Genomic DNA, 115343 nt, shown 5'->3' on the forward strand with positions numbered 1-115343 from the left:
GGCAGGAACATCGCGCTCATCTTCGAGAAGACCTCGACGCGCACGCGCTGCGCGTTCGAGGTCGCCGCGGCCGACCAGGGGGCCTCGACGACCTACCTCGACCCGTCGGGCTCGCAGATCGGGCACAAGGAGTCGGTGAAGGACACCGCGCGCGTGCTCGGCCGTATGTTCGACGGCATCGAGTACCGCGGGGACAGCCAGGCGGCCGTGGAAGAGCTGGGTGCGTACGCGGGCGTGCCCGTGTACAACGGTCTCACCGACGACTGGCACCCCACCCAGATGCTCGCCGACGTGCTCACGATGACCGAGCACAGCGCCAAGCCGCTGAAGCGGATCGCCTTCGCCTACCTCGGCGACGCCCGCTTCAACATGGGCAACTCCTACCTGGTCACCGGCGCGCTGCTCGGCATGGACGTACGGATCGTCGCCCCGAAGTCGTACTGGCCCGCCGAGGAGATCGTCACCGCCGCCCGCGCGCTCGCCGAGCGGAGCGGGGCGCGCATCACGCTCACCGAGGGGATCGAGGAGGGGGTGACGGGTGCCGACTTCGTCGTCACCGACGTGTGGGTCTCCATGGGCGAGCCCAAACAGGTCTGGGACGAGCGGATCACGGCTCTCGCGCCGTATGCCGTGACCATGGACGTCCTGCGGGCCACCGGCAACCCGGACGTCAGGTTCCTGCACTGCCTGCCGGCCTTCCACGACCTCGGCACCAAGGTCGGCCGCGAGATATACGAGACCCACGGTCTCGACTCGCTGGAGGTCACGGACGAGGTCTTCGAATCCGCCCACTCGGTCGTCTTCGACCAGGCGGAGAACCGACTGCACACGATCAAGGCTGTGCTCGTGGCAACACTGGCCTGACCGGCGCGTACGCCGCCCGGCGGACTATCCCGCCGGACGCCACTGCTCCGGTACGACGGGCAGCCTGAACCACACCGCCTTGCCGGACTCGGTCGGGCGGTGGCCGCACGACGAGCTGAGGGCGCGGATCAGCAGCAGGCCGCGTCCGTGCTCCTGCCAGGGGTCGGGCTCCTCGGTGGCGGGCTTCGTCAGGCTTCCGGGCGGCTCGGGGTCGGGGTCGTGCACCTCGACCTGGCAGCCGGTGGGCAGCAGCTCGACCACGAGCTCTATGGGGGCGTCACCGGCGGTGTGCTCCACCGCGTTCGCGACCAGCTCCGCCGTCAGCAGCTCCGCGGTGTCGCTGTCGGCCGTGTACTTCACCTCGGACAGAGCCGTACGGACCAGTGCGCGCGCCACCGGCACGGCCGCGGCGGTGTGCGGCAGTGCGATGCGCCAGGAGGCGGAGGCAGAAGGGCGTTCTTGCAAGGCGGGTCCGTTCATGGAGCAGGCTGTCCTGCTTTCAACTATATGAATGGTACGGCGCCCTTTGTCAGGGTCTCTCGACGGGCACCGCCCGGGACTTTTGGCCCCGTGTCGAGCGGCATACCCCGTTCAACGGCCACTTCCGCACAGCTGCTCCCCTTGTTACCGCGCTATTGACGACTCGTGACGGATGCGACGGCAACAGGTCATTTCGACAGGCTATTCAGGCCGGGCACGAGAACGCCCTCGGACCCCGTGCGAAACGGGGTCCGAGGGCATTCCGCGGGCGAGGATCAGGCCAGATCGGCCATCCCCGCGGTGAGCGTCGCGCCGTCCGCCGGGTCGATCACCAGGAACGCGCCCGTACGGCGCGAGACCGCGTAGTCGTCCAGCGCGAGCGGCTCGGCGGTGCGCAGGGTGATCCGGCCCAGGTCGTTCGCCAGTAGTGCGGTGGCGCCGCCGAGGTCCTTGACGATCGCCTTCACCGTCCGCGTCGTGTGCCGCACCAGCACCCGGTCGCCGACCCGCAGCGGCCGGTCGGCCAGATGGCACACGGCGGCCCGCACATCCTGGGTGAGCGCGGGCGCGTCGGCCCCGGCGGTGATCATGTCCCCGCGCGCCACGTCCCGTTGATCGGCGAGCCGCAGGCTGACCGACTGCGGCGCGTACGCCACCTCGGCCCCGGTACCGAGCACGGAGATCCCGGCGATCTCGGAACCCTGACCGGAGGGATGCACCGTCACCCGGTCACCGACCCGCAGCGAACCGGACACCAACTGGCCCGCGTACCAACGCACTTCACCGTCCCGGATCACGTACTGCACCGGGAAACGGGCCGGCGCGTCCGACGGGTCCGCACCGACCGGCACATCCTCCAGGAACTCCAGCAGCGCCGGACCCGCGTACCAGTCCATGTGCGCCGAACGGTCCACCACGTTGTCGCCGACGAGCGCCGACACCGGGATCGGCGTGAAGGACGGCAGCCCCAACTCGGCGGCGTGGCCCGTGAATTCCTCGACGATCCGCTCGAACACCGGCTGCCCGTACCCGACCAGGTCCATCTTGTTCACGGCCAGGACGACATGGGGCACCCGCAGCAGCGCCGTTACGGCGGCGTGCCGCAGGGTCTGTTCCACGACACCGTTGCGCGCGTCGACCAGGATGATCGCCAGCTCGGCGGTGGAGGCGCCGGTGACCATGTTGCGGGTGTACTGCACATGGCCGGGGGTGTCGGCGAGGATGAACCGCCGCCGGGGCGTGGCGAAGTAGCGGTACGCCACGTCGATCGTGATCCCCTGCTCGCGCTCGGCGCGCAGCCCGTCCGTGAGGAGGGCGAGGTCGGGACCGTCCTGGCCGCGATCGGCCGACACCCGCTCCACGGCGGCCAGTTGGTCGGTCAGCACCGACTTGGAGTCGTGCAACAGCCGCCCTACGAGGGTCGACTTGCCGTCGTCGACCGAACCGGCCGTCGCGAACCGCAGCGTGTCGATGGTGGTCGTGCTCATGCTTAGAAGTACCCCTCGCGCTTGCGGTCTTCCATCGCGGCCTCGGACATCTTGTCGTCGGCACGCGTCGCGCCCCGCTCGGTGACCCGGGACGCGGCGATCTCGGCGATGACCTGCTCCAGCGTGGCGGCGTCGGAGTCGACGGCACCGGTGCACGACATGTCACCGACGGTCCGGTACCGCACCTGCCGCTTCTCGACGGTCTCGCCCGCCTTCGGCCCGCCCCACTCACCGGCGGTCAGCCACATGCCGCCGCGGTCGAAGACCTCGCGGTAGTGGGCGAAGTAGATCTGCGGGAGGTCGATGCCCTCGCGGGCGATGTACTGCCAGACGTCCAGCTCGGTCCAGTTGGACAGGGGGAAGACGCGGACGTGCTCGCCGGGCGCGTGCCGCCCGTTGTACAGATTCCACAGCTCGGGGCGCTGGCGGCGCGGGTCCCACTGCGAGAACTCGTCCCGGAGCGAGAACACCCGCTCCTTCGCCCGTGCCTTCTCCTCGTCCCTGCGGCCGCCACCGAAGACCGCGTCAAAGCGCTCGGACTGGATCCTCTCGGTCAACGGCACGGTCTGGAGCGGGTTCCGCGTCCCGTCGGGGCGTTCGCGCAGCACACCGCGGTCGATGTAGTCCTGTACGGAGGCCACATGCAGACGCAGCCCGTGCTTCTCGACCGTGCGGTCGCGGTATTCAAGGACCTCGGGGAAGTTGTGTCCGGTGTCCACATGCAGCAGCGTGAACGGCACCGGCGCGGGCGCGAACGCCTTCAGCGCGAGGTGCAGCATGACGATGGAGTCCTTGCCGCCGGAGAAGAGGATCACCGGCCGCTCGAACTCACCCGCCACCTCGCGGAAGATGTGCACCGCCTCCGACTCAAGGGCGTCCAGGTGCGAGAGCGTGAAGGCTTCCGTGGTCGTCACCGCGCTCACACCAGCCCCCGCTCGGACAGCACCGCGTACACCGCGTCCGCCGACTCCCGCGGGCTCTGTACCTGCGTCGGCAGGGTGAGCGCCGGGTCCGTGGGCGGCTCGTACGGGTCGTCGACACCGGTCAGGCCGGTGAGGTGGCCCGCGGCCTGGCGGGCGTAGAGGCCCTTCACGTCGCGCTCGCTGCACACCTCGACGGGGGTCGCGACATGGACCTCGATGTACGGCGTCCCGCTCGCCTCGTGGCGCTTGCGGACGGCCTCGCGGCTGTCGGCGTACGGGGCGATGACCGGGACGACGGAGAGCACGCCGTTGCGCGCGAGCACCTCGGAGACGAGGCCGATGCGCTGGACGTTGGTGTCGCGGTCCTCGCGGGAGAAGCCGAGGCCGGCCGAGAGGAAGCGGCGTACCTCGTCGCCGTCGAGGACCTCCACGCGACGTCCCTCGGCTCTCAGCCGCTCCCCGAGATGCTGGGCGATCGTCGTCTTACCCGCGCTCGGCAGTCCGGTGAGCCAGACGGTGGCTCCCTGAGCCCTTGCCGTGGTGGTCATGCGCAACAGTCCTCTTCCTTACCCGACGAGCGACGTCGTCGAAGGCTAGGTAAGAACTCTGAGAGGACCTGCTAAGGAAGCTGAGGTTTGGCTGAGGGCCGCCGTCACACGCCCGCGAACGCGGCCCCCGCGTCCCGCAGCCGCTCGTGCAGCGCGCGGAACACCTCGGCCGAGCGGGCGCCCGGCCAGTCCCGGGGGAGCAGGCTCGCGGGGAGTCCGGGGTCGGCGTAGGGGAGGTGGCGCCAGGAGTCCAGGGCGAGGAGGTAGTCGCGGTACGCGTCCTCGGGCGGGGTGTCCGCGCGCTGCTCCCAGGCGTGCAGCACGCGCGCGTGGCGGTCGAGGAACGCCTGGTGCTGTGCGGCGATCGCGGGCAGGTCCCACCAGCGGGCCACGGCCTCGGCGGTCGCCGCGAAGCCGAGATGCTCACCGCGGAAGAAGTCGACGTACGGGTCGAGGCGCAGCCGCTGGAGGATGTGCCGGGTCTCCTCGTACAGGCGGGCGGGGGCGATCCACACGCCCGGGGCGGCGGTGCCGAAGCCGAGGCCGGACAGGCGGGAGCGCAGGACGTGCCGCTTCTGGCGCTCCGACTCGGGTACGGAGAACACCGCGAGCACCCAGCCCTCGTCCTCCGGGGGTGTGGCCGCGTAGACGCGCCGGTCGCCGTCGTCGAGCAACTGCCGTGCCTCGGGCGAGAGTTGGTACCCGGCGGCGCCTTCCGCCGTACGGGCCGGCAGGAGCAGCCCGCGCCGTTTAAGGCGGGACACCGACGAGCGCACGGAGGGCGCGTCGACGCCGGCCGCGGCCAGGAGCCGGATCAGTTCCGCGACCGGAACCGGGCCGGGCACGAAGCGGCCGTACGCGCCGTAGAGCGTGACGATGAGAGACCGTGGAGCAGGCTGGTCGGACACGTTGATCATCTTAGGCCGACGGTATCGCTGCTGGTCACCTCGGGTGCGCCCCTGAACTTCAAGGCGTCGGACGATCACCGTGGGTAGCGGGTTCGGGCAGACGATCACGAGCGAACGGTCAGGCGGCGACGGCGAGTCGGTCCGCCGGGACCCGGTGCGGGGCGACGATCCGGCCGTCGGGAAGAACGGCGCCCAGGTCGTCGAAGACGATCGCGCCGTCGCACAGCAGTGTCCAGCCCTGCTCGGGGTGGGCGGACACGATGTGCGGGGTGGTGGTCTCGGTGTCGGTCACGGGGCACGAGGACTGGTGGGAACACATGGCGTACCTCCACGTCGGATGCGATCCGTTCCGGCGGCTCCGTCACCGCCCGCATCGCATATACAGACCATCCTCCCGCTGCGAACTCATCGGAACCGCCCGCTGTGAAGCGTGACAACACGCGGACAACACTCGGACGGTTCCACGACGCTCGGTGCGGACCCGCCACCTAATGAGTGACGATCGCGACGCTCGGTACGGACTCGCCACCGAAGGAGTGAGGATCACGGGAGTTGAGGCCGTCGCCCGGTACCAGTGGAGGCCCCAACTCCAGGAGGTACTCCCATGTCCCTGCGTTCCGTCCTCGGTACGGCGGCCGGTGCCGCGCTGCTCCTGCTGGCCGCCGCCCCCGCCGCGACCGCGTCCGCCGCCCCGTACGAGACGGTGACGGTCGACCCCACGGGCACGATCGCCCCGGACGGCACCGTCACCCTCTCCGGCACCTACCGCTGTCTCGGCAACTCGGGTGCCGTCTTCGTCAGTTCCTCCGTCATGCAGGGCGACCCCTCGGTCCATCACGGCATCGGCGGCACCCGCGCGGTCTGCGACGGCACGGAGCACAGCTGGGAGAACTCGGGCAAGCCGTCCCACCCGGTCACCCCCGGCGCCGCCCGGGTCGAGGCCACCGTGATGGAACTCTCCGCCGGCTCCGGCCTGCCCCTGCCCCGCTTCCACGCGGCGCAGCAGCAGGACGTCACCCTCACCCAGAGCTGAGCCCGCGGTCGGCGGCAGCGGTGCCGGACGCCTTCAGGACGGGGGCGGCGTCCGGCACCGGCCGCCGGTCGGACGTGTACCTATAGTGCCGGGGTGAATGATCCGAGGCGCTTCGACGAGACGGCCGAACTGGCGGGACTGGGTGGCCGCTTGAAGGTCTACCGATGCCATCGCCCGTGGCGACACGAGGAGTTGGCGCTCCTGCCGACGCTCGCCGTCGACGGCGCGGTGTACGGGGTGACGAAGTCCTGGTGGCTGACCGCGCCGATCGCGGTGCTGGTCCTGGTGGCGTCCTTCAAGGCCCTCCGGCGCATCCCGCCCCGCGAGGGACTGCGCCAAGTCGTCCTCTACGACGGCGGGTTGCTGCTCGCCTACGCCGACGGCCCGCCCGTGCCGGTGCCGTGGGACGCGATCGAGTCGACCGAGGTGGACCACGGGGCCGTCGAGAGCAAGGGCATCGTCAAGGTCGAGACGCGTCGGCGGTTCGCGACGGTCACCGTGCATCTGAGGAAGAAGCGGCAGCCCCTCGTACTGATGCACGTCGTAGGGCAGTACACCCTCGCCAAGGCCGTCGAAGAGGCGCTGCGCCCAGGGCTGTTGGACCGCATGCGCGGCACGCTGGACGCCGAGGGGCGCGTCGAGCTGGGGCGCCTCGCGGTGACCGGGACCGGGCTGGTGCTGCCGGGGCCGGACCGGGGCGGCGCGGAAATTGCCCTGGAATGGGCCGAGTTGGACGAGACCCGGGCCGACGGGCTCACGAAGGTCTGGATACGTCCGCGGCACGCGAAGGAGTGGCGGGTCGAGGTCCGCAACGCGACCGTCGTGCGTGACTTCATCGAGGAGACCCGGTCGCTGTCCGCCTGACCGGCCCCGCGCCCGCACCCTCAAGGGGTGCGGGCCGAAGGGGAGTTGAGATCGGCTCCGTCAGTGCTGGGTGTTGCTCGCCCAGATCGCGGTCGAGCCGCCGGAGTAGATCACCATGTTGCCGTCGCCCTGGAGGCGGAGGATCGAGCCGTCGTGGCTGCCGGTGTTGCTGGCCCAGACGGGCTGGTTGCCGGAGGTGTAGACGACGAGGTTGCCGTCCGCCTGGAACACCGCGTGGTAGTTCGAGCCGAAGGTCATGGTGGCCCAACGGGCCTTGTTGTTCTCGTCGTAGAGGACGAAGTTGCCGTCGGTCTGCATGCGCAGCCGGGCCTTCTTCGCGTTGATGGACTGGCCCGCCTTCAGCACCCGGGTGGCCGTGACGAGGACGTCCGACGGGTACGAGGACTTGGACGTCGTGGTGGTGGTGCTCGATTTCGTCCCGGACTTGGTCGTCGTGGACTTCTTCGTCGCCTTCGCCGTCGGCTTCTTCGTCTTCTTGATCGTCGTCGGCTCGCTCACCGGCCGCGCGACGGTCGTCTTCCCCGGCGAGGCCTTGTGCGGTGTGGCGATCTTCGGTGTGGCGTGCCCGGTGGGGGCGGTCGGGGTGCCCGAGGCGTACGCCCCGGCGCCCTGCGTCGCCGCGCTGTCGCCGAGGATCGTGCCCGCCTGGTCGGCGACCACCCGGTCGTGGCTCTCCGGCGTCCGGTCCCGGCTCATCAGCAGCCCCGGTACGGCGATCAGCAGCGCGCCGAGCACGGCCGCACCGGCCAGCAGCGGGCGGCCCGGGCGGCCGACGGACGCGGCCGCCGTGCTTCCGGGGGTCGGTCCGTCGCCCTCGGGGATGCTCACGGCCAGCGCCCCGGCGGGCGCCTCGGCCTCGGCTTCCTGCCGCGCCGCGCGGGCGGCGGCAGCGGATTCCGGGCCGGCCGGTCCCGCGGGTTCGTCCGGCGTACGGCCGCTGCCTGCGAGCGCTTCGGCCTCCGCCGCCGAGATCGCGGGACGGGCCGGCTCCGCCGCGACGGACTCCGCGGAGACGACCCCGGGGGACCCGAGTGAACCGGCCGCCGCTGAAAGGGACTTGGGCGCCCCGCCCGCGGTACTCGCGGCCGATGTCCCGCTCGCCGTGGTGGAGGCTTCCTCAGCGGACGCCGCCGCTGATATCGATGTCGGTGCCGTCGGGTCCGCCGCCGTCGCTTCCCCGGCCGAGGCGCCCGTCACAGAATTCGCTGCCGCGTTCTCTGCCGCCGTTTTCCGCGCGGCCGGTCCGGTTCGCTCTGTCATCCGCCCTGTCCGCTCTCATTCGCCCAGCAGTTCGTCGTACGTCTGTGTGCGCAATCCTATTCAAGTCCTTTCACGCGCATGCACCAACGCCGGTTCCTTTCACCGGAGTTAACAATCGTCACGCACAAGCCCCGGTGCTGGTACGGCCGTTGCGCAACAGCCCATAATTCGCCGTACGGCACTGTTGTGCCGCACCGCGCGCGCCCGCCGCGAACGTTCCGCTTTCCGGACCGGAGTGGGAACGCGCGTGCGGGGACGGCATGATGGGGTTACCGCAACCGACAGGTGCCGACACGAGGAGGTCAGCTGAGTGCGCCAGGTACTGACGGTCTGTCCGGAGGGCACCGGGGACGCCCGGACGATCGGAGAGGCCCTGGCCAGGGCGCGCGGAGGCGCGGTGCTGAGTGTGCGCCCGGGGACGTACGAGGAGAACCTCGTCGTCACCACCCGGGTCACCATCGTCGCCGAACAGGCGCGCGGCACCGTCCGGTTGGCCCCGCGCAAGGGCACCGTGATCTCGCTGCGCGTCGACGCGGTGATGCTGACCGACCTGGTGGTCCAGGGCCACGACGAGGAACATCCGGCCGTGGACGCCTCGCACGGACAGGTCGCGATGCAGGGCTGCGATCTGTCCGGCGCCTCGTGGACGACCGTACTGGCGCGCAACTCCGGCTCGTTGGCGATGCGCGAGTGCCGGGTGTCGAACCGCACCGGCGCCGGTGTCGTGGTCACCTCGCCGACGGAGAGTTCGCTGGAGTCCTGCACCCTCGAACACTTCGGCACCAGCGGGGTGGTGATCGGCGAGCGCGGCCGGGCCACCCTGCGCGGCTGCACCGTGCGGGACGCGCGCGGCAACGGCGTGCTCGCCAACGGGGATGCGCAGGGCTCCGTGGAGGACTGCGACCTCGCCTCGACCGACAAGCCCTCGCTGGCACTTGAGGAGCGCAGCGCGATACGCGTGCTGCGGACCGTGGTCCGCGACACCTCGATCGGTGTGCACATCACCAGCACCGCCCGCTGCGAGCTGGAGGAGGTGCGGGTCACCGGCTCCAGCGGGCCCGGCATCATCGTCTCGCACGGCTCCGACCCGGTGCTGCGCCGCTGCCGCACCGCCCGCACCACGGGCAACGGCCTGCTGGTGACGGACCGTTCGCGCGGCACGTACGAGGACTGCTGGCTGACCGGCGCCCAGATGGCGGCGCTGCGGGTGGCCGGGGCCTCCTCGCCCACGCTGACCTCGCTGACCGTCCGGGACGGCGAGTCGGACGGCGTGCTGCTCGAAGAGGACGCGGCGGCCGAGCTGGAGCGCGTGGAGATCATCGACGTCAAGGGCGCGGGTGTGGTGATCCGCGGCAACGCCAACCCGCTGGTCCGGCGCGCCCGGATCACGGGGGCCGGTGGCTCCGGTGTGTCCGTGCGCGACGGCGGGCGCGGCCGGGTCGAGGACTGCACGGTGGAGACACCGGGCGGCGCGGGCGCGGAGGTCACGGCGGGCGGCAACGTCTATCTCGCCGGATTCCGGGTCAACAACCCCGGCGGCGCCGGTCTGGAGATCGGCGGCGAGGGCACGGCGGCGCTGCGTGACGGCGAGCTGGTCTCGGCCGGCGGCTGCGGTGTACTCGTGGACACCGGCGGCGAGTTGACGGCGAACCGGGTGCGGACCGCCGCGTCCGCCGAGCACGGCTTCCTGGTCCGCGACGGCGGCCGGGCCTCCCTGAACGGCTGCGAGGCGGCCGGCAACGACCGCGACGGCATCCGCGTCGAGTCCGAGGCGCCGGTCTCGGTCGTGGGCTGCACGGTCCGCGACAACAAGGGCGGCGGCCTCGTCCAGGCCAAGGCCGGCGGCCGGCTCGCGGTGGAGAACCTCACCAGCACCGGCAACGAGTCCCGCGACGCCTGGGGCTTCGGCGAGGCCGAGGGCACCGACCCGGCGGGCACCGTGTCCGCCTCGGACGGACCCGGACGCCCCGACGGACCGATGGCCGCGCTGGAGAGCCTGATCGGCCTCGACAACGTCAAGGAACAGGTCCGCACCCTCGTCAACCTCACCCAGCTCGCCGCGCGCCGTGCCCAACTCGGCATGTCCGCACCGCCGATGAGCCGCCACCTCGTCTTCGCCGGTCCCCCCGGCACGGGTAAGACCACCGTCGCCCGCCTCTACGGCACGATCCTCGCCGAGCTGGGCGCCCTGCGCTCCGGGCACCTCGTCGAGGTCTCCCGCGCCGACCTCGTCGCCCAGGTCATCGGCGGTACGGCCATCAAGACCACCGAGGCCTTCGAACGGGCCCTGGGCGGTGTCCTGTTCGTCGACGAGGCGTACACGCTCACCGCCGACTCCCGTGGTTCCGGGGCCGACTTCGGGCGCGAGGCGGTCGACACCCTGCTGAAGCTGATGGAGGACCACCGCGAGGACGTGGTCGTCGTCGCGGCGGGCTACTCCGACGAGATGCGCAGCTTCCTCGGCTCCAACCCCGGTCTGGCGTCCCGTTTCTCACGCACCGTCGAGTTCGAGAACTACTCGGTGCCGGAGCTGGTCGAGATCATGGAGAGCATGTGCGTACGCCACCAGTACGCACTCGCCGACGAGACCCGGCACGCGCTCGCGGTGCACTTCGAACGGATACCGAAGGACGCCGGGTTCGGCAACGGCCGTGCCGCCCGGCAGGTGTTCGAGGAGATGGTGGACCGGCAGGCCGTACGGCTGTCCGCGCTCACCGACGTCACCGAGCAGGACCTCTCGCTGCTGCTGCCGCAGGACATCAGCGAGGAGGCGGCCCGCACCGCCGCCGACGGACCGAACACCGCCGACCCCGGCGACGACGCGCTGAGCAGGCTGGACGCGCTGGTCGGACTGCACGCGGTGAAGCGGGACGTCACCGACCTCGTCAACCTCGTGTCGACGGCCAAGCAGCGCGAGGCCGCCGGACTCCCGGTGCCCCGGCTCAGCCACCACCTCGTCTTCACCGGCCCGCCCGGCACCGGCAAGACCACCGTGGCCCGTCTCTACGGCGAACTCCTCGCCTCCCTGGGCGTGTTGCCGCGCGGCCAGCTCGTCGAGGTGTCCCGCGCCGACCTTGTCGGCCGATACGTGGGCCACACCGCGCAGTTGACCCGGGAGGTCTTCGAACGGGCCCTGGGCGGTGTGCTGTTCGTCGACGAGGCGTACACCCTCACCCCGCGTGAGGCGTCCGGCTCCGACTTCGGCCGGGAGGCCGTGGACACCCTGCTGAAGCTGATGGAGGACCACCGGGACAAGGTGGTCGTCATCGTCGCCGGGTACACGCAGGAGATGGAGAACTTCCTCGCCTCCAACCCGGGCCTGTCCTCCCGGTTCTCGCGCCGGGTCGAGTTCGCCGACTACTCCTCCGACGAACTGGTCACCATCGTCCGCGAGCACGCCCTACAGCTCGGCTACGAGTGCGCGGCCGGGCTGGGACCGGTGCTCCGGCAGTACTTCGACGGGCTGCCCCGCGACCGGTCGTTCGGCAACGCGCGCACCGCCCGCCAGATCCTGGAGCGGATGATGACCCGGCAGGCGGGCCGGCTCAGCAGACTGGCCGTCCCCAGCCTCGACGACCTGCGGCTGCTCCTCCCGGAGGACCTCACCGACCCGACGGCCGCCTCCCCGACCTCCAGCGGGGCGGCCCGGGCATGACGACGACCCGGCACAAGGCCGTCGCCGCCGGTCTGGCACTGCTGCTGACGGGTGCCGCGAGCGCCGTCGGCGCCGGATCCGCGACGGCGGCCGGCGGTACGGTCCAACTCCCCGTGCTGGCCTCCCGGTTGGACGCCGGCGCGGCCTGTGCGACGGGCTCGGACCGGCGCGCCACCGACGTGCCCTGGGAGCAGGTGTCCCTCCAGCTCAGCCGCACCTGGCCGTTCGCGTCGGGCACCGGGGTGACCGTCGGCGTGGTCGACACCGGGGTCTCGTCCTCCGCACCCGCGCTCAAGGGCCGGGTCACGGCGGTCGGTGACGCCGGGACCGACTGTGTGGGACACGGCACCTTCGTGGCCGGGCTGGTCGGCGCGGCCGTAGAAGACGGTGTGCGGTTCGCCGGGGTGGCGCAGCAGGCGCGGATCCTCGCGGTGCGGGGCAGTGACGCGCGGGGTGCGGTCACGGCGGACCGGGTCGCGGACGGCATCCGGGCCGCGGTGAACGGCGGGGCGAAGGTGGTGACGGTGTCGGCTGCGCTCGCGGCCGACAGCGCCGCGCTGCGCTCGGCCGTCGCGCTGGCCGCGAAGAAGGACGTCCTGGTGATCGCGGCGGCCGTGCCGGACACACCGGCGACGGCGACCTCGACGGACACTCCGCCCGCCCGCGACTACTACCCGGCCGCCGACGACGGTGTGCTCTCCGTCCTCGACGTCGACGTCTCCGGCAAGCGGCCGACCGGCGCGTACACGACCTCCAGCGCCACAATCGCCGCGCCCGGGGACGGAGTTGTCGGCATCGGCCCGAAGAGGGCCGGCCACTACATCGGCTCCGGCGCGTCACTGGCCGCCGGTTTCGTGGCGGGGGCGGCGGCGCTGGTCCGTTCCGTCCACCCGGACCTGACGGCCGCCCGGACCGCGACCCTCCTCCGCGCCTCCGCCTACCCGGCCGACGTGCCCCGCCTCGACCCGTACGCGGCCGTCACCTCGGTCCTGGACGGCACCGCCGCCGCACCGTCCCGGGGCGACGCCGGCACCCCGGTCCACCTCCCGGCCGACAAGGCGGCCGGCCCCCTCCGCCGCGCCCTGTGGCCCGCGTCGGCGGGCCTCGCCGTGATCATCGCGGTGGTGTGGCTGGGGCTGATCCTGCCCCGGGGGCGCCGCCTGGGCTGGCGCCCGTCGCGGCCGGAGCGTACGGCCGGGCCCGAGCCCGAGGGTGCGGAGAGCCCGGTCCCGGTGGGCACCGGTGTCCAGGGGACCTCGGAGAGCTGACGACCCGACCGGACCGGTTGTCGCGGACACGACGCACAGGGTGAAACGGCACGGCCCCGGGCGACGAACTGCCGCCCGGGGCCGTGCCGTTCAGTGTCGGCGCCTCACTCCTCCGTTGCTCCCGCCGCCAGTGCCGTCTGGATGAGGGACGGCTTGCGGCGGACGATGTGGAGGGCCCGGCCCGGGGGGAGGACCCGGGGTTTCACGTTGCCGAAGACGTAGCCCTCGGACGGGGAGCAGGACATCAGGATGCCCGGGGTGTTGACCTCGTCCAGGCGGCGCAGGAGCTGGTCGTTCAGGCCGCGGCCGGCGCCGGTGGCGGAGCGGGCGACGACCACGTGGAGGCCCAACTCGTGGCCCAGGGCGAGGTGTTCGAAGAGGGGCGAGAACGGGTGGTCCATGACCGTGCCGCCGCCGACCATGTCGTAGTCGTCGACAAGGACGAACAGACGGGGGCCCGTCCACCAGTCGGCCTGGCGCATGCGGGCCGGGGTGATCTCCTGGCCGGGGACACGGGTGCGCAGGGCCTTCGCGGAGCCGCCCACCAGTTGTTTGAGGGCTTCCAGGGCGACCGCGTGGCCGAGGCGGTACTCCTCGGGGACCGCGTCGACCAGGCCGCGGCGGTAGTCGACGACCAGGATGCGGGCCTCGGCAGGGGTGTAGCGGGCGACGACGGAGTCCGCGACCAGCCGCAGGAGGTTGGTCTTGCCGCTCTCCGAGTCGCCGACCGCGACCAGGTGCGGAGTGCGGGAGAAGTCGTGCCAGACGGTGCCGAGGGTCTCCTCGTCCTGGCCGAGCGCGAGCTTGAGGCTGACGCCGTCGCCGAGTTCGGGCTCGGGCAGTTCGGCCGCGGGCAGCCGGTGCGGGAGCATCCGGACCTGCGGGGCACGCGGGCCGTGCCACGCCGAGGCGATCCGGTCGACCAGGTCCGCGACGCCCTCGCTGAGGGTCTCGTGGTCGGTGGAACCGTCGCCGCGCGGCAGCGCCGAGAGGAAGTGGAGTTTCGTCTCGACGGTCAGGCCGCGACCGGGGATCTGGGGCACCGCGCTCGCCTTGCGGATGTCCACGACGGAGTCCATCGTGTCGCCGAGCCGGAGTTCGAGCCGGGTCGCGGACTGGTCGCGGACCGGGGCGGTGAGTTCCAGCCAGCGGGCGGTCGCGACGATGAGGTGGATGCCGTAGTTGAGGCCGCTGGTGGCGATCTGGTTGAACGTCGGGATGAACTGGTCGAAGTTCTGCCGGACCGCCGACCAGCCGTCGATCACCAGGAAGATGTCGCCATGCGGTTCGTCGGGGAACTCCCCGGCCGCGCGGCGGCGCCGGTAGGTGGACATCGAGTCGATGCCGTTGTCGAGGAAGAACTGCTCGCGCTGGGTGAGGACGGCCGTGACCTCGGCGACCGTACGGCTGATCCGCTCGGTGTCGAGGCGGGCCGCGACCCCGCCGACATGCGGCAGGCCGGTCAGCTGGGAGAGCGTGCCGCCGCCGAAGTCCAGGCAGTAGAACTGGACTTCGCGCGGGGTGTGGGTGAGGGCGAGCGCCATGATGAGGCTGCGGAGGACGGTGGACTTGCCGCTCTGCGAACCGCCCGCGACGGCGACATGGCCGCCCGCCCCGGCGAGGTCCACGACGAGCGGGTCGCGGCGCTGGTCGAAGGGCTTGTCGACCAGGCCGACCGGCACCCGCAGCTTCCCGGCGCCGGCCCAGCGGGACGCGCTCAGACCGCGGTCCGGGTCCTCGGCGAGACCGCCGAGCAGGACGTCCAGCGGGGACGCGGTGTCCAGCGGCGGCAGCCACACCCGGTGGGCGGGCGGCCCGGAGTCGCGCAGCCGGTCGAGCGCCACCGCCAGCAGGCTCTCGGTGGCCTCCTCCGCCTCGGGCTCCGGCGCCGCGATCGCGGCCGGTGCCGGAGCGCGCGGCACGATGTACCCGGTCGACCAGGGCACCACCTGCGTGGCGACCCGGGCCTGCGCGACCGCGCCGCCGCGCCTGCGGTACGGGCCGGAGACATAGGCGGCGCGGAAGCGGGTGAGCGCCTCGATGCCGGACTTGAGGTAGCCGCTGCCGGGCTGGGAGGGCAGTTCGTACGCGTCGGGGACACCGAGGACGCCCCGTGACTCCATCGCGGAGAAGGTGCGCAGACCGATCCGGTACGACAGGTGCGACTCCAACTGGTGCATCCTGCCCTCGTCCAGGCGCTGCGAGGCGAGCAGCAGATGCACACCGAGGGACCGGCCGAGGCGGCCGATCATCACGAACAGCTCCATGAACTCCCGGTGCGAGGCGAGGAGTTCGCTGAACTCGTCGACGACGACGAACAGGCTGGGCATCGGGGCGAGATCGGCGCCGCCGGCCCGCGCCTTCTCGTACTCCAGGGCCGAGGTGTAGTTGCCCGCGGACCTCAACAGCTCCTGGCGGCGGATGAGTTCACCGTGCAGCGCGTCCTGCATGCGCTCCACCAGGGCGGCCTCGTCGGCGAGGTTGGTGATGACGGCGGAGGTGTGCGGGAGTTCGTCCAGGCCGAGGAAGGTCGCGCCGCCCTTGAAGTCCACCAGGACGAAGTTCAGGGTCTCGGAGGAGTTGGTGAGCGCGAGACCGAGGACCAGCGTGCGCAGCAGCTCGGACTTGCCGGAACCGGTGGCGCCGATCAGCATGCCGTGCGGGCCCATGCCGCCCTGCGCGGACTCCTTGATGTCCAGCTCCACGGGCCGCCCGTCCGCGCCGACGGCGACCGGGACGCGCAGCCGGGCGGAGCCGGTGTGCCGCCGCCAGATCGTGTCGGGGTCGAGCCGGTGCAGGTCGGCGATGCCGAGCAGCGTGGTCAACTCCGTGTCGTTCGAGAGCGGTTCGACCGCGTCGGAGGAGAGCGTCATCCGGTACGGCGCGATCAGCCGGGCCAGCGCCTCGGCGGCGACCGGGCCGAGCCGGTCGGGGCGGCCCAGGACGGTGGCCTGTTCCTTGCGGCTGCGGTCGGTGCGGACCAGGGAGACCGCGTCCGGGGCGACGTCGAGGCGCAGGGTGGTGCGGCCGGGCCGCCAGGTGAGGCTGTCGGAGAGGTCGAGGACGACGGCGTTGCGGTAACCGGGGCCGTCGAAGCGGTGGCCCGCCGGGATGCTCGCGCCGTCCACGATGACGACCACCAGCGGCTCGTCACGGCCGGGCACGGCGTCGGGGTCGAACGCGGGCCGCTCGGAGAACTCGCTGCCGAGCTGGTCCTCCAGATCGGTGTAGGCGGAGGCCACCATCCGCAACGGACCGGCGCCGTCGGTCTCCTGAGGATGCTGGTTGTGCGGCAGCCACTTCACCCACTCCCACTCGGCACGCACCTCGTCACCGGCGCAGACCGCGATCCACAGCTCCTCCGGCGGGTGGAACAGTGCCAGTTGGGACAGCGCGGCGCGCAGCATCCCGCGCGCGGCGTCGTGGTCGCCGTGCACCAACACCCTTGACCAGGACCGCAGATACAGCGCGATCGGCTGGCCGGGAACGGTGCTGTAGGCGCGGATGAACCGGCGCAGCGCGTGCGCGCACAGCGGTTCCAGGTCCTCGACGGGCTTGCTGGACACGGGAGTCAGCCGCATCGCGAGCTGCTGGTCGCCGACCGCTATCCGCACCTCGCCGAAGTCGTCGTCCTTCACCCGGCGCTCCCACAGCCGCGTCGTGCGGACCATGGTGCGCAGCACCCGGGGCTCGGGATGCCGCCAGGCCAGGGCGAGCTGCTGCTCGATCACGGCACGCTGCACCGTACGTCGACTCTGCGCCAAGTAGCGCAGATAGTCCCGGCGTTCGCCGCGCAGCCGCTGCTTGCGGTCGCCGGCCTTGCGCATGACCTGGCCGATCATCATCGCGCCGGCGGCCATCACCATCATGCCGAGCGCGATGTACATGAAGATGCCGCTGGACTGGCCGCCCGACCGCATGAACATCATCATCATCGAGACCGACATCATCGCCATCGGCAGATACGTCCACACCGCGGACGTGTCCGGGACGGTCTCCATGAGGGTCGGCGGTTCCTGGAGGACCAACTCGCCTGCGGGCATGTCGGGTCCACGACGGCGGGCAGGACGACGGAACAGGACCACGCTCAACGCTTGGGGCTCCTAACGGACTTCGCGCACCGCGGCGGCATGTGGGGGCATGCACCGAATTCCGGCCTCGGCACTGGCACGGTGGAGGACGCTGTCAACACCGTTGGTGGGGGCTCCCGTTGACACGCGTCGCAGGGAGTGTCAGTAGTGTGCACCCCGTCAACTCTGTACGTCCATGTCACCCCCCGCTACACCGGCACGCTGTTTCCCTCAGTTCCCCCCCACCCCGCACGCCGCGCCGCGTGCCCCCGTTTCGATGTCCAGGAGACGTGAGCCCCGGTATGACCGACACTTCCGTGACCGGCCTGTGCCATCTGACCGTGCGGGCCCCGACCCGCACCATCGACCTCGCCGTGCCGTCCGACGTGCCGGTCGCCGACCTGCTGCCCACCGTGCTGCGGTACGCGGGGGAGGAGGCCGAGGAGACCGGTCTCGAACACGACGGCTGGATACTCCAGCGCCTCGGCGGCCGGCCGCTCGACGACGAGGCGACCCTCGCCTCGCTCGGGCTGACCGACGGCGAGGCGCTCCATCTCCGGCCGCGCACCGAGGCGTTGCCCGAGGTACGCCTCGACGACCTGGTCGACGGCATCGCCGCGGTCACCCGGGACCGGCTGCACGGCTGGAGCCCCGAGGCGGCCCGGCGCCTGCTGCGCGGCCTGCTCGCGGTGGCGGTGCTGGCCGGTCTTGTCCTGCTGGCGCTGCCGGGCGCCCCGGCGTCGCTGCGCGCGGCCACCGCCGTAGGCACCGGTCTGCTGCTGCTGGCCGGGGCCGCGTCGGCGAGCCGGGCGGTGGACGATCCGGCGACCGGCGTGATCCTGGGCCTGCTCGCGTCCCCGGCGCTCGCGCTCGCGGGCTGGCTGGTGCCGGGCGGTGAGCTGAGCGGTCCGCAGGCCCACCAGGTGCTGGGGGCACGGCTGTTGGGGGCAGCGGCGGCCTGGGCCGGCGGCGCGGTCCTCGCCCTCGCGGCCTCCGCGGCCCGCACCCCGCTGTTCCTGGCATCGGCGCTGGTGGCGCTCGCGGCGGCGGTGGGCGGGGTGCTGATGACCGTGTTCGACGTGCGGGTGGCGGGCGCGGCCGGCGTGGTCGCGGCGCTCACGGTACTGCTCGGCGGGCTGGTGCCCGCGCTGTCGTTCAAGTTCGCCGGGATGCGCATGCCCGCGCTGCCCACCAACGCGGAACAGCTCCAGGAGGGCATCGAGCCCTACCGGGGCAACGACGTCGCCGTACGCACCGAGCTGGCCGGCGAGTGGATGACCGCGCTCTACGGCGCGACGGGCGTGCTCTCGTCGGCCTGCCTGGTGGCCCTCGCCCGGCGCCCGAGCCTCCCCGCGCTGCTGGTCGCGCTGGTCCTGTCGCTGCTCCTGCTCCTGCACGGCCGGGGCCTGGTGAACACCGCGCAACGCCTCGTGCTGGTACTGCCGGGCGCCTGGGGTCTGCTGCTGCTCGCGTTCGGCTGGGGCCTACGGCTCTCCGGCACCGAGCGGACCCTGCTGGTCGCCGGCCTGCTCGCGGTGGCGGCGGCCCTCACGGTCGCGGTGTGGACCGTACCGGGACGGCGCATGGTCCCGTACTGGGGCCGCGCGGCGGAGATCCTGCACTCCCTGCTGGCGATCGCCCTCCTGCCGCTCACCCTGTGGCTGCTGGGCGTCTTCGGCACCCTCCGCGGCATGTTCGGCTGACCACGTGCCGACCCCGCGGACGAGAAACGGGTGAACCGGCCCTCGCAGCCGGTTGGTCGGGAATCACCGGGCCGGGAACCGCCGGTCCGTGACGTGGGTCGGGTGAACCGGCCGCCGTTCCGGGCCGGTTCGGGAACCGTCGGTCCGCAGGCGCGGGCCGGGTACGTCGAACGAGAGTGGGAACCGGACGCGGTGTCACGGGCCGACCGGGCCGTCGAGCCGTGAGCGGGGTCCGGGCACAGCCGGACGAACAAGAAGCCGAACGACCAGCCGGGAGGAAAGCGTGCGGTCGAAGCGCGACCAGGTGCAAGCGCACACGTTCATGATGGGCCGCCTGACCTCGGGCATGCTGCTCGCCGACCCGGACGCACCGGAGAGCCCGCTGGGCCGCACCAGCCGGGGTGCCCTGGTCGGTGTGATCGTCGGGGTGCTGTTCTGCGGCGGGGCGCTGGTGTTCGGGCTGCTCAAGCCGGGCGGCAACGACGCCTGGCGCAGCGGCGACACCCTGATCGTCAACAAGGACACCGGCGCCCGCTACCTGTACGCCGACGGCAGACTGCGCCCGGTGCGCAACTACGCGTCGGCCGTGCTGATCGGCGGCGCCGACCTGAAGACCACGTCGGTCGGCTCGAAGTCGCTCGCCGGTACCCCCGTCGGCCGGCCGGTCGGCATCACCGGCGCCCCCGACTCCGTACCGGGCACCGGCGATCTGGAGTCCTCGCCGTGGGAGGTCTGCTCGACGGGCTCCGGCAGCCAGACGACTCTCGTGCCGGGCGCCCCCGTGGAGACGGCCCCGGTCGGCGCGAAGTCGGCGCTGGTGGTCAAGGGCCCTGACAAACACACCTACTTGGTGTGGCAGGGCAGCCGCCTGGAGCTGGACGAGGACTCCGGCGCCGCGGAGTCCCTCGGCTACGCGCCCGTGACCCCCCGCCCGGTGTCCGCGGCCTTCCTCGACGCCCTGGTGACCGGCCCCGACCTGGCCACCCCGAGGGTCGACGGCCGCGGCACGACCGGCCCCGAACTCGGCGGCCGGGCCACCCGGATCGGCCAGGTGTTCCGCGTGGTCGCGGGCTCCGGCAACCAGGAGTACCTCCTGCAGAAGGACGGCCTGCACCCGGTCACGGACACCCAGTCGGCGCTGCTGCTCGGCGATCCGGACACCCGCAAGAAGGCCTACGACGGAGGGGCCCCGAACGTCGTCACCATCGACGTCTCCGACCTGCGCGCCCACCAGGCACCGGGATCGGCCGGCACCGACCCGTCGGTCGCCGGACTGCCGGACACTCCGCCGAGCGCGCTGGCCCTGGCGGCGGGGGAGTCGGTGTGCGCCCAGGTCGACCCGGCCGACGGACAGGTGCGGGTGACCTCGGTACGGGTCGCGGAGACCGCCCTGTACCCGGCGGCCCAGGCGGACCCGACGGCGCTGACCGCGGCCTGCGTGACGGTGGACCGGGTGGTGACCCGGCCCGGACACGGCACGCTGGTACGGGCGTTGGGCGCGGCCGGCGAGACCGTCGGCGACACCACGTTCCTGGTCGGCGACGACGGCGTGAAGTACCGCATCCCGGACGCCGGCGCGCTCGCCGCCCTCGGCTACGGCGGGGCCACGCCGGTGAAGGTGCCGTCCACGCTGCTGTCGATGCTGCCGACCGGACCCGAACTCAGCGCCAAGGCGGCCTCGTCGGACTCCGGCTCGGTGGGCGGAGGCATGGGCGGGGCGGCGGCGCAGTGCGGCACGGGTGCCGGTACCGGTACCGGTACCGGTACCGGTACCGGTACCGGTACCGGCACCGGCACCCGTGCCGGTGGACGGCCCGGCATCGAGGCCGGTCTGCCCGCGGTCGCCGGACAGGCCCCGGCGGGCGGTTCCCTCAACTCGGCCTCCGGCGCCGGGAACTGACGGATTCACGCCGATGCAGATCGTGTTCACGCCAAACTGGATTCATTCCAGAACCGTCGACCATGGAACCGCGTGTTCCGGTCAAGTTGCTTACCGGTAAAAGCCTTTGAGCGTAAGCGGTTGGCAACCTCAGATCTTCCTCAGTTCGTTGTCAGCGCAACTTCCGTCAATCTAGGCTCAGTTGCACTCGTACCTCAGATCGACTTACGAAAGGTGGGACGATGGCTGGAGATGGCCAGCAGTCAAGCGAAGGTTCGACCCGGAACGGAATCCAGGCCCTGGAGAGCGCCTTCAGCGGCATCGTGAAGATCCGTCAGGACGTCGACAGCACCCGTTCCACCCTGGGCAGCGGCTACCAGGGCAGCGACGGCGGCCAGTACGGCCAGCTCCTCGCACAGTGGGACGGCCAGTGCAACGTCATCCTCAAGAACCTTGAGGACGTCATCGACCGGCTGAACCAGAGCCTCGTGGAACACAACAAGACCCAGGGTTCCTCGAACGACTCCATCAACCAGGCGTACAACGCGTCGCAGTCGGCCTTCGACCAGCTCGCCGGCTGACCGACGCCCGCTTCCCGTGACCTCGCGGTCACGTCCGATCCCCACATCGCGTAAGAGAGGCAAGCTGTGGCAGACAACCTGTCCGACGGTGTCATCTACGTCAGCTACAACCACATGTCGAACGCCGCGGACGACATGGTGGCGCAGACCAAGGCGATCGCCCAGACGCTCTCCAGCCTTGAGCAGGAACTCGGCGAGCTGTCCAAGACGTGGTACGGAAACGACGCCGACACCTACCGCCAGAAGCAGGCGGCCTGGGACGGCGCGGTGCAGAACATGGAGACGCTGCTCACCTCGCACTCCCAGCTCCTCAACGAGATCTCCAGCAGCTACAAGTACAGCGAGAACTCGCTCAGCCAGATGTGGTCCGAGGTCACCATCGGCCGCTGAGCCGGCCGGCCCCACCGCACCGACCGGTCACCTCGTGGTCGGTGCGGTCCAGGCTCCTTCCCGTTCCGTCGCCGCGCCGTACGCCAGGGTCGGCGCGTTCCGCCCGCGGAGGCATCCATGGCAGATCTGACCCACCTCGACTCGACCGCGCTGAAGAACTTCAAGAACACCGACGTCGCGGACTTCATCACCGATCTGGTGAACATCCGCAAGGACAACGCGGGCGTCCGGTCCCTGAAGAACCTGATCGCCGAGACCGGCGCCGGCTCCGCCCAGGGCCTCGCCAAGATCCTGCGCATCGGCCTGATGAACGGCGGCGACAGCTCGGACCCGGTCGGCGGGGCCACCCTGGTGGAGGCGCTCAAGACCCAGGCGACCGCGCTGGACAAGATCCTCACCGGTCAGAAGACGCTCTTCGACGACATCGACGACGCGCTGGACGAGACGATCACCACCCTGCTGAAGACACAGGGCGACAGCCTCGACTCGATCGACGGCGAGAAGCTGCTGGACATCTTCGACACCGTCGACGGCGACATGAGCGGCAGCGACTCGAAGACCTCCTGAGGCCGGTGCGCGGCCCGCCGGCTCCCGCCGAGCACCGGGCCCCGCACCTCGGAACCCCCCACCCCGTCCCCCTCCTCCTCCGCAGCGGAGTCCGCCCCATGGCCGAAACCACCACCGGGACCGCCAACTACGACCCGGACGACTACTTCGCCCAGGCCGTCACCGACTTCACCGGCTACACGATTCCGGCCCGGTCCGCTTTGTTCGACAAGCTCAGCAGCTCGAACAGCGACGACTTCGGCGACCTCAAGCTGTTCCGGATGGACATCCAGGGCATCGACATGAGGTCGGTGACCGCGGCGGACTACTCGGCGATCGGCGGCTGGCAGGTCAACAAGGGCGAGGACTACGACCTCGCCTTCTACGACGCCGGCGGGGACGGCGCGCACGACAGCGTGAGCATGAAGAAGGCCCGGATCGTGATGATCGGCGTCACCATCGACGGGAACGGCCGCGCCACGCTCTGGAGCGGCGGCGAGACCACCACCGGCGGCGCGTTCGAGGGCTCGTACTCGCACGTCCAGTGGGACTCGGGGCCGATGGCGCAGTACATCTCGGGCAGCAAGCTGATCCTCGACCACATCCTGGCGTCGCCGTACTCGACGCAGGGCTTCTCGTACAGCGGGCTGTCGGTCATCGACGCCAACGCCGTCGACATGCTCTCCTTCGAGAACACCGGGCAGTCCTTCGACCGGGTGGTGCAGTTCTTCAAGGACCACTCGGACATCGTCGACAAGTGGATGACCTCGCTCGGCGAGGACCAGGCGGCCTGGAAGGGCAAGGCGGCCAGCCTCTTCTGGCATCTCCTCGACGAGCTGAAGACCAACTACAACGGCTACGTCTCCCAGTTGGGCGGCACCGACTACACGCCGACCAACACCACCCTCGGCGGCTACGTCCCGAAGTCGAAGCTGAGCGACGCGCTGGCCGCCGCGCAGACGGCTCTGAAGCAGGCGGTCACCGATCTGCAGACCGCGTGGAACGACTGGGCGTCGGACGGCCAGCACGACCCGCACTACCACGTGAAGAAGATCCTCGACGAGATCAGTCAGTGGGTCATCAACAACAACATCAACCACGTGCTGTCGTCGACGACGTCCACCTACAGCGAGTACGGAGGCGGCGACTACACCTCCTACTCCACCGACGCCAACTTCAAGCAGTCCGTCCCCGAGTACGGCGACCTCACCCAGCACACCACCTGGCAGAAGGTCGCCGACGCCGCCGTCAAGAGCTGGTCGGACCACGCGGACTCCAAGCTCAAGCAGCCGTCCATCGACGCGCTCAGCAACGTGAAGAACGCCTGGGCCGACGTGCAGGACGCCTTCGACCAAGAGGTCAAGAACAAGAACAACGAGACGCTCTCCGAGGTCCTCCAGAAGGAGGAGAACGAGATCGCCGAGGACGAGGCGAAAGAGAACAACGACAAGCTCAACGACAACCTGAACAACCTCGGGAACAACCTCAACAACCTCGGCGACAACTTCAACAACCTCAACGACAACCTGAACGACAACCTCAACAACCTCGGGGACAACCTCAACAACCTGAACGACGGCCTCAACGACAACCTGAACAACATCGGTGACGGCCTCAACAACCTCGGCACGAACCTCAACACCAACCTGAACGACGGCCTCAACAACATTGGCGACGGCCTGAATTCGAACCTCAACAACCTGAACGACGATCTCGGCAACAGCCTGAACAACGTCGGCAGCGGGCTCGACGACCTCAACAACAACAGCCTGCTGAACAACGACGGTACGAACGGCAACGACCTGAGCAACCTCGCCAGCAGCATGCTGAACGGCCCGTCGCTCCTGAACAACGGCAACGACTCCACCAAGGACGGCTCGACCACGCTCAACTCCCCGACCGGGGGCAGCACCCAGCTCAACGGCGACGGCTCGCTCACCACGACGTTCCCGGACGGCTCCACCCAGACCATCGACCCGTCGACCGGCCTGGTCACCACCACCAACCCGGACGGCACCACCTCGGTCTCCCAGCTCAACCCGGGCAGCACCATCACCAACCCGGACGGCTCGACCACCACGCTGAACAACGACGGCACGCTGACCACGAAGTTCCCGGACGGCACGAGCCAGACCCTCAACCCGGACACCGGCCAGGTCACCACCACGAACCCGGACGGCACCGTCAGCACGTCGACGCTCAACCCGACCGACGGCTCCTTCACCACCCCGGACGGCTCGACGGCCCAGCTCAACTCCGACGGCTCGCTGACCACGAAGTTCCCGGACGGCTCCACCGAGACGCTCAACCCGGACACGGGCCAGGTCACCGTCACCGACCCCTCGGGGCACGTCACCACCTCGCACCTCAACCCGGGCGACTCCTTCACCAACCCGGACGGCTCGACCACCACGCTGAACGACAACGGCACGCTGACCACGAAGTTCCCGGACGGCTCCACCCAGACCCTCAACCCGGACACGGGCCGGCTCACCACCACCGACCCGTCGGGCCACACGACCACCACCGACATCGACGGCACCGGCCTCCCCTCGTCCTCGCTCAACACGAGCGGCCTCAACGGCAACGGCATCGACACGAGCGGGCTGAACAACGGCAGCAGCCTCGACACGAGCGGCCTGAACACGAGCGGCCTCAACAGCGGTGGACTGAGCAGCAGCAGCCTCAACACGACCGGCGGCGGCCTGAATTCGGGCCTCGACGGCGGCTACGACGACTACGACAGCACCCCCTACACCGGCGGCCCGCTGCGCTCCGACTCCCTCGACACCGCCGCGCTCGGCGCGGCCACCCCGGCCCAGGCGTCGAGCGGCACCCCGCTCAACCCGATGGGCATGGGCGGTATGGGAGGCATGGGCGGCGGCGGTATGGGCGGTGGCGGAGGCGGCGGACAGGGCGGCACCAGCGAGCGCACCCGGGCCGTCCTCACCGACCCGTCCAACGGCGCCACCCGGCGCGGCCGGACCAACCGGGCGGCGAACGTGGACGAGGACGAGGACGTCGTGTACACCCGGCCCACCACGTCCAGCGCCCCCTACCCGGTGGGCGGTCCCGGCGGCAACGGCGCCGGACAGAACGGCCGTTCCACGGAGAGCGGCGACCGCGCCCGTGACGCGTGGCTCACCGAGGACGAGGACGTCTGGGGCACCGACGAGGGCGGTTCGCCGGCGGTGATCGGCCGATGAACAGCGAGTCGATCGAGCAGCGGCTGGCCAAGGCGGTCGCCGAACTGGAGGCCACCGAGGCCGCGGTGGCCCGCGCCGAGGGCGAACTCGCCCACGCCGAGAGCACGGTGCGCTCCGCGGACCGCGCGGTCGAGGTGACCGTCTCCGCACAGGGCGACCTGCGCGCGCTGACCTTCCTGGACGACAAGTACCGCACGATGCCCGCAGGCCAGCTCGCCGCGAGCGTGCTGGAGGCGGTGCAGGAGGCACGGGCGCGGATGGCCCGGCACGTCATGGCCACCTTCGAGCCCTTCACCAAGGCCAACCCCGAGGCACCCGAGATCACCGGCTTCGACGTGGACTGGAACAAGATCTTCGGACCCGGTGTCCTGGAGGGCCCCAAGGGCGGCCGACGGCGCGGGGCCGGCCGGCTCCGCGACGAGATCAGCGAAGACCCGGAGGACTGAGAAGACGATGCCGTCGAACGCCTACTCCGCCAGCCCGCCCGCGCTCGTCGCCGGCACCCGGCAGATCGAGCAGATCAGCCGGCTGGCCAATGAGATGATCAACGAGTTCATCACGGACGTGTCGTCCACCTCAGGCTGGCCCGGACACGACGACAGCTACGCCCAGCAGATGCTGCCGCAGGAGAAGGAACAACGGGAGGGCTCCATCAAGACCGGCTCGTCCCTCTCCGAGGCGATCGTCAGCATCGGCGACGGCACCCTCACCAACCTCAAGAGCGTGCTGGGCACCCAGAACGGCGTACTGGGCGCCATCCACGACTCCGACATCAACACGGGCGACACCGACGGTGGTTCGCACGGCGGAAAGCACTGACGCAGCGGATCGCCCCTGATGACCATCCACGCGTCGCCCCAGCTGAACAACCTCATGTTCGTGCTCATCGGCGAGAAGTTCCTCCAGGCCGACGAGGACATGGCCTTCGCCAACGGCAAGCCGTACGAGCGGCTGGGCCGGCGGATGCGTGACCTCTCGGACCTGATCGAGCAGACCGCCGGTGGGGTGGGGCGCGCGCTGCCGCCGCAGGTCGGGAACAACTATGTGCGGGCGATGCACATGTTCCTCGACAGCGGCGGCGTCAACTACCTGAAGGACTTCGCCGACCAGCTCGACGGCATCGGACAGTCCCGCACCAAGTCCTCCATGGACATCATGGAGTCGAAGTGGCAGATCATCGCCGAACTGGTGCGGCTGCTCATCGAGTTGCTGGTCATCGCGGTGCTGTCCGCCTTCACCGGGGGTTCCGCCTCCAGCCAGGCCGCGGTGGCGAAGGCCCGCAGCCGGGTCGCCATTCTCACGTTGATGGAATGGCTGATGAAGAAGACGCATCTGATGCCCAGCATCACCGAGGCGATCGAAGAGGCGTTCACCACCTTCGCGGTACGGCTGGCCATGATGCTGGGTGCGCCCAAGGGCCGCCGCCCGCACGGGTTCGACTGGTCGCAGATCGTCCAGGACGGTGTCTTCGGCGCGTTCACCGGCCTGTTCCACGGCCTGCTGCACGACTTCGGCAAGGGCCTGAAGAACAACTTCAAGAACATCTTCAACACCCACAACCCGTTCAAGGACATCAGCGGCAACGGGAAGAAGTTCAACAACCACAAGTTCGACAACCCGGACCTCAACACCAAGCCGAACCCGAAGCCGACGCCCACCCCGAACCCGAAGACCACGCCGAATCCGACGCCGACCCCGCACATCACCCCGAAGCCGAACCCGACGCCCACACCGAAGCCGAAGACCTTCGGCGACAAGGTGAAGCACGAACTCGGCGAGGACTTCGAGCACTTCCTCACCGAGGGCGGCGCGGAGACGCTCGGCGAGATCGCCACGGCGTCCATCTACGGCTTCCCCATCGACCCCCTGAACACCTTCCTGGGCGCCGGCCTCAGCTCGATGAGCGAACGCCACCTGGGCCAGGGCGCGGGCGCGATCGGCAACAAGTTCAACTTCACGACCCCGCCCCAGGTCAACACCCTGGGCACGGCGAACATCCCGGACGACACCAGCTCCGACTCCAACTCCACCTCCAACACCAACTCCGGCCCCGACAACGACTCTTCGACGACCGGCCCGTCGTCCGACTCGACGACCACGTCAGGCTCGGGCCCCGTCAACACGACGTCGAACACCGGCAGTTCGTCGACGAACACCACCCCCCAACGCACGTCCACGAACACCCCGCCGACCGAGTCCACCGACACCCACGTCGACGACGTGAAGATCGACGGGGGAGACCTCCAGAGCAACGTCCCGCACGGGACGACGAGCACGTCCGGCGGGGGCAACTCGCCGTCTTCCAGTACGCCGACGAGCCATACGCCCACGAGCAGTACGCCCACGAGGTCGCCGGAACAGGCCGACACGGGTAGTAATGACGAGGCACAGGGGACCGGTCAGCAGAACGACACCTCGAACGACGGCGGCAGCCCGCACACCACCAACTCGGGAACTCCGGCGCCCGTGCGGACAGTTCAGGAGCAGCCGCACAACACCGGTGACGGTCAGCAGGCGGACGGTACTAACGAGACGCAGGGGACAAGTCAGCAGGGCGAGACCCCGAACACCTCGGACACTTCAACTCCGGTGCCTTCACCGGACGTTCCAGTCACGAACACGAACACGAACACCGGCACGAGTACGAGCGGGTCCGGCGTCCCGACTTCGAGCGGGACGAACACGGGCAACTCGACGTCCGGTTCCGGTACTTCCTCGCACAGCGGTGGCAACCCGCGTACTACGACAACGGGGCGCCCGGAGAACACGACTTCCGACAGCACCAGCACGGACACCACGAACGGCACCGGCACCGGCACCGGCAGCTCGAACAGCACGGGCACGGAGGGCATCGACACCTCCCACTCCGATTCCGGCACCGTCAGCAACACCGACACCGACACCGACACCGACACGAACACCCACACCGGCACCGACCTGCCCACCCCCGTCGCCACCACCAGCAACACCGCGCCCCCTACGACCAGTTCGGCACCGGACACGACCCCCGCGCCGGAGGCGACCCAGCCGTCCCACTCCGGTACTGCCACCCCGACACCCGGTACCGAGACGACCACCACCACCTCCTCCTCCGATGTCACCGTCGTACCGGAGCCGAGCAGCACGCCCGACCCCGTGGCGCCCGTGGATCTCACCCCCTCAGTGACCCCCAACTCCACGCCGGAGCCCGGGAGTTTCGAGGACGCTCGGGCCGGAGTGACGCCCTCGGAGCGCAGCCATACCTGGGTCGATCCGGTGTCGCGGCCCCTCGGGGCGGACGGTGTGCGGACGCAGTACGTGGTGCGGGCCGGGTTCGCCGTGCGGCGTTTCACCCATGACGGGGTGCCGGTCACCGATCTCACCGTGACCTATCGGCTCACCGGCAACCCGGGGCTGGGGACGCAGGTCGACGGGGTCCAGCAGCGGTTGACGGACGGTGTGCAGCGGGTGTTCAACACCCCGGGGCACCAACTGGGGGACGGGAGCCGACTGCACGTCACCGTCGTGCCGGCCGCTCCCGGTGAGACACCGCACCTCGACGTCACGCTCACCGACCCGGCGGACGGGACGCCGGCCACCCATCACTCGTGGCCGGCCGACATCTCCGACTCCGACCTGGCCCACGAGATCGGCCACCAGGTGGGCCTGCGCGACGAGAGCGGCTTCGACTCGGCCGCCCCGCAACGCGGCGGTACGGCCAGCCTGATGGGCGACCCCACGCGGTTCACGCCCGCGTCGGACCCGGCGTACGCGTCGGGTGGGCTGCGGCCCCGTCACCTCGCACTGATCGGCACCCTGGTCGGCGATCCCGCGGACGACCACCGGGGTCCCGGACGCCGAGGACCGGTCCAGGGCGCGCCCGGCGCGGACCCGCCCGCCCCGGTCACCCCCACCGTCGACCAGGCCGACACCGCGCCGACCCCGGTGGCCACCACGTCCACGGACACGGTGGACATCGATCCGACGGATACACACCCCGATACGCATACGCATACGGATCCGGACGCCGAGACCGTTCCCGCGGTCGTGCCGGTCCCTGACATCACCCTGACCTCCCCGGAGGGCGACACCACCCCGCCGACCGAGGTGGTGGTCGGCGGTGGCCGTCGTAGCGGCTCCTACCTCGGTGGCTACGGGCGGCGGCACGACGGCCAGTTGGGGCTCGTGCACGTGGAGCCGTTCGCGCCGGACGTGGTCGACGGGCTGCACCGCCAGGTGCTCACGGCGCTCGGCCGGCCCGCTCCGGGACCGAACGACCCCGTGCTCACGCAGCTCCGGGACGTGCTGTCGGCGGAGCAGATGGCGCTGAACATGCCGTATCTGCGCAGTCTCGGCGGGCACCGGATCGTCCTGGAGGTCGACGGTGCCGACCGCGACGTGGACGTACGGCTGACGCTCGACGACAGGCGGCCGTCCGTACGGCAGGGCGCGCTCGACACGAGCGATCCCGACAAGCATGTGGAGCGGCGCGGGCAGGGCACCCGGGAGATCGTCTCGGCGCAGCCGTCCGGCACGTTCTCGACGATCCCGGTGCCGTGGACCGGTTCGGTACCGGTCGGCGCGGCGGGCCCGGTGCGCGGGGTGGACATCGCGCTGGGCGCGACCATCACCCACAACCAGGCGGACGGTTCGACCACTGTCACCCAGGTCGTGCAGACCACCAGCGCCCAGCGCAGCAACGAGCCCTCCCGCGCCTACGACTTCACCGACAACTGGCAGGTCCGCGTGGACGCGCCGGCCCCGGGCACGGACGTGGCGAATGCGGGGGAGACAACAGATACGACAGATGCGACGGATACGGTCGACCCAACAGGCGTGACGGATGCGGCTGTTGTCGTCGCGAACCCCGATCCCGCGCCCGACTGGAGCCCCGCCGAGCAGCACGGGTCGGTCACCATCTGGTTCCCGCAGCACCTCGTGGACGCCGATGCCGATCCCGGTCAGGAGCTGCCCGCGCCCGCCGACATCAGGACACTGCCGATCTACGGCGTCGACTCGGTGCTGCATCCGCGGCGGCTGTACGAGGGGGCCGCCGAGAACTTCCGCGACGACCTGGACGACACGTCGTCGGCCCAGCTCGCGGACTTCCTTGCTGAACCGATCCTGCGGGGCACGTTGCCGATGCAGGTCGAGGGCGGGCTGTACTCGCCGGTGCTCACCGACACGCACGGACGCGCGGTCGGCATGATGCGGCTGGACGCGACGGTCCGGGGGACCACCCCGGTGGCCAAGAGCCTCGACAAGAAGATCAACCTGGAGAGCCATGTCGTCAACTCGGTGAAGAACGACCAGAACACGTCGTTCAACAGCGGGGTGACCTTCACCGGCAGCGTCGGCCCGACCTTCACGGTCGACCACCGCGCGGGTCACCCGGACGCCTCCCACGGCATCGGCGGCACCGTCAACGGCAAGGGCACCGCGAGCCTCGCCGCGCAGAACGTGTTCGGCACCAGCAACCTCGCGGGCACCATGCACGCGGTGCGCACCAACCGCAGCCACCTGCTGACCGAGGCGGACGTCGAGTACACCCTCACCCTGATCCGGCCCGACGGCTCCATCTCCACCTATGCGCCGGGCACTTGGACCCACGCGCTCGATCTGCGGGTGCTCAGCGCCGAGGACGCGGCGGGGCACGCACCGGAGCCGGACGAAGTGCGGGTGCTGCCGCACGAGTTGGAGACCCTGGAGTCGATCGGCCAGTCCATCGCGCCGCTCGGGGTGGACGAGGGCGACGCGGATCCGCTGTTCGACGACGCGGAGACCTGGCTGCGGGACCACGGCTTCCTGCCCCCGCCGGCGGACGCCCCGCACCGGGGCCGACTGCCCGACGAGACGATGGTGCAGGCGCAGTTGAACAACCTGCGGCGACTGCAGGAACTGCGTTCGCCGCTCGGGCTGCGCGCGGCGACGGACTCCATGGTGGACGGCGGCCACTCGCTGTTCCTGGAGATCCCCTCCGTGACGGGGCGGCGCCGGGTCCGGCTGGAGCTGGGCGCGCAGCGCGATCCGAACCGGCCGGTGGAGCACCGCACGGTGCTGCCCAACATCCAGGTCATGGGGCTCGCGCAGGCGGCCGGCGGCGGAACCGCCCGGCTCGGCAACACCTACGGCCTGGGCGCCGGGTTCGGCGGCGGGCTCACCGTGCCCACCCCGCACGGCGGCGCGTGGACCCTGAGCGGCACCGGCGACTACCAGTACGTCGGCCAGGCCACGCTCGGCAACACCACCGGCACCACGCTCGGCCACGACCAGTTCTTCATCGGCACCGGGCAGGACACCCACGAGTTCGGGGTACCGGCCCGCCTCACGCTCGACCTGTACGAGGGCTCGGGCCAGGAACCCGTGGCCCGGTTCGGCGAGGTGCCGCCGCCCGCCCAACACGGCGAGCCCGACCCGGAGTTGGGCCTGGGGGCGCCCCAGGAGAGGGGTGTCGCGGGCACGATCCGGCTGGCCGTACCGCACGAGCGCACACGGGCCGACGCGGAGCCCGCACCGGACGGCGAGCCGTTCACCGTACGGCAGGTCACGCAGGAGGACCGGGACCGGCTGGCCATGACGGACCCGGCCACCGGCGACCCGCACCCGGACGTCGTCCGCGTCCCGGACGACGCGCTGATCGACGTGGTGCGCGGTTCGGGGGCGCTCCAGGACGCCTTCCGGCGGATCGTCACGGGCGCCGGTGTCGACGCCGCTACTGACACCGACACCGACGCCACCGCCGACACCAACGCCGGTGCCGATCCGGTCGCCCCTCCCGGCCGCGTCTCCCGGCTGGTGGACAACTTCACCGGGTTCCTGAGCAGTTCGCTGGTCGGGAGTCCGTTCGGCGACACCACCACGGTGAGCGCCGAGGCCCGTACCACCGCGCTCTCGCCCGGTTCGCTGGTCGGCCGGGGGCACCAGATCTTCAGCGGCACCTACGTGGTCGAAGGGCTGACGCTGCCCGGGCTCGGTGCCGACGGTCAGCTCGCGATCGAGATCCAGGCCGTCGCCCACACGCCCCACCTGACGCAGAGCGTGAACCAGTACCTGGAGACCGGCATCTCCGCCGCCGACTCGGCGCAGCAGCTCAAGGGCCTGGGGAAAACACACCAGTTCGGGCTGGGCGGCTCGGCGACCCAGAACAACCCGCCGACTCCTCCCGCGAGTTCGCGGCCGGCCGGCTCCCCGGCACCCACGCCGTCCACGCCGTCCCGCTTCAACCCGTCCGGGCGCTACCAGTACGACCGCAAGAGCGACAAGTCCGACACCCTCACCAGCAGTACCGGCACCAACCGGACGCCCACCCAGTCGGGCCTCCAGCATCGGGTCACGGCCGACGTCACCTACCTGATCACCGTACGGTCCGGGCACCGCAACGTGGTCGCCAACTCCCTCGGGTTCGGGCCGGGGGAGACCGTCACGCTCGCCGTGGACGTGCCGCGCGGGCTCCAGTTCCTCATGACGGAGAGTCAACTCCGGCGCGACGGACGGTGGATGGGCGCCCTGCCCGAGCGTCCGGACGACCCGTCGACGATCGGTCTGACGAGGCCGTCCCTGCCTGACAGGTACGTCCACGACGGCACCCTCGGCCTGGCCGCGGTCAACTCGGTCACCGAGTTCTCCGACCCGGGCACGGGCCCGACGCCGACCCCGCCGATCGAGCAGCGCGCCCGATTCCACGACGACGTACGGGAGTTGGTGGACCGGTACGCCCCCGGTGCGACCACCCCCGGCCACGCCTCCTACCTGCCCGGTGTCGCCGCGCTGATCGCCGACAACACCGGTGTCGCCGGGAAGCGCGCGCTGATCGGGCGCGGCGGCGGACAGGCCAGGTTCAGCTTCCGGCACCACCGGTTCGGCGGCGCGGCCCTGGTCGAGGTGACGTTCTCGGCCCGCCCCACGAGCACCGCCGCGGACCGGGGCGCCCTGCGGGGCACCGCCGTACCGGGCGACAAGTCCGGTATAGAGCAGTGGGGTTCACACACGGCGGAGGGCCGTTCGCTCTCCTCCTCGGTGGGCCGGACACACCGTCTCACCGGCAACCCGACGGCCCGTTTCAGCCGCCCCGACGCCGACGACCGTACGGACCGGCTCGGCCCCTCCGCCAGCCTGGTCTCCTCCTCCAGCAAGGTCGACAAGCAGGGCCGCACCGCCGAGGACCGGTTCTGGCTGCGCACCGACAGCGCCGCCGACTTCGACGACCTGGACTACGAGTTGGTCGCCACGGTCCGCTCCACGCTGGTCGTCGACTGGCCGCCCAACGTGGTGGGCGCACTGGTGCAGCGCGGGGTCATCGCCTGGGACGACGCCGACGCGCCGACCCGCTCCTGGCTCAGCCGCACCCTCTCCGGCGAACTCGGCGGCCAGGTCCGGGTACCGGCCCGGGTGAGCCTGCGCTTCACCGGCAGCGAGACGGACGGCACCCGCCCTCCGCTGCCCGCACCCGCGCCGCCCTCGGTGTCCCGGGTCGACCCCCGCCAACTGCCCGCCGCGCAGCTCGTGTTGCGGGACGCGGACCTGTTCCACCCGACCGGCTCCGTCCCGGTCCAGGGCTTCGACGCGTGGAGCCAGCTGGCCACCGCCCTCGACCAGGTGGCCCCGGACACCGGGAGCAGCTGGCGTTCCGTGCCCGCCTCGACCTCCGACGAGAACGCCTCGGTACGGCTCGGCGAACTCATCCAGGCCGGCACGATCTCGCTGGACACACCCCGGCAGACCGGCGGGATGCTGCCGGCGATGCCGGGTGCGTTCCCGTTGCAGGGCGCCCCGGACCAACGGCCCACCCTCACCGTCTCGTTGTACCGGCCGAGGGCGGTCACCGACGGCGGCGACGTGACCCTCGACCGGCTGCGGATCAGCACGCAGAGCAGCAGCACGGTCTCCGGCGCCGACACCACCCTCGGGCTGTCGCTGCCGTTCGTCATGAGCGCCGACGACCCCGACCGCAACCTCCTCGGCGCGACCCCGCCGGTGCTCCAACGACCCGTGGACGCCAGCAACTTCGGCAGCGGAGTCTCCGGCGGCCGCCGCGACTGGCTCAAGACCGGCAGCACCAGCCTGCCCGCCGACGGCCGAGGCACCCGCAGCTACGAGGTCCGGACCGACGTCCACATCGAGGTCACCGGCCCCGAGGGCGTCCGCCATGTCACCGGCACGGCCACGATCCGCATCGAGGAACGCGACGCCCTCGGCCACGGCATCACCGAACCCCGCCCGGTGCCCGGCGTCTACGACCTCCCGGCCCTGCTCACCGAAGGCACCGGCACCGCGCCGGAGGACTGGGCGACGACCCGGCCGGGGGACGTACGGACCAACCTGAACGCGGGCATCGACCTCGCGGACGACGGCTTCCAGCTCTGGGTCGCCACCGGCCCCGACCCGGACGGCACCCGCCTGACCCTGGCCCTCTACGCGGCGTCGCGGGCGGCCCGGGACAACGGGCACCCGGTGGAACTGGTCACCCGGGGCCCGGAGGGCCTGCGCATCTGGCCCTTCGACCCCGACGGCACGCTGACCGGGCCGCAGGCGTCGGATTCCACCACCGGTGTCGCGACCCTGGACCAGGCCTGGGCGGACTTCGAGCGCGAGGCAGCCGCGTTCGACCGGGCCCAGGACGACCACACAGCGGCGCTCGACGACGAACACGAGCAGCGGCAGCTCCGGCCCGACGCGCAGGACACCCTGAACGACGCGGTCACCGCACTCACGGACGCGGCGGACAAGGCCCACCGTTCCGACACGGCCGCGACCACCGCCGAGCAGACCGCGGACCAGGCCGAACAGGACCTCCGCGACCTCATCGACCACGAGAAGACCCTGACCGGCGGGATCTCCGACGCCCGCCGCGCGATCGGCCCGCTCACCGACGCGGTCTCGGCGGGCGAGCGCCAGGAACTACGTCTCAGCGCCCAGGCCAAGACCGCCCGACGCCACCTGTCCGACCTCACGGCCCGCGCCGCCGAGGCCGCGAAGACGAGGGCCTCCGGCTCCGGTTCAGGCGCCACGGACGGCGCTACGACGGTCGAGAGCGCGACGCCGGATACGGACGCGCCGGGCACGATCACGTCGGACAGCGTCGCGCCGGACACGGTCGTAGAAACCGCCCCGGACACGGTCGTAGAACCCGCCCCCGCCGTGGACCCCCGTCTCGCCCAGCAGATCGACGAAGTCACCACCCAGGTAAGCAAGTTGGACGCCGACCTCGCCGAGGTGCGGGACGGTCTGGAGCGGGACCGTGCCGCGCTCCGGGACACCCGGGCCGGTCTGGACCGTGACGTGGCGGCCCAGCGTGAGGCGCGGGCGCAGCTCCCCGGCGTGCGGGACACGGCCGACACCCGGCGTTCCGAGGCCGACACGGCTCGTGGGCGGGCCGAGGACGCGGCCCAGGTCCATGAGGACGCACGGGAGAACCACGGGCGGGCGGCGCGGACGCTCGGCGAGATCGACGCGCGGATCGGCGAGGCCCTCGGCAGGCGCGACGACGCCGCCGCGCGCCGGGCGGCGGCGGAGACCGCGCTGCCCGGCGCGACCGGCCCGGTGCTGGCCTCCGGCCCCTCGGCGCTGCCCACCTCCCGCACGACGCTGGCCTCGACCACCCCGCGTTGGCCGGGCTCGGGCCGCCCCCGCACGGCGGGTCCCGCCACCGGCAACGCACCGCTCCCCGGCGACGGCGACACCTCCGAGAGCGACAACTCGACCACCGGGGACGAGGATTCAGGGGACGAGGACGCAGGGGGAGACGACAGTTCGGACGCGGACACCGAACTGACCACGCCCGACCCGACGTCCCTCGTCCCGCCGAAGGACACCACCGGCGGGGACCAAGGCGGCGACACGTCCGGCGACCCCGGTGCGACCTCCGCCCAGGACAGCGCGTTCGACGCCCTGGTCGGCAACACCACCACCACGTCCACCGACCTGCACAGCGCACCGGCGGACACGGACACCGACGCACCCGAGACCGACGCACCCAAGACCGAGGACAAGGGCAAGGGCAAGGCCCCCGCCCAGGACGACACCAACAGCACGTCGCCCGGACCGACTTCATCCGACCCCACGCCCCCCGGCCTCACCGCACCCCGGCCCGCCGCCTTCCAAGTGCGGGCGCCACGAGGCAACTTGGTGCCGACCCGCGGGGACGGCCGGTGCATGCTGTACACGTTCATCGGCACCGACCCGGCGCGGGTCCGCGACCGGCTGCCCGGACTGCGGACCCAGGCTCCGGAGACCTACGCCTGGCTCGGCGACCCGGGTCAAGTCCGCGCCGGGCTGGCCCAGTTCACCCGGTGGCGGCCGGGCACCCCGATGCCCCGGGCCGGCCACCACCTGATGCTCGCGGCCGACCAGCTGCGCATCCTCGCCGAGGACCGACTGCTCACCGCGCGCAGCGAACGCCCGCTGCCGCACGAGGTGGTGGGCCAGGTACGGCAGACGCTCGCGGGGTGGTTCGAGGGACGCACGGCGACCATGAACCGGCCCGAACTCCTGACGACCCTCGACGAGTACGGCATCACCGGGGTGACGGAGCCGGACCAGTTGGAGCTGGACGATCTCCACACGCTCTACATCGAGGCGCTGACCGGCGACAACGCGATCGGCGCGCCGGATCCCAGCGTCCGGGACATGTTCGCGTACCTGCGCGACACCGGCGGACTGCCCACCCTGGACCGCCTCTCCGACGACCAGCTCCGCAGGCTGCTCGGGCACGGATACACCGTCAGCGACGCCCAGTTCACCGACGCCGAACTGGCCCACGCGCTGGCCGCCGTCCAGAGCTGGTCCAAGTCGTACGAGAGCAACCAGGGCGAGTTGTTCCTCCCGCTGCTGGCGGACACCCTGGACGTGGCCGTCGAGGTACTGCGACCGGACGCGGCGACCGGCCTCGGCACCGTCACCCGTGTCGGCTCACCCACGGCCACCCGGGTCCTGGAGGTCCACTACACGGGCCTGAACCACTACAACGCCACCGACGCGGGCCCCCTCACCGTCGACCCGGCGACCATCACCCCGGCACCTGCGCCCCGGGGCCCCGGGGACGCCAACAGCGTTCAGCCGGACGGGCGTTACCGTCCCGCGCCGACCCGTGACGCCGATGACGAGCGTCCCGCGTCCCGTGTCGCCGACCCCGCGCCGAAGGACACATGGCACGGCCTGCGCCCGCATGCCCGTCCCGCCGTGCACTCGACGGAGCGGTTCGATCCGCACGCGGATCAGAGCAACTCGCCCCGGCCCGGCGCGCTCAGCGGTGCGACGACTCTCGTCCGTGCGCAGGTTCGTCGTATCCAAGCCCCCAACGGCCAGTGGATACGGGACTACACGCTCAACCTCCCGGTCACCACGGCGAACCCCGACCTCGCCCCGCAGCTCAACGAGCGCATCTCCGGTCTCCTGGACACGCACCTCAACTCCGGTCTGGCACTGCCGAGTTCGGGTGACCAGCTCCACGTCAACCTGAACCTGATCAGCGACCCGGCGCACCCCGAGGCGATCACCCTCACCGACACCGAGAACCCGGGCCGCGCCGACCAACTCCACCTGGACGCCAACCACTCCGACGAAGACCTCCTCCACGAGGTCCTGCATTACCTCGGCCTGCCGGACGAACAGCGCGACAACGACTTCCTGTTGCGCAACCACCCGAACAGCACCACCGTCCGGACCACCGGCGTCATGGCCACCACCCAGACCCCCGTCCACATCCCCCGCCGCTATCTCCGCACGATCGAGAACGTCACCTCCGCGGGACCCCAACTCCACGACCACGCAGGCCAGAACGAGACGACCCCGACCCAGGACCCGGACACCACCCCGATCCCCACGGACACCCCCCTCACCTGGCCCACCTCCCACGCCCCGACCGCACAGCCACCCGGGCCGGGCCGCTTCCAGTCGACGTACGTGAACACCTACGGCCGGTCCCCGGACGGCACGGTGGGACTGGTGTACGCGGAGCCGTTCTCGGACGAGGTGATCGACGGGCTGCACCGCCAGGTCTACGAGGAACTCGGGCTGGACGCCGACAACCCGCCCGAGGCGGTGCGCGAGCAGGTGCGGGATGCGCTGACCCGGGAGAACCTGGCGCTCCAACTGCCGTATCTGCGCTCGAACGGCGGCCACCGCATCACCGTCCGGGTCGGCGGACGCGATCGGACCGTCGACGTACAGCTGACGCTTTCCGATGCCCGGACCTCGTTGCGGCAGGGGCGCTTCGACCCGCGTGACGCGGACAAGCACGTCGAGCGGCGCGGGTTCGGTACGCGGGAGAACTTCTCCAGTCAGCCGGCCGGTACGTATCGCACGGTCCAGGTTCCGTGGACCGGCTCGTGGCCGATCACCGCGCCGACGCCGGTGCGGGCGGTGGACGGGTCCGTGACGGTCTCGCTCACGCACAACCAGGCCAGTGACGCGACGACCGTCACCCAGGCCGTCCAGACCACCTCCGCCCAGCGTTCCAACGAGCCTTCCGATCCTGTGGAGTTCACCACCCACTGGCGGGTGCGCACCGACGCCCCCGGGGTGACAGCGGCACCCACCGCCCCGGTGCCGGGCGTGTGGAGCCAGCCCGTGTCGCACGGCTCCACCACGATCTGGTTCCCCCGGCACCTCACCACCGCGGACGCGGCTCAGGGGTCGCTGCCCGCCCCCGCCGCGCCGACCGATCTCCCGCTCTACGGTGTCGATTCGGTGATCGACCCGAGGGCGTTGTACGAGCATGTGCACCAGACGTTCCACGCCGATCTGGACGACACCGCGGCCGGGCAGGTCTCGGACTTCCTCTCGGAGCAGGTGCTGCGCGGCACGTTGCCCATGCAGATCGACGGCGGGATCTACTCGCCCGTGATCACCGACGCCGACGGCAACGCGGTCGGCATGCTGCGTCTGGTCACCACGCCTGCCGTGGGCACGCCGTTGCGGCAGAGCACTCCGGGGCAGATCAACCTGGAGAGCCATCTGGTCAACACCGCGAAGGTGGACCTCTCCTCGAAGTACACCAGCGGCATCGGTCTCAGCGGCAGCGCTGCCGCCGCCCTCACCGGCGATCACAGCCAGGGACACCCGAACGCGTCGAGCGTCATCGGCGGCAGCCTCGGTGTGCGCGGCCAGGCGCAGGCGACGGTCACCAACACGTACAGCGCGAGCAGTTCCGCCGGGACGATGCACGCCATCCGCACCAACCGCGGCCATCTCCTCACCCCCTCCGGCGTCACCTATCAGGCCACGCTGATCCGGCCCGACGGCACCGAGACGGCGGCGCCTGCGCTCACCCAGACGCACGGCATGGACCTGCGGGTCCTGAGCAAGACGGACGCCACGGGGCACCGGCCGACCGCTGCCGAGACGCGTGAACTTCCGGACTCCCTGGAGCGGTTGGACGGCATTGGGCTGAGCGCGGCCCCGCTCGACGTCATCGGCACGAACGACATGTTCGACGAGGCCGAGACATGGCTGCGCGACGAAGGCTTCCTGCCGTCCGCTCACGGCGTGGTGCGGAGCCACGAGCCCGAGCACCAGATCCGGCTGCACGCGCAGCTCAACAACCTGCGTCGGCTCAGCGAGGCCCGGTCCCGTACCGGATTGCGTGCCGCGACCGACGCGATGGTCGACGGCGGGCACGCCCTGCACTTCGAGGTGCCCAACACCACCGACACGGGCGTCCGCCGGGTCCGGCTGCTCCTCTCCGCCGACCGGGACGCCGGGCAGGCCAGCACTCATCGCCTGGTGCTGCCGGGTATTCAGGTCATGGGTCTCGCCCAGATGGCGGGCAGCGACGCCGAGCAGCGCGGTGAGTCGTACGGCGGTGCGCTCGGGCCGATGGCGAGTGTCAGCGGGCCGCTGCGCAAGTGGGGGTCCATCGGGTTCGGGGGCGACTACCAACGCGGCCACCAGGTGACCCACGGCGACACCGTGGGCGGCGCGACCGGGCACGACCAGTTCTTCATCGCCACCAACCAGGACAGCCACGAGTTCGACGTACCGGTGCGGTTGGCCCTCGACCTGTACGCGGACGACACGGATGCGCCGACCGAGCGGTTCGGGCGGAACGTCAACCAGGCGGCGGCCCCAACTGTCCCCGGTGCCCCCGCCGTCGCACCGCCGACGACGGTCTCCGGTTCGCTGCGGCTGGCGGTGCCGAACGGTCGTACGCACGCGCCCTCGGCGACCCCCGCGTCGCCCGCGCCCCGGGCCGACGGTGCGCCGCGCCCCACCAACCGGGTCGACCAGGCCCGGCTCGACGGGACCGACGCCACCACCGGTGCCCCGCGCCCGGAACTGGTGCGCATACCGGACGACGCCCTGATCGACACCGTGCGCGGCTCCGCCGCCATCGAGTCGGTCTTCCAGCGGGCCGCCACGGTCATCCGCAACCAGGCCCAGCCGACGCCACCCGCGACCACCGGTACGGGCCCGATCCTCCCGGTCACCGCCCCCGCGACCACCGGTACGGCTCCCGCCCCCGCCTCGCCCGCGCGCGACGGCGTCTCCCCGCTCGCCGGGCACGGGCTGACGGACCGCAGGACGCGTGCCGCAGAGACCCGGCACGCCGCGATCACGCCGGGCAGTCTTGTCGCGCACGGGCACGAACTGTTCAAGAACTCCTACGTAGTTGAGGGCCTGAGTCTGCCGGGCACGGTCGCGGACGGGCAGTACTCGCTGGAGATCCAGGCGATCGCGCACCGGCCCCGGCTGCTGGACACGACCCGGCAGTACCTGGAGACGGGTGTCTCGGCCACCGACAGTGCCCAGCAGCTCAAGTCCCTCGGGAAGTCGAACCAGTCGGGCGGCACCGGCGTGGTGACCCAGAACCCGCCCGCCAAGTCGGCGGGGCAGGGCAACACCGGTCCGGAGTCGGACGGTTCGGTCTCCACCAGCCAGAGCGCGGGCAAGCCGGACAAGGACCAGTTCAACCCGTCGGTACGGTTCGGCAAGGTGTCCCGTACCGACACCGCCGACACGCTCTCCGCCAGTACGGGCGTCAACCGCACCCCCACTGAGAGCGGCACCCTGCACCGGGTGGTCGCCGATGTCACCTACGTGGTCACGGTCCGCGCGGGCTCCCGCACGCTCCTCAACGGGGTCGGCGAGCCCGGCACGGTCGAGCCGGTCACCTTCGCGGTGGACGTCCCGGACGGGGTCCAGTTCCTCATGACCCAGGGTCAACTCGACCGCGACGCACGGTGGATGGGCTCGGTGACCGGTCTCACCCCGGCGCCCGTCCAGGGCCACGCTCCGCTGCCGGCGGCGTACGTGCGCAACCGGCAACTGGGCCTCGGCGGCGTCCTCTCGGTCACCGAGTTCCAGCGGCCCCCGGCCCCCGCACCGGTCGCCGGCCAGATCCAGTTGGCGCCGGTCAACCCGAGGGAGCGACGCGGCCAGGTCAGGCGCGAGCTGATGACACTGGTCGAGGCCGAGGCACCCGGATCGTTCACCCCCGGGCACTCCGGTTACCAGCCCGGTGTGCACAGCCGGATCGCGCAACTCACCTCGACCGCCGGACTCCGCTCGCTGCCCGGACGCGGCCCGGACGGCACTCCGCGCCGGGCCACCACCCGCTTCCACTTCCGTCACCACGGTTACGGCGGTGAGCGGTTGGTCGAGGTCACGCTGACGGCGAGGCCTCGGCCGACCCAGAACCTGGCCGGCGTACTGGGTCTCTCGACCCCGGGCTCGGGCCTCGAACAGTGGCAGTCGCACACCTCGGCGGGCCGCACCACCACCCGTGCCACGGTCCGGCAGACGCAGCTCCCGGTCACGCTGGCCACCCGCTATCCCCGTCCGAACCAGGGCCCCGACCCGGCCAGGACGGACCGTTCGGCGCCGGTGTTCACCCCGCAGGCGGCCTCCAGCATCTCGGCCCGGCGGGCGACCACGGCGGACAACCGGTTCTGGCTGCGTACCGACAACGGGGCTGATTTCGACGGCCTGTTGTACGACTACGACCTGTCGGTTCGTTCCGCTCTGGTGACGGACTGGCCGCCGAACGTCGTCGGCGGTCTCATCCAGAACGGTGTCATCGCGTGGGCGGACGCGGACGGTGACGTACGCCAGTGGATAGACGAGTTGATGGCCCGGGGCAACCCGCGCACCAGCTCCGTCCCGGTCAGTCTGGCGCTGCGGTTCACCGGCACCGAGACCAACGCACCCGTACCGCAGCCCACGGTGACCGCCCCGTCGGTCGTCTCCGCCGTCGACCCGCGCAACAGGGCGCTGCCCGGCACGCCCGCCACCGCGTATCTCGCCGACGCGCAGATGTTCCACCCTGTGGGGCCGACCCCGGCGTTCCATTTCGACGGCTGGGCGCATCTGGAGACGGCCCTCAACGACGTTGCCCCGCGCGGCGGTCGAGGCTGGCACGCTCAGATCACCTCGGTGTCGGTGGAGGGCCAGGCCGTCCGGCTCGGCCAGTTGATCCAGGCCGGGCGGGTGTCCCTCGACCGGCCTCGGATGGCGGCGGACCTCACCCGCAAGATGCCCGGCACCACACCTTTCGAGGGAGCGCCGGATCAGCCTCCCTCGATCGCGGTCACGCTCTACAACCCGCGCCGCTCCACTCACGCCGACGACGTCACCCTCGACCAACTCCACAACACCACCGACACGGTGAGCACCGCGGCCGGTGCCGACCACTCCTTGGCCACCTCGTTCACGCAGCTCCTGAGCGGTGACGACGACAACCACGAGATCGCCGGGATCAGCGTCCCCCTCGCCCAGCGGCAGACCCAGCCGTCGACCTTCGGTGGCACGACCACCGGCAGTCGCCGCGACTGGCTGAAGTCCGGCAGCACGTCAGCGCCCGCCAACGGGGCGCGGGGGACACGGAGTTACGTCGTCGACGCCGACGCCCACCTGCTCGTGGAGGGACCCGAAGGCACCCGTCACGTCACCGGCACTGTCACCCTCCGCATCGAGGAGCGTGACCTGCTCGGCCATGGTCTGCTCGCTCCGGCCGAGTCCCCGCCGAACGTCCATGACCTGCCCGCGCTCGTCCCCGACTGGGCCACAGCGGAGCCGCACACGCTGCCCGAGCGCCTCAACTCGGCGATCCCCGCAGGCAGTCACGGTGTTCAGGTCTGGGTGGCTCTCGGTGCGGACCCGCAGGGTGAACACCTGGGCCAGGCCCTCTATATGGCCTCGCGTACGGCCGTGCTCGGCAATCGCCCGCTGGAGTTGATGACCCGTGACCCGCAGGGCATCCGCCGCTGGGAGTTCAACCCCGACGGTGCCCTCGTCACGGCCGACCCCGACCTGTCCACCGCGTGGAACGCCTTCGACGCCCAGGCCGAACTGCTGCACACCGCCACCGACACCCTCGCCGACACCCCGCAGCAGCTGAACCTCCGTTTCGCTGCCCGTCGGGAGGCCAACGGGGTGTACACGGCCGCCGTAGCAGCCCATGGGAAGGCGCGGCTCGCGGTCACGCATGCGAGGACCGCCCACGAGGCGGCGGTGGAGACGGCCGCCGAGTCCGCCGAGGCCGCGCGTGAGGCCGAGGAGTTGGTCGCACGGCTGAAGCGGGACTTCGCGGAGGCCCAAAGGACCGCCGCCACCTTGCCGTCGGTCATCGAGCGCCACGAGCGGGACGAGACCAAGGGCCGCCACGATCTTCAGACGGCGCTCGCTGCGCTGACGCGGGCGGAGAGCACGGTGCGCGAAGAGCGCGCCGCCGCTGCACGGGCTGCGGCTCAACAGGCTGCTAAGACCGGGCAGTTGAGTGCTACTCCCGCACCCGCACCCGCCCCCGTTGCAACCGGTGTCCCGCGCTCCCACACCCCTGCGGCCGATGTCGCCGCCGATCCGCGTGTCCAGGCGGTGCTCCCGGCGATCACCGCCGCCGACAACGCGATCCAGCAGGCCACCACCGCGCTCACCGCCGCCCGGCCGGCGCTGGCGCGGGCGGAGCACATCGTCGACGTCGGCCCGGCCCGCATCAGCCAGGAGGAAGAGAACCACAAGGACGCCGTGGAGGAGGCGCGGGAGGACGCGAAGGCCGCGGCTCTTCGGGCCGGCAACCTTCGGGTCGCCACGAAGAACGAGACCGTCGCCCAGGGCCGGGTGACCGAGGCCCGGACCGAGGTCGCCAACCGCGACGCGGAGATCGTCGCCGTCGTCGCCGCGCAGGTGCAGGCCGCGGCGGATCAGATGTCGGCGACCACAGCGTTGCCGGGTCTGTCCAGCGACGTCCAGGACAGTGCCCCGACCCCTGAACAGTCCCTGCGTACGACCTTCGCCACCACCCCGCCCCGCTGGCCAGCCCCCGACGGCCCGGCCGCCCCGCTCCCGGCCGGCGGCCAGACCCACACCCCGCCGCCCGCGGCCACCACCGGCACCACGGGGACGAACCCCACGACGACCACGACGACCACGACGAAGTCGGCGAAACAGCAGCCGAAGAAGACCGGGCCGGCCAAGTCCGGTACGAGCGACGGCAAGACCGACAAGGGCAAGAAGCCGGTCACCGGCAAGAGCACGGGCGTTGACAAGGGCAAGGGCGTCGACAACGGCAAGGCCAAGGGCAAGTCCCCGCTCGTACAGTCGCCCCCGCCGCCCGGCACGACCCCGGCCGCCCCGCTGTCCCCGTACGTCGACTCCACGGGCAACGCCGTCCCGACCCCCGGTGACGGCAACTGTCTCCTGTACGCCGTCATCGGCAGCGCGCCCCACCTGGTCCGCACCCGGCTCCAGCAGGCCGCCGCCACCGGCACCGTCCCGGCCCTCGCCCCGGCCACCGCCGGCTGGCTCGCCCGGCCCAATGACGTATGGCAGACCCTCACGACACTGACGGGTAACCCGCAGACCACCAACCGGGGATCAGGTCATCTGCGGGCCGCACGGCGGGGGTTGCAGGACCTGGTGCTGGCCCGGCTGGCGGCGGCGGGCGACGGCAGCCGGCCGCTCCCGCCGCAGGTGCTCGGCCAGCTCCGGGGCGTCCTCGCCGGTGAGTTCGCGACACGGGTGGAGAGCGCGCCCCTCGTCGACGTCGACGCCCAACTGGCCGAGTACGGCATCCAGGGTGTGACCCACGCCGAGGACCTGGACCCGGTCGACCTCCAGACCCGCTATCTGCAGGCCGTCTCGGCGCCGGGCGCCCCGCCCGCGCTGACCGGTCCCGCGCCCAGCAACCGCCGGATGTTCGCCTATCTCCGTGCGGCGAACGCGCTGCCGACGCTCACCACCATGACGCCCGACGAGCGCCGGTCGCTGCTGATCGCCGGCTACCACCGCAGCACCGCCGCACTCACCGAGTACGAGGCGGACGCGCTCGACGACGCGGTGCGCGACTGGTCGGACGCGTGGGCGAACCCGGTCGGCGACACCTTCCTGCCGCTGCTCGCCGACACCCTCGACGCCCCGATCCACGTCTTCCAGCCGGTGACCAACACGCCCACCGGTCCCCAGGGCGTCGTGCTGCGCTACGGCCCGACGACCACCAACACCCCGGCGCTGGAGGTCCACTACACGGGCCTGAACCACTACAGCGCGAGTGACGCGAACACCGGCACCAACCCGGCGACCGCCAACCCGGCGAACATCACCCCGTCGAACGCGCCCCGGGGTCCTGAGGACGCCAACAGCCTTGAGCCGGAGGGGCGTTATCGTCCCGCGCCGACCCGCAGCAGCGACGAGGACCGGCCCGCGTCCCGTGTCGCCGATCCGGCGCCGAAGGACTCCTGGCACGGCCTGCGCCCGTATGCCCGTCCCGCCGTGCACTCGACGGAGCGGTTCGATCCGCACGCGAATCAGAGCAACTCGCCCCGGCCCGGCGCGCTCAGCGGTGCGACGACTCTCATCCGTACGCAGGTCCGTCGTATCCAAGCCCCCAACGGCCAGTGGATACGGGACTACACGCTCAACCTTCCGGTCACCACGACCGACCCGGACCTCACCCGGCAGCTCAACGAGCGCATCAGTGGTCTGCTGGACACGCACCTCAACTCCGGTCTGGCGCTGCCCAGTTCACGCGACCAGCTCCACATCAACCTCAACCTGATCGCGGACCCGGCCCACCCCGAGACGATCACCCTCACCGACACCGAGAACCCGGGCCGCGCGGACCAACTCCACCTGGACCTTGGCCATTCCGACGAGGATCTGCTGCACGAGGTCCTGCACTACCTCGGTCTGCCGGACGAACAGCGCGACAACGACTTCCTGTTGCGCAACCACCCCAACAGCACCACCGTCCGGACGACCGGCCTCATGGCCACCACCCAGACCCCCGTCCACATCCCGCACCGCTACCTCCGCACCATCGAGGACGTCACCGCCGCCGGCCCTCAACTCCACGACCACACAGGCCAGGACGAGACGACGCCTGTCCGCGACCCCGACACCACGCCCATCCCCACGGACGCCCCGCTCACCTGGCCCACCTCCCACGCCCCGACCGCACAGCCACCCGCGCAGGTCCAACTCCCGTCCACCTACGTGACCTCCTACGGCGCGCTTCCCGACGGGACCGTCGGGCTGGTGTACGCGGAGCCGTTCTCCGACGAGGTGATCGCGGGGCTGCACGGGCAGGTCTACGAGGCGCTCGGGCTGGATGCCGACAACCCGCCCGAGGCGGTGCGCGAGCAGGTGCGGGGCGAGCTGAGCCGGGAGAATCTCGCGCTCCAACTGCCGTATCTGCGCTCGAACGGCGGGCTCCGCATCACCGTCCGGGTCGGTGGCCGTGATCGTACGGTCGATGTTCAGCTGACGCTCTCCGATGCGCGGGCGTCGTTGCGGCAGGGGCGTTTCGACCCGCGTGACGCGGACAAGCACGTCGAGCGGCGCGGGTTCGGTACGCGGGAGAACTTCTCCAGTCAGCCTTCGGGTACGTACCGGACGTTCCAGGTGCCGTGGACCGGCTCGTGGCCGATCACCGCGCCGACGGCGGTGCGGGCCGTAGACGGATCGCTGACGGCGGCGATCACGCACAACCAGGCCAGCGACGCGACGACCGTCACCCAGGCCGTCCAGACCACGTCCTCCCAGCGCTCCAACGAGCCCTCGGATCCTGTGGAGTTCACCACCCGGTGGCGGGTACGTGTCGACGCGCCCGCCGTCACTGCACCCATCACCGCACCCACCACCACGACCACCCCGGCACCGGACGGGTGGGGCGTGGCGGAGTCCCACGGGCCCACCACGATCTGGTTCCCCCGGCACCTCACCACCGCCGATCCGGCGCCGGGTTCGCTGCCCGCGCCCGCCGCGATGGCCGATCTCCCGCTCTACGGTGTCGATTCGGTGATCGATCCCCGGGCGCTGTACGAGCACGTCCACCAGAGGTTCCACGCGGATCTGGACGACACCGCGGCCGGGCAGGTCTCGGACTTCCTGTCCGAGCAGGTGCTGCGGGGCACGTTGCCCATGCAGGTGGACGGCGGGATCTACTCGCCGGTGATCACCGACGCCGACGGCAACGCGGTCGGCATGCTGCGTCTGGTCACCACGCCCGCCGTCGGCACGCCGTTGCGGCAGAGCACCCCGGGTCAGATCAACCTCGAAAGTCACCTGGTCAACACCGCGAAGGTGGACCTCTCTTCGCGGTACACCAGCGGTATCGGGGTCAGCGGAAGTGGCGCCGCCGCTCTCACCGGTGACCACGGCCAAGGCCATCCGGACGCCTCCAGCACCATCGGCGGCAGTCTCGGCCTGCGCGGGCAGACGCAGGCGACCGTCACCAACACGTACAGCGCGAGCAGTTCCGCGGGCACGATGCACGCGATCCGCACCAACCGCGGTCATCTCCTCACCCCGTCCGGTGTCACCTACCAGGTCACCCTGATCCGGCCCGACGGCACCGAGACGAGGGCCCCGGCGCTCACCCAGACGCACGGCATGGATCTACGGGTCCTGAGCAAGGCGGACGCGACCGGGCACACGCCGACCGCCGCCGAGACGCGCGAACTCCCTGACTCCCTGGAGCGGTTGGACGGCATCGGGCTGAGCGCGGCCCCGCTCGACGTCACCGGTACGGACGGACTGTTCGACGAGGCCGAGGCGTGGCTGCGCTGCGAGGGCTTCCTGCCGCCGAGCCCAACGGCCCCGGCCCCCAAGGGAGTTGGCGCGCGGCTGAAGCAGGCCGTACGCAACCACGAGCCCGAGCACCAGATCCGGCTGCACGCCCAGCTCAACAACCTGCGCCGACTGCGCGAGGCCCGCTCCCGCACCGGGCTGCGCGCCGCGACCGACGCGATGGTCGACGGCGGACACTCCCTGCACTTCGAGGTGCCGAACAGCACCGACACCGGCGTCCGCCGCGTCCGGCTGCTCCTCTCCGCCGACCGGGACGCCGGGCAGGCCAGCACCCATCACCTGGTCCTGCCGGGCATCCAGGTCATGGGCCTGGCCCAGATGGCGGGCAGCGACGCCGAGCAGCGCGGTGAGTCGTACGGCGGCGCGCTCGGGCCGATGGCCAGCGTCAGTGGGCCGCTGGGGAGTTGGGGGTCGATCGGGTTCGGGGCCGACTATCAGTACGGCCACCAGGTCACCCACGGCGACACCGTGGGCGGCGCGACCTCGCACGACCAGTTCTACATCGGCACCGGTCAGGACAGTCACGAGTTCAGGGTGCCGGTGCGGTTGGCCCTGGACCTGTACGCGGACGACAGCGACCAGCCGAGTGAGCGGTTCGGGCGGAACGTGAACCAGGCCCTCGCCCCGGCCCCGGCCGCCGCTCCGGCCCCAACTGTCACCGGTGCGCCGCCTGTTGCCCCCGCGCCGCCCGTCCCACCGTCGACGACGGTCACCGGTTCACTGCGGCTGGCCGTACCGCACGGTCGTACGCAGGCGCCTTCGGCGACCCCCGCGCCGCGTGCCGGACGGGCCGACGGGGCGCCGCGCCGGCCCAGCGCGGTCGACAGGGCGCGGCTCGACGCGACCGATGCCACCGGCACCCCGCGCCCGGAACTGGTGCGGATACCGGACGACGCGCTGATCGACACCGTGCGCGGCTCCGCCGCCATCGAGTCGGTCTTCCAGCGGGCCGCCACGGTCATCCGCAACCAGGCCCAGGCGGCGACGCCCACCACCCCGGCCACCGGCCCGATCCTCCCGGTCACCGCCCCCGCGACCACCGGTACGGTCCCGGCGACCACCGGTGCAGCCCCGGGTACCGCCCCCGCTCCGCCCGCCCGCGACGGCATCTCCCCGCTCGCCGGGCACGGGCTCACGGACAGCAGGACGCGTGCCACCGAGACCCGGCACGCGGCGATCACGCCGGGCAGCCTCGTCGCGCACGGGCACGAACTGTTCAAGAACTCCTATGTAGTTGAGGGCCTGAGCCTTCCGGGGACGGTCGCCGACGGCCAGTACTCCCTGGAGATCCAAGCCGTCGCGCACCGGCCCCGGCTGCTGGACACCACCCGGCAGTACCTGGAGACGGGCGTCTCGGCCACCGACAACGCGCAACAGCTCAAGTCCCTGGGAAAGTCGCACCAGTTCGGTGGTAGCGGGGTGGTCACCCAGAACCCGCCCCCGCAGCCGGCCGGGCAGGGCAACACCGGTCCGGAGTCGGACGGTTCGGTCTCCACCAGCCAGACCAGCGGCAAGTCGTACAAGGGCCTCTTCAACCCGTCGGCACGGCTCGGCTATGTCGCGCGCACCGACACCGCGGACACCCTCTCCGCCAGTACCGGCGTCAACCGCACCCCCACCGAGAGCGGCACCCTGCACCGGGTGGTCGCCGACGTCACCTACCTCGTCACGGTCCGCGCGGGTTCCCGCACCCTGCTCAACGGCGTCGGCGAACCCGGCACGGTCGACCCCGTCACCTTCGCCGTGGACGTCCCGGACGGCCTCCAGTTCCTCATGACCCAGGGCCAACTCGCCCGTGACGCACGGTGGATGGGCTCGGTGACCGGTCTCACCCCGGCGCCCGCACCGGCGTTGACGGTGGCCCTCCCGGCGCCGTACACCCGTAACCGGGAACTGGGCCTCGGCGGTGTCCTGTCGGTCATCGAGTACGACCGGCCCGTCGCCGCCCCCGTCCCCACGACCGGGCCCGCCGCCGGGCAGATCCCGCTGGCGCCGGTCAACCCGAGGGAACGGCGCGGGCTGATCGGGCGCGAGCTGCTTGCGCTGGTGGAGGCCGAGGCACCCGGAGCGGTCACGCCGGGGCACTCCGGCTACCAGCAGGGCGTGCACAGCCGGATCGCGCAGCTCACCTCGTCCGCCGGACTACGTTCGCTGCCCGGGCGCGGCCCGGACGGCACTCCGCGCCGGGCGACCACCCGCTTCCACTTCCGTCACCACGGTTACGGCGGTGAGCGGCTGGTCGAGGTCACGCTCACGGCACGGCCCCGGCGGACCCAGAACCTGGCCGGCATCCGGGGTTCCTCGACGCCCGGTTCGGGCCTCGAACAGTGGCAGTCGCACACCTCCGCCGGCCGCACCACCACCCGCGCCTCGGTCCGGCAGAAGCAGCTCCCGGTCACCCTGACCACGCGCTACCTCCGACCCAACCAGGGCCCGGACCCGGCCAGGACGGACCGCGCCGCGCCCGTGTTCACCCCGCAGGCGGCCACCAGCATCTCCGCCCGGCGGGCCACCACCGCCGACAACCGCTTCTGGTTGCGCACCGACAACGGGGCTGATTTCGACGGCCTGTTGTACGACTACGAGTTGTCCGTCCGCTCCGCGCTGGTCACCGACTGGCCGCCGAACGTCATCGGCGGTCTCATCCAGAACGGCGTCATCGCGTGGTCCGACGCGGACGGCGACGTAAGCCGCTGGATAGACGAACTGATGGCCCGGGGCAACCCGCGCACCAGCACCGTCCCGGTCCGGCTCACGCTGCGGTTCACCGGCACCGAGACCGCCCTGCCCGGTGTCGGCGGCCCGGTTCCGGTGAACGCCCCGTCCGTCGTCTCCGGCGCCGACCCGCGCAACACCGTGCGGCCGGCCGGTCCCGCCGCCGGGCCATATCTCGCAGACGCGCAGATGTTCCACCCGGTGGGACCGACCCCGGCGTTCCACTTCGACGGCTGGGCGCACTTGGAGACGGCGCTCAACGACGTTGCCCCGCGCGGCGGTCGAGGCTGGCATTCACAGATCACGTCCGTCTCGGTGGAGGGACAGGCCGTCCGGCTCGGCCAGTTGATCCAGGCCGGGCGGGTCTCCCTCGACCGTCCCCGGCTGGCCGCCGACCTCACCCGCAAGATGCCCGGCACCGCGCCCTTCGAAGGGGCACCCGACCAGGCCCCGTCGATCGCGGTCACGCTCTACAACCCGCGCCGTTCCACCCATGCCGACGACGTCACCCTCGACCAACTCCACAACACCACCGACACGGTGAGCACCGCGGCCGGTGCCGACCACTCCCTCGCGACCTCGTTCACGGAACTTCTCAGTGGTGACGACGACAACCACGAGATCGCCGGGATCAGCGTCCCGCTCCTCCAGCGGCAGACCCAGCCGTCGACCTTCGGCGGCACCACCACCGGCAGCCGCCGTGACTGGCTGAAGTCCGGCAGCACCGCCGCGCCCGCCAACGGGGCGCGGGGGACGCGGAGTTACGTCGTCGACGCCGATGCCCACCTGCTCGTCGAGGGACCGGAAGGCACCCGTCACGTCACCGGCACCGTCACCCTCCGCATCGAGGAACGCGACCTCCTAGGCCACGGACTCCTCACCCCGGCCGAGACCCCGCCGAACCTCCACGACCTGCCCGCGCTCGTCCCCGACTGGGCCACGGCCGAGCCGCACACGCTTCCCGAGCGCCTCAACTCCGCGATCCCGACGGGCAGTCACGGTGTTCAGGTCTGGGTGGCTCTCGGCGCGGACCCGCAGGGCGAACACCTCGGCCAGGCGCTCTACGCAGCGTCCCGCACCGCCGTGCTCGGGAACCGCCCGCTGGAGTTGATGACCCGTGACCCGCAGGGCATCCGCCGCTGGGAGTTCACCCCCGAGGGCGCCCTTGTCACCGATGACCCCGATCTCACCACCGCGTGGAACGCCTTCGACGCCCAGGCCGAGCTCCTGCACACCGCCACCGACACCCTCGCCGACACCCCGCAGCGGCTGAACCTCCTCACCGGCGCCCTCCAGCAGGCCAACCGGGCGCACACAGCCGCCGTAGCAGCCCACAGGAAGGCGCAAGTCGCGGTCAAGAACGCGACCGACGCCCACGCGGAGGCGCAGCAGGAGGCAGCCGACACCGCCGAGGCCGCGCGCGAGGCCGAGGCGCTCGTCGCGCGGCTGAAGCGGGATCTCGCGGAGGCCCGCAACACCGTCACCACCTTGCCGTCGGTCATCGAGCGGCACGAGCGCGACGAGACCAAGGGGCGTCGCGACCTCCTGACGGCGCTGGCCGCGCTGACGCAGGCCGAGCACACGGTGCGCGAAGAGCGTGCCGCCGCGGCACGGGCCGCCGCTCAACAGGGCGCGCAGAACGGGCAGTTGAGTGCCACCCCTGCCCCCGCTCCCGTCGCACCCGGTACCCCGCGCTCCCACACCCCTGCGGCCGATGTCGCCGGCGACCCGCGTGTCCAGGCCGTGCTCCCGGCGATCACCGCCGCCGACAACGCGATCCAGCAGGCCACCACCGCGCTCACCGCCGCCCGGCCGGTACTGGCGCGGGCCGAGCACATCGTCGACGTCGGCCCGGCCCGCATCAGCCAGGAGGAGGACAACCACGAGGAGGCCGTTGAGGAGGCGCAGGAGGCAGCGGCAGCCGAGGTCGACGCGGCCGGCAGACTGCGGGTCGCCCAGCGCAACGAGACCGCAGCCCAGGGCCGGGTGACCGCGGCCGAGACCGAAGTCGCCCGCCGCAACGGGCTGGTCGCCGCCGCCGTCACCGCGCAGTTGCAGGCCGCGGCGGATCAGATGTCGGCGACCGCCGCGCTGCCGGGTCTGTCCAGCGACGTCCAGGACAGTGCCCCGACCCCTGAACAGTCCCTGCGTACGACCTTCGCCACGACCCCGCCCCGCTGGCCCGCCCCCGACGGCCGCGCCGCGCCCCTTCCGGCCGGCGGCCAGACCCACACCCCGGCGCCCGCGACCAACGCCGGTACCACCAACGCCGGGACCACGACCACGACCACGACGAAACCGCAGCCGAAGAAGAGCGGGCCGCCCAAGTCCGGTACGAGCAACGCCCAGACGGATAAGACGGATAAGACGGATAAGACGGGCAAGGACAAGAAGCCGGCCGCCGACAAGAACACGAGCAAGACCACCAGCACCGGCAAGACCACGGGCACGAGCAAGGACACCGGCAAGACCACAGGCCTCGACAAGGGCAAGGGCAAGGCCAAGGTCACGACCTCGCCGCCCGGCACGACCACCGCCCCCGCGACCCCCCTGACCCCCTACGTCGACCCCACCGGCAACGCCGTCCAGACCCCCGGCGACGGCAACTGCCTCCTCTACGCCGTCATCGGCAGCGCGCCCCACCTGGTCCGCACCCGCCTCCAGCAGGCCGCCGCCACCGGCACCGTCCCGGCCCTCGCCCCGGCCACCGCCGCCTGGCTCGCCCGGCCCGACGACGTACAACGTGCCCTCACGACGATGGCGCAGAACCCGCAGTCCAACGACCGGAGATCCAATCAACTGCGGGCCGCACGGCAGGAGTTGCAGAACCTGGTGCTGGCCCGGCTGGCCGCCGCACAGAACGGCAGCCGACCCCTCCCGCCGCAGGTCCTCGGCCAGCTCCGCGGCGTCCTCGTCACCCCCTTCACCGCGGCGGTCCAGAACATGCCCGCCGCCCAGATCGACAACGAACTGGCCCGCTACGGCATCCAGGGCGTGACCCACGCCGAGGACCTCGACCCGGTCGACCTCCAGACCCGCTATCTGCAGGCCGTCTCGGCGCCGGGCGCACCGCCCGCGCTGACCGGCCCCGCGCCCAGCAACCGCCGGATGTTCGCCTATCTCCGTGCGGTGAACGGCCTGCCGACCCTCGCCACCATGACCACGGACGAGCGCCGGTCGCTGCTGATCGCCGGTTACCACCGCAGCACCGCCGCGCTCAGCCCGGACGAGGCGAACATGCTCGGCAGCGCGGTGGGCGACTGGTCGAACGCGTGGGCCAACCCGATCGGCGACACCTTCCTGCCGCTGCTCGCCGACACCCTCGACGCCCCGATCCACGTCTTCCAGCCGACCTCCGACCCGCTCGCCGGCACCACCGCGACCGGCGGCCCCCGCGGCATCGTCCTGCGCTACGGTCCGACGACCAACACCCCGGCGCTGGAGGTCCATTACACGGGCCTGAACCACTACAGCGCGAGCGCCGCGAACGCGAGCATCACCACGTCCCAGGCGCCTCGGGGTCCCGGAGACGCCAACAGCGTTCAGCCGGACGGGCGTTACCGTCCCGCGCCGACCCGGGACGCCGATGACGACCGGCCCGCGTCCCGTGTCGTCGACCCGGCGTCGAAGGACTCCTGGCACGGCCTGCGTCCGTATGCCCGTCCGGCCGTGCACTCGACCGAGCGGTTCGATCCGCACGCGGACCAGGCCAACTCGCCCCGCCCAGGCGCGCTTAGCGGTGCGACGACCCTCATCCGTACGCAGGTCCGTCGTATCCAGGCCCCCAACGGCCAGTGGGTTCGGGACTACACGCTCAACCTTCCGGTCACCGCGACCGACCCGGACCTCACCCGGCAGCTCAACGAGCGCATCAGTGGTCTGCTGGACACGCACCTCAACTCCGGTCTGGCACTGCCCAGTTCACGCGACCAGCTCCACGTCAACCTCAACCTGATCAGCGACCCGGCCCACCCCGAGACCATCACCCTCACCGACACCGAGAACCCGGGCCGCGCCGACCAACTCCACCTCGACGCCAGCCACTCCGACGAGGACCTTCTCCACGAAGTCCTGCACTACCTCGGTCTGCCCGACGAACAGCGCGACAACGACTTCCTGTTGCGCAACCACCCCAACAGCACCACCGTCCGGACGACCGGCCTCATGGCCACCACCCAAACCCCCGTCCACATCCCGCACCGCTACCTCCGCACCATCGAGAGCGTCACCGCGGCCGGCCCCCAACTCCACGACCACACAGGCCAGGACGAGACCACCCCGACCCAGAACCCCGACACCACCCCCATCCCCACCGACACCCCCCTCACCTGGCCCACCTCCAACGCCCCGGTGGCGGCGCCCTCTTCGACGTACGTCCTCGACTACGGCTCCCAACAGGACGGCAACGTAGGCCTGGTGCTCCTCGAACCGCTGTCGGCGGACGTCGTGAGCGGGCTGCACCAGCAGGTGATGACGGCGCTCGGGCTGGGGGACGCGCCGGACACGCACCCGGTGCGGGAGCAGTTGCGGACGGTGGCGAGTGCCGAGGCGCTGGTGCTCAACCTGCCGTATCTGCGCGGGAGTCTGGGGTTCCGGGTCAGGGTGACCGTGGACGGCCGGGAGCGGGACGTGGACCTGCGGATGGGGCTCTCGAACCCGCGGGCGGCGGCCCGGTACGGGCAGGCCGAGGGTGCCGAGCGGGACGTACGGGTGGAGCGGCGCGGCATCGGTTCGCAGGAGTCCGTGTCGTCGGAGGTGTCCGGCAACATCCGTACGGTGATGCTGCCTTGGACCGCGTTGTTCCCGGTGGGCAGGGCGATCCCGGTGCGCGGTGTCGATGCCGCGGTGACCCTCGCGCTGACCTTGAACCAGCTCTCGTCGAGCGCGTCGGTGGCGTCGGTGGTGACGTCGACGACGGCACAGCGCAGCAACGAGCCGTCAGAACCGTACGACTTCACCGCCGTGTGGGAGGTACGGGTCGACACTCCCGCGCTGGCCGCGCCCGTCAACTGGTCGCCGGAGCAGTCGCACGGGCCGGTGACCCTCTGGTTCCCGCAGCATCTGGCGCGGGACGAGGACGGGGAGCTTCCGGCGGCGGCGGGTCTGGGCGTGCTGCCGATCTGGGGCGTGGACACGGTGGCGGAGCCGGGGCGGCTGCTCGCGGAGGCGCTGCAGAACTTCAGCACCCAGCTGGCGGGGTTGGGCAAGGACTCCCGGGCGGAGCTGGAGACGTTCCTGTCGGAGCCGTTGCTGCGGGGCACCCTGCCGATGCAGCGGGAGAGGGGCGTCTTCTCGCCGGTGCTGCTCGACACGTCGGGGCGCGCGCTCGGCATGTTCCAGTTGCTGACCGACGTGGACGTGGGCGATCCGCTGCGGCAGACCGTCGCCGGGAAGGTCAACCTGGAGAGCCACCTCACGCAGTCGGTGAAGCTCGACGTCCAGTCGAAGTTCAGCAGCGGCGCGTCCCTGTTCGGGAGCGTCGGCCCGGCGCTCACCGGCGACCACAGCGAGGGCCACCCGGCGGCGACGCGGCGGGTCGGCGGCGGTGTGCTGGGGCGGGTCTCGGTCCAGGCGGGGACGAGCGACGCGCTGAACCAGAGCGCCGGCGCGGCGCTGATGCACGAGGTGCGCACCAAGCGGAGTCACCTGCTGGCGCCGGCCTCGGTGGAGCACACGCTGGTGTTCCACCGGCCGGGCGGCGGGCGGGACGTCTTCGAGCCGGGCGCGTGGCGGGCCGGGATGCAACTGCGGGTGATGGCCGCCGAGGACGCCCGGGGTCATGTCCCGTCGGCGGAGGAACTGCGGCGGCTCCCGGCGGAGTTGGAGCATCTGCGGTCGATCGGCGCCAGCGCGACACCGTTGGCCGTGGAGGACGCCGAACGCCTCTTCGTGCCCGCCGAGAACTGGCTGCGCGACGAGGGCTTCCTGCCCGCCGACACCAACGTCCGCAACCGGGTGCTGCCCGACGAGGCGCTGGTGCAGGCCCAGTTGGACAACCTGCGCCGGTTCGAGCAGACCCGGTCGCAGATCGGGCTGCGGGCCGCGACGGACGCCATGCTGGACGGCGGCCACTCGCTCTTCCTGGAGATCCCGACCCTGACCGGCAGCCGCCGGGTGCGGCTGGTGCTCAGTGCGGAGCGCGGCGCGGGCGAGAGCAGGCACACCACGGTGCTGCCGCACGTGGAGACCATCGGCCTGGTCTCGCTGTCGACGGTCGCCACCGACCAGAACGGCTCGCAGTACGGGGTGTCGTACGGCGCCGGCGGTTCGCTCGGCATACCGGTGCGCGACGGCGCGTGGACCCTCGGCGGTACCGCCGACTACGTGCGCTCCCACCAGGTGCAGCACGACAACAGTGTGCAGTTGTCCCTCGGGCACGACCAGCAGTTCCAGGGCACCGGGGAGGGACAGCGCAGCGAGGTGTTCGAGGTGCCCGCCGCCTTCGCGCTCGACCTGTACGAGGGCCCGGGGGAGGAGTCCCTGGTGCGGTTCGCGCCCCTGGCGGCCGTGCGGCCGTACGACCCGCACGGCGCCCCGGCGCCCGGCCCGAACGACCCGCCCGCGCCGCCGCCGCCGGACCGGGTGCGGGGGATGCTGAAGCTGGCGGTGCCGACGTTCCGTACGCTGCCCGCCGACGAGGCCGTCCCGGCTCCGCCCCCCGCGCACACCGTGCGGGCCGCCGACGACGCCGACCACACGGCGCTCGATCCGACCGACGAGCACGGCACCCCGCTGCCCGGCTCGGTGCCGCTCCCCGACGACTCGATGGTGGAGGTGTTCCGGGCGTCGGCCGCGCTCGACGACGCGTTCCGCGCGGTCCTCGGCAACACCTACCAGGGGCATCCGGCACGCGGCCTGATGGACGGCGTACGGGACACGGTCGCGGGCCTGACTCCCGCTCCGGTGGCGCGTGTCGGACGTGCCGTCGGCGAGTCGCTGGCCGGTGCCGCGGCCACCGATCCGACCACGGTGACGGCGGAGATGCTCAGCGCCGCCCGCAGCCCCGCCGCCCTGCTGGCCCGCGGCCACCAGGTGCTCAAGGGCGCCTACGTGATCGAGGGGCTCACCCTGCCCGGACTCGCCGCGGACGAGGTGCTGTCGGTGGAGATCCGCGGCACCCTGCGCAGGCCGCGGGCGTCGGCCGAGATCACGCAGTACTTCGAGACCGGGCTCAACGCCGGCGACGGCGCCGGGCAGCAGCGCGGGGTGGCCGGCGCCGCGCAGTGGGCGGGCGGCTTCACCGCGGTCCGCAACAGCTCCTCGGCCCAGACTCCGGGCTCCGACCAGGCCGCGGGCAACGACGGCGACGTCGGCGGCCTCGGTGACGGTGGCATGCGACGCCGCGCCGACGAACCGGCACAGCAGGAGGGCAGCGGCTCCACGACCGGTTCCGCGTCCCGCGGCGCGACCTTCAACCCCTCCGGCCGCTACACCCGCACCACCCGCGGCGAGAAGGGGCGGGCGCTCGCCTCCTCGACGGTCGTGCACCGCACGGCCACCGAGGGCGGCGCCCAGCACCGCGTCACGGCCGACGCGCTCCTGCTGGTCACGTTCCGCCGCGGCACCCGCAACGCCGTGGGCAACGCGATCGGGCAGGGCGAGGGCCGCGCCGTGACGGTGGCGGTCGAACTCCCGGACGCCGTACGGTTCTTGGTCAGCCCGGCCCAGATCCGCCGCCACCCCGCCTGGTTCGCGACCGTGCCCGGTCTCACCATGCCCGCGGCGACACCGCGCTCCGTGCCGCTGCCGCGCCGCTTCATCGCCTCCCGCGAGGTGGGCCTCGGCAGCGTCCAGGCGATGGACCAGTACACCGACGCCACCCGCACCGTGCACCGCCCCGACCTGTTGCGCCAACGACTCGTCGCCCTCGTCGAGGCGGAGGCCCCCGGCACGACCCGCCCGGGCCACGCGTCGTACCTCTCCGGCGTCGACACCCGCATCGCCGACCTCACCTCCACGGCCGGCCTGCGCACCCTGGCCGGCCGGGGCCCCGGCCGCGTGCAGCGCTTCCGCTTCCGCCACGTCGGCTACGGCGGCGCCCGCCTCGTCGAGGTCACGCTCGCCGCCGAGCCGGACGCCGACGACCACGAGCTGCGACAGGTGCGCGGCCACGACGGGGCACAGGGCGCCGGTATCGAGCAGTACCTCGGCCACACCCCGTCCGCGGTGACCGACCGGACCTCCCACAGCACCCGGCACTCCGTGTTCGCCCAGCTCCAGACCCGGCTCCCGAGGCCCACCGGCGGCCCCCGCACCGACCGGGCCGCCGCACTGCTCGGCGCCGACACCGTGCGCGGCAACTCGGCGCGGGTCACCCGGGCCGCCGAGGACCGGCACTGGCTGCGCACCGACAACGTCGCCGACTTCGACGGCGTTCCGTACCGGGTCGTCGCCACCGTACGGTCCTCACTGACCGTCGACTGGCTGGTGGACCTGCCGGGCAGCGTCCTCCAGCACGGCGTGCTCAGCCTGACCGACGCGGACACCCCGCTCGCCCAGCGCATCGCCCACCTCTTCCTCGGCCGCCGGCCGCGGACCAGCACCGTGTACACCGCCGCCGCGCTCCGCTTCACCGGCAGCGAGGCCACCGGCCCCGCCCGGCCCGACGCACGGGTGCCGGTGAGGCGGTCGGCGGAACCGCCGACGCCGACCGGACACCGCTTCACGCCGGGCGGCCCCGCACCGGTCTTCTCCTTCGACGCGGGCACCGAACTCGCCGCCGCGCTCGCCGAGGTGGCCCCCGCCCCCGCCCTCACCCGCTCCTGGCGGCGGCTCGCCGCCTCCGACTCCGCGGACGCCACCGCCGTACGGGTCGGCGAACTCCTCCAGGCGGGCACGATCGAGCTGGACCACCCGCGCCGTCCCGCCGGCATCACGACCACGATGCCGGGCGCCTACCCGTTCCAGGGCGACCCCGACACCCCGCCCCGGCTCTCCGTGCAGCTGTACCGGCCGCGCCGGGAGACCGACACCGGCGACGTGACCATCGACCGGGTCCGGCTCAGCACGGTCGGCGCGGGCTCCGCCTCGCACGCGGGCCTCACCGGCAGCCTCTCGGCACAGGGCGCCTTCAGCCTCCACGACTCCAACCGCCAACTCCTCGGCTTCACCGCGCCGGTCCTGGCCCGCCCTGCCCAGGACCCCGGCACGGGCGCGGCCGTCGCGGGCACCCGCCGCGAGTGGCTCAAGCACGGCAACACCTCCACCCCGGAGGACTCCCGCGGCACCCGCAGCCACGAGATCCTCGCCGACGCCTTCGTCACCGTCCACGGCCCGCACGGCACCCGGTACGTCTCCGGCACGGTCCGGCTGCGCCCCCTGGAGCGCGACCTCCTGGGCCACGGCGTCACCCCGGGCCGCACGGACCCGGGCGTGTACGACGGCGCGTCCCTGATCCGCGAGGCGGCCGACGCCCAGGCACCGACCGCCCCCGCGGACGAGGCCCTCCGCGACTGGCGCAGGATCTCCTTCCGCGACCTCCCGACCCTGACGGTCGACGGCATCCGGGCACACCCGGCCCCGCCCGCCGACACCATGCTCCAGCTGTGGCTGGCCACCGACGGCACCGCGAACCAGACGGCCCGCGCCCTGTACGCCGCCTCGGGCGCGGCCGCGTTGCTACGGCGGCCGGTCGAGCTCGCGCTGCGGGACGGCGAGGGCGTGCGGTTCCGGCGGTTCGACGGCAACGGGGACCCGGAGGGGACACAGGAGGCGGACGAGCGGGGTGACGAGGAACTGGACGACAGGGGTCCGAGCAGCGCGGGCCCGAGCAGCGCGGTGCGGGGCAGCTCGGATCAGGGCGGTATGCGCCGGCGTGGCATGGGCCGGGGAGAAGCGGGCCCGAGCGGCGTGGGCCGCGACGACGCGCTCCACGACGCCGGTTGGACGGCCGTACGGAATCAGGTGCGCGCACTGGAGGAGGCCGCGCGGGCGGAGCACGCCGCGAACACGGAGGAGCGCCGGCTCCTGGACCACATGGACGATGCCCAGCGCGTGTTGGACGAGGCCGAGCCGCCGGTGCGACAGGCGGAGCTGGACCGGGACGACACCCGCGCCGCCGCGCACACCGCGGCCACCGAACTCACCGCCGCCGAGCGGGCCGTCCCGGTCGCCGAACGCACCGACCAGGAACGGCGGGCCCGTGTAACGCAGTTGACCACGGATCTCCAGGGTCAGACCGAGCGCGTGACGGAAGCGACCCGGGTGGCGGGGGAGTACCGCGACGCGGTCCGGACGGCGGAGGAAGAACTGACGGCGGCGGAGGTGGCCGTACGGGAGGCGGAGGAGGCCGCGCGGCAACGTCCCGCCAACTCGTCGACCCGGGCCGGGAGTTCACGCCGAGGCGAAGGCAACTCCCGCTCGGACGACCTCGATTCCCTCGCCCGGCGCGAGGAACGCCGGAACAGGGCCCGCACCACGCTGGACCAGACACACATCGAGGCCGCGGCGGCCGACCGCGCCGTCGACGCCGCCCAGCACGCCGCCCGCGACACCAGGCACCGGCTCGGCCTGGCCCAGGACGTGGCCCGCCACGCCGCCGACGTCCTGACCCACGCCCGGGACACGGCCGCGACGGCGAGCACGGCGGACCGCACGGCCCGGGCGGCGCTCATCGGAGCCACCGCACGCCACGACCAGGCGATCACCGCACGGAACGAGGCCCAGGAGGCGGTCAACGCCCTCCGGCGCGAGATCGCCGACACCCTCGCCGTACAGGCCAGGGAGGCGGCCCGGCAACGCCACGCGGAACGGGACCTCGCCGATGTCGTCACCGTCCTGGAGACCCGGCGAGCGGAGGCAGGCGACGGCACGGTCCCCCTGCCGACGGGCTCCCTGGCCGCCACCCCGGCCACCTGGCCCCACCGCACGCCTCGCCCGACACCGGCCCGCAACGAGGCGGGACCGGCGGCCGAACCGGCGGCCGAACCGGTGGAGGACCCGCAGGCAGACCCTGAGGCCGAGCCCCAAGTGGCGCCCCAGGAAACGGAGTTCCAGCCGGTCGGAGCCGAGAACGACACCGACGAGGAATCGGAAGACGACCAGGACGACCCGGCCGACCAGCACGGGCAGGGCGGCCAGCTCGGTGACGCCTCCGGCGACGCGCGCCACCGCCCCGCCGTATCGCGTGCGCAGCGCCCCGAGACCTTCGCCCGCTCACTCGCCCAGCTGCTCTCCGACTCCGACGCCGCCCCCACCTGGTCCCGGGCCCGGGACCCGCACGGCGCGCTGCTCGCCTGGGTCCAGGCCGATGTGGCGGCTCACGGTGCCCCCGACGACCCGAGGTTCCCGGCCCCGGCCACGGAGGTGTCGACCGACGCGTTGGCGCAAATCGGTGCCCTCACCGAGGAGTTGCGGGCCCAGGCGATCCTCCAGAACGGCATGGTGACCGTCGCGGAGGCCGGACTGGACGACTCCGCCCGCCTCGCCCTGGTACTGGCCCGCCCCGACACCCCCTTCTACGTGGCCACCCTGGCGGCACTGGTCGTACGGGACACCGGGCACCCGGTCCAGGTGATCAGTCCCGGCGACCGCACCCAACGCTTCGGCCCGGCCGACGGCACCCCGCTGACCTTGTATTTTGACGGCAACCGGTTCTCGATCAACCCGCCCGCCCCGGACGACGACTGACCGGTCGTCACCCGATCCCCTTTCTGGAAGGAACAGCATGTCCGGCAAGAACAGCCCGCAGCACCAGGCAGCGACGGGCGGGACGGAGCCCGCCCCGGCCCCGGACACCACCGCGGGCGGCGCCCCCGAGACCGAAGCGGCGGCACTCCCGCCGACCAGCGGGGAGGCGACGGCCGCCCGCACCGGCGGCGACCCCGAGACCGCGGCGAAGGCGGAAGCGGAACTGACGCCCCCCTCGCAGCCCGCCGCCGCGGCCCAACTCCCCACCGCGGAAGCCGCCGCAGGCACCGACGAAGCCGCCGCAGGCACCGACGAAGGTGCCGCCCCCGACACCCACGCCGACCCCGACCCCGACCCGGGCCCCGAGGCCGTGGCCGGAGCGGCAACAGCCGGATCCGGAGACGGAGTTGGAGCCGGAGCCGGCTCGGAAGCGGGGGAGGACACCGCCGCCGCTGCCCCCGCCTTCGGCCGTCCCTCCCGAGGAGTCCTCGCCGGAGCCGCGATAGCCGGCGCGCTGCTGATCGGCGTACCGTTCCTGGTGTCCGGTCTGCTCGGCAAGTCCGGCTCGGGCTCCAAGTCGTCGGACCAAGTGGCCGACGCGGGAACGGTGTTGAACGGGGCGACGACGAACATCGGTGCCGGCGCCTACGGTTCGGCCAGCCCGGACCCCACCTCGCCGAAGCCGACCCCCTCGCACCCGAGCGGCGGCAAGAACAACACGGTGAAGAAGGGCGCGGGAGCCGCGGCCGCCGGTGCCGGTTCCGGTGCCGGAGTGATCGCGGGCAGTTCCGCCGAGGCCCCCAAGAAGGCGTCCTCCGGCGGGGGTTCGAAGAAGTCGACCACGACCAAGGTCACGGCCACCAAGACGGTGGTCGCCGCGCCCGGCACCACCATCTACGGCCACGCCTCCAACAAGTGCATCGAGATGGTGGGTCACAAGGGCGCCGACGGTTCGCCGCTGCAGATCAACAGCTGCACCGGCAAGAACTGGCAGAAGTGGGACTTCCGTTCGGACGGCACGATCCGCTCGATGGGCCTGTGCATGGACGTCGCCTGGGGCTCGTCGGCGAACGGCGCGGTGATCCAGATCGCGGTGTGCAGCGGCAACCCGGCCCAGCAGTTCCGCCTCAACTCCAGCAACGACCTGGTCAATCCGCAGGCCAACAAGTGCGTGGACGTCAAGGACCAGAAGACCGGCAACGGCACCCGGCTCCAGCTCTGGGACTGCAACGGCCAGGACAACCAGAAGTGGAGCACCCGCTGAACACGCCGGTGCCGCCGCACCCGTGAGGCACGGCGGCACCCCGGACATCCGTGATACGCGTCAGATGTCCCGGAAGATCTCGATCTGCGCCCCGATCGAGTTGAGCCGCTCCGCCAGATCCTCGTAACCGCGGTTGATGACATAGACGTTGCGCAGTACGGACGTGCCCTCCGCCGCCATCATCGCCAGCAGGACGACCACCGCGGGCCGCAGCGCCGGCGGGCACATCATCTCGGCGGCCCGCCAGCGGGTCGGGCCCTCGACCAACACCCGGTGCGGGTCGAGGAGTTGGAGCCGGCCGCCGAGGCGGTTGAGGTCCGTGAGGTAGATCGCGCGGTTGTCGTAGACCCAGTCGTGGATGAGGGTCTGCCCCTGCGCGACCGCCGCGATCGCCGCGAAGAACGGCACGTTGTCGATGTTCAGGCCGGGGAACGGCATCGGGTGGATCTTGTCGATCGGCGCCTCCAGCTTGGAGGGCCGGACCGTGAGGTCCACCAGGCGCGTACGGCCGTTGTCCGCGACGTACTCGGGCGTGCGGTCGTGGTCGAGGCCCATCTCCTCCAGGACCGCGAGCTCGATCTCCAGGAACTCGATGGGCACCCGGCGGACCGTCAGCTCCGACTCGGTGACGACGGCGGCGGCCAGCAGGCTCATCGCCTCGACCGGGTCCTCGGAGGGGGAGTAGTCCACATCGACGTCGATGGTCGGCACGCCGTGCACGGTGAGCGTCGTGGTGCCGATGCCCTCGACCTTGACGCCCAGCGCCTCCAGGAAGAAACAGAGGTCCTGGACCATGTAGTTGGAGGACGCGTTGCGGATGACCGTGACGCTCTCGTGGCGGGCGGCGGCCAGCAGCGCGTTCTCGGTGACGGTGTCGCCGCGCTCGGTCAGCACGATCGGCCGGTCCGGGGAGACGGACCGGTCGACCTGCGCGTGGTAGAGACCCTCGGTCGCGGCGATGTCCAGGCCGAAGCGGCGCAGCGCGATCATGTGCGGCTCGATCGTGCGCGTGCCGAGGTCGCAACCGCCCGCGTACGGCAGCTTGAAGCTGTCCATGCGGTGCAGCAGCGGGCCGAGGAACATGATGATCGAGCGGGTCCGGCGGGCGGCCTGCGCGTCGATCGACTCCATGTCCAGCTCGGCCGGCGGCACGATCTCCAGGTCGACACCGTCGTTGATCCAGCGGGTGCGCACGCCGATCGAGCCGAGTACCTCCAGAAGGCGGTACACCTCCTCGATCCGCGCGACCCGGCGCAGCACCGTGCGCCCCTTGTTGAGGAGTGAGGCGCACAGCAGTGCCACGCACGCGTTCTTGCTGGTCTTCACATCGATCGCGCCGGACAGCCGGCGCCCGCCGACCACCCGCAGATGCATCGGACCGGCGTAGCCCAGGGAGACGATCTCGCTGTCCAGGGCTTCACCGATTCGAGCGATCATCTCAAGGCTGATGTTTTGGTTGCCGCGCTCGATGCGATTGACGGCGCTCTGACTGGTGCCGAGCGCCTCGGCAAGCTGCGTCTGTGTCCAGCCCCGATGTTGCCGGGCGTCACGGATGAGCTTGCCGATACGTACGAGGTAGTCGTCTGCCATGAGGCCGAGGTTATCTCAGATATGAGATGGCGCCTCCTGGGGGGTCCATTCGGGTGACGACCGGTCAGCAGTCCTGCCCGCTGCTGTCAGTCGTCCTTCTTGGTGCGCGTCTTGCGCCACCCGAACGGCCCGGGCAGGTTCATGGATGTCGTACGGCGCCCCGAGGTGCTGCGCGTGTAGCGCGGGCCGCGCTTGCCGCCTGTCGTGAACGACAGCGACCCCTTGTTGATGTTCAGCCGAAGCCAAGGAAGGATCCGGAAGCTCTTACGGAACGTGAGCGGCATACCCGCCCCCTTTCGTCTGGCACCGGGTACCCCGAAGTCGGCCAATCATCCGAGGGCAAAAGGGAGTTGCTCACTCCTCCCCGCTGTCTCCGAGCTGGAGGTGCCAGACGACCGCGACCGGCGATGCGTCCAGTGCGGCGGCGGACGCCTCGGGATCCCAGTGCATGAGGTCCCAGGACATCCACGTGGGCAGCGGGTCCGGGGCGGCGCCGGGATCGAGGGAGCGGCGCGGGCGGCGGGGCTCCTCGCAGTGCCGGACCCGGAAGCCGAGCGGGAGGGCGGCCGAGAGGTATGCGCTGAGCGGGCGGTGGTACTCGGTGAGCAGGGTCGCGCGGCCGTCCGTCCCGGCGCGCCGGGGAAGGGTGGGCCGGAGGTAGGACGACATGACGTGCGCGTCGGAGATCACGAGATGCCCGCCGGGGCGCAGCACCCGCGCGAACTCGGTCAGCACGGCCGCCAGATCGGGGACGTGGGTCAGTGCGAGCGCGCAGAGGACGGTGTCAACCGCGTCGTCGGGAAGCGGCAGTTGGTGCAGGTCGGCCTCGCGGAGGTCGACGTCCGGCAGCCGCTCCCGGGCCCGCGCGAGCATGTCCGGGGAGGCGTCGACGCCGATGACACGGTGGCCGAGCCGGTGCAGGTGGGCGGTGTGCCGGCCGGTGCCGCACGCGGCGTCCAGCGCCGTGCCGACCGGCAGGCCGTCCAGGATCCGCCGGACGACGGGCTGCTCGATGTCGATCATCTGGTTGCCGGGCTCGTCGTAGTGCGGCGCCCAGTCCTGATAGACGTCGGCCGTGCTGATCGCGCCGGGGACCGCGGTGACGCCCTCCGCATCGGCGAGCTCCGGGATGTCCAGCAGTCTGCGGATCTCGGCGATCCGGGCCTCGACGAAGGCCTGGTCGGCGCTTCTCTCCCGGAAGCCGCGCAGCAGGGCGGCACCCTCAAGTCCCAGCAGATAGCCGAGCGGGCTCAGATAGGTCACCCCGGGGACGGTACGGACGCGCGACGCGTCGGTTCCACCGGTTTTCGCGGCGTCAATCGACCCTGCCGACGGGTCCGGGCATGACCAGCCCGCCCCCATGTACTAGAGTTATCTCGACATCGAGATATCTGCCGAGGTGCACCGCAGCCGCACACTCCGCCGATCCCAGTAGTAAGGCTTGCCTAACTTAGCCTTACCTTAGCGGATCGGCCAAGACGTCGTAGCGGCAGGATGCGGTGGGAACGCGCACATCAATGAAGGAGACTGTCGTGTCGGCGAACAGCTTCGACGCCCGCAGCACACTGCAGGTGGGCGACGAGTCGTACGAGATCTTCCGCCTGGACAAGGTGGAGGGCTCGGCCCGGCTCCCCTACAGCCTTAAGGTCCTGCTGGAGAACCTGCTCCGCACCGAGGACGGCGCGAACATCACCGCCGACCACATCCGCGCCCTCGGCACCTGGGACTCGCAGGCCCAGCCGTCGCAGGAGATCCAGTTCACGCCGGCCCGTGTGATCATGCAGGACTTCACCGGCGTGCCCTGCGTGGTGGACCTCGCGACCATGCGTGAGGCCGTGAAGGAGCTGGGCGGCGACCCGGCGAAGATCAACCCCCTCGCGCCGGCCGAGCTGGTCATCGACCACTCCGTCATCGCGGACAAGTTCGGCACCCACGAGGCGTTCGCGCAGAACGTCGAGCTGGAGTACGGCCGCAACCGCGAGCGCTACCAGTTCCTGCGCTGGGGCCAGACCGCGTTCGACGAGTTCAAGGTCGTCCCGCCGGGCACCGGCATCGTCCACCAGGTCAACATCGAGCACCTGGCCCGTACGGTCATGGTCCGAGGCGGCCAGGCGTACCCCGACACCCTGGTCGGCACCGACTCGCACACCACGATGGTCAACGGCCTCGGTGTGCTGGGCTGGGGCGTCGGCGGCATCGAGGCCGAGGCCGCGATGCTCGGCCAGCCGGTCTCGATGCTCATCCCGCGCGTCGTCGGCTTCAAGCTCACCGGCGAGCTGACCCCGGGCACCACCGCCACGGACCTCGTGCTCACCATCACCGAGATGCTCCGCAAGCACGGCGTGGTCGGCAAGTTCGTCGAGTTCTACGGCGAGGGCGTCGCCGCCACCTCCCTCGCGAACCGCGCCACCATCGGCAACATGTCGCCGGAGTTCGGTTCCACCGCCGCGATCTTCCCGATCGACGACGAGACCCTGAAGTACCTGCGCCTGACCGGCCGTGACGAGCAGCAGGTCGCGCTCGTCGAGTCGTACGCCAAGGAGCAGGGCCTCTGGCTGGACCCGGCCGCCGAGCCCGACTTCTCCGAGAAGCTGGAGCTGGACCTCTCGACGGTCGTCCCGTCGATCGCGGGCCCGAAGCGCCCGCAGGACCGCATCGTCCTCGCGAACGCCTCCGAGCAGTTCAAGAGCGACGTGCGCAACTACGTCTCCGACGACGACGAGGCGGGCAAGGAGTCCTTCCCGGCCTCCGACTCCCCGGCCGCCAGCAACGGCGTCCCGTCGAACCCGGTCACGGTGACCGCCCCCGACGGCTCGACCTACGAGCTGGACCACGGCGCGGTGACGGTCGCGGCCATCACCTCCTGCACCAACACCTCGAACCCGTACGTCATGGTCGCCGCCGCGCTCGTCGCGAAGAAGGCCGTGGAGAAGGGCCTGACGCGGAAGCCCTGGGTCAAGACCACCCTCGCGCCCGGCTCCAAGGTCGTCACCGACTACTTCGACAAGGCGGGGCTCACCCCCTACCTCGACAAGGTCGGCTTCAACCTCGTCGGCTACGGCTGCACCACCTGCATCGGCAACTCCGGCCCGCTGCCGGAGGAGGTCTCCAAGGCCGTCAACGACCATGACCTGGCCGTCACTTCGGTGCTCTCCGGCAACCGCAACTTCGAGGGCCGGATCAACCCGGACGTCAAGATGAACTACCTGGCGTCCCCGCCGCTGGTCGTCGCCTACGCCCTCGCGGGCTCCATGAAGGTGGACATCACCAAGGACGCGCTTGGCGTCGACCAGGACGGCAAGCCGGTCTACCTCGAAGACATCTGGCCGACCGAGGCCGAGGTCAACGACGTCGTCGCCAACTCCATCGGCGAGGACATGTTCAACAAGTCCTACGCCGACGTCTTCGCGGGCGACGCCCAGTGGCAGGCGCTGTCCATCCCGGAGGGCAACACCTTCGAGTGGGACGCCCAGTCGACCTACGTCCGCAAGCCCCCGTACTTCGAGGGCATGACGATGGAGACCACCCCGGTCTCCGACATCGACGGCGCCCGCGTGCTGGCCAAGCTCGGCGACTCGGTGACGACGGACCACATCTCGCCCGCCGGTGCCATCAAGGCCGACACCCCGGCCGGCAAGTACCTCACCGAGCACGGCATCGAGCGGCGTGACTTCAACTCCTACGGCTCCCGCCGAGGCAACCACGAGGTCATGATCCGCGGCACCTTCGCCAACATCCGCCTGCGCAACCAGGTCGCGCCGGGCACCGAGGGCGGCTTCACCCGCGACTTCACGCAGGCGGACGCTCCCGTCTCCTTCATCTACGACGCCTCGCGCAACTACATCGAGCAGGGCATCCCGCTGGTCATCCTGGCCGGCAAGGAGTACGGCTCCGGCTCGTCCCGCGACTGGGCCGCCAAGGGCACCGCGCTCCTCGGCGTCAAGGCCGTCATCGCCGAGTCGTACGAGCGCATCCACCGCTCGAACCTCATCGGCATGGGCGTCGTCCCGCTCCAGTACCCGGCGGGCCAGACCGCCGAGTCCCTCGGTCTGACCGGCGAGGAGTCCTTCTCGGTCGCCGGCATCACCGAGCTGAACGACGGCACCACCCCGGGCACGGTCAAGGTCACCACCGACACCGGTGTGGAGTTCGACGCGGTCGTCCGCATCGACACCCCCGGCGAGGCCGACTACTACCGCAACGGCGGCATCCTGCAGTACGTGCTGCGCAACCTGATCCGCAACTAGCGGCTACGGCAAGGCAGTTGAGGGCCGCACCCCCGGCGACGGGGGTGCGGCCCTCCGCGTCTGTCCGCCGCACGTCCGCGCAGGTCATCGCCAGGACTCAGGTGGAACACAGGGTTCCCCCAGCGGACGGGGACAGAATCGGGACATGACTGGCACATCGGGGTCCCGCGGCAGCCGTGTCCGCGTGCTCATCGTCGACGACGAGCCCGCGCTCACCGAGCTGCTCTCCGTCGCGGTCACCGAGGCCGGCTGGCGGCCCTACCCCGCGCCGGACGGACACAGCGCGCTGCGCATCGCCCGCGGCTGCGCCCCGCACGCCGTCGTCCTCGACGGCATGCTGCCCGACCTCGACGGCGTCCAGGTACTGCGCAGACTCCGCTACGAGAACCCCCGGCTGCCCGTCCTCATGCTCACCGCCCGCGACGCGATCGAGCACCGCCTCGACGGCCTCGAAGCGGGCGCCGACGACTACGTCACCAAGCCCTTCTCCCTGGAGGAGGTCGTCCTGCGGCTGCGCGGACTGCTGCGCCGGGCGGGCGGCGAACGCACCCCGGCCGACGACTCCGTACGGGTTCTCGGCGACCTCGTCCTGACCGGCGAGACCCGCGAGGTGCGGCGCGCCGGTGAGCCGATCCGGCTCACCGCCAAGGAGTTCGACCTGCTCACCCTGTTCCTGGACCATCCCCGCCAGGTGCTGAGCAAGACCCAGATCCTCGACCAGGTGTGGAGCAGCTGCTTCGACGGCGGCGGCAACCTCGTCGAGGTCTACATCTCCAGCCTCCGCCGGAAGATAGACCGGGGCCGGGCCCCGATGATCCACACCGTGCGAGGAATGGGATACGCCCTACGGCCCGTGGAGGACGGCAGATGAACCTCCGAACCCGCAACCTCCGTACCCGCAACCGAGGCCGCCTGCACGGCCGTTCACTGCGCACCCGGCTCCTCCTCTTCATCAGCGCCACCCTCGTCGTCGTGTGCGCCGCGATGTCCCTCACCACTGTCCTCGTCCAACGCGCCTATCTGCTGGGCAACTTGGACGACCGGGTCGGCAACGCCGCCGAGCGCAGCCTGGGCGGCGCCGAGAACCACCCGGACTCCGAGGGGGAGCTCGGTTTCCTCATGGAGAACGGCCACGCCGTCGGGACGCTCGCCGCACGGTTCGACGACAAGGGCTCGATCATCGCCGCGGCCGTCGTCAGGCAGGACGCCCGGCCGCGGAACCTCACCACCGCCCAGCGCGACGCCCTCGCGGGCATCACCGCCGACGGCGCGATGCACACCCGCACCGTGCCCGGCCTCGGCACCTACCGGCTCACGGCCCTGAACAGCAAGGGCGTCCGGGTGATCACCGGCCTCCCGATGGACGACGTCCAGGACCTGATCAGCGGTCTGGTGGTGGTCGAGGCGGCCGTCGCCCTCGCCGGCCTGACCGTCGCCGGCTGCCTGTGCGCGGTCGTCATACGACGGCAGCTACGGCCGCTGGGCCGGGTCGCCGCCACCGCGGTCGAGGTCTCCCGCTCGCAGCTCGGGCACGGCGAGGTCACCGCGCTCACCCGGGTGCCCGAGCGGGACACCGACCCCGGCAGCGAGGCCGGCCAGGTCGGTGCCGCGCTCAACCGGATGATCGACCACGTCGAGTCCTCGCTCGCCGAACGCCAGCGCAGCGAGGAGCAGATGCGCCGCAGCGAGGAACGCATGCGCCGCTTCCTCGCCGACGCCAGCCATGAACTCCGCACCCCGCTGGCCTCGATCGCGGGCTACGCCGAGCTGATGAACCGCGGCACCGACCGCATCGAACCGGGCCTCGCCTGGCGCCGGGTCACCGCCGAGTCGGCGCGCATGACAGGCCTGGTGGAGGACCTCCTGCTGCTCGCCCGGCTCGACGAGGGCCGGCCCCTGCAGTCCGCCGAGGTCGACCTCGCGGCGCTGCTCGCCGAGGCGGTGTGGGACGCGCGCGCCGCCGGCACCGGCCACGACTGGCAGCTCCAACTCTCCCTGGATGCGCCAGCGTTGGTCATCGGCGACGAGGCCCGCCTGCACCAGGTGTTGGCCAACCTGTTGGCCAACGCGCGTATGCACACACCCGTTGGCACGACGGTCACGGCGAGCGTCGAGGCCACCGCCGCCCGCACAGTCGTCATCCGGGTCCGCGACAACGGCCCCGGCATCCCCCCGGCCCTCCTCCCCACGGTCTTCGAACGCTTCACCCGCGCCGACGCCTCCCGAGCCCGCGCCGGCGGCAAGGAGGGCGGCTCCGGCCTCGGCCTGGCCATCGCGACGGCGATCACCGGTGCCCACGGCGGCCGCATCGACGTCACCAGCGTCCCGGGCCGCACGGAGTTCACCATCGAACTCCCCGCCGCCACCGAACTCCCGCCCGCGGAACCGGCGATGCGCGCCCGCACGGCGCCGGTCTAGAAGAGCACCGAGCACCGGCGGACGCGCATCGCCGTCGTCGCCGTAGACCTAGACCTAGGGAGTCGTCGTGAACCCGTCGAAGTCGGCCTCGCCGGTGGTGCCCGAGGCGTGCGAGGTCTGGGTGAGGCCGACGTCCTGGGTGGCGGCGGCCGTCGGGACGTCGATGGTGCCGACCAGATTCCACGTGGCGTTGTCGGTCGAGTAGTAGCCGCTGTACGAGGTGCCGTTGCGGACGAGCTTCAGCCACGACGGGTAGGCGGCGGTACCGGCGGAGTCCTGCGAGTCGAGCTTTCCGTCGCCGTCACTGTCCCAGTCGAGGAGATAGCCGTTGCCCGGGGTCGCGACGAGGGCCACGTACCCGGGGGAGGTGTTGGACTGGGTGATGTCGTTGCGGACCATGATCCCGGCCTTGGCCCAAACATCCGTGTCCGACTGCGAGTTGAGCTTCACGGTCGTCACCGAACCGTCGTGCTCCGCACCCGGCAGATAGATCGAGCCGTACTCGTTGGTGCCGTTGTACAGGTCCGCACCCTGCGCCCGGATGCCGAGTTGGGTACCGGACTCGCTGAAGCTGGCGGTGGTGGACGCGAACGTCCGGTACGGGGCGGTCACTTGGTGATTGGCGGTGATCGTGTCACCGGCGGTGAGACGGCTCTTCCCCGCCGACCGGAAGCGATAACTGGCCGTCCCCTGGAAGTCGTTGGCGGCGAAGAGCTTCGCCGAGGGCGGGATGGACACGGAGTAGGTGGCCTTCAGCGCATGGCCGCCACGGACCGCCCGGGCCCGCGTCACGGAGCGCGTGGTGATCTTCGTGCCGGCCGGCCCGGTGAGGGTCAGGTCGGCGTCGGTGATCGACCGCGACCCGTTGTCGGACAGGACGGCGGTCACGGTACGGGTGGTGCTGTCGCTGGGCGCGGGCGCCCAGTTGAGCCCGAAGGACACGTCCGGGGCCGCGCCGGTCACCGTGCGGTGGGTGGCGTGCACCCGGTACAGAACCACGCCGTGCGCGGGCACGTTGGCGGCGATCCGGCCCGCCGACTCGGTCAACCGGTGGCTCCACAGGTCCCGCAGGGAGTAGTCGCGCGCCTTGGACAGACCCAGCGCGGACGCGGTCGTGGCCACCTCACGGGAAGCCGACCCGGTGTTGAACAGGCCCACCACGACATCCCCGTCGGCCTCGGTCTTGGCGAACACCTGCGCGTTCGCGTCCGAGGAGATCCGCTTCGCGTCGATGCCGTCCTGGTCGACCGCGAGGACATCGGTGTTCTTCAGCAAGGCGAGGTCGGCCGGGTCGAGATGGGTGAGATCGGTGCCGAGGACGAGCGGTGAGGCGGCCAGCGACCACAGACTCATCTGCGTCTCGCGCTCGTCGGGGGTGAGGCCATTGTTGGCACCGTTCCCGATTTCGAGGGAGTCGTAGTCGTTGTAACCGCCCGGCCCGCCGTACGGTGCCCAGGCCGCGACCTGGTCGAAGCGCGAGGCGATGGAGGACCAGGTCGTCAGGGGGTAACTGCTCCCGTCAGGCCCGCAGTAGCACTCGATGTCGCCGCCGGTGCGCCAGCCGTTGGAGAGCTTCTTCCAGGTGGCCGCGTTGTTGATGTCGAGGTTGTTGGACAGCTCCAGGTGGATCGGCCGCCCGGTGTGATGCAGCGCGTCCGACCAGGCCTGGACGTCCTGTTGGTCGGACGTGCCGACGCCGTCGATCTTGAGATAGTCGATGCCCCACTCGGCGAACTGACCGGCCCACGAGTCGATGAACGTCTGCGCGCCGGGCTTGGCGTAGTCGATGCCCACCATGCCGCCGCAGTTGTAGTTGCTCTCCGTCGCCGTGGTGGCGATGTCCCGCGCGTGGTAGGCGGTCCCCTTGATCACGGTGTTCTTGGCGACCGCCTGCTGCGAGATGCCGGGGGTGACGTACAGGCCGAACTTCAGCCCCAGCGAGTGCACATAGTCGGCCACGACCTGGACGCCGTTCTCGCTGCCGAGCGGCGGGAACTTGACCGGGTCGGTGACCCAGCGGCCGTACTGGTCGACGTCCGGCCCCTGACTGCCCGGGCACTGGTACCAGAAGTCGTCGACGTTGGCGTAGACGAACCCGTTCTTCGCGAGCCCGCTGGTCTTGAGCGCCTTCGCCTGCGCCTCGATGGTCCGCGCGGTCGGATCGCGCCGCACAAAGCTCCAACTGCTCCACCCCAGCACGGGTTCGAGCCCGACACCGTTGTCATCGGCCCGCGCGGAATGGCCGCCGGTCGCGGTGACTCCCATGGTGAGCAGCAGCGCTCCGGTGAACGCGGCCAGTACACCGCGGATCTGTCTTCTCATGAGCTGTTCCTCCATCGCAACGCCCACTCGACTCAGAAAACGTCAAGAACCAACCCCGTGGACGCGACAAGTGAACATGACCGAACGCCAGTCACCACATGGCGCGCTGGGTCAAGACTGGGTCAAGGCTGTGGGGTGACTGTGGCGCCGGCCGGAGGAAGTCCCATCTGTCCCACCCCGCGCATCGGCCTGTTCGGCCGTCGCGGTCATCTGCCGCCGCCCGTACCCACGCTCAGCAACCGCGCCTGCTCCAGCTTCAGTTCGCCGAATCCCCGCCGCGCGTACGCGGCCGGCTCCGCGCTCGGGAACGCGACCAGCGACAGGTGCTCCGCGAGGTCGCCCCGCGCCCAGCGTGCCGCGGTGATCTCGTATCCCGCCGCGTGCGCGCACAACTCCAGCAGCAGCGGCGGCATCTCCAGCTCGCGCAGCAGATCCGCCCGCCCGACGACGAGGTCGCGCATCTCCCGCAGGACCGGCAGGAAAACGGTCGTCACCCACAGTCGCCACTCGGCGAGTTCCTCGTCGGTCGGCGGAGTTCCGCCGCTGAAGGGCGAGATGCCCCCGGGCCGGGCGTGCCGCTCCACGAACGCGACGAAGGTGCGGGCGTTGGCCTCCGTCAGCGCGAGCAACGGCCCGCAGAAGTCCCCGAGTTGACGATTGACCCGGGCGAGCCGCTCCTGCCGCTGGGTCAACCGCAGGCCGTTGAGGTACGTGACGACATGCCCGGCGAAGGCCAGTGCGACCGTGACGACGACGGCGATCATGCCGGGATCGTACGAGACCCGGCTCCGAACAAGCCCGCCCCCGCTGCCACTTCGAGAGCCACCAGACGTTTACAGCCTCCCCAGTCCGCGCTAACTTCACGGACAAGTGGGGTGGGAGCGCTCCCACCCGCCCGGCGGTCCGGAACCCGTCGGGTGGCCGGGTCGCCCCACCCCACGTATCCACCCCCGCACGTTCCTCGCACCCGCCGACCGAAGGGACGTAGAACTGTCATGCCTATGACAACATCAACTCCAACTCCCCGCGCGGTGCCGCGATTACCGCGCCCAACTCCCCACCGGGCGCTCTTCCTCGTCCTCCTGGCCCTGCTCACCACCGTCCCCGCCCTGGCCCTGATCCTCGCCACGGGTGGCCGCGCGGAGGCCCACGGCACCCCCATGAAACCCGGCAGCCGCACCTTCCTCTGCTGGCAGGACGCGCTCACCGACACCGGCGAGATCAAACCGGTCAACCCGGCGTGCAAGGCGGCCCAACAGGTCAGCGGTACCACGCCGTTCTACAACTGGTTCTCGGTGCTGCGCTCCGACGGCGCCGGACGCACCCGGGGCTTCGTGCCGGACGGTTCGCTGTGCAGCGGCGGCAACCCGAACTTCACGGGCTTCGATCTCCCGCGCGACGACTGGCCGTTGACGCATCTCACCTCCGGCGCGACGGTCGACTTCTCGTACAACGCCTGGGCGGCGCACCCGGGTTGGTTCTACGTCTACATCACCAAGGACGGCTTCGACCCGACGAAGACGCTCACCTGGGACGACATGGAGGACACCCCGTTCCTCACGGTCGACCACCCGCCGCTCAACGGCACGCCGGGCACGGTCGAGGCCAACTACTCCTGGACCGGGCAGCTTCCGGCGGACAAGTCGGGGCGCCACATCATCTACATGGTGTGGCAGCGCTCGGACAGCACGGAGACCTTCTACTCCTGCTCGGACGTCGTGTTCGACGGCGGCAACGGTGAAGTGACGGGTATTCACGAGCCCGGCAACCCCACCGACCCGGTACCCGGCGTCTGTTCGGCGACCCGGCACACGACAGGGACCTGGCCCGGCGGCTACCAGTCCGAGGTGACCGTCACCAACTCCGGCGACGTCCCGATGCTCGGCTGGATGGTCAACTGGGCACTCCCCGCGGGCCAGTCGGTCGCCAGCCTCTGGAACGGCAACGCGACCTACACCGGCCAGGACGTGATGGTCCACAACGCCGACTGGAACGGCTCGCTGAGTCCGGGGCAGAGCGCCACCTTCGGCTACGTCGTGAACGGCGACGGCGGTGATCCGGCAACTGCCCTGCCCTGCCAGGTGGGTTGAGCCTGTGCTCTGGGCGGACCCGGTGGTCGGGGGCCACCGGGTCCGCGAGCCGGGCAGGCAATGGGGGTTGAACCTGCCCGGGTGGTGCGTGGCTTGGCGCGACGCTGTGGTGCGACAACGTTGTCGAATGGTCTGCATATGACTCTACCGCCCCAACGGACAACGATGTCAAGCCAGTTGGGTCGGGTCGACCGTCCGAGTGCCCGCGCCGTGCGCCCTCACCCGCACACGCGCTCTTCCGTGGTACGGGTGGCGCAGGTTACTGTCCCTGCGGCTTGTGCGACCTGTGGTGCGCGACCCGTCCGAAGGAGGAGGGGCCGCGTCATGCGTTTCCGTCCCATGTCCCTATTGCCAGTGCCGCGACAGGCAATGTCCGCTCCGTCGCGACGCCCGGCACGCACTCTCGCCGCACCGGCCGAAAGCCCAAGTACGTCCAGTACGAGGGCTTCCGGCCGGCACGCCGAGAGCACGCACCGAACGCCGCGCCTCGGTGGGCGAACACTGCCTGCCGCGGCACTGGCCGCCGCACTCGCGATCGGCGGCGCCACCCCCGCCCTGGCGGCCACCACCGCCCCGCCACAACTCGTCAAGGACCCCACCGCCTACGTCGATCCGCTGATCGGCACCAAGAACGGCGGCAACGTCTTCCCGGGCGCCGTCGTGCCCTTCGGCATGCTCTCCTGGAGCCCGGAGAACACCAGAGGCAGCGCGACGAGCACGGCCGCGCCCGGCGGCTACCAGTACGACGCCACCCGCATCCGCGGCTTCAGCCTCACCCACATGTCGGGCACGGGCTGCGCGGGCGGCAGCGGCGACATCCCGTTCTACCCGTACGCCGGTGAGGTCACCTCCTCCCCGGCGAGCGACACCAAGGACGCCGTCTACGCCTCCGACTTCAGCCACACCGACGAGACCGCCGAACCCGGCCACTACAAGGTCGGCCTCGCCTCCGGAGTCACCGCCGACCTCACGGCGACGGCCCGCACCGGCTCCGGCCGCTTCACCTACCCGGCCGACAAGCCCGCCTCGCTGCTGATCCGCACCGCCAACTCCGAGGTGGGGTCCACGGATTCGTCGGTCGCCATCGACCCGAAGACCCGCACGGTGTCCGGCTCGGTCACCTCCGGCAACTTCTGCGGCTACCTCGACCCCGAGGGCCAACGCGCCTACTACACCCTGTACTTCACCGCCACCTTCGACCGCGCCTTCAAGACCACCGGCACCTGGCAGGACGACAAGCTGACCCCGGGGTCGACGAACACGACCGGCGGCACGGGCGGGTTCAGCACCGGCGGCCGTCCCGTCGCCGGCAAGGGCGCGGGCGGCTACGTCGAGTTCGAGCCCGGCACCGGACCGGTCGGCGTCAAGGTCGGTGTCTCGTACGTCAGCCAGGCCGGAGCCAAGGCCAACCTCGCGGCGGAGAACCCGCCGAAGCGCTCCTTCGACGCCGTCGAGGACGCGGCGCACCGCGCCTGGCGCGACCAGCTCGGCGCGATCAAGGTGGGCGGCGGCACCGACACCGAGCGAACCACCTTCTACACCGCGCTGTACCACTCCCTCCTGCACCCGAACGTCATCAGCGACGCCGACCGCAGATACACGGGCAGCGACGGCAAGGTGCACAAGGTCGGCCGGGGCCATCAAGCGCAGTACGGCACCTTCTCCGGCTGGGACATCTACCGCTCGCAGGTCCAACTGCTCACCCTCCTCAGCCCGCGCACCGGCTCGGACATCGCGCAGTCCCTCTACGAACTCGCCCAGCAGAACGGGGGAGTCTGGGACCGCTGGCTGCACGGCGCGAGCGGCACGCACGTCATGAACGGAGACCCCTCACCCACCGCCCTGGCCGGCATCCGCGCCTTCGGCGGCACCGACTTCGACCTGAAGGGGGCTCTCAACTCCCTGGTCCAGGCGGCGACCGTCCCGACCGCACAGGACCTGTCGTCTTCGGGCAAGCCGGTGCTCTCGGTGGGCCAACGCCCGTCCCTGGACAAGTACTTGAACCTGCACTACATGCCGTCCGTCTCCAACGCCTGGGGCGGCGCCGCCGAAACCCTGGAGATGTCCACGGCGGACTTCGCGCTCTCCCAACTCGCCACGGCGGCAGGGAAGAAGAGCACGGCGGCCGACTTCGCCCAGCGCGCCCAGTGGTGGCAGAACAACTTCAACATCGCCGCCGACCCCACCGGCGGCTACATCGCCAACCGCAAGGCGGACGGCAGTTGGGTCACCGGCTTCACCCCGGGCACCGGCAACGGCTTCGTGGAGGGCACGGCCGCCCAGTACACCTGGATGGTCCAGCACAACCCGGCGGGCCTCTTCGCGGCGATGGGCGGCACGGACAAGGCACTCGCCCGCCTCGACTCCTTCTTCCATGAGACGGACGGGAGTTGGGCCTTCACGGGCAGCGGCGGCGACAAGTCCGAGCTGGACAACGAGCCGTCCGTCAACGTCCCCTACCTGTACGACTACGCGGGCGCGCCCTACAAGACCCAGGAGACGGTCAGGGCGGCCATGAAGCAGCTCTGGTCGACCGACCCGGCCGGCATCCCCGGCAACGACGACCTCGGCGAGATGTCGTCCTGGTACGTCTTCTCCGCGCTCGGCATGTACCCCCAGGTCCCCTCCCGCGCCGAACTCACCCTCGCCTCACCGCTGTTCGAGCGCATCGAGATCAAGCGCCCGCAGGGCAACGACATCTCCATCCGCGCGAAGGGCGCCGCGACCGACGCCCCGTACATCCAGTCCCTGAAGGTCAACGGCCGTAGCACGCAACAGCCTTGGCTCTCGTCCTCCATCGTCCGCAACGGCGGCACCCTCGACTACACCCTCTCCACCACCCCGAACCGCACCTGGGGCAGCGCCCCCGCCGACGCCCCGCCGTCCTTCCGTACCGGCGAGCAGCCGTACCAGATCGGCGTCGGCCCGACCGCCGCGACCCTCGCCCCCGGCGACACCACCAAGGTCACCATCAAGGCCCTGTCCCTGAACGGCGGCACCGGACCCGAGGTCCGCTACACCGTCGAGACGCCCGCCGGAGTCACGGCAACTCCCGCACAGGGCACGGTCGTCGACGGCTCCCAGGACATCACCCTCACGGCCGCCACCGACGTCCGGCAGGGCTTCTACGACGTGAAGGTCACCGTCACCTCGGGCGGCACGTCGTACGAGCAGCCGGTGTCCCTGACCGTGGCCGCGCCCGGCACCCTCCTCGCCGCCTACAACAGCACCGGCGTCTCCGACGACACCGGCGAGCACGACGAGGCGGACTACGACGGGGGCGGCTGGAGCTACTCCCTCCAGGCGCTGGAGGCGGCCGGGCTGACCCCGGGCGGCTCGGGCACGGTGGACGGGCTCGGCTTCACCTGGCCCGCCTCGCCGAACGGGCGCCCGGACAACGTCTCGGCGGCCGGTCAGACCGTCCAACTCCCGCAGCCCGCAAGCACGTTGTCCTTCGTGGGCAGCGCGGTCAACGGCAACCAGCAGACCAAGGCGACCGTCACCTACACCGACGGCAGCACCGACGCCGTCGACCTGTCCTTCACGGACTGGACGGTCGGCGGGGGCGGCGGCACCGTGCAGTACGGCAACGAGGTCGTCGCCAGGACCGCGTACCGCAATGTCGCGGGTGCGGACAAGGATCCGGTAGCCACCTATGTGTTCGCCACCAAGCCGTTCGCGGCGCCCTCGGGCAAGACCATCAAGAGCGTGACACTTCCGGACGACCCGGATCTCCATGTGTTCACCCTTGCGGTGAACTGACGTCCACAATGTGTGCCCTCGCCCGTTCCGGTGGCGGGGGCACATCGGCGCGTGCGAGCATCCGCAGATGGTGAAACGGCCGCAGCTGCCCGAGGAGTTCCGGGCCGAAGCCCGTACGGCCTTCGCGTTCCTGGTGGGGGACGAGGGCTTCGCGCCGCCGGAGGACATAGACGGCGGCCTGCGCTATCTGCGCGGGGATCTGATGGTGCGCGTCTGGTTCCTGGGCGGCGCCGAATCGGAGGTCCTGACACGACTGGTCCCCCTGGCACCGGACGGCACCAGGGGGAGCGGGGCGTGGCTCGACGACCTGTACACGGCCGCCGCGTGCGGCCCGGCCCAGGACGTCCCCGTCTTCGCGTCGACCAGAAAAGGTGTGCTCAGACGGGTTCACCAGCACGCGGAGGCGTTGCGGCGGCTGCTGCCCCGCCTCCCCGTGCCGTGACCGTGCCTCAGGCCAGCAGTTCCACCTCCGCGAGGGTCGAGGAACCGCTCAGCACCAGGCGGTAATGCGCGTACGAGCCAGGTGACTTGACCGAGAAGACGCGCGTCTGCCTGTCCCAGGTGAAGGACTCGCCGGAGCGCTTGTCGAGCGTCTTCCACGTACTGCCGTCGGTGGAGCCCTGGAGGGTCCAGCCGGTCGGTGCCTGCGTGTGGTCCTTCGACGACGTCAGCGTGTACTGGACGCCCTTGGTGGCCTTCGTGACCGGCAGGTCCACCGAGGTCACCGTCGCGTCCGTGGCCGACGTGTTGTCGAACAGGGCGCCGACACCGGCGAGTTGGTCGGTGCGGGGCGTCGGCACCTGGTCGTCCTTGGTGATCGACACCGGCGCCGCGTTCTTGCCGCTGCCCCACGACGAGGGCTTGGAGCCCATGGAGAAGTCCAGCACTCCGCCCTTCTCCAGCAGCGAGTGGGGGAGTGAAGTCTTCGTCCAGTTCTGGCCGTTGACCTTCAGACCCTGCACGTAGATGTTCTTCGTGCTGTTCTTCGGCGCCTTGACGACCAGGTCCTTGCCGTTCTCCAGGTGCACGGTCGCCTTGGTGAACAGCGGGGAGCCGATGGCGTATTCGCCGCTGCCCATCACCAGCGGGTAGAAGCCGAGCGCGGAGAAGAGGTACCAGGCCGACTGCTCGCCGTTGTCCTCGTCGCCGTGGTAGCCCTGCCCGATCTCGCTGCCGGTGTAGAGGCGCGACATCACCTCACGCACGTCCTTCTGCGCCTTCCAGGGCTCGCCGGCCGCGTCGTACATGTACGTGACGTGGTGGGCGACCTGGTTGGAGTGCCCGTACTGGCCCATGCGGACGTCCCGCGCCTCCGTCATCTCGTGGATGACCCCGCCGTAGGAACCGGCGTTGGTGGGCGAGGCGGTCTCCGGGGTGGAGAAGTACCGGTCGAGCTTGTCGCCGAGGGCCTTCTGGCCGCCGTAGAGGTTGGCGAGGCCCTTGCTGTCCTGCGGGACGGTGAAGGCGTAGCCCCAGCCGTCGGTCTCGGTGTAGTCGTAGCCCCAGATCTTCGGGTCGTAACTCGCCGAGTCCACCCGCCAGTTGCCCTGGGCGTCCTTGCCCTGGAAGAACCCGGCCTGCTTGTCGAAGAGGTTCACGTAGTCCTGGGCGCGGTTGAGGAAGTACTCGGACTCCTCCTTGTAATGCTTCTCGCCGGTCTTCTTGTAGAGGGCCTGGCCCATCTTGGCGATGCCGTAGTCGTTGACATAGCCCTCCATCGCCCAGGAGAAGCCCTCACCGGTGTCGGTGCTGGTGTAGCCGAGGAAGGGCGAGGTGGTCATGCCCTTGCGGCCGACGCCGGAGGCGGGCGGGACGACGGTCGCGTTCTTCACGGCCGCGTCGTAGGCCGACTTGGCGTCGAACTTCACGCCCTTGACGTACGCGTCCGCGAACGCCACGTCCGAGGAGGTGCCCGTCATGAGGTCCGCGTAGCCGGGCGAGGACCAGCGCGAGGTCCAGCCGCCGTCCTTGTACTGCTGCACGAACCCGTCGACCATCTCACCCGCCTGACTGGGCGTCAGGAGCGAGTAGGCCGGCCAGGTCGTCCGATAGGTGTCCCAGAAGCCGTTGTTGACGTACACCTTGCCGTCGACGATCTTCGCGCCGGTGTGCGTCGGGGTGTCCTGGCTCGTCATCGGGGAGAAGGGGGAGGCGTACTGGTACGTCGAACCGACCTTCTCGAAGCCGGAGTTGGGGTACAGGTACAGCCGGTACATGCTGGAGTACAGCGTGGTCAGCTGGTCCGGCGTGGCGCCCTCCACCTCGACCTTGCCGAGCAGCTTGTCCCACACCTTCTGGGCCTGCTTCTTGACCGTGTCGAAGGAGGTGCCGTCCGGGATCTCCTGGCGCAGGTTGTCCTTCGCCTGGTCGACGCTGATCAGCGAGGTGGCCAGGCGCAGGGTGACCGTGTGGTCGGCGCCCGGCTTGAACTTCAGATAGCCCTTGACCCCGCTGGAGGAGCCGTCCGTCACGGGCGCGTCGAACGTGCCGTAGACGAAGAGCCGCGTGGCACCCGTGGACAGCCCGGACTTGACGTCCGAGTAGCCGGTGACGGTCCCGTTGGTCTTGTCGAGGGTCAGGCCCGCCTGCTCGGTGACGTTGTCGAAGATCACGCTCGCGTCGTCACCGGGGTAGGTGAAGCGCAGCGAGGCCGCGTGGTCGGTCGGGGCCATCTCGGCCTTCAGACCGTTCTCGAACGTGACGCCGTAGTAGTACGGGCGCGCGATCTCGTTCTCGTGCTTGAACGCCAACTCCCGTGCCGTCGGGTCGGTGTTGGGCGTTCCGGACGCGGCCGACGGCATCACCTGGAAGGTCTGCCGGTCGCCCATCCAGGGGCTGGGCTCATGGCTCAGGCTGAGCGCCTGGAGCGTCGGCAGGTTGTCGTCGTTGTTCGCGCGTGCGTAGTCGTAGAGCCAGCTGAGCGACGACGAATTCGTCACCGGCGTCCAGAAGTTGAAGCCGTGCGGCAGTGCCGCGGCGGGGAAGTTGTTGCCGCGCGAGAAGCTGCCGCTGGAGTTGGTGCCCCGGGTGGTCAGCGCGTAGTCGGACAGATGCGCCTTGGGCTTCTCGGGCGCGACCGTCTTGAGGCTCACGTCGTCCAGCCAGCCGCGGAACTTCGCCGGGCCGCTGGGGGAGTCGTAGTCCAGCAGGATCCGGTCGACGGTCTTGCCGGCCGCGACCGAACCGATCCGCGAGAGGACGTTGTTCCACTGGTTGACGTAGAGGATCTTCGCCGCGCCCTGCCCCTGCGGAGTCAGCGCGAAGCCGTGCGAGTCCGTCGCGCCGAGGTCACTGAGGTAGGTGCCGTCGGTGAAGGCGAGGTCGACGGAGACGTTCGTGGCGTCGTAGTCGAGGTCGCCGTCGGACATCTGCGGGAAGAGCCGGTAGGAGAGCGCGGTGTCCCGGCCGACCGGCACGTTCACGTCGAAGACCTTGTTGTACGAGTACGCGCGCCCTGTGGCCGTGTGACGGCCCGCGTAACGCAGTGCGCGCTTCCCGGTGAAGCCGGCGCCCGCCTTGGCCGTGGGGGAGCCGCTGGGGCCCCGGTCGACCAGCGAGAGCATGTCCTCGGGGATGGGGGCGGTGGTCCCGCCCGTCGAGAACTGGACGTCGGCGAGCTGCAGGATGCCGCTCGCGCCGTTGTTCTTCGTGATGTCGAGCCGGAAGTGCTGGTACTCGGCCGGCGCGGCGAGGTCGTACGACTTCGTCTGGAACCGGTCGGCGAAGGTCTCGCCGGAGCGGGTGTCCAGGGTCTTCCAGTCCTTGCCGTCCGTCGAGCCCGACAGCGTCCAGTCCTTCGGATCGCGTTCGGCGAAGTCGTTCGCCGAAGTCAGGGCGTACGTCACTATTTTGGCCGGTTTGTCGAGGTCGAACTCGACCCAGCCGGTGGGCTCGAAGGTCAGCCACTTGGTGCCGGACTCGCCGTCGACGAGGTTCTCCTTCACCTCGCCGCCGCCGGTGTTCTCGGAGCTGGCCCGGACGTCGGTGACATGGTCGGTCACATTGCCGGGGATGCCGGTGCTGTAGCCGCCGTCGACGCCCGAGGCCCGCTTGGAGCCGTCCGGCGCGGTGTCGACCGTGTTCAGCCAGTCCGGTGCCGGGTCTCCCGACTCGAACGAGGAGGCGAACTCCCCGCCGGCCGGGGCCTTCGCCGGGAGGGCGACCGCCGCCCCCTGTGAACCCACGAGCAAAGCCAGTGCGGCGGTCGACACGACCGCCGTACCCCACCATCTGTGATGCATACGAGGGCATCCTCCCTGCACGCTGGACAACGTTGTCAGCTTCGATGCGCAAGGAACAGTAGGGAGTCAAGTGGCCTGGTGTGTCAAGGGTGTTGAGTGAGGCATTCGAGGGCAATAACGAGGATTTCTCCGGCATCGAACACACAGGGCGTTCATATTTCCGCGAGGTCTCACTTCGGAAAAGACCGACAACCCACCCTGCATTCGATCTTGCTCTGTCGACCGGAAGTGGACTATACCTGTCGCGTTCGACACCGCTCTCGCAGCAGCACGCACGAAGTACCTCCTGCACGACCAAGCTCGACCTGACCGCGGTGCCGGGGAGGATCCGGTTCACCGCCTGAGTCCTGTTGAAGGCGAGGACTTGAGCATGGGATCCACTTCCGCCGAGAACAACAACGGTTCCGATTACACCGGCGCACCGGATGTCGGCCGCCGAGACCTGATCAAGAGGTCGGCCGCACTCGGCCTGATCGCCGTACCCACGATGAGTTTCCTTTCGGCCTGTGCGAGCAGCGACAGCGGCTCGGACAAGAAGGCCACGGCGGGCACGAAGACCGCGAAGAACCCGCTGGCGGTGAACGCCACCGCGCAGATGGAGTTCGTGCTCTTCGACGGCGGCTTCGGAAAGGAGTACGCCGAGGACGCCGTAAAGATCTACGAGAAGGACTTCCCCAAGGCGAAGGTCAAGTTCTCCGCCACGCAGAAGATCCAGTCGACGCTGCAGCCCCGCTTCAACCAGGGCACCCCGCCGGACCTGATCGACAACTCCGGTGCCGAGCAGATGGACATGGGTGTCCTGGCCGGCAAGCAGCAGCTCACCGACCTCACCCCGCTGCTGGACGCGCCCTCCTACGACGACCCGTCGAAGAAGGTCCGCGACACCCTCCGGCCCGGCATCGTCGAGATGGGCCAGCTCGACGGCGACCCGGTCTGGATCATGTACTACGCCTACACGGTGTACGGCGTCTGGTACTCGCAGAAGGCCCTGGACTCGCTCGACGAGAAGTACCCCGAGACCTGGGACCAGATGCTCGCGGTCTGCGCCAAGGCCAAGAAGAAGGGCATGGCGGGCTGGACGTACGCGGGCAAGTACCCGTACTACCTCCCCTTCTCGCTCTACCCGATGATCGGCAAGGTCGGCGGTCGCGAGGTCCTCGACGCGATCGACAACCTGGAGCCGAACGCCTGGAAGGCCCCTGCCGTCAAGGCCTGTTTCGAGGCCTACTACGAGCTCTTCAAGAAGGGCTACATCCTCAAGGGCACGCCCGGCATCGACCACATCCAGTCGCAGACCGCGTGGGCCGAGGGCAAGGCGCTGTTCATCCCGAACGGCTCCTGGGTGGAGAACGAGTCCGCCAACGTCATCCCCAAGGACTTCAACCTCGCCGTCTCCGCGCCGACCGGCATCGACAGCTCCGACAAGCTGCCCTTCGGCACCATCTGGGCGTCCGGCGGTGAACCCTTCATCGTCCCGGCCAAGGCGGCGAACGCGGCGGGCGGCATGGAGCAGCTGCGCATCATGCTCAGCGAGGCCTCCTCGAAGAACTTCACCAGCAAGGTGAAGTCGCTGACCGCGTACAACGGCGGCACCTCCGGGATCACCCTCACCCCGGGCCTCACGTCCGGTGTGGCGGCCCTGAAGCTGGCCGGTGCCAACGTGCTGAACCCGCGGCTCCAGGACTGGTACGTGCAGCTGCAGAAGGAGCAGATCGGCGTGGCGGGCCTCGGCGAGATGATGGCGGGCCGGGCCACCCCGGCGGAGACCATCAAGAAGATCCAGGGCTACGCGGACGCGACCGCCAAGGACACGTCGATCAAGCACTACAAGCACCAGTGAGGATCCGTCACCAGCGGCGGCGCCCGCCCAGAGAACGGGGTCGGTAGCAATGCAGCACGGCAAGTACCGGTTCATCGTGGGGTTCCTGACGGTTCCCCTCGGGCTGTACGCGCTCTTCGTCGTATGGCCGTTCATCCAGTCCATCTACTATTCGTTCACGGACTGGACGGGGCTGAGCCCGGAATTCAAAATGGTCGGCTTCGACAACTACAAGAGAATGTTCCACGACGAGATCTTCTGGAAGTCGTTGCAGCACAGTCTCTTGTTCGCGTTGGTGCTGCCGCTGGTGACGATCAGTCTGGCGCTGTTCTTCGCGTTCATGATCAACGTGGGTGGACGGCGCCGGGCGGGCGGCCCGGTGATCTCGGGTGTCCGCGGCTCCTCGTTCTACAAGATCGTCTATTTCTTCCCGCAGGTTCTGTCGATCGCGATCGTCGCCCTGTTGTTCGCCTTCGCGTACAACCCGGACAGCGGCGCGATCAACTCCCTGCTGCGCGGCATCGGGCTCGGCAGCCTCCAGCCGCTGTGGCTGGGTGATCCGAGCCTCGCCCTGTGGTGTGTGATGGCGGTCCTCGTCTGGTCCTCCGTCGGCTTCTTCGTGGTCCTCTTCTCCGCCGGTATGGCGTCCATTCCGGCGGAGTTGTACGAGGCGGCGCTGCTCGACGGCGCCAACCGGATGACCACGTTCTTCCGCCTCACCCTGCCGCTGCTGTGGGACACGGTGATGTCCGGCTGGGTCTACATGGGCATCCTCGCGCTGGGCGCCGAGTCGTTCGCGGTCGTACAGATCATGACGACCGGTCCCGGCGGTCCCGACTACTCGACCACCGTCCTGGTCCTGTACGTGTACCAGAAGGCGTTCCGGGACGGACAGGCCGCCTACGCGACCACCATCGGCGTCGCCCTGCTCGTCGTCACGCTGGCGTTCGCCGCCATCGTGATGCGACTGGGCCGCCGTGAGCGGCTGGAGTTCTGATCACATGAAGACGACCGAGACCCCCGCCCCCGTGCCGGCCGAGTCCGGTGTCCCCGTCGCCAAGTCCGGTGCACCGGACGGGAATTCGCCGAAGCGGAAGAAGAAAGAGGGCTCCGTCCTCAACGCCTTCTCGCACGGCATGCTCATCCTGTGGGCGTTCATGGTCGTCCTCCCGCTCGCGTGGGCGGTGATGACGTCCTTCAAGAGCGACAGCGCGATCTTCAGCTCACCCTGGGCGCTGCCGGACAAACTGCACTTCGACAACTGGGCGCGGGCCTGGACCGACGCCAACATGAGCGACTACTTCTTCAACACCATTCTGGTGGTGGCGGGTTCACTCATCGGCACGCTGGTGCTCGGTTCGATGGCCGCGTACGTGCTCGCCCGGTTCGACTTCCCGGGCAACCGCTTCATCTACTTCCTGTTCATCGGCGGCATGAGCTTCCCGATCATGCTCGCCCTGGTCCCGCTGTTCTACGTCGTCAACAACATGGGACTGCTGAACACGATCCACGGTCTGATCCTGGTCTACATCGCGTACTCGCTGCCGTTCACGGTCTTCTTCCTGACCGCGTTCTTCCGCACGCTGCCCACCTCGGTGGCGGAGGCCGCCTTCGTGGACGGTGCCTCGCACACCCGGACGTTCTTCCAGATCATGCTGCCGATGGCCAAGCCCGGCCTGATCAGCGTGGGGATCTTCAACTTCCTGGGCCAGTGGAACCAGTACATGCTGCCGACGGTCCTGAACACCGATCCGGACAAGCGGGTCCTCACCCAGGGCCTGGTGCAGCTCGCCGCCAGCCAGGGCTACAAGGGCGACTGGTCCGGGCTCTTCGCCGGTCTGGTGATGGCCATGCTGCCGGTGCTGGCCGCCTACATCGTCTTCCAGCGTCAGGTGGTACAGGGCCTGACCGCGGGGGCGCTCAAGTAGCGGCCCGCCCCTGCCTCGCGTGTGCCGCTCCGGGCCTCCGGAGCGGCCTACACGCATGTGTGCAAGTACCCGGATGCGGTTCAACCTCTTGACGGGAGGCAGCCCGAACAGCTCAGCTTAGAGTTCACTAGTTGGACATAGACGGGGCCTCATCGATGCGGTCCCGCGCGCAGGAGGTCGTCGTGGAGACTCCGGGGTCGCAGTCGTCACTGCACCGAGCCAATCTCGAACGGGTCGTGCGAGCGGTGCGGTTGGCCGGGTCGCTGACACAGGCGGAGATCGCGAGGACGACGGGCCTGTCCGCAGCGACCGTCTCGAACATCGTGCGCGAGCTCAAGGACGGCGGAACGGTCGAGGTCACCCCCACCTCGGCGGGCGGCCGCAGGGCCCGCAGCGTCTCGCTGAGCGGGGACGCCGGCATTGTCATCGGCGTCGACTTCGGGCACACGCATTTGCGCGTCGCGGTCGGGAATCTCGCCCACCAGGTGCTGGCCGAGGAGTCCGAGCCCGTCGATGTGGACGCCTCCTCGACGCAGGGGTTCGACCGGGCGGAAGAGCTGGTCAACCGGCTGATCACGGCGACCGGAGTGGACCGCTCCAAGATCGCCGGGGTGGGCCTCGGCGTGCCCGGACCGATCGACGTGGAGTCGGGCACCCTGGGCTCCACCGCGATCCTCCCGGGCTGGACCGGCACCAGACCCGCGGAGGAGCTGGGCAGCCGTTTGGGCGTACCGGTGCACGTGGACAACGACGCGAACCTCGGCGCCCTCGGTGAGCTGGTCTGGGGCAGCGGGCGGGGCGTCAGGGACCTGGCGTACATCAAGGTCGCGAGCGGGGTCGGCGCGGGGCTGGTCATCAACGGCAAGATCTACCGGGGCCCGGGTGGCACAGCGGGAGAAATCGGGCATATTACTCTTGATGAGTCCGGCCCTGTCTGCCGTTGCGGAAACCGGGGCTGCCTGGAGACCTTCACGGCCGCGCGCTATGTGCTGCCGCTTCTCCAGTCCAGTCACGGAACCGACCTGACCATGGAAGGAGTCGTACGGCTGGCGCGGGACGGAGACCCTGGTTGCCGTCGGGTGATCGCCGACGTCGGCCGACACATCGGCAGTGGAGTCGCCAATCTCTGCAATTTGCTGAACCCGAGCCGAGTGGTCCTCGGTGGCGATCTCGCCGAGGCCGGTGAGCTGGTGCTCGGGCCGATCAGGGAGTCTGTCGGCCGCTACGCGATCCCCAGTGCGGCGCGTCAATTGTCCGTTCTCCCGGGGGCACTTGGAGGCCGTGCGGAAGTGCTCGGAGCACTCGCTCTCGCACTCAGCGAGATGGGTGATTCGACCCTTTTGGACGGGTCGCTGACCGCGGCCACACCTGTCTTCACTTAGAGAACGCACGACGCCGTTGCCATCTCGTTAAGTATTTACTTCTTGACGCCGAACGCGCGGCCGAGTTGACTTCCAGCCACCTCGGCCGCAACGACGCGGCCTCGTCAGGGAGGTTTCAAAGTGAACACGCGTATGCGTCGTGCCGCCGTTGCCGTTATCGCCACCACGATGGCCGTTTCGATGGCCGCCTGTGGCAAGGCAGGCGACGACAAGAAGTCCGACAGCAGCTCCAGCTCCTCGGGCGGTACGAACGCCTCGATCGGCCTGCTCCTGCCCGACAGCGTCACCGCTCGGTACGAGAAGTTCGACAAGCCGTACTTCGAGGCGAAGGTCAAGGAGCTCTGCTCCGGCTGCACCGTCCAGTACAACAACGCGAACGCCAGCGCCGCGACGCAGGCCCAGCAGGTCAGCAGCATGATCACCAAGGGCGTCAAGGTCATCGTGATCAGCGCCCAGGACTCCGCCGCGATCAAGTCCTCGATCCAGCAGGCCGTCAACAAGGGCATCAAGGTCGTCGCGTACGACCGTCTGGCCCAGGGCCCGGTCTCCGCGTACGTCTCCTTCGACAACGTCCAGGTCGGCAAGCTCCAGGGCGAGGCGCTCCTCACCTCGCTGGGCTCGAAGGCCACCAAGTCGTCCAAGATCGTCATGATCAACGGTGACGACGCCGACCCGAACGCCGCGCAGTTCAAGAAGGGCGCCCACGAGGCCCTCGACGGCAAGGTCGACATCGCCTACGAGCAGTCCGGCCTGTGGAAGGACACCATCGCCGGGCAGAAGATGTCGGCGGCCATCACCCAGCTCGGCGCCAAGAACATCGCGGGCGTCTACTCCGCCAACGACGGCATGGCCGGCGGTATCGCCACCGTCCTCAAGGGCGCCAAGATCAGCGGCATCCCGCTGACGGGCCAGGACGCGGAGCTCGCCGGTATCCAGCGCATCGTCGCCGGTACCCAGTCCAGCACCGTCTACAAGGCCTTCAAGCCGGAGGCCGAGGCGGCCGCCACGCTCGCCGTCGACCTGGCGCAGGGCAAGAGCATCTCCTCGCTCGCCACCACGACCCAGACCAGCGGCTCCGGCAACAAGGTGCCCTCGCAGCTGCTGACCCCGGTGTCGGTCACCAAGGCCAACATCAAGGACACGGTCATCAAGGACGGTCTCTACACCGTCGCCCAGATCTGCACCGCCGACTACGCCAAGGCGTGCAAGACGGCCGGTCTGGAGTAATCACCGCCCAGCGGTGACAGAGCCCCTTCGGCGTCCGCCCCGCCTTCCAACCCCGCTGCGGGGCGGGCGCCGATCGGAACCCGTGCGAACGCAGCCGTTGCCAACTGGCACCGGCCGCGCGCATGTTCATCTTGTAAATCTGTGCCTAGGCACAACCCTCCGCGGCTTTTGACAAGCGCGGCATCCCCGCCGGTCAGGCGGCGAAGGAGATGGTTCACGTGTCCGCTACGCCCGTGCTGGCGTTGCGCGGAGTCTCCAAGCGATTCGGTGCGGTGCAGGCCCTCACCGAAGTAGAGCTGGAGGTCCACCCCGGAGAAGTCGTCGCACTGGTCGGCGACAACGGCGCAGGAAAGTCCACTCTGGTGAAGACCATCGCCGGAGTGCACCCCATCGATGAAGGAGTCATCGAGTGGGAGGGCAACCCGGTCAGCATCACCAAGCCGCACGACGCCCAGGGACTCGGCGTCGCGACGGTCTACCAGGACCTCGCGCTCTGCGACAACCTCGACGTCGTCGGCAACCTCTACCTCGGGCGTGAGCTGCTGCGCCACGGGGTCCTCGACGAGGTCACGATGGAGAAGAACTCCCGTGAGCTGCTGAGCACGCTCTCGATCCGCATCCCGAGCGTGCGCATCCCGATCGCCAGCCTCTCCGGTGGCCAGCGACAGGTCGTCGCGATCGCCCGCGCGCTGATCGGTGACCCCAAGGTCGTCATCCTCGACGAGCCCACGGCCGCCCTCGGCGTCGAGCAGACCGCGCAGGTCCTCGACCTGGTCGAGCGGCTGCGCGAGCGCAACCTCGGCGTCATCCTCATCAGCCACAACATGGCCGACGTCAAGGCGGTCGCCGACACCGTCAACGTGCTGCGCCTGGGCAAGAACAACGGCTCCTTCCCGGTGAAGGACACCAGTCAGGAAACGATCATCGCCGCGATCACCGGTGCCACGGACAACGCCGTGACCCGTCGTGCGGTGCGCAGCACGGAGGCGGCAAAGTGAGCGACACGTCCAACACCGTGAAGAAGGACGCGGTCGAACCGACCGGCGCGCCTCTCGCCGAGGACCCCACGGCGGCGGCCGGTGCCGCCACCGTCGTCGACCCGCGTCTGCTGGTCCGCGAAGAGGGCTTCCGCGGCTACCTCACCGAGTTCAAGCGCAAGGTCAAGGGCGGTGAGCTCGGCTCGCTGCCGGTCGTCGCCGGCCTGATCGTCATCGGCATCATCTTCCAGTCGCAGAACAGCCGGTTCCTGAGCGCGGACAACCTGTCCAACATCAGCTACTACCTGTCGGCGACCGGCATGCTCGCCATCGGCCTGGTCTTCGTGCTGCTGCTCGGCGAGATCGACCTGTCCGTCGGCTCGGTCAGCGGTCTGGCGTCCACCCTGTTCGCCGTCTTCGTGGTCAACCACGGGATGAACGGCTGGCTGGCGCTGATCCTGACGATCGTCACGGGCATCGGCATCGGCGCGCTGCACGGCTTCTTCTTCGCGAGGATCGGCGTACCGGCGTTCGTCGTCACCCTGGCCGGCTTCCTCGGCTGGAACGGTCTGATGCTGTGGCTGCTCGGTTCGAGCGGCACCATCAACATCCCGGACGAGGGTCCGGTGCACCTGCTCGGCCAGGGCTCGTTCTTCATGGACCAGTCGGTCGCGGGCGCCTACATCCTGGCCGCCCTCGGCGTCGCGTCCCTGCTCTACGGCTCGCTCGTCGAGCAGCGCCGCCGCAAGGCCGCCGGGGTGCCGTTCCGGCCCACCAGTGAGATCGCGCTGCGGGTCGGTCTGCTCGCCGTGGCCGCGTTCGTCACCGCGTACGTGCTGAACTCCTCGGCCGGTGTCTCCAACGCGCTGGTGATCTTCCTCGCGTCCCTGGTGATCGTGGACTTCGTGCTCCGTCGTACCCCGTACGGCCGCAAGGTCTTCGCGGTCGGCGGCGGCATCGAGGCCGCGCGCCGTGCCGGTATCAACGTGTCCATGATCCGCATCACCGTGTTCGCCATCTCCGGCGGCTTCGCGGCGGTCGGCGGTATGTTCTTCGCCGGCCAGACGCAGAGCGCCACGCTGAACGCCGGTGGCGGCAACACCCTGATGCTGGCCATCGCGGCCGCGGTCATCGGCGGTACGAGCCTCTTCGGCGGACGCGGCACCGTCTGGTCCGCCCTGCTGGGCATGCTCGTCATCCAGTCGATCCAGACCGGCCTCGACCTGCTCAACATGAACACGTCGATCCAGTACATGATCACGGGTGGCGTTCTGCTCGGCGCGGTCGTCATCGACTCGGTGTCCCGCAAGAGCCAGAAGGCCTCCGGTCGCGGCTGACCTGCCCCTTCGCGCAGACTGTGCCCGGTACCGATGTCGGTGCCGGGCACAGTCGTGTCGTAGGAAAGGCTGTTCGTGGGTACAGCCGATCGCGTGACGTATGACGCAGAGCCCGGGCGCCGTCCGCAAAGGCGGAACATTAGACTCGACAAGCCCGGCAACAGCTCGATCAGCTCTACTCGCAAGGAGGCACGGGTGCCGCTGCTGACCCGCATCAGGGGACCGCGCGATCTGGACCGGCTCAGCCTGGAGCAGCTGGACCAGCTGGCCGGGGAGATCCGGACCTTCCTCGTCGACGCCGTCTCCAAGACCGGCGGCCACCTCGGCCCGAACCTCGGTGTGGTCGAGCTGACCATCGCCCTGCACCGCGTCTTCGAGTCGCCGAAGGACCGGGTGCTGTTCGACACCGGCCACCAGTCCTACGTCCACAAGCTGCTCACCGGCCGTCAGGACTTCTCCAAGCTGAAGATGAAGGGCGGCCTCTCCGGCTACCCCTCGCAGGCCGAGTCCGAGCACGACGTCATCGAGAACTCGCACGCCTCGACGGTCCTCGGCTGGGCCGACGGCCTCGCCAAGGCCAACCAGGTGCTGAAACGGGACGATCACGTGGTCGCGGTGATCGGTGACGGCGCGCTGACCGGCGGTATGGCCTGGGAGGCGCTGAACAACATCGCCGACGCCAAGGACCGCCCGCTCGTCATCGTCGTCAACGACAACGAGCGGTCGTACGCACCGACCATCGGCGGCCTCGCGAACCACCTGGCGACCCTGCGGACCACCGACGGCTACGAGCGCTTCCTGGCCCGCGGCAAGGACCTCCTGGAGCGCACTCCGGTCGTCGGCAGGCCCCTCTACGAGACGCTGCACGGCGCGAAGAAGGGCCTGAAGGACTTCATCGCCCCGCAGGGCATGTTCGAGGACCTCGGTCTCAAGTACGTCGGGCCCATCGACGGGCACGACATCGACGCCCTGGAGTCCGCGCTCGCCCGCGCCAAGCGCTTCGGCGGACCGGTCATCGTGCACTGCCTCACCGAGAAGGGCCGCGGCTACCAGCCCGCCCTCCAGGACGAGGCCGACCGCTTCCACGGCATCGGCCCCATCCACCCCGACACCGGCCTGCCCATCAAGGCCTCCGGCGCCGACTGGACCTCCGTCTTCGGCGACGAGATGGTCGCGCTGGGCCAGGAGCGCGAGGACATCGTCGCGATCACCGCCGCGATGCTCCAGCCCGTCGGCCTGAAGAAGTTCGCCGACGCCTTCCCGAACCGCATCTACGACGTCGGCATCGCCGAGCAGCACGCCGCCGTCTCCGCGGCCGGCCTCGCCACCGGCGGACTGCATCCCGTCTTCGCCGTCTACGCCACCTTCCTCAACCGCGCCTTCGACCAGGTGCTGATGGACGTGGCCCTGCACAAGTGCGGGGTGACCTTCGTCCTGGACCGGGCCGGCGTCACCGGCACCGACGGCGCCTCCCACAACGGCATGTGGGACATGTCGATCCTCCAGGTCGTCCCGGGCCTCCGGCTCGCCGCACCCCGCGACGCCGACCAGGTCCGCGCCCAGCTCCGCGAGGCCGTCCAGGTCGAGGACGCGCCGACGGTCGTCCGCTTCTCCAAGGGCGCGGTCGGACCGGCCGTACCCGCCGTGGGCCGCATCGGCGGCATGGACGTGCTGCGCGCGCCCGGCACCGACGCCCCGGACGTCCTGCTGGTCTCGGTCGGCGCCCTCGCGCCGATGTGCCTGGAGATCGCCGCCCTCCTCGACAAGCAGGGCATCTCCACCACGGTCGTCGACCCGCGCTGGGTCAAGCCCGTCGACGAGGCCATGGCCCCGCTCGCGGAGCAGCACCGGGTGGTCGTCACCGTCGAGGACAACTCCCGCGTCGGCGGCGTCGGTTCGTCGATCGCACAGGCGTTGCGCGACGCGGGCGTGGATGTTCCGCTGCGCGACTTCGGCATCCCGCCGCGCTTCCTCGACCACGCCTCCCGCGCCGAGGTGATGACGGAGATCGGCCTCACCGCCCCCGACATCGCCCGCCAGGTCACCGGCCTGGTCTCGAAGCTGGACGGCCGCTTCGAACGCCCCACGGCGGAGGTCGACTCGGTGGAGTCCGCACGCGACTGAGGCACGGCCGGCACCGCTGAACGGGCCGCTTCCGCCACTCTTTGCAGTGGTGAAAGCGGCCCATTCGCGTGAACCCGCCCGCGTCGGGGCATACGCACATCGCCCCCTCTCGATCATGTCGAGGACGCCAAGCGTGGGAGGTACAACCGTGAGCAGCACACTCTTCCGGACGAAGAGAGTCGAACAGTCCATCAAGGACACCGAGGAACCCGAGCACGCGCTCAGAAAATCTCTCTCGGCCCTGGATCTCACCGTGTTCGGCGTCGGCGTCGTCATCGGCACCGGCATCTTCGTCCTCACCGGCACGGCCGCCAAGAACACCGCCGGTCCAGCGGTCGCCCTGTCCTTCGTCGTGGCCGGCGTGGTCTGTGCCCTCGCGGCGCTCTGCTACGCCGAGTTCGCGTCCACGGTCCCGGTCGCGGGCTCCGCGTACACCTTCTCGTACGCCTCGCTCGGCGAGTTCCCGGCCTGGATCATCGGCTGGGACCTGGTCCTCGAACTCGCCCTCGGCACGGCGGTGGTGGCCGTCGGCTGGTCCGGCTACATCCACTCGCTGCTGGACAACGCGGGCTGGCACCTGCCCGAGGCGCTCAGCGGCCGGGACGGCGCCCACGGCTTCGGCTTCGACATCCTCGCCGCCGCGCTCGTCCTCGTCCTCACCGCGATCCTGGTGCTCGGCATGAAGCTCTCCGCGCGGGTCACCTCGGTCGTCGTCGCCATCAAGGTGGCCGTCGTCCTCGTGGTGATCGTCGCCGGCGCGTTCTTCATCAAGGGCGACAACTACAAGCCCTTCATCCCCAAGTCGCAGGCTGTGGAGGCGGGCGGCAACCTCAAGGCCCCCCTCATCCAGCTGATGTTCGGCTGGGCGCCCTCCAACTTCGGCGTCATGGGCATCTTCACCGCCGCCTCCGTGGTCTTCTTCGCGTTCATCGGCTTCGACGTCGTCGCCACCGCCGCCGAGGAGACCCGCAACCCGCAGCGTGACGTGCCGCGCGGCATCCTCGGCTCATTGATCATCTGCACCACGCTGTACGTCGCCGTCGCGGTCGTCGTGACCGGCATGCAGAAGTACAGCTCGCTGTCGATCGACGCACCGCTCGCCGACGCGTTCAAGGCCACCGGACACCCGTGGTTCGCGGGCCTGATCAGCTTCGGCGCGGCGATCGGCCTGACGACGGTCTGCATGATCCTGCTGCTCGGCCAGGCCCGCGTGTTCTTCGCAATGAGCCGAGACGGACTGCTCCCGCGTTTCTTCTCCCACGTCCACCCGCGCTTCCGCACCCCGTACCGCCCGACCATCCTCCTCGGCGTGATCATCGCGATCGTCTCGGGCTTCACGAGCCTCAGCGAACTGGCCGAACTGGTCAACATCGGCACGCTGTTCGCGTTCATCGTGGTCGCGATCGGCGTGGTCATCCTCAGGAAGCGACGCCCGGACCTGCCCCGCTCCTTCCGCACCCCCCTGGTCCCGGCCCTCCCGATCGTCTCGGTCCTGGCCTCCTTCTGGCTGATGCTCAACCTCCCCGCAGAAACCTGGCTCCGCTTCGCCATCTGGATGGCGATCGGCTTCGCCGTGTACTTCTTCTACGGCCGCACACACAGCCGCCTGGGCCTGCAACAGGCGGCGGAGGCCGGGGAGTCGGCGACACCGCCGAGCGGAAGCGCTTCGTAGACACGCCAGTTGGCCGTACGGCCCCGCAAGTCCCCCTCGGTGGAGGGGATTTGCGGGGCCGTACCGCGTATGTGCCGGCCGGTGCGGGTCAGCCCCGTACGCTCCGTGGCCCGGTGACCTCCGCGCCCAACTCCGTGACCCTGCGCCGCAGTTCACGGTCGGCGGTGATCACCAGGCAGGGGCGGCCGGCGGCCTCGGTGACGAGTTCGACCATGCGGTCGTCGCCGCTGCCGGGGGCCGAGTCCACCCGTACGCCCGGGACGGACGCCACGCCGCGGGCCGCGCCCTCCACGACGAGGACGAGTTCCACGGGGTCCGTGCGGCCCGGCAGGCCGTCGCTCGCGAGCCGGTCGCGGAGGCGCTCGGCGGCACCCTTGCGGTCGCGCCACCAGCCGTCGGGCACCGACCCGACGACGTTGGCGCCGTCGACGATCACCAGCAGGGGAATGTCCTCGTCCATGGGCCAAGGGTCGCACGCGGGGCGGGGGGTGCCCCGCGCAGAAGTGCCCGCCCCAATTACAGTGAACCGGTGAACGGCGACTGGCTCATACGCGGCCGCGACGGCCGGCTCAGTGTGTATCTGCCCTCGGGCGACGCCGTCCTGTGCCGGGCGGAACGCGGCCCCGGCGGCCTCTGGAGCGCCCCGCGCAAGGTCGGCGGCGACCAGAAGCTGCACCCCGGGCTGCTCGGCATCGGGCAGGGCGCGGACGGCTACGCCCACCTCGTGTCCTGGCGCCCCACGGTGGCCGGCGAGTCCGGACTGGTCCACTCCACGCACTTCCGCCCCCGGCTCGCGGCCCTCGACTGGAACCCGATCGGCCACCCGAACAAGAAGGGCGACCGCACCGGCGTACCGGCGATCGCCGTCGACGCGGAAGGCAGGGCCCACGTCTTCGTGCGCAACGCGGGGGCCGGTGTCAGCCTGCTGGCCCAACGGGAGAAGGGCGGCTGGGAACCGTGGCGCGACCTCAAGGGCAGCGACGTCCACGAGGACCTGGCGGCGGTGACGGGGGAGTCCGGCACGGTCGAGCTGTACGCGGCGGTACCGGGCGCGATCCTGCACTGGCGTCAGCTGGAGCCGGGCGAACAACCGGTGCTGGAGGAGGCGATGGAGGCCACGATCCGCCCCGGCACCCTTCGAGCCCTGGCTACTTCGCCGCAGAGCACCACCCTTTTCTACACGGACGACTCCGGCGACCTCTGCACCTGGCGCCCCGGCACCAAGCCCATCACCCTCCTCCCCTCGGCCGGCCCCGGCCCGGTCTCCGCCGTCCGCTGCGAACTCGACGGTTACGACTGCACGTTGATCGCCCAGCGCTCGGCGAGCGGCCGGGTCGCCTTCGCGGCGTATCCCACGGAACGGGAGTCCGCGGGCGCCTGGTGGACGGAGTCGGGGCCCCAACTTCCTTCGGACGCCGAGGTTTCTCTGACCCTGGACGAGGACGAGCGGGTGGCCGCGGCGACGGTGTCTCCGTCCACCGGTCAGCTGCTGATCACTCGGCGGAAGGCGGAGGCGGGGCTCGCGCTGGAGGCCTGGCGGGAGGTCTGAACATGAAACAGACAAAGGGGGCCTCCGCGCGATCGCGCGGAGGCCCCCTTCAGTAGTTGCCGGTCGTCATATCACGCCGGCACGCTCGCCAGACCCGGCGCCAGGAACGCCTTGCCGTTCACCCGCTCCGACACACCCTCCCGGTCCAGGTACGGCGTGATGCCGCCCAGGTGGAAGGGCCAGCCGGCGCCCGTGATCAGGCAGAGGTCGATGTCCTGGGCCTCGGCGACGACGCCCTCGTCGAGCATCAGGCCGATCTCCTGCGCCACCGCGTCGAGGACCCGGTCCCGCACCTGCTCCTCGGTCAGCACCGAGTCACCCTGCTTGAGCAGCGCGGCGACCTCGGGGTCCAACTCCGGCTTCCCGCTGTCGTAGACGTAGAAGCCGCGCTTGCCCGCCTTGACGACGGCCGCGAGGTTCGGGGAGACCGTGAAGCGGTCCGGGAAGGCCCGGTTGAGGGTCTCCGAGACGTGCAGGCCGATCGCCGGACCGACCAACTCCAGGAGGACCAGCGGGGACATGGGCAGGCCGAGCGGCTCGACGGCCTTCTCCGCGACCGCGACCGGTGTGCCCTCGTCGATGACGTTCTGGATCTCGCCCATGAAGCGGGTGAGGATGCGGTTGACGACGAACGCCGGGGCGTCCTTCACCAACACCGCTGTCTTCTTCAGCTTCTTGGCCACCGCGAACGCGGTCGCGAGCGAGGCGTCGTCCGTCTGCTCGCCGCGCACGATCTCCAACAGGGGCAGAATCGCCACGGGGTTGAAGAAGTGGAAGCCGACGACCCGCTCGGGGTTCTTGAGCTTCGACGCCATCTCGGAGACGGACAGCGAGGAGGTGTTCGTGGCGAGGATCGCGTGCGCCGGGGCGACCGCCTCGACCTCCGCGAACACCTGCTGCTTGACGCCGATCTCCTCGAAGACGGCCTCGATGATGAAGTCGGCGTCGGAGAAGCCCTCGGCCTTGTCCAGCACACCGGTGACCAGGGCCTTGAGGCGGTTGGCCTTGTCCTGGTTGATACGGGACTTCGACAGCAGCTTCTCGATCTCGGCGTGGACGTAGCCCACACCCTTGTCGACGCGCTCCTGGTCGATGTCCGTGAGGACGACAGGTACTTCGAGGCGACGGAGGAACAGCAGGGCGAGCTGGCTGGCCATCAGACCCGCGCCGACCACGCCGACCTTCGTCACCGGACGGGCGAGGGACTTGTCCGGCGCACCCACCGGACGCTTGCCGCGCTTCTGGACGAGGTTGAACGCGTAGATACCGGCGCGGAGTTCGCCACCCATGATCAGGTCGGCGAGCGCCAGGTCCTCGGCGTCGTAGCCCTGTTGGAGGTCGCCGTTCTTCGCGGCCCCGATGATGTCGAGGGCGCGGTAGGCGGCCGGGGCAGCCCCGTGCACCTTGGAGTCCGCGACGAAGCGGCCCTTGGCGACGGCCTGGTCCCAGGCCTCGCCGCGGTCGATCGCGGGACGCTCGACCTTGATGTCGCCCTTGAGGACGTTCGCCGTCCAGATCAGCGACTGCTCCAGGAAGTCGGCGCCCTCGAAGAGCGCGTCGGCGATCCCGAGGTCGAAGACCTGCCGGCCCTTGAGCTGCTTGTTCTGGTTGAGGCTGTTCTCGATGATCACCGAGACGGCCTTCTCGGCGCCGATCAGGTTCGGCAGCAGCGTGCAGCCGCCCCAGCCGGGGACGAGGCCGAGGAAGACCTCGGGCAGCGAGAACGCCGCGATGTGCTTCGACACCGTGCGGTACTCGCAGTGCAGACCGACCTCGACGCCGCCGCCCATGGCCGCGCCGTTGTAGTACGTGAAGGTCGGTACCGCGATGTCCGCGAGGCGCTTGAAGACCTCGTGGCCGCCCTTGCCGATGGCGAGCGCGTCGTCGTGGTTCTTGAGGAGCTCGACGCCCTTGAGGTCCGCGCCGACGGCGAAGACGAAGGGCTTGCCGGTGATGCCGACACCGACGATCTCGCCGGCCGCCGCCTCCTTCTCGACCTGGTCGATGGCGGTGTTCAGGTTCGCCAGCGAGGCCGGGCCGAAGGTGGTCGGCTTGGTGTGGTCGAAGCCGTTGTCCAGCGTGATGAGGGCGAACCGCCCTGCGCTGTACGGCAGTTCGAGGTGACGGACGTGCGCGGACGTCACGACCTCGTCGGGGAACAGCTCGGCCGCACCCTTCAGAAGCTCGGTGGTGGTGCTCACTTGTCCCCCTCGAAGTGCGGGTTCTCCCAGATGACCGTGGCGCCCATGCCGAAGCCGACGCACATCGTCGTCAGGCCGTAGCGGACGTTCGGCTGCTCCTCGAACTGCCGGGCCAGCTGCGTCATCAGGCGGACGCCCGACGAGGCCAGCGGGTGACCGAAGGCGATCGCGCCGCCGTACTGGTTGACGCGCTCGTCGTCGTCCGCGATGCCGTAGTGGTCGAGGAAGGCCAACACCTGTACGGCGAAGGCCTCGTTGACCTCGAAGAGGTTGATGTCCTCGATGCCGAGACCCGCCTTGGCGAGCGCCTTCTCGGTCGCCGGGATCGGGCCGTAGCCCATGACCTCCGGCTCGACGCCCGCGAAGGCGTACGACACGAGACGCATCTTCACCGGCAGGTTGTGCTCGCGCGCGAAGTCCTCGCTCGCGATGATCGACGCGGTGGCACCGTCGTTCAGACCGGCCGCGTTGCCCGCGGTGACCCGGCCGTGCACGCGGAACGGCGTCTTGAGCCCGGCGAGGTTCTCCAGGGTCGTCCCCGGACGCATCGGCTCGTCGGCGGTGACGAGGCCCCAACCGACCTCGCCCACCTGCTCGTTGGTGTTGCGCACCGAGATCGGCACCAGGTCCTGCTGGATCTTGCCGTTGGCGTACGCCTTGGCGGCCTTCTCCTGCGAACGCACCGCGTACTCGTCGGCACGCTGCTTGGTGATGTGCGGGTAGCGGTCGTGCAGGTTCTCCGCGGTCATGCCCATGAACAGCGCGGAGTCGTCGACCAGCTTCTCGCTCACGAACCGCGGGTTCGGGTCCACGCCCTCGCCCATGGGGTGGCGGCCCATGTGCTCGACACCACCGGCGATGACGGCGTCGTAGGCACCGAAGGCGATGGAGCCCGCGGTGGTCGTGACGGCGGTCAGCGCGCCCGCACACATACGGTCGATCGAGTAACCGGGCACCGACTGCGGCAGCCCGGCGAGAATGCCCGCGGTCCGCCCCAGGGTCAGCCCCTGGTCACCGATCTGCGTGGTCGCGGCGATGGCGACCTCGTCGATCTTCGCGGGGTCGAGTCCGGGGTTGCGGCGCAGCAGCTCCCGGATCGCCTTCACGACGAGGTCGTCGGCCCGGGTCTCGTGGTAGATGCCCTTCGGGCCCGCCTTGCCGAACGGGGTGCGGACGCCGTCGACGAAGACGACGTCCCTGACGGTACGAGGCACGATTGGCTCTCCTCCAGGGTGCGGGATCGGCACTGCCGCGATGCGCTGAGCGCGCGCTCAGTACCCATGCTACTTGTGGGTAACCAAGCTGCCCAGCCCCGGGGCCGGGAGCGGCGAACGTCACACTCCGCCCCCGCCCGGTTCCCCACGCACCACCTGAGGATCTTGGCCGGATCTCGACGCCCCGGTTCCGCTTCCGTGGCCCTTTGTTCAGGGGCGCGGGGCTGTATCGATGTGCGGCTCCGCCGCGGGGCGCGACCAGCCACAGCGAGCCCGCACCCGCAAAACAACACAGACCGCTACGGCGCCTTCGCGGTCAACGCCTCCACCAGAACCGGCGCAACCTGCTCAACCTGCCAAGCCCGAGCCCCGTACCCCGCCAACGCGGCCCCCACGGAAGCCACATCCACACTCTTCGGCGGCTCCCAGCAAACCCGCCGCACAGTGTCCGGAGTAATGAGGTTCTCCTGAGGCATGTTGAGCCCCTCGGCCACAGCAGACACAGCGGCCCGCGCCGCGGACAACCGAGCCGCGGCCTCGGGATCCTTGTCGGCCCAAGCGCGAGGCGGCGGCGGCCCGGTGACCGGCTGCCCAGGCTGCGGCAGCGCGGAGTCGGGAAGGGCCTTGGCCCGATCGACGGCCGCCTGCCACTGCTCCAGCTGCCGCCGGCCCATCCGATGCCCGAACCCGTTCAACGCCGCGAGCGCCTGCACATCCAGCGGCAGCGCGAGCGCGGCCTCGACGATCGCCGCGTCCGAGAGCACCTTCCCCGGCGACACATCCCGCCGCTGCGCGATCCGGTCCCGCGTCTGCCACAGCTCCCGTACGACACCGAGCTGCCGGCGCCGCCGTACCTTGTGCATCCCGGACGTACGACGCCACGGATCCTTGCGGGGTTCGGCGGGCGGCGCCGCCGCGATCGCGTCGAACTCCTGGCGGGCCCAGTCCAGCTTGCCCTGCCGGTCGAGTTCCTTCTCCAGCGCGTCCCGCAGATCGACGAGGAGTTCGACGTCGAGGGCGGCGTAGCGCAGCCAGGGTTCGGGCAGCGGGCGGGTGGACCAGTCGACGGCGGAGTGCCCCTTCTCCAGGACGAAACCGAGTACGCCCTCGACCATCGCGCCCAGTCCGACCCGCGGGAATCCGGCGAGCCGACCCGCCAGCTCGGTGTCGAAGAGCCGCGTCGGCACCATGCCTATCTCGCGCAGACAGGGCAGGTCCTGGGTGGCGGCGTGCAGCACCCACTCGACGCCGGAGATGGCCGCACCGAGGCCCGACAGGTCGGGGCAGGCGACGGGGTCGATCAGTGCGGTGCCCGCGCCCGCACGGCGCAGCTGAACCAGATAGGCGCGCTGTCCGTAGCGGTAGCCGGACGCGCGCTCGGCGTCGACGGCCACGGGACCCGTGCCGGCGGCGAAGGCCGCGATCACCTCGGCGAGGGCGTCCTCGTCGGCGATCACGGGCGGAATGCCCTCCCGGGGCTCAAGCAAAGGGATCGGCGCCGTTTCGACGTCGTCCGGAGGGGCGCCTCCGGTGGTTCGCAGTGAGCTGTCTGCTGCGGTTTCTTGGGCGTCGGTCACCTGTCAAGAGTATCCGCGTATGGACAACGCCCGCCGACGGAACGTTCCGTCGACGGGCGTCTGGGGGTCGTAAACCAGTCAGGTAAGTGAAAGATCCGGTTCACGGCTCGGAGGGGGAGCGGGAAGGAGAGCGGAAGGGGGTGTGGGGACGGGGTCGCGGGAGGGGGTCAGTGGATGATTCCGGTGCGCAGCGCCACCGCGACCATGCCGGCGCGGTCACCCGTGCCGAGCTTGCGGGCGATGCGGGCGAGGTGGCTCTTGACGGTCAGTGCGGACAGGCCCATGGAGACGCCGATGGCCTTGTTCGACTGGCCTTCCGCGACCAGACGCAGGACCTCGACCTCACGGCCGGACAGTTCGCGGTAGCCACCCGGGTGGCTCGGGGAACCCGGGGGGCGGCGGTGCATACGGGCGGCGGCGGAGCCGATGGGGGCGGCGCCGGGCCGGGTGGGGAGCCCGACGTTGGTGCGGGTGCCGGTGACGACGTAGCCCTTGACGCCGCCCGCGAGGGCGTTGCGCACGGCACCGATGTCGTCGGCGGCGGACAGGGCCAGGCCGTTGGGCCAGCCTGCGGCTCTGGTCTCGGAGAGCAGGGTGAGACCGGAACCGTCGGGAAGGTGGACGTCTGCCACGCAGATGTCGCGGGGGTTGCCGATGCGGGGACGAGCCTCCGCGACGGACGAGGCCTCGATGACGTCGCGCACACCGAGCGCCCACAGGTGGCGGGTGACGGTGGAGCGTACGCGCGGGTCGGCCACGACCACCATGGCGGTCGGCTTGTTCGGGCGGTAGGCGACCAGGCTTGCGGGCTGCTCAAGAAGAACGGACACCAGGCCTCCTGGGGTGCGGGACGACTTTCAAGGTCACAGTCGTCTTCGGCACCAAACCCCAGGTCCTTTAGAGAAAGATCACGATTTAGTGAGTAGCAATCAGTGCAATTCGGACACGCTGTCGATCGTTCGGTGAACGAAACGGCTCGTTCGATGGGCCACTCCTGATTGAAAGTGGCCGTATCGACAAAGACACCGGAAACGATCGGTAAGACCTCGGTGTGTCTCGGGTAAGGCTCAGCGTGACTGCGGGCCCCGGCGTTGCGGCAGCGTGACGATGGACGCGTCGCCCGGGCCCGCCGGCGGCAGGCCCGCGACCTGGGCCAGCAGATCGCACCAGGAGGCGAGATGTGCCGCCGTGTCCGGAACGCCGCCGAGTCCCTCGCGCGGCGTCCACGAGGCACGGATCTCGATCTGGGACGCGGACGGCCGCTCGGACAGCCCGCCGAAGTAGTGGGAGCTGGCCCGCGTGACGGTGCCGCTCGCCTCGCCGTACGTCAGTCCGCGCGCCTGGAGCGCACCGGTCAGCCACGACCAGCACACGTCGGGCAGCAGCGGGTCCGCCGCCATCTCCGGCTCCAGCTCCGCGCGCACCAGCGTCACCAACCGGAACGTGCCGTGCCAGGCGTCGTGCCCGTCCGGGTCGTGCAGCAGCACCAGCCGGCCGTCGGCCAGGTCCTGGTCTCCGTCGACGACCGCCGCCTCCAACGCGTACGCGTAGGGGGCGAGCCGCTGGGGCGCGGGCGTCGGATCGATCTCGATCTGCGGCCTCAGCCTGCTGTTCCGCAGGGCCTGGACCGCGGCCTGGAAAGCCGGCGGCGCCGCACCGCCCCCATCCCGGTCCCCCTCCTTGGAGTCGTCCATCCCGTCAGCGCCATCCGACAATCGTCCCTGAGCCGCAGCCATGCGGGAAGATTAAGGGGAACGGAGGCATCGTGCGGGACTAGACACCCGCTCTTCCGCTCAGCACACCGTGTAATCGCCTTCTGGCGCCGTGCGAGACTTGCCCCGTGAGTGCCAACCAGAGCCCCGCGGGCCAGCAGCCGACCGCCACTTACGACTCCGCCTTCATGAAGGCGTGCAGGCGCGAGCCCGTGCCCCACACGCCGGTGTGGTTCATGCGGCAGGCCGGGCGCTCGCTGCCCGAGTACCACAAGGCGCGCGAGGGCATCGCGATGCTCGACTCCTGCACACGGCCCGAGCTGGTCGCCGAGATCACGCTCCAGCCCGTGCGTCGGCACAACGTGGACGCGGCGGTCTACTTCAGCGACATCGTCGTCCCGCTCAAGGCCATCGGCATCGACCTCGACATCAAGCCCGGCGTCGGCCCGGTCGTCGAGAAGCCGATCCGCACCCGCGCCGACCTGGACCGGCTCCGCGACCTCACCCCCGAGGATGTCTCCTACGTCACGGAGGCCATCGGCCTGCTGACCGCCGAGCTCGGCTCCACCCCCCTCATCGGCTTCGCCGGCGCCCCGTTCACCCTCGCGAGCTACCTCGTGGAGGGCGGCCCGTCCCGCACGTACGAGAACGCCAAGGCGATCATGTACGGCGACCCCGAGCTCTGGGCCGACCTCCTGGACCGCCTCGCCGACATCACGGCCGCCTTCCTCAAGGTCCAGATCGAGGCGGGCGCGAGCGCCGTGCAGCTCTTCGACTCCTGGGCCGGCGCCCTCGCCCCGGCCGACTACCGCCGCTCGGTCCTCCCCGCCTCTGCCAAGGTCTTCAAGGCCGTCGAGGGCTACGGCGTCCCGCGCATCCACTTCGGCGTCGGCACCGGCGAGCTGCTCGGCCTGATGGGTGAGGCCGGTGCGGACGTCGTGGGGGTCGACTGGCGCGTCCCGCTCGACGAGGCCGCCCGCCGCGTGGGCCCCGGCAAGGCGCTCCAGGGCAACCTCGACCCGACCGTCCTGTTCACCTCCACGGAGGTCGTCGAGGCGAAGACCCGTGAGGTCCTCGACGCGGCGAAGGGCCTGGAGGGGCACATCTTCAATCTCGGGCACGGCGTCATGCCGTCCACCGACCCGGACTCGCTCACCCGGCTCGTCGAGTACGTCCACACGCAGACGGGCCGCTAGCTACCGCTCACCACGTGTGCCGGGGCCGGGCCCGCCTGCCGAACAGCAGGCCGCGCGGTTCCGGCGGCGGGGGAGTGGCAGCCTTGAGCGGCCAGGCGAGCAGCATGCCCGCCAGGAAGCCGACGACATGGGCTTCGTACGCCACGGTGCCCGCGTCGGAGACGCCCTCGCCGGACGAGTAGAACGCCTGGAGCACGAACCAGAAGCCCAGCACCAGCCAGGCCGGCAGGCGCAGCGGCAGGAAGAACAGGAACGGCACCAGGACCCACACCCTGGCCTTCGCGTACAGCACCAGATAGGCGCCCAGTACACCGGCGATCGCCCCGGAGGCGCCGATCAGCGGGTCCGCCGAGTCGGCGTTGAGCAGCGCGAAGCCGTAGCCCGCCGCGTAACCGCACACTACGTAGAAGAGCGTGTAGCGGATGTGGCCCATGCGGTCCTCGACGTTGTTGCCGAAGATCATCAGGAACAGCATGTTGCCCAGCAGGTGGATCCAACTGCCGTGCAGGAACATCGCGGTGAAGACGCTCAGCGGGGCCGACTTGTCGTAGCTCGGTGGGGCGACCGCGCAGCCCGCGCCTCCCGGGCCGCCCTGGACGGCGCCGGTCGGGACCAGCTGCGGCAGCTGATGGTGGATCAACTCCCGCGGTACGGCCGCGTAGTGGTCCAGGAACGCCTGCAGATGGCACAGCTGCGAGAGATCGCTGCCGCCCGCCACGGAGCCCGCCAATCCGGGTGTGAACAGGAAGACGAGCACGTTCGCGGCGACGAGCGCATACGTCACCCAGGGGGTGCGGCGCACCGGGTTCACGTCATGGACGGGGATGACCACAAGGGATTAGTGCCCCCGATACGCGCGGCGAACCGGTGAACACCGCCGTCCGCCTGTGCGTATGACTCCTCAACCGCCCGCGGCGCGGGGAAGGCGTGTCGCGGGGACGACGTGAGGAACAGGCGATGAACGACCGTATTTCCCCTCAGATGACCGCCACGCCCGACGGCGAGGCCGAGATCTCCCTGGTGGTGCGCCTCCCCTGGGAAGACGTCGCCAGGCTCGGCCAGGAAGCGGGACGGCTCGCCGCGCAGATGCAGCGGCCGGTCACCCTGGACGAGGCGGTGAGCAACCGGCTGCGGTCCAACGCGCTGGGCGCCCACGCGAAGCCCGCGGCGGCGGCACAGCCCGCCGCGATGATGCCGCCGAGCGCGTCGGTGTCCTCGCTGCCCGCCAGGCCGCCGGCCGAGCAGGCACGGCAGGCCATAGACCGCATCAACGGAACGGCGTAACCACTCTCAACGCCCGCTCGCCTGGATCTTGGCGGTCGCTTTTCGGGCCGCCACCAGGACCGGGTCCCACACCGGTGAGAACGGCGGGGCGTAGCCCAGGTCCAGGGCCGTCATCTGTTCCACCGTCATCCGGGCCGTGAGGGCGACCGCCGCGATGTCGACACGCTTCGCGGCGCCCTCCCGGCCGACGATCTGCACGCCCAGGAGACGCCCGGTACGGCGTTCGGCGAGCATCTTCACCGTCATGAGAGAGGCCTCGGGGTAGTAGCCCGCGCGGCTGGTCGACTCGATGGTGACCGTCTCGAACTGCAGGCCCGCGCGATGGGCGTCCTTCTCGCGCAGCCCGGTACGCGCGATCTCCAGGTCGCACACCTTGCTGACGGCCGTACCGACCACCCCGGGGAAGGTGGCGTAACCGCCGCCCACATTGGTGCCGATGACCTGCCCGTGCTTGTTGGCATGGGTCCCCAGGGCGATGTGCCGCTCCTGCCCGGAGACCAGGTCGAGCACCTCTACGCAGTCGCCGCCGGCCCAGATGTTCTCGTGCCCGCGCACCCGCATCGCCAGGTCGGTGAGCAGCCCGTCGTGCTGCCCGACCGGCAGCCCGGCCGCCTTCGCGAGCGTCGTCTCCGGGCGCACGCCGATCCCCAGCACCACCACGTCCGCCGGATACTCCGCGTCCTCGGTGACCACGGCCCGCACCCGCCCGTCGTCCCCGGTGAGCAGCTCGGTGACGTGGGCGTCGTCGACCATGGTGATGCCCAGGCCCTCCATCGCCTTGTGCACCAGCCGCCCCATGTCGGGGTCGAGCGTGGACATCGGCTCCTTGCCCCTGTTGACGACGGTCACGTCATACCCGCGGTTGACGAACGCCTCCGCCATCTCCACCCCGATGTACCCGGCCCCGACCACCACAGCGCGACGCCCACGCGTGCGTGCCAGCGAGTCGAGCAGCGCCTGCCCGTCGTCGAGCGTCTGCACCCCGTGCACCCCGGGCGCGTCCACCCCGGGCATGTCCGGCCGGATCGGCCGCGCTCCGGTCCCGATCACGAGCTTGTCGTACGACGTCCAGGACTCGGCCCCGGAATCGACGTCCCGCGCGCGTACCCGCCCGCCCGCGACGTCCAGTTCCACGACCTCGGTGCGCATGCGCAGGTCGATGTCGCGCTCGCGGTGCTCCTCGGGGGTGCGGGCGATCAACTCCTCCGGTGCGGAGACATCGCCGCCCACCCAGTAGGGGATGCCGCACGCCGAGTACGAGGTGAAGTGACCGCGTTCGAAGGCCACGATCTCCAGCTCGTCCGGCCCTTTCAGGCGGCGGGCCTGAGACGCCGCGGACATGCCCGCGGCGTCTCCGCCGATGACGACCAGTCGTTCCCGGGTACCCCTCGCACGGCTCATGCTCATGCGAACACGCTACGGGGACCGATCATTTCAGTCCTGCCCACCCGACTCCTCCAGCCGGGCCGCCGGAACGGTCGCCGCCCGACGCGGCCGTACGAGACGCAGCCACACGACGAGCGCCAGTGCCGCCACGGCCGCGAACGGCAGTACCGCGCCGAGCGACAGGGCGATCCAGCGCAACATCGTCACGAAGACGTGCCAGCCGCCCGCCACGGCGTCCACGAAGCCGGGGCTGTCGTCCTTCGCGGCGGCCTTCGCCACCGGGGTCTGCGACAGGGACAGGGTGATGGTGGCCAGGCTGGTGCGGTCCTTCAGGGAGGCCTGTTGGGCGAGCAGCGCCTCCAGGTCGGACTCGCGGGTGCTCAACTCGCCCTCCAGCTCCACCACATCGCTCAACTTGGTGGCCCGGTCCATCAGTTCACGCACGCGTGCCACGCTGGCCCGCTGCGAGGCGATGCGGCTCTCCACGTCCACCACCTGGTCGGTGACGTCCTGTGCCTTCGCGGTGCGGTCGAGCAGCTTGCCCGCGCCCTCCAGGTCGGCGAGGACCTCGTCGTACTTGTCGCTGGGCACCCGCAGGACGACCCGGGTGCGCTCGTGGCCCTGCCCGTCGCGGCTGGTCGACTCGTTGCCGACGAATCCGCCCGCGTTCTCGGTGGTGGTGCGGGCCTCGTCGAGGGCCTTCGGTACGTCCTTGACCCGCACGGACAGCGAGGCCGTACGGATGATGCTGCTCGTGGTGAGCTTGGGGACGGCCTTGGTGTTCCGGGCGTTGCCGCTGCCGGACGCGCCCTCTTGCCGGGCGGCGTCCGGGGCGACTGCCTTGGCGCCCGCGCCGGAGTCGCCGGCGCTCTTCTCGTTCGCGCCGTCGCTGCACCCGGCCAGCGCGAGTGCCGAGGCCAGCAGCAGACCGGCCAGGGCCTGGACGGGTCGTACGGAGTGTCGTGCGTGCATGTGCTGGTACCCCCGAGGTTCGTCGTGACGACTGACGCACCTTCGACGCCGGGACAGGGCGGGACGTTGGCGGGAACGGGTTGCGATGCGGTCACGGACAGGCCCTCGCGTCGGACACCGGCCCGGAGTCGGACTGTCAGTGGGGTCTGAGAGGCTGGGTGCATGCGCGAAGTGGAGACTCGTACGGGCACAGGGCATGTCGTCGTCATCGGCGCCGGGATCGGCGGGCTGGCCGCCGCACACCGGCTGCTGGACAGAGGCGTGCGCGTGACCGTCGTCGAGGCGTCGGACCGGGTCGGCGGCAAGCTGCTGCCCGGTGAGATCGCGGGCTCCCGCGTGGACCTCGGCGCCGAGTCGATGCTGGCCCGCCGCCCCGAGGCCGTCGCGCTGGCCCGCGAGGTCGGCCTCACCGACCGCCTCCGGGTACCAGCCACGGCCACCGCGTCGATCTGGACCCGGGGTGCCCTGCGCCCCATGCCCAAGGGCCACGTCATGGGCGTCCCCGGCACCGCGTCCGCCCTCTCCGGAGTCCTCTCGGACGAGGGCCTGCACCGCATCGAGCGCGACGCCGACCTGCCCCGCACGGAGGTCGGCGACGACGTGGCGGTCGGCGAGTACGTGGCGGCACGCCTCGGCCGCGAGGTCGTCGACCGCCTCGTCGAGCCCCTCCTGGGCGGGGTCTACGCGGGCGACGCGTACCGCATCTCGATGCGCTCAGCGGTCCCGCAGCTGTATCAAGCCGCGAAGAACCACGACTCCCTCACCGAGGCCGTCCGGGGCATCCAGGAGCGCGCCGCCGCCGCACAGCAGACCGGCCCGGTCTTCATGGGCGTCCAGGGCGGAGTGGGCCAACTCCCGCTCGCCGTCGCGGAGTCGGCACGCGCGCGGGGCGCCGAGATCCTCACCGGGACACCGGTCACGGAGCTGCGCCGGAGCGGGGCAGCGGGCTGGCGGGTGGTCGCCGGAGACCGCGTGCTGGACGCCGACGGCGTGATCGTCGCCGTCCCTGCCCCGGTCGCCGCCGCACTGCTGCGGGACGAAGTCCCTGGCGCGGCGGCCGAGTTGGGCGCTGTCGAGTACGCCTCGATGGCCCTGATCACCCTCGCCTACCGCCGCGCGGACGTCGAACTCCCCGAAGGCAGCGGCTTCTTGGTGCCGCCGGTCGACGGCCGCACCATCAAGGCGTCCACCTTCGCCTCCCAGAAGTGGGGCTGGATCGCCGACGAGAACCCGGACGTGCTGGTCCTGCGCACCTCCGTGGGCCGGTACGGCGAGACGACGATCCTGGAGCGCGACGACACCGGCCTGGTCGACGTCTCCCGGCACGACCTGCGCGAGGCCACCGGCCTGGACGCCACGCCTCTCGCGACCCGCGTCACCCGCTGGACCGACGGCCTGCCCCAGTACCCGGTCGGCCACCACGCGCGCGTGGCCCGTATCCGCGAACACGTGGGCAAGCTCCCCGGCCTGGCAGTCTGCGGCGCGGCCTACGACGGTGTGGGCATCCCGGCCACCATCGCGAGCGCGTACGCGGCCGTCGAGCGGCTGACCGGTGACCCGGTGCCGAGCGCCTCCGGCGGAGCGGGAGAATAGCCCCATGAGCGACGACGCCCCCACCACCGAGCCCGGCCGCATCCCGAACAAGGGCAAGCTGGCCAAGGACCTCAACGAGGCCATCCGCTACACGCTGTGGTCCGTCTTCAAGCTGAAGGACGTGCTGCCCGAGGACCGCGCGGGATACGCCGACGAGGTCCAGGAGCTGTTCGACCAGCTCGCCGCGAAGGACGTGACGGTCCGCGGCACCTACGACGTGTCGGGCCTGCGCGCCGACGCCGACCTCATGATCTGGTGGCACGCCGAGACCGCCGACCAGCTGCAGGAGGCGTACAACCTCTTCCGCCGAACGAAGCTCGGCCGCGCCCTGGAGCCGGTCTGGTCGAACATGGCGCTGCACCGCCCCGCCGAGTTCAACCGCTCGCACATCCCGGCCTTCCTGGCCGACGAGACACCGCGCAACTACGTCAGCGTGTACCCGTTCGTGCGCTCCTACGACTGGTACCTGCTCCCCGACGAGGACCGCCGCCGCATGCTCGCCGACCACGGCAAGATGGCCCGCGGCTTCGCGGACGTCCGCGCCAACACGGTCGCATCCTTCTCCCTCGGCGACTACGAGTGGCTCCTCGCCTTCGAGGCCGACGAGCTCTACCGCATCGTCGACCTCATGCGCCACCTACGCGCCTCCGAGGCCCGCATGCACGTCCGCGAGGAGGTCCCCTTCTACACGGGCCGCCGCAAGGACATCGGCGACTTGGTAGCAGGCCTGGCGTAAGCGCCCTGTTTTTTAGGCTTTTAGGGGCGCGGGGCTGTGTCGATATGCGGCTCCGCCGCGTGAGCGCGACCAGCCCCCACCGGCTCGCAGACTACTTACTGCCTGACCGCGCAGGACTCGGCTTCGGCTCCTGGTGCGGCGCACAAGCCGCGCGCCGCTCCGGCAGCCGCCCCTCCAACAGGTAGGCGTCCACATACCCGTTGACGCACTTGTTGGATCCCCCCGCGATCCCATGCGTCCCCGCATCCCGCTCGGTCACCAACACCGAGTCGGACAACCGCCGTTGCAACTCCAGCGCCCCGTCATACGGCGTAGCCGCATCCCGCTCGGCAGCAAGGATGAGCACCGGCGGCAACTCACCCGGCCCGGTCCGCACATCAAGGGGCTGCTGACGCGGCTCGGGCCAATACGCGCACGGCAGATTCATCCACACGTTGTCCCACGTCTCGAACGGCGCCTCGCGCGCGAGCTGTGTGTTGTCCCGGTCCCAGACACTCCACTCGGTGGGCCAGGCCGCGTCGTTGCACTCGACGGCCGTGTACACCGCGTTCCCGTTCTCCGCCTCGACGGCCGCCCCCGGCGTCGGCCCGGCCTGCTGGATCAGCGGCTTCGGGTCGCCCTTCAGGTACGACGACAGCGCGGCGGCACTGTGCGGCCAGTAGTCGTCGTAGTACCCCGCCGACAGGATCGCGCCCTGCAACTGCGCCGGCCCCACCTTGCCGCCCGCGGGCTTCTCGGCGAGCCGCGCCTCGGCCTTGCGGTAGTTGCCGAGCACCTTCTCCGCCGTGTCGCCGAGGCCGTAGACGTCGTCGTGCTTGGCGATCCACTCGCGGAAGTCCGTCCAGCGGCCCTCGAACGCGGCCGACTGGTCGAGGTTGTTGCGGTACCAGATCTGCTCGGGGTCCGGGTTCACCGCCGAGTCGAACACCATCCGCCGTACGTGCGTGGGGAACAGCGTCGCGTACAGCGCCCCGAAGTACGTCCCGTAGGACGCGCCCATGAACGTCAGCCGTTCCTCGCCGAGCGCTGCGCGCAGGACGTCCAGGTCGCGGGCGTTGTTCAGGGAGGTGTAGAAGCGCAGCTTGCTGCCGGAGCGCTTGGCGCAGCCGCGCGCGTAGCTCCTGGCCTCCGCGACGCGTTCCTTCTTGTACGACTCCGAGGGGTACGTCGGTGACTGCGAGGGCGCCTTGAAGAAGTGCTTGGGGTCCTCGCAGGACAGCGGCGCCGACTTGTCGACCCCGCGCGGGGCGTAGCCGACGAGGTCGTAGGCCGACGCGATGCGCTTCCACTCGGGGAGCATGCCGATCAGCGGGAAGTAGAGGCCGGAGGCGCCGGGGCCGCCGGGGTTGTAGACCAGGGAGCCCTGGCCGGGCACTCTGCGCTTGCTGTTGTGCGGGTCCTTGTGGGTGGCCCGGGCGCGGCTGACGGTCAGCTTGATCTGCTTGCCGTCGGGGTGCGCGTAGTCGAGCGGGACGGAGACCGTGCCGCACTCCATGACGCCGGGCAGGTCCTGCGCGTCGGGGCACTTCCCGAAGGTGATGCCCGCCGCCCGGGCGTGCGCGGCGGCGAGTGCGGTGCCGGTGAGTTCGGCGGCCCGGACGCCGGGAACGCCGGGGGTTCCGGTGGCCGGGGCGGCGGCGAGGGTGGTGAGGAGCAAGGACCCGGCGGCCGAGTACAGGGCGGCGGCTCGCATGGTGGGGTATCCCTTCGGAGCACGGCAGCAACAAAAGGGATGTTTCGTTCGGCCGTTGGCGAAGGCAAGCACCATCGGGCGGTGTCGGCCCCAATGACCCCTGTGCGCCCCCGGGGAGCGCCTTCACGCTGTGGTCAGCGGCGCCACTCGTACTGCTCGCGGTGCGCGAAGGCGGCCCGCAGATCCGGCTCGCCGACCGCGCGGATGCCGCGTACGGCGACGGACGTCAGATACGTACGGTCGTCCCCGCTGCCCGCGTGCCGGGCCAGTGTGCCCAGCAGCCGCTGACCGGCCGGGGAGGCCCAGCGCGAGTACGGGTGCACCTCGACCCGCGCGATGGCCAGACAGCTCAGCGTGAGGGCCAGCGGCAGCCCGAACCAGAGCGCGACCAGCCCCCGCGGCATCTCGGCCCCCGGCGTCAGCAGCGCGGTCGCGCCCAGCACGAGCACGACGAGCGCGGCGGCCCGCACCTGCCGTACGCCGGACGCGACGGTCGTAGTGCTGCCGTCCGGTACGGCAAGGCCCGCGTCGACGAGCCGGACCGCGACCTCGCGCACCGCGTCCGTGGCCGCCGCGGAGGCCCGCACCGGGCCGATCCTGGACTGCCCCTCGGGCCCGATCGCGCCTATCACCGACCGCTCGATGGCGTCCCGGCCGCGCGGGTCGACGACGGTCGCCCAGCCGGTGTGCGCGAGCAGCAGCCGGTGCTGCCGCGCCATGGAGACCAGCGTCAGATCGGCGACCCGCGCGGGACCACCGGACAGGAACGCCGCCTCGTAGAGCGTCAGATCGTGTCCAGT

At 70.8% G+C, this 115343-nt stretch carries 60 protein-coding genes (2 of these 60 only partly in view); 35 read left to right on the plus strand and 25 right to left on the minus strand.

Going from position 1 to position 115343, the window contains the following annotated elements; all coding sequences use genetic code 11:
• A protein-coding gene (gene argF, locus OG407_RS37645) for an ornithine carbamoyltransferase (RefSeq protein ID WP_405864168.1) crosses the window boundary here: on the plus strand, positions 1–864 show its 3' portion. It extends 144 nt beyond the left edge of the window; only the last 864 of its 1008 coding nucleotides appear in the window; its start codon lies off the left edge, out of view; the stop codon is at positions 862–864.
• 24 nt (positions 865–888) lie between these two features.
• Here argF and OG407_RS37650 read toward each other — a convergent pair whose 3' ends face one another.
• The 6 genes from OG407_RS37650 to OG407_RS37675 all read right to left on the minus strand — a co-directional run bounded on the left by OG407_RS37650 (position 889) and on the right by OG407_RS37675 (position 5529).
• A complete protein-coding gene (locus OG407_RS37650) occupies positions 889–1344 on the minus strand; it encodes an ATP-binding protein (RefSeq protein WP_405864170.1) in 456 nt (151 codons plus the stop codon).
• Between the two features lie 275 nt (positions 1345–1619).
• Positions 1620–2831 carry a sulfate adenylyltransferase subunit 1 gene (locus OG407_RS37655; protein WP_405864172.1) on the minus strand — a complete coding sequence of 404 codons (1212 nt, stop codon included), beginning with the start codon at positions 2829–2831 and terminating at the stop codon, positions 1620–1622.
• Positions 2832–2833: 2 nt separating this feature from the next.
• A complete protein-coding gene (cysD, locus tag OG407_RS37660; RefSeq protein WP_405864174.1) occupies positions 2834–3754 on the minus strand; it encodes a sulfate adenylyltransferase subunit CysD in 921 nt (306 codons plus the stop codon).
• A complete protein-coding gene (gene cysC, locus OG407_RS37665; RefSeq protein WP_405864176.1) occupies positions 3751–4302 on the minus strand; it encodes an adenylyl-sulfate kinase in 552 nt (183 codons plus the stop codon). Before cysC ends, cysD begins: the two co-directional genes overlap by 4 nt.
• 104 nt (positions 4303–4406) lie before the next feature.
• A complete protein-coding gene (locus OG407_RS37670) occupies positions 4407–5219 on the minus strand; it encodes a PaaX family transcriptional regulator C-terminal domain-containing protein (protein WP_405864178.1) in 813 nt (270 codons plus the stop codon).
• 109 nt (positions 5220–5328) lie between these two features.
• Entirely contained in the window at positions 5329–5529 is a 201-nt protein-coding gene (locus OG407_RS37675; RefSeq protein ID WP_405864180.1) for a DUF5999 family protein, read from the minus strand.
• Between the two features lie 285 nt (positions 5530–5814).
• Here OG407_RS37675 and OG407_RS37680 point away from each other — a divergent pair, with 285 nt between their 5' ends.
• Complete coding sequence (locus tag OG407_RS37680; protein WP_405864182.1) at positions 5815–6243, plus strand: DUF6299 family protein; 429 nt, start codon at positions 5815–5817, stop codon at positions 6241–6243.
• A gap of 93 nt (positions 6244–6336) precedes the next feature.
• Positions 6337–7107, plus strand: a complete 771-nt coding sequence (locus OG407_RS37685) for a hypothetical protein (protein ID WP_405864184.1) — start codon at positions 6337–6339, stop codon at positions 7105–7107.
• A gap of 60 nt (positions 7108–7167) precedes the next feature.
• On the opposite strand, the gene OG407_RS37690 is transcribed toward OG407_RS37685, so the two are convergent.
• On the minus strand, positions 7168–8388 hold the full coding sequence (locus tag OG407_RS37690; RefSeq protein WP_405864186.1) for a hypothetical protein: 1221 nt from the start codon (positions 8386–8388) through the stop codon (positions 7168–7170).
• Between the two features lie 310 nt (positions 8389–8698).
• Between OG407_RS37690 and OG407_RS37695 the strand changes: the two genes are divergently transcribed.
• Both OG407_RS37695 and OG407_RS37700 read left to right on the plus strand, forming a co-directional pair.
• Positions 8699–12043, plus strand: a complete 3345-nt coding sequence (locus tag OG407_RS37695; RefSeq protein WP_405864188.1) for a right-handed parallel beta-helix repeat-containing protein — start codon at positions 8699–8701, stop codon at positions 12041–12043.
• Positions 12040–13311, plus strand: coding sequence for a S8 family serine peptidase (locus OG407_RS37700; protein WP_405864190.1), 1272 nt, complete (start codon positions 12040–12042; stop codon positions 13309–13311). Before OG407_RS37695 ends, OG407_RS37700 begins: the two co-directional genes overlap by 4 nt.
• Before the next feature lie 104 nt (positions 13312–13415).
• Here the strand turns inward: OG407_RS37700 and eccCa are convergent, their stop codons facing one another.
• Positions 13416–17354, minus strand: a complete 3939-nt coding sequence (gene eccCa / locus OG407_RS37705) for a type VII secretion protein EccCa (protein WP_405864192.1) — start codon at positions 17352–17354, stop codon at positions 13416–13418.
• A 329-nt stretch (positions 17355–17683) separates the two neighbouring features.
• Here eccCa and eccD point away from each other — a divergent pair, with 329 nt between their 5' ends.
• The 10 genes from eccD (at position 17684) to OG407_RS37755 (ending at position 64294) form a co-directional block, all read left to right on the plus strand.
• Complete coding sequence (eccD, locus tag OG407_RS37710) at positions 17684–19084, plus strand: type VII secretion integral membrane protein EccD (protein ID WP_405864194.1); 1401 nt, start codon at positions 17684–17686, stop codon at positions 19082–19084.
• A gap of 283 nt (positions 19085–19367) precedes the next feature.
• The gene (gene eccB, locus OG407_RS37715; protein WP_405864196.1) at positions 19368–20984 is read left to right on the plus strand and encodes a type VII secretion protein EccB; all 1617 of its coding nucleotides are present in this window, start codon (positions 19368–19370) and stop codon (positions 20982–20984) included.
• Between the two features lie 221 nt (positions 20985–21205).
• Positions 21206–21544, plus strand: coding sequence for a hypothetical protein (locus tag OG407_RS37720; RefSeq protein ID WP_019065061.1), 339 nt, complete (start codon positions 21206–21208; stop codon positions 21542–21544).
• Positions 21545–21610: 66 nt separating this feature from the next.
• Entirely contained in the window at positions 21611–21934 is a 324-nt protein-coding gene (locus OG407_RS37725) for a WXG100 family type VII secretion target (RefSeq protein WP_019065060.1), read from the plus strand.
• Between the two features lie 117 nt (positions 21935–22051).
• Positions 22052–22501, plus strand: a complete 450-nt coding sequence (locus tag OG407_RS37730) for a type VII secretion system-associated protein (protein ID WP_390160452.1) — start codon at positions 22052–22054, stop codon at positions 22499–22501.
• A gap of 98 nt (positions 22502–22599) precedes the next feature.
• Positions 22600–25686 carry an AAWKG family protein gene (locus OG407_RS37735; protein WP_405864199.1) on the plus strand — a complete coding sequence of 1029 codons (3087 nt, stop codon included), beginning with the start codon at positions 22600–22602 and terminating at the stop codon, positions 25684–25686.
• The gene (locus OG407_RS37740) at positions 25683–26132 is read left to right on the plus strand and encodes a YbaB/EbfC family nucleoid-associated protein (RefSeq protein WP_327400675.1); all 450 of its coding nucleotides are present in this window, start codon (positions 25683–25685) and stop codon (positions 26130–26132) included. The genes OG407_RS37735 and OG407_RS37740 overlap by 4 nt, the downstream gene beginning before the upstream one ends.
• Positions 26133–26139: 7 nt before the next feature.
• Positions 26140–26505: a hypothetical protein gene (locus tag OG407_RS37745; protein ID WP_405864201.1), complete on the plus strand. Its 366-nt coding sequence runs from the start codon at positions 26140–26142 to the stop codon at positions 26503–26505.
• A gap of 18 nt (positions 26506–26523) precedes the next feature.
• Positions 26524–63030 carry a hypothetical protein gene (locus OG407_RS37750; RefSeq protein WP_405864203.1) on the plus strand — a complete coding sequence of 12169 codons (36507 nt, stop codon included), beginning with the start codon at positions 26524–26526 and terminating at the stop codon, positions 63028–63030.
• 37 nt (positions 63031–63067) lie between these two features.
• Positions 63068–64294 (plus strand): ricin-type beta-trefoil lectin domain protein, encoded by a 1227-nt coding sequence (locus OG407_RS37755; protein ID WP_405864205.1) that lies wholly within the window; start codon positions 63068–63070, stop codon positions 64292–64294.
• 60 nt (positions 64295–64354) lie between these two features.
• On the opposite strand, the gene OG407_RS37760 is transcribed toward OG407_RS37755, so the two are convergent.
• From OG407_RS37760 to OG407_RS37770, 3 genes are all read right to left on the minus strand, one after another.
• Positions 64355–65884, minus strand: a complete 1530-nt coding sequence (locus OG407_RS37760; protein ID WP_405864207.1) for a helix-turn-helix domain-containing protein — start codon at positions 65882–65884, stop codon at positions 64355–64357.
• Between the two features lie 86 nt (positions 65885–65970).
• Entirely contained in the window at positions 65971–66168 is a 198-nt protein-coding gene (locus OG407_RS37765) for a DUF4236 domain-containing protein (protein WP_266773474.1), read from the minus strand.
• Positions 66169–66238: 70 nt separating this feature from the next.
• Positions 66239–67147: a class I SAM-dependent methyltransferase gene (locus OG407_RS37770; protein ID WP_405864209.1), complete on the minus strand. Its 909-nt coding sequence runs from the start codon at positions 67145–67147 to the stop codon at positions 66239–66241.
• A gap of 269 nt (positions 67148–67416) precedes the next feature.
• Here OG407_RS37770 and acnA point away from each other — a divergent pair, with 269 nt between their 5' ends.
• The 3 genes from acnA (at position 67417) to OG407_RS37785 (ending at position 72549) form a co-directional block, all read left to right on the plus strand.
• Positions 67417–70131 carry an aconitate hydratase AcnA gene (gene acnA, locus OG407_RS37775; protein ID WP_405864211.1) on the plus strand — a complete coding sequence of 905 codons (2715 nt, stop codon included), beginning with the start codon at positions 67417–67419 and terminating at the stop codon, positions 70129–70131.
• Between the two features lie 145 nt (positions 70132–70276).
• Positions 70277–71002, plus strand: coding sequence for a response regulator transcription factor (locus tag OG407_RS37780; protein ID WP_405864213.1), 726 nt, complete (start codon positions 70277–70279; stop codon positions 71000–71002).
• Positions 70999–72549 (plus strand): sensor histidine kinase, encoded by a 1551-nt coding sequence (locus OG407_RS37785; protein ID WP_405864215.1) that lies wholly within the window; start codon positions 70999–71001, stop codon positions 72547–72549. Before OG407_RS37780 ends, OG407_RS37785 begins: the two co-directional genes overlap by 4 nt.
• Before the next feature lie 54 nt (positions 72550–72603).
• On the opposite strand, the gene OG407_RS37790 is transcribed toward OG407_RS37785, so the two are convergent.
• Both OG407_RS37790 and OG407_RS37795 read right to left on the minus strand, forming a co-directional pair.
• On the minus strand, positions 72604–74871 hold the full coding sequence (locus tag OG407_RS37790) for an NEW3 domain-containing protein (protein WP_405864217.1): 2268 nt from the start codon (positions 74869–74871) through the stop codon (positions 72604–72606).
• A 206-nt stretch (positions 74872–75077) separates the two neighbouring features.
• Positions 75078–75635 (minus strand): hypothetical protein, encoded by a 558-nt coding sequence (locus tag OG407_RS37795; RefSeq protein WP_405864219.1) that lies wholly within the window; start codon positions 75633–75635, stop codon positions 75078–75080.
• A gap of 237 nt (positions 75636–75872) precedes the next feature.
• Between OG407_RS37795 and OG407_RS37800 the strand changes: the two genes are divergently transcribed.
• From OG407_RS37800 to OG407_RS37810, 3 genes are all read left to right on the plus strand, one after another.
• The gene (locus OG407_RS37800; RefSeq protein ID WP_405868826.1) at positions 75873–76961 is read left to right on the plus strand and encodes a lytic polysaccharide monooxygenase; all 1089 of its coding nucleotides are present in this window, start codon (positions 75873–75875) and stop codon (positions 76959–76961) included.
• Between the two features lie 369 nt (positions 76962–77330).
• Positions 77331–80723 (plus strand): GH92 family glycosyl hydrolase, encoded by a 3393-nt coding sequence (locus tag OG407_RS37805; protein WP_405864221.1) that lies wholly within the window; start codon positions 77331–77333, stop codon positions 80721–80723.
• Between the two features lie 67 nt (positions 80724–80790).
• A complete protein-coding gene (locus OG407_RS37810) occupies positions 80791–81165 on the plus strand; it encodes a hypothetical protein (RefSeq protein ID WP_328677563.1) in 375 nt (124 codons plus the stop codon).
• Between the two features lie 7 nt (positions 81166–81172).
• Here the strand turns inward: OG407_RS37810 and OG407_RS37815 are convergent, their stop codons facing one another.
• Positions 81173–84964, minus strand: a complete 3792-nt coding sequence (locus OG407_RS37815; RefSeq protein WP_405864223.1) for a GH92 family glycosyl hydrolase — start codon at positions 84962–84964, stop codon at positions 81173–81175.
• A 370-nt stretch (positions 84965–85334) separates the two neighbouring features.
• On the opposite strand from OG407_RS37815, the gene ngcE reads away from it, so the two are divergent.
• From ngcE to OG407_RS37860, 9 genes are all read left to right on the plus strand, one after another.
• A complete protein-coding gene (ngcE, locus tag OG407_RS37820) occupies positions 85335–86804 on the plus strand; it encodes an N-acetylglucosamine/diacetylchitobiose ABC transporter substrate-binding protein (protein ID WP_405864225.1) in 1470 nt (489 codons plus the stop codon).
• Between the two features lie 49 nt (positions 86805–86853).
• Positions 86854–87780 (plus strand): sugar ABC transporter permease, encoded by a 927-nt coding sequence (locus OG407_RS37825; RefSeq protein WP_366493242.1) that lies wholly within the window; start codon positions 86854–86856, stop codon positions 87778–87780.
• Between the two features lie 4 nt (positions 87781–87784).
• Positions 87785–88711 (plus strand): carbohydrate ABC transporter permease, encoded by a 927-nt coding sequence (locus OG407_RS37830; RefSeq protein ID WP_403584487.1) that lies wholly within the window; start codon positions 87785–87787, stop codon positions 88709–88711.
• 182 nt (positions 88712–88893) lie between these two features.
• Positions 88894–90093, plus strand: a complete 1200-nt coding sequence (locus OG407_RS37835; protein ID WP_019063292.1) for an ROK family transcriptional regulator — start codon at positions 88894–88896, stop codon at positions 90091–90093.
• A 132-nt stretch (positions 90094–90225) separates the two neighbouring features.
• On the plus strand, positions 90226–91320 hold the full coding sequence (locus OG407_RS37840; RefSeq protein ID WP_405868828.1) for a sugar ABC transporter substrate-binding protein: 1095 nt from the start codon (positions 90226–90228) through the stop codon (positions 91318–91320).
• A 209-nt stretch (positions 91321–91529) separates the two neighbouring features.
• Complete coding sequence (locus tag OG407_RS37845) at positions 91530–92318, plus strand: ATP-binding cassette domain-containing protein (RefSeq protein WP_365303929.1); 789 nt, start codon at positions 91530–91532, stop codon at positions 92316–92318.
• Entirely contained in the window at positions 92315–93634 is a 1320-nt protein-coding gene (locus tag OG407_RS37850) for a sugar ABC transporter permease (protein ID WP_405864228.1), read from the plus strand. Before OG407_RS37845 ends, OG407_RS37850 begins: the two co-directional genes overlap by 4 nt.
• Positions 93635–93829: 195 nt before the next feature.
• Positions 93830–95758, plus strand: coding sequence for a 1-deoxy-D-xylulose-5-phosphate synthase (gene dxs / locus OG407_RS37855; RefSeq protein WP_405864230.1), 1929 nt, complete (start codon positions 93830–93832; stop codon positions 95756–95758).
• 148 nt (positions 95759–95906) lie between these two features.
• Positions 95907–97430, plus strand: coding sequence for an amino acid permease (locus OG407_RS37860; protein WP_405864232.1), 1524 nt, complete (start codon positions 95907–95909; stop codon positions 97428–97430).
• An 88-nt stretch (positions 97431–97518) separates the two neighbouring features.
• On the opposite strand, the gene OG407_RS37865 is transcribed toward OG407_RS37860, so the two are convergent.
• Positions 97519–97890, minus strand: coding sequence for an NTP pyrophosphohydrolase (locus OG407_RS37865; protein WP_405864234.1), 372 nt, complete (start codon positions 97888–97890; stop codon positions 97519–97521).
• Between the two features lie 69 nt (positions 97891–97959).
• On the opposite strand from OG407_RS37865, the gene OG407_RS37870 reads away from it, so the two are divergent.
• Positions 97960–98979, plus strand: a complete 1020-nt coding sequence (locus tag OG407_RS37870; RefSeq protein WP_405864236.1) for a hypothetical protein — start codon at positions 97960–97962, stop codon at positions 98977–98979.
• 71 nt (positions 98980–99050) lie between these two features.
• Here the strand turns inward: OG407_RS37870 and OG407_RS37875 are convergent, their stop codons facing one another.
• The 5 genes from OG407_RS37875 to OG407_RS37895 all read right to left on the minus strand — a co-directional run bounded on the left by OG407_RS37875 (position 99051) and on the right by OG407_RS37895 (position 105665).
• On the minus strand, positions 99051–101180 hold the full coding sequence (locus OG407_RS37875) for a 3-hydroxyacyl-CoA dehydrogenase NAD-binding domain-containing protein (RefSeq protein WP_405864238.1): 2130 nt from the start codon (positions 101178–101180) through the stop codon (positions 99051–99053).
• Positions 101177–102394 carry an acetyl-CoA C-acyltransferase gene (locus tag OG407_RS37880; protein ID WP_033285033.1) on the minus strand — a complete coding sequence of 406 codons (1218 nt, stop codon included), beginning with the start codon at positions 102392–102394 and terminating at the stop codon, positions 101177–101179. The genes OG407_RS37875 and OG407_RS37880 overlap by 4 nt, the downstream gene beginning before the upstream one ends.
• Positions 102395–102693: 299 nt before the next feature.
• A complete protein-coding gene (locus OG407_RS37885) occupies positions 102694–103971 on the minus strand; it encodes an HRDC domain-containing protein (protein WP_405864240.1) in 1278 nt (425 codons plus the stop codon).
• A gap of 167 nt (positions 103972–104138) precedes the next feature.
• Positions 104139–104801, minus strand: a complete 663-nt coding sequence (locus OG407_RS37890) for a response regulator transcription factor (RefSeq protein WP_030605794.1) — start codon at positions 104799–104801, stop codon at positions 104139–104141.
• Between the two features lie 237 nt (positions 104802–105038).
• Positions 105039–105665: a DUF3000 domain-containing protein gene (locus OG407_RS37895; protein WP_405864242.1), complete on the minus strand. Its 627-nt coding sequence runs from the start codon at positions 105663–105665 to the stop codon at positions 105039–105041.
• 146 nt (positions 105666–105811) lie between these two features.
• Here OG407_RS37895 and hemE point away from each other — a divergent pair, with 146 nt between their 5' ends.
• Positions 105812–106879: a uroporphyrinogen decarboxylase gene (gene hemE / locus OG407_RS37900; protein WP_405864244.1), complete on the plus strand. Its 1068-nt coding sequence runs from the start codon at positions 105812–105814 to the stop codon at positions 106877–106879.
• Positions 106880–106886: 7 nt separating this feature from the next.
• On the opposite strand, the gene OG407_RS37905 is transcribed toward hemE, so the two are convergent.
• Positions 106887–107711 (minus strand): rhomboid family intramembrane serine protease, encoded by an 825-nt coding sequence (locus OG407_RS37905; RefSeq protein WP_405864246.1) that lies wholly within the window; start codon positions 107709–107711, stop codon positions 106887–106889.
• A gap of 125 nt (positions 107712–107836) precedes the next feature.
• Between OG407_RS37905 and OG407_RS37910 the strand changes: the two genes are divergently transcribed.
• Entirely contained in the window at positions 107837–108163 is a 327-nt protein-coding gene (locus OG407_RS37910) for a hypothetical protein (protein ID WP_327400635.1), read from the plus strand.
• 6 nt (positions 108164–108169) lie between these two features.
• On the opposite strand, the gene OG407_RS37915 is transcribed toward OG407_RS37910, so the two are convergent.
• Together OG407_RS37915 and OG407_RS37920 are read right to left on the minus strand one after the other, a co-directional pair.
• A complete protein-coding gene (locus OG407_RS37915) occupies positions 108170–109570 on the minus strand; it encodes an FAD-dependent oxidoreductase (protein WP_403584519.1) in 1401 nt (466 codons plus the stop codon).
• Between the two features lie 27 nt (positions 109571–109597).
• On the minus strand, positions 109598–110521 hold the full coding sequence (locus OG407_RS37920; RefSeq protein ID WP_405864248.1) for a DUF4349 domain-containing protein: 924 nt from the start codon (positions 110519–110521) through the stop codon (positions 109598–109600).
• Between the two features lie 162 nt (positions 110522–110683).
• Between OG407_RS37920 and hemG the strand changes: the two genes are divergently transcribed.
• Entirely contained in the window at positions 110684–112114 is a 1431-nt protein-coding gene (gene hemG / locus OG407_RS37925) for a protoporphyrinogen oxidase (RefSeq protein ID WP_405864250.1), read from the plus strand.
• Between the two features lie 4 nt (positions 112115–112118).
• On the plus strand, positions 112119–112850 hold the full coding sequence (gene hemQ / locus OG407_RS37930) for a hydrogen peroxide-dependent heme synthase (protein ID WP_403584527.1): 732 nt from the start codon (positions 112119–112121) through the stop codon (positions 112848–112850).
• 91 nt (positions 112851–112941) lie between these two features.
• Here hemQ and OG407_RS37935 read toward each other — a convergent pair whose 3' ends face one another.
• Positions 112942–114543: an alpha/beta hydrolase gene (locus OG407_RS37935; RefSeq protein ID WP_405864252.1), complete on the minus strand. Its 1602-nt coding sequence runs from the start codon at positions 114541–114543 to the stop codon at positions 112942–112944.
• Positions 114544–114677: 134 nt separating this feature from the next.
• Positions 114678–115343: the 3' portion of a TIGR04222 domain-containing membrane protein gene (locus tag OG407_RS37940; RefSeq protein WP_405864254.1), read on the minus strand. It continues 111 nt past the right edge of the window; the window shows 666 of its 777 coding nt (coding positions 112–777); the start codon falls outside the window, past its right edge; the stop codon is at positions 114678–114680.

The sequence above is a fragment of the Streptomyces sp. NBC_01515 genome (assembly GCF_045040345.1).
Lineage (GTDB): Bacteria > Actinomycetota > Actinomycetes > Streptomycetales > Streptomycetaceae > Streptomyces.

Excerpts from the sequence above, each read along its gene's own strand:
- eccCa (WP_405864192.1), bottom strand. The coding sequence starts at position 17,354 with ATGCCCGCAGGCGAGTTGGTCCTCCAGGAACCGCCGACCCTCATGGAG.
- hemQ (WP_403584527.1), top strand. The coding sequence starts at position 112,119 with ATGAGCGACGACGCCCCCACCACCGAGCCCGGCCGCATCCCGAACAAG.
- OG407_RS37680 (WP_405864182.1), top strand. The coding sequence starts at position 5,815 with ATGTCCCTGCGTTCCGTCCTCGGTACGGCGGCCGGTGCCGCGCTGCTC.
- OG407_RS37920 (WP_405864248.1), bottom strand. The coding sequence starts at position 110,521 with ATGCACGCACGACACTCCGTACGACCCGTCCAGGCCCTGGCCGGTCTG.
- OG407_RS37910 (WP_327400635.1), top strand. The coding sequence starts at position 107,837 with ATGAACGACCGTATTTCCCCTCAGATGACCGCCACGCCCGACGGCGAG.
- eccD (WP_405864194.1), top strand. The coding sequence starts at position 17,684 with ATGACCGACACTTCCGTGACCGGCCTGTGCCATCTGACCGTGCGGGCC.
- OG407_RS37730 (WP_390160452.1), top strand. The coding sequence starts at position 22,052 with ATGGCAGATCTGACCCACCTCGACTCGACCGCGCTGAAGAACTTCAAG.
- hemG (WP_405864250.1), top strand. The coding sequence starts at position 110,684 with ATGCGCGAAGTGGAGACTCGTACGGGCACAGGGCATGTCGTCGTCATC.
- cysC (WP_405864176.1), bottom strand. The coding sequence starts at position 4,302 with ATGACCACCACGGCAAGGGCTCAGGGAGCCACCGTCTGGCTCACCGGA.
- OG407_RS37815 (WP_405864223.1), bottom strand. The coding sequence starts at position 84,964 with ATGCATCACAGATGGTGGGGTACGGCGGTCGTGTCGACCGCCGCACTG.
- OG407_RS37830 (WP_403584487.1), top strand. The coding sequence starts at position 87,785 with ATGAAGACGACCGAGACCCCCGCCCCCGTGCCGGCCGAGTCCGGTGTC.
- OG407_RS37915 (WP_403584519.1), bottom strand. The coding sequence starts at position 109,570 with ATGAGCATGAGCCGTGCGAGGGGTACCCGGGAACGACTGGTCGTCATC.
- OG407_RS37865 (WP_405864234.1), bottom strand. The coding sequence starts at position 97,890 with ATGGACGAGGACATTCCCCTGCTGGTGATCGTCGACGGCGCCAACGTC.
- OG407_RS37795 (WP_405864219.1), bottom strand. The coding sequence starts at position 75,635 with ATGATCGCCGTCGTCGTCACGGTCGCACTGGCCTTCGCCGGGCATGTC.
- OG407_RS37750 (WP_405864203.1), top strand. The coding sequence starts at position 26,524 with ATGACCATCCACGCGTCGCCCCAGCTGAACAACCTCATGTTCGTGCTC.
- OG407_RS37720 (WP_019065061.1), top strand. The coding sequence starts at position 21,206 with ATGGCTGGAGATGGCCAGCAGTCAAGCGAAGGTTCGACCCGGAACGGA.
- OG407_RS37790 (WP_405864217.1), bottom strand. The coding sequence starts at position 74,871 with ATGAGAAGACAGATCCGCGGTGTACTGGCCGCGTTCACCGGAGCGCTG.
- OG407_RS37780 (WP_405864213.1), top strand. The coding sequence starts at position 70,277 with ATGACTGGCACATCGGGGTCCCGCGGCAGCCGTGTCCGCGTGCTCATC.
- OG407_RS37675 (WP_405864180.1), bottom strand. The coding sequence starts at position 5,529 with ATGTGTTCCCACCAGTCCTCGTGCCCCGTGACCGACACCGAGACCACC.
- OG407_RS37735 (WP_405864199.1), top strand. The coding sequence starts at position 22,600 with ATGGCCGAAACCACCACCGGGACCGCCAACTACGACCCGGACGACTAC.
- OG407_RS37740 (WP_327400675.1), top strand. The coding sequence starts at position 25,683 with ATGAACAGCGAGTCGATCGAGCAGCGGCTGGCCAAGGCGGTCGCCGAA.
- OG407_RS37895 (WP_405864242.1), bottom strand. The coding sequence starts at position 105,665 with ATGGACGACTCCAAGGAGGGGGACCGGGATGGGGGCGGTGCGGCGCCG.
- OG407_RS37845 (WP_365303929.1), top strand. The coding sequence starts at position 91,530 with ATGGTTCACGTGTCCGCTACGCCCGTGCTGGCGTTGCGCGGAGTCTCC.
- OG407_RS37745 (WP_405864201.1), top strand. The coding sequence starts at position 26,140 with ATGCCGTCGAACGCCTACTCCGCCAGCCCGCCCGCGCTCGTCGCCGGC.
- ngcE (WP_405864225.1), top strand. The coding sequence starts at position 85,335 with ATGGGATCCACTTCCGCCGAGAACAACAACGGTTCCGATTACACCGGC.
- OG407_RS37825 (WP_366493242.1), top strand. The coding sequence starts at position 86,854 with ATGCAGCACGGCAAGTACCGGTTCATCGTGGGGTTCCTGACGGTTCCC.
- OG407_RS37690 (WP_405864186.1), bottom strand. The coding sequence starts at position 8,388 with ATGACAGAGCGAACCGGACCGGCCGCGCGGAAAACGGCGGCAGAGAAC.
- OG407_RS37810 (WP_328677563.1), top strand. The coding sequence starts at position 80,791 with ATGGTGAAACGGCCGCAGCTGCCCGAGGAGTTCCGGGCCGAAGCCCGT.
- OG407_RS37700 (WP_405864190.1), top strand. The coding sequence starts at position 12,040 with ATGACGACGACCCGGCACAAGGCCGTCGCCGCCGGTCTGGCACTGCTG.
- OG407_RS37755 (WP_405864205.1), top strand. The coding sequence starts at position 63,068 with ATGTCCGGCAAGAACAGCCCGCAGCACCAGGCAGCGACGGGCGGGACG.
- OG407_RS37800 (WP_405868826.1), top strand. The coding sequence starts at position 75,873 with ATGACAACATCAACTCCAACTCCCCGCGCGGTGCCGCGATTACCGCGC.
- OG407_RS37650 (WP_405864170.1), bottom strand. The coding sequence starts at position 1,344 with ATGAACGGACCCGCCTTGCAAGAACGCCCTTCTGCCTCCGCCTCCTGG.
- OG407_RS37670 (WP_405864178.1), bottom strand. The coding sequence starts at position 5,219 with ATGATCAACGTGTCCGACCAGCCTGCTCCACGGTCTCTCATCGTCACG.
- OG407_RS37840 (WP_405868828.1), top strand. The coding sequence starts at position 90,226 with ATGCGTCGTGCCGCCGTTGCCGTTATCGCCACCACGATGGCCGTTTCG.
- OG407_RS37805 (WP_405864221.1), top strand. The coding sequence starts at position 77,331 with ATGTCCGCTCCGTCGCGACGCCCGGCACGCACTCTCGCCGCACCGGCC.
- OG407_RS37935 (WP_405864252.1), bottom strand. The coding sequence starts at position 114,543 with ATGCGAGCCGCCGCCCTGTACTCGGCCGCCGGGTCCTTGCTCCTCACC.
- OG407_RS37655 (WP_405864172.1), bottom strand. The coding sequence starts at position 2,831 with ATGAGCACGACCACCATCGACACGCTGCGGTTCGCGACGGCCGGTTCG.
- OG407_RS37765 (WP_266773474.1), bottom strand. The coding sequence starts at position 66,168 with ATGCCGCTCACGTTCCGTAAGAGCTTCCGGATCCTTCCTTGGCTTCGG.
- OG407_RS37785 (WP_405864215.1), top strand. The coding sequence starts at position 70,999 with ATGAACCTCCGAACCCGCAACCTCCGTACCCGCAACCGAGGCCGCCTG.
- OG407_RS37760 (WP_405864207.1), bottom strand. The coding sequence starts at position 65,884 with ATGGCAGACGACTACCTCGTACGTATCGGCAAGCTCATCCGTGACGCC.